At 61.2% G+C, this 111,949-nt stretch carries 116 protein-coding genes and 2 tRNA genes (2 of these 118 only partly in view); 33 read left to right on the top strand and 85 right to left on the bottom strand.

All coding sequences use genetic code 11. From position 1 onward, the window contains the following. From BW992_RS00800 to pdeM, 9 genes are all read left to right on the top strand, one after another. Positions 1-17, top strand: partial view of a ligase-associated DNA damage response exonuclease gene (locus tag BW992_RS00800; RefSeq protein WP_076405314.1) — the 3' end only. Its footprint begins 1,018 nt before the window's first position; the window shows 17 of its 1,035 coding nt (coding positions 1,019-1,035); its start codon lies beyond the left edge, outside the window; the stop codon is at positions 15-17. Continuing rightward, positions 14-1,702: an ATP-dependent DNA ligase gene (locus tag BW992_RS00805; RefSeq protein WP_076405316.1), complete on the top strand. Its 1,689-nt coding sequence runs from the start codon at positions 14-16 to the stop codon at positions 1,700-1,702. Before BW992_RS00800 ends, BW992_RS00805 begins: the two co-directional genes overlap by 4 nt. A gap of 342 nt (positions 1,703-2,044) precedes the next feature. Continuing rightward, positions 2,045-2,827 carry a transporter substrate-binding domain-containing protein gene (locus BW992_RS00810; protein ID WP_072387771.1) on the top strand — a complete coding sequence of 261 codons (783 nt, stop codon included), beginning with the start codon at positions 2,045-2,047 and terminating at the stop codon, positions 2,825-2,827. Between the two features lie 57 nt (positions 2,828-2,884). After that, on the top strand, positions 2,885-3,613 hold the full coding sequence (locus tag BW992_RS00815; protein ID WP_072387773.1) for an ABC transporter permease: 729 nt from the start codon (positions 2,885-2,887) through the stop codon (positions 3,611-3,613). Next, positions 3,610-4,320, top strand: coding sequence for an ABC transporter permease (locus tag BW992_RS00820; protein ID WP_072387775.1), 711 nt, complete (start codon positions 3,610-3,612; stop codon positions 4,318-4,320). Before BW992_RS00815 ends, BW992_RS00820 begins: the two co-directional genes overlap by 4 nt. Before the next feature lie 11 nt (positions 4,321-4,331). Continuing rightward, a complete protein-coding gene (locus BW992_RS00825; protein WP_072387777.1) occupies positions 4,332-5,450 on the top strand; it encodes a succinylglutamate desuccinylase/aspartoacylase family protein in 1,119 nt (372 codons plus the stop codon). Positions 5,451-5,463: 13 nt separating this feature from the next. Further along, complete coding sequence (locus tag BW992_RS00830; protein ID WP_072387779.1) at positions 5,464-6,228, top strand: ABC transporter ATP-binding protein; 765 nt, start codon at positions 5,464-5,466, stop codon at positions 6,226-6,228. A gap of 239 nt (positions 6,229-6,467) precedes the next feature. Next, positions 6,468-8,954 carry a ligase-associated DNA damage response DEXH box helicase gene (locus BW992_RS00835; protein ID WP_076405319.1) on the top strand — a complete coding sequence of 829 codons (2,487 nt, stop codon included), beginning with the start codon at positions 6,468-6,470 and terminating at the stop codon, positions 8,952-8,954. After that, on the top strand, positions 8,954-9,610 hold the full coding sequence (pdeM, locus tag BW992_RS00840) for a ligase-associated DNA damage response endonuclease PdeM (protein WP_072387783.1): 657 nt from the start codon (positions 8,954-8,956) through the stop codon (positions 9,608-9,610). Before BW992_RS00835 ends, pdeM begins: the two co-directional genes overlap by 1 nt. A 37-nt stretch (positions 9,611-9,647) precedes the next feature. On the opposite strand, the gene BW992_RS00845 is transcribed toward pdeM, so the two are convergent. Both BW992_RS00845 and dcd read right to left on the bottom strand, forming a co-directional pair. After that, positions 9,648-9,854 (bottom strand): hypothetical protein, encoded by a 207-nt coding sequence (locus BW992_RS00845; RefSeq protein ID WP_072387785.1) that lies wholly within the window; start codon positions 9,852-9,854, stop codon positions 9,648-9,650. 101 nt (positions 9,855-9,955) lie between these two features. Beyond that, complete coding sequence (dcd, locus tag BW992_RS00850; RefSeq protein WP_017126297.1) at positions 9,956-10,522, bottom strand: dCTP deaminase; 567 nt, start codon at positions 10,520-10,522, stop codon at positions 9,956-9,958. 352 nt (positions 10,523-10,874) lie between these two features. Here dcd and BW992_RS00855 point away from each other — a divergent pair, with 352 nt between their 5' ends. Next, positions 10,875-11,084, top strand: coding sequence for a cold-shock protein (locus tag BW992_RS00855; RefSeq protein ID WP_024780123.1), 210 nt, complete (start codon positions 10,875-10,877; stop codon positions 11,082-11,084). Positions 11,085-11,274: 190 nt separating this feature from the next. Here BW992_RS00855 and BW992_RS00860 read toward each other — a convergent pair whose 3' ends face one another. After that, positions 11,275-12,282 carry a DUF481 domain-containing protein gene (locus BW992_RS00860; RefSeq protein ID WP_072387787.1) on the bottom strand — a complete coding sequence of 336 codons (1,008 nt, stop codon included), beginning with the start codon at positions 12,280-12,282 and terminating at the stop codon, positions 11,275-11,277. A gap of 158 nt (positions 12,283-12,440) precedes the next feature. On the opposite strand from BW992_RS00860, the gene BW992_RS00865 reads away from it, so the two are divergent. From BW992_RS00865 to BW992_RS00880, 4 genes are all read left to right on the top strand, one after another. Continuing rightward, positions 12,441-12,794 carry an MGMT family protein gene (locus BW992_RS00865; protein WP_072387788.1) on the top strand — a complete coding sequence of 118 codons (354 nt, stop codon included), beginning with the start codon at positions 12,441-12,443 and terminating at the stop codon, positions 12,792-12,794. Positions 12,795-12,838: 44 nt separating this feature from the next. Then, positions 12,839-14,398 carry an AmpG family muropeptide MFS transporter gene (locus tag BW992_RS00870; RefSeq protein ID WP_072387789.1) on the top strand — a complete coding sequence of 520 codons (1,560 nt, stop codon included), beginning with the start codon at positions 12,839-12,841 and terminating at the stop codon, positions 14,396-14,398. 129 nt (positions 14,399-14,527) lie between these two features. Beyond that, the gene (locus BW992_RS00875; RefSeq protein ID WP_072387790.1) at positions 14,528-16,243 is read left to right on the top strand and encodes a proline--tRNA ligase; all 1,716 of its coding nucleotides are present in this window, start codon (positions 14,528-14,530) and stop codon (positions 16,241-16,243) included. A gap of 17 nt (positions 16,244-16,260) precedes the next feature. Then, positions 16,261-17,214 carry a hypothetical protein gene (locus BW992_RS00880; RefSeq protein WP_072387791.1) on the top strand — a complete coding sequence of 318 codons (954 nt, stop codon included), beginning with the start codon at positions 16,261-16,263 and terminating at the stop codon, positions 17,212-17,214. 197 nt (positions 17,215-17,411) lie between these two features. On the opposite strand, the gene dinB is transcribed toward BW992_RS00880, so the two are convergent. Beyond that, positions 17,412-18,473, bottom strand: coding sequence for a DNA polymerase IV (gene dinB / locus BW992_RS00885; RefSeq protein ID WP_072387793.1), 1,062 nt, complete (start codon positions 18,471-18,473; stop codon positions 17,412-17,414). A gap of 280 nt (positions 18,474-18,753) precedes the next feature. Here dinB and BW992_RS00890 point away from each other — a divergent pair. From BW992_RS00890 to BW992_RS00905, 4 genes are all read left to right on the top strand, one after another. Continuing rightward, a tRNA-Met gene (locus BW992_RS00890) sits at positions 18,754-18,830 on the top strand. A gap of 303 nt (positions 18,831-19,133) precedes the next feature. Continuing rightward, positions 19,134-19,210: transfer RNA gene (locus tag BW992_RS00895), tRNA-Met, on the top strand. A 168-nt stretch (positions 19,211-19,378) separates the two neighbouring features. Continuing rightward, positions 19,379-22,018: a bifunctional lysylphosphatidylglycerol flippase/synthetase MprF gene (gene mprF / locus BW992_RS00900; RefSeq protein WP_072387794.1), complete on the top strand. Its 2,640-nt coding sequence runs from the start codon at positions 19,379-19,381 to the stop codon at positions 22,016-22,018. Then, positions 22,018-23,304, top strand: coding sequence for a virulence factor family protein (locus tag BW992_RS00905; protein ID WP_072387795.1), 1,287 nt, complete (start codon positions 22,018-22,020; stop codon positions 23,302-23,304). The genes mprF and BW992_RS00905 overlap by 1 nt, the downstream gene beginning before the upstream one ends. Positions 23,305-23,405: 101 nt before the next feature. Here the strand turns inward: BW992_RS00905 and BW992_RS00910 are convergent, their stop codons facing one another. Next, positions 23,406-25,247 (bottom strand): potassium transporter Kup, encoded by a 1,842-nt coding sequence (locus tag BW992_RS00910; protein WP_372239191.1) that lies wholly within the window; start codon positions 25,245-25,247, stop codon positions 23,406-23,408. Between the two features lie 328 nt (positions 25,248-25,575). Here BW992_RS00910 and rimO point away from each other — a divergent pair, with 328 nt between their 5' ends. From rimO to tsaA, 5 genes are all read left to right on the top strand, one after another. Further along, a complete protein-coding gene (gene rimO, locus BW992_RS00915) occupies positions 25,576-26,916 on the top strand; it encodes a 30S ribosomal protein S12 methylthiotransferase RimO (protein ID WP_072387798.1) in 1,341 nt (446 codons plus the stop codon). A gap of 180 nt (positions 26,917-27,096) precedes the next feature. Beyond that, positions 27,097-27,570 carry a GNAT family N-acetyltransferase gene (locus BW992_RS00920; RefSeq protein ID WP_072432288.1) on the top strand — a complete coding sequence of 158 codons (474 nt, stop codon included), beginning with the start codon at positions 27,097-27,099 and terminating at the stop codon, positions 27,568-27,570. Positions 27,571-27,652: 82 nt separating this feature from the next. Then, positions 27,653-28,363: an rRNA pseudouridine synthase gene (locus BW992_RS00925; protein ID WP_076405323.1), complete on the top strand. Its 711-nt coding sequence runs from the start codon at positions 27,653-27,655 to the stop codon at positions 28,361-28,363. A 63-nt stretch (positions 28,364-28,426) separates the two neighbouring features. Continuing rightward, a complete protein-coding gene (locus BW992_RS00930; RefSeq protein WP_072387804.1) occupies positions 28,427-28,888 on the top strand; it encodes a DUF1456 family protein in 462 nt (153 codons plus the stop codon). A 129-nt stretch (positions 28,889-29,017) separates the two neighbouring features. Then, positions 29,018-29,716: a tRNA (N6-threonylcarbamoyladenosine(37)-N6)-methyltransferase TrmO gene (gene tsaA, locus BW992_RS00935; RefSeq protein WP_072432286.1), complete on the top strand. Its 699-nt coding sequence runs from the start codon at positions 29,018-29,020 to the stop codon at positions 29,714-29,716. Positions 29,717-29,807: 91 nt separating this feature from the next. On the opposite strand, the gene fpr is transcribed toward tsaA, so the two are convergent. After that, complete coding sequence (fpr, locus tag BW992_RS00940; RefSeq protein ID WP_016966062.1) at positions 29,808-30,587, bottom strand: ferredoxin-NADP reductase; 780 nt, start codon at positions 30,585-30,587, stop codon at positions 29,808-29,810. A 122-nt stretch (positions 30,588-30,709) separates the two neighbouring features. On the opposite strand from fpr, the gene BW992_RS00945 reads away from it, so the two are divergent. Next, on the top strand, positions 30,710-31,636 hold the full coding sequence (locus BW992_RS00945; protein ID WP_165887761.1) for a LysR family transcriptional regulator: 927 nt from the start codon (positions 30,710-30,712) through the stop codon (positions 31,634-31,636). Between the two features lie 4 nt (positions 31,637-31,640). Here the strand turns inward: BW992_RS00945 and BW992_RS00950 are convergent, their stop codons facing one another. The 3 genes from BW992_RS00950 to BW992_RS00960 all read right to left on the bottom strand — a co-directional run bounded on the left by BW992_RS00950 (position 31,641) and on the right by BW992_RS00960 (position 33,715). Next, complete coding sequence (locus BW992_RS00950) at positions 31,641-32,006, bottom strand: diacylglycerol kinase (RefSeq protein ID WP_072387808.1); 366 nt, start codon at positions 32,004-32,006, stop codon at positions 31,641-31,643. 71 nt (positions 32,007-32,077) lie between these two features. Then, on the bottom strand, positions 32,078-32,731 hold the full coding sequence (gene erdR / locus BW992_RS00955; RefSeq protein WP_072387810.1) for a response regulator transcription factor ErdR: 654 nt from the start codon (positions 32,729-32,731) through the stop codon (positions 32,078-32,080). A 216-nt stretch (positions 32,732-32,947) separates the two neighbouring features. Continuing rightward, positions 32,948-33,715, bottom strand: coding sequence for a tRNA-uridine aminocarboxypropyltransferase (locus tag BW992_RS00960; RefSeq protein ID WP_076407309.1), 768 nt, complete (start codon positions 33,713-33,715; stop codon positions 32,948-32,950). Between the two features lie 149 nt (positions 33,716-33,864). Here BW992_RS00960 and BW992_RS00965 point away from each other — a divergent pair, with 149 nt between their 5' ends. Next, the gene (locus tag BW992_RS00965; protein WP_072387813.1) at positions 33,865-34,287 is read left to right on the top strand and encodes a quorum-sensing-regulated virulence factor family protein; all 423 of its coding nucleotides are present in this window, start codon (positions 33,865-33,867) and stop codon (positions 34,285-34,287) included. Here BW992_RS00965 and BW992_RS00970 read toward each other — a convergent pair whose 3' ends face one another. Further along, complete coding sequence (locus tag BW992_RS00970; protein WP_072387815.1) at positions 34,288-34,482, bottom strand: hypothetical protein; 195 nt, start codon at positions 34,480-34,482, stop codon at positions 34,288-34,290. A 444-nt stretch (positions 34,483-34,926) separates the two neighbouring features. Here BW992_RS00970 and BW992_RS00975 point away from each other — a divergent pair, with 444 nt between their 5' ends. Continuing rightward, complete coding sequence (locus BW992_RS00975) at positions 34,927-36,045, top strand: TIGR00730 family Rossman fold protein (protein ID WP_076405325.1); 1,119 nt, start codon at positions 34,927-34,929, stop codon at positions 36,043-36,045. Positions 36,046-36,088: 43 nt separating this feature from the next. Here the strand turns inward: BW992_RS00975 and recX are convergent, their stop codons facing one another. The 3 genes from recX to BW992_RS00990 form a co-directional block, all read right to left on the bottom strand. Beyond that, complete coding sequence (gene recX, locus BW992_RS00980; protein ID WP_072387819.1) at positions 36,089-36,556, bottom strand: recombination regulator RecX; 468 nt, start codon at positions 36,554-36,556, stop codon at positions 36,089-36,091. 8 nt (positions 36,557-36,564) lie between these two features. Next, a complete protein-coding gene (recA, locus tag BW992_RS00985; RefSeq protein ID WP_072387821.1) occupies positions 36,565-37,617 on the bottom strand; it encodes a recombinase RecA in 1,053 nt (350 codons plus the stop codon). Between the two features lie 83 nt (positions 37,618-37,700). Next, the gene (locus BW992_RS00990) at positions 37,701-38,201 is read right to left on the bottom strand and encodes a CinA family protein (RefSeq protein WP_072387823.1); all 501 of its coding nucleotides are present in this window, start codon (positions 38,199-38,201) and stop codon (positions 37,701-37,703) included. Between the two features lie 167 nt (positions 38,202-38,368). Here BW992_RS00990 and BW992_RS00995 point away from each other — a divergent pair, with 167 nt between their 5' ends. Then, the gene (locus BW992_RS00995; RefSeq protein WP_083714521.1) at positions 38,369-38,815 is read left to right on the top strand and encodes a glycosyltransferase family 25 protein; all 447 of its coding nucleotides are present in this window, start codon (positions 38,369-38,371) and stop codon (positions 38,813-38,815) included. Between the two features lie 257 nt (positions 38,816-39,072). Here BW992_RS00995 and BW992_RS01000 read toward each other — a convergent pair whose 3' ends face one another. The 41 genes from BW992_RS01000 to BW992_RS01195 all read right to left on the bottom strand — a co-directional run bounded on the left by BW992_RS01000 (position 39,073) and on the right by BW992_RS01195 (position 70,215). Further along, positions 39,073-39,609 carry a lysis system i-spanin subunit Rz gene (locus BW992_RS01000; protein ID WP_172834631.1) on the bottom strand — a complete coding sequence of 179 codons (537 nt, stop codon included), beginning with the start codon at positions 39,607-39,609 and terminating at the stop codon, positions 39,073-39,075. Next, positions 39,591-40,154, bottom strand: coding sequence for a glycoside hydrolase family 19 protein (locus BW992_RS01005; RefSeq protein ID WP_076405327.1), 564 nt, complete (start codon positions 40,152-40,154; stop codon positions 39,591-39,593). The genes BW992_RS01000 and BW992_RS01005 overlap by 19 nt, the downstream gene beginning before the upstream one ends. A 22-nt stretch (positions 40,155-40,176) precedes the next feature. Beyond that, complete coding sequence (locus BW992_RS01010; RefSeq protein ID WP_072387827.1) at positions 40,177-40,611, bottom strand: phage tail assembly chaperone; 435 nt, start codon at positions 40,609-40,611, stop codon at positions 40,177-40,179. Between the two features lie 12 nt (positions 40,612-40,623). Next, a complete protein-coding gene (locus BW992_RS01015; protein WP_072387829.1) occupies positions 40,624-41,535 on the bottom strand; it encodes a gp53-like domain-containing protein in 912 nt (303 codons plus the stop codon). Positions 41,536-41,647: 112 nt separating this feature from the next. Beyond that, on the bottom strand, positions 41,648-42,208 hold the full coding sequence (locus BW992_RS01020; protein WP_072388729.1) for a tail fiber assembly protein: 561 nt from the start codon (positions 42,206-42,208) through the stop codon (positions 41,648-41,650). A gap of 8 nt (positions 42,209-42,216) precedes the next feature. Then, positions 42,217-43,311, bottom strand: a complete 1,095-nt coding sequence (locus BW992_RS01025; protein ID WP_072387831.1) for a phage tail protein — start codon at positions 43,309-43,311, stop codon at positions 42,217-42,219. A 30-nt stretch (positions 43,312-43,341) separates the two neighbouring features. Continuing rightward, positions 43,342-43,851 (bottom strand): phage tail protein, encoded by a 510-nt coding sequence (locus tag BW992_RS01030; protein WP_072387833.1) that lies wholly within the window; start codon positions 43,849-43,851, stop codon positions 43,342-43,344. Further along, positions 43,848-45,008 carry a phage tail protein gene (locus BW992_RS01035; RefSeq protein ID WP_076405329.1) on the bottom strand — a complete coding sequence of 387 codons (1,161 nt, stop codon included), beginning with the start codon at positions 45,006-45,008 and terminating at the stop codon, positions 43,848-43,850. The genes BW992_RS01030 and BW992_RS01035 overlap by 4 nt, the downstream gene beginning before the upstream one ends. Positions 45,009-45,019: 11 nt before the next feature. Continuing rightward, positions 45,020-45,619 (bottom strand): YmfQ family protein, encoded by a 600-nt coding sequence (locus BW992_RS01040; protein WP_076405331.1) that lies wholly within the window; start codon positions 45,617-45,619, stop codon positions 45,020-45,022. After that, complete coding sequence (locus BW992_RS01045; protein ID WP_076405332.1) at positions 45,607-46,647, bottom strand: baseplate J/gp47 family protein; 1,041 nt, start codon at positions 46,645-46,647, stop codon at positions 45,607-45,609. The genes BW992_RS01040 and BW992_RS01045 overlap by 13 nt, the downstream gene beginning before the upstream one ends. Then, a complete protein-coding gene (locus BW992_RS01050; protein WP_072432275.1) occupies positions 46,637-47,035 on the bottom strand; it encodes a phage GP46 family protein in 399 nt (132 codons plus the stop codon). The genes BW992_RS01045 and BW992_RS01050 overlap by 11 nt, the downstream gene beginning before the upstream one ends. Then, the gene (locus tag BW992_RS01055) at positions 47,035-47,544 is read right to left on the bottom strand and encodes a phage baseplate assembly protein V (protein WP_076405334.1); all 510 of its coding nucleotides are present in this window, start codon (positions 47,542-47,544) and stop codon (positions 47,035-47,037) included. The genes BW992_RS01050 and BW992_RS01055 overlap by 1 nt, the downstream gene beginning before the upstream one ends. A gap of 130 nt (positions 47,545-47,674) precedes the next feature. Then, entirely contained in the window at positions 47,675-48,715 is a 1,041-nt protein-coding gene (locus BW992_RS01060; RefSeq protein ID WP_076405336.1) for a phage baseplate assembly protein, read from the bottom strand. A 3-nt stretch (positions 48,716-48,718) separates the two neighbouring features. Next, positions 48,719-49,957, bottom strand: coding sequence for a DNA circularization protein (locus tag BW992_RS01065; RefSeq protein ID WP_072432273.1), 1,239 nt, complete (start codon positions 49,955-49,957; stop codon positions 48,719-48,721). Then, on the bottom strand, positions 49,944-51,518 hold the full coding sequence (locus BW992_RS01070) for a phage tail protein (RefSeq protein WP_076405338.1): 1,575 nt from the start codon (positions 51,516-51,518) through the stop codon (positions 49,944-49,946). Before BW992_RS01070 ends, BW992_RS01065 begins: the two co-directional genes overlap by 14 nt. 130 nt (positions 51,519-51,648) lie before the next feature. After that, complete coding sequence (locus BW992_RS01075; RefSeq protein WP_072387851.1) at positions 51,649-51,945, bottom strand: phage tail assembly protein; 297 nt, start codon at positions 51,943-51,945, stop codon at positions 51,649-51,651. After that, complete coding sequence (locus BW992_RS01080; protein WP_003198314.1) at positions 51,942-52,289, bottom strand: phage tail tube protein; 348 nt, start codon at positions 52,287-52,289, stop codon at positions 51,942-51,944. The genes BW992_RS01075 and BW992_RS01080 overlap by 4 nt, the downstream gene beginning before the upstream one ends. Positions 52,290-52,355: 66 nt before the next feature. After that, positions 52,356-53,852: a phage tail sheath subtilisin-like domain-containing protein gene (locus tag BW992_RS01085; RefSeq protein WP_076405340.1), complete on the bottom strand. Its 1,497-nt coding sequence runs from the start codon at positions 53,850-53,852 to the stop codon at positions 52,356-52,358. Then, positions 53,852-54,034, bottom strand: coding sequence for a DUF2635 domain-containing protein (locus BW992_RS01090; RefSeq protein WP_003198311.1), 183 nt, complete (start codon positions 54,032-54,034; stop codon positions 53,852-53,854). Before BW992_RS01090 ends, BW992_RS01085 begins: the two co-directional genes overlap by 1 nt. Beyond that, positions 54,031-54,597, bottom strand: a complete 567-nt coding sequence (locus BW992_RS01095) for a phage tail terminator protein (RefSeq protein ID WP_076405342.1) — start codon at positions 54,595-54,597, stop codon at positions 54,031-54,033. Before BW992_RS01095 ends, BW992_RS01090 begins: the two co-directional genes overlap by 4 nt. A 90-nt stretch (positions 54,598-54,687) precedes the next feature. Continuing rightward, positions 54,688-55,704: a contractile injection system protein, VgrG/Pvc8 family gene (locus tag BW992_RS01100; RefSeq protein ID WP_072387857.1), complete on the bottom strand. Its 1,017-nt coding sequence runs from the start codon at positions 55,702-55,704 to the stop codon at positions 54,688-54,690. A gap of 9 nt (positions 55,705-55,713) precedes the next feature. Continuing rightward, on the bottom strand, positions 55,714-55,926 hold the full coding sequence (locus BW992_RS01105) for a tail protein X (RefSeq protein ID WP_072387859.1): 213 nt from the start codon (positions 55,924-55,926) through the stop codon (positions 55,714-55,716). Further along, the gene (locus tag BW992_RS01110; RefSeq protein WP_072387861.1) at positions 55,919-56,302 is read right to left on the bottom strand and encodes a phage tail protein; all 384 of its coding nucleotides are present in this window, start codon (positions 56,300-56,302) and stop codon (positions 55,919-55,921) included. The genes BW992_RS01105 and BW992_RS01110 overlap by 8 nt, the downstream gene beginning before the upstream one ends. Beyond that, a complete protein-coding gene (locus BW992_RS01115) occupies positions 56,302-58,377 on the bottom strand; it encodes a phage tail tape measure protein (protein ID WP_076405344.1) in 2,076 nt (691 codons plus the stop codon). Before BW992_RS01115 ends, BW992_RS01110 begins: the two co-directional genes overlap by 1 nt. A 6-nt stretch (positions 58,378-58,383) precedes the next feature. Beyond that, entirely contained in the window at positions 58,384-58,509 is a 126-nt protein-coding gene (locus tag BW992_RS27330; RefSeq protein ID WP_256573040.1) for a hypothetical protein, read from the bottom strand. Next, the gene (locus BW992_RS01120; RefSeq protein WP_072432265.1) at positions 58,506-59,090 is read right to left on the bottom strand and encodes a phage tail assembly protein; all 585 of its coding nucleotides are present in this window, start codon (positions 59,088-59,090) and stop codon (positions 58,506-58,508) included. The genes BW992_RS27330 and BW992_RS01120 overlap by 4 nt, the downstream gene beginning before the upstream one ends. A gap of 152 nt (positions 59,091-59,242) precedes the next feature. Continuing rightward, a complete protein-coding gene (locus BW992_RS01125; protein WP_076405346.1) occupies positions 59,243-59,749 on the bottom strand; it encodes a phage major tail tube protein in 507 nt (168 codons plus the stop codon). Continuing rightward, complete coding sequence (locus BW992_RS01130) at positions 59,749-60,915, bottom strand: hypothetical protein (protein ID WP_063322735.1); 1,167 nt, start codon at positions 60,913-60,915, stop codon at positions 59,749-59,751. Before BW992_RS01130 ends, BW992_RS01125 begins: the two co-directional genes overlap by 1 nt. A gap of 2 nt (positions 60,916-60,917) precedes the next feature. Beyond that, the gene (locus BW992_RS01135; protein WP_076405348.1) at positions 60,918-61,127 is read right to left on the bottom strand and encodes a hypothetical protein; all 210 of its coding nucleotides are present in this window, start codon (positions 61,125-61,127) and stop codon (positions 60,918-60,920) included. 102 nt (positions 61,128-61,229) lie between these two features. Next, entirely contained in the window at positions 61,230-61,667 is a 438-nt protein-coding gene (locus BW992_RS01140) for a phage tail assembly chaperone (protein WP_076405350.1), read from the bottom strand. Between the two features lie 80 nt (positions 61,668-61,747). Continuing rightward, positions 61,748-64,039 carry a phage tail protein gene (locus BW992_RS01145; RefSeq protein WP_076405352.1) on the bottom strand — a complete coding sequence of 764 codons (2,292 nt, stop codon included), beginning with the start codon at positions 64,037-64,039 and terminating at the stop codon, positions 61,748-61,750. Then, positions 64,040-64,675, bottom strand: a complete 636-nt coding sequence (locus tag BW992_RS01150) for a phage tail protein I (protein ID WP_072432263.1) — start codon at positions 64,673-64,675, stop codon at positions 64,040-64,042. It abuts the gene before it with no gap. After that, complete coding sequence (locus tag BW992_RS01155; RefSeq protein WP_072459442.1) at positions 64,672-65,667, bottom strand: baseplate J/gp47 family protein; 996 nt, start codon at positions 65,665-65,667, stop codon at positions 64,672-64,674. Before BW992_RS01155 ends, BW992_RS01150 begins: the two co-directional genes overlap by 4 nt. Further along, positions 65,664-65,996: a phage baseplate protein gene (locus BW992_RS01160; RefSeq protein ID WP_072432261.1), complete on the bottom strand. Its 333-nt coding sequence runs from the start codon at positions 65,994-65,996 to the stop codon at positions 65,664-65,666. Before BW992_RS01160 ends, BW992_RS01155 begins: the two co-directional genes overlap by 4 nt. A gap of 10 nt (positions 65,997-66,006) precedes the next feature. Then, positions 66,007-66,618 (bottom strand): phage baseplate assembly protein V, encoded by a 612-nt coding sequence (locus BW992_RS01165; protein ID WP_072387883.1) that lies wholly within the window; start codon positions 66,616-66,618, stop codon positions 66,007-66,009. A 3-nt stretch (positions 66,619-66,621) separates the two neighbouring features. After that, positions 66,622-67,134 carry a hypothetical protein gene (locus tag BW992_RS01170; RefSeq protein WP_072387885.1) on the bottom strand — a complete coding sequence of 171 codons (513 nt, stop codon included), beginning with the start codon at positions 67,132-67,134 and terminating at the stop codon, positions 66,622-66,624. A 36-nt stretch (positions 67,135-67,170) separates the two neighbouring features. Beyond that, positions 67,171-67,521 carry a phage holin family protein gene (locus tag BW992_RS01175; RefSeq protein WP_072387887.1) on the bottom strand — a complete coding sequence of 117 codons (351 nt, stop codon included), beginning with the start codon at positions 67,519-67,521 and terminating at the stop codon, positions 67,171-67,173. A gap of 129 nt (positions 67,522-67,650) precedes the next feature. Further along, positions 67,651-68,079 carry a hypothetical protein gene (locus tag BW992_RS01180; protein ID WP_076405354.1) on the bottom strand — a complete coding sequence of 143 codons (429 nt, stop codon included), beginning with the start codon at positions 68,077-68,079 and terminating at the stop codon, positions 67,651-67,653. Between the two features lie 85 nt (positions 68,080-68,164). Next, positions 68,165-68,809, bottom strand: coding sequence for a hypothetical protein (locus BW992_RS01185; protein ID WP_076407311.1), 645 nt, complete (start codon positions 68,807-68,809; stop codon positions 68,165-68,167). Positions 68,810-68,829: 20 nt separating this feature from the next. Then, a complete protein-coding gene (locus tag BW992_RS27145) occupies positions 68,830-69,012 on the bottom strand; it encodes a Com family DNA-binding transcriptional regulator (protein ID WP_072387891.1) in 183 nt (60 codons plus the stop codon). A gap of 468 nt (positions 69,013-69,480) precedes the next feature. Continuing rightward, a complete protein-coding gene (locus BW992_RS01195) occupies positions 69,481-70,215 on the bottom strand; it encodes a LexA family transcriptional regulator (protein WP_072388731.1) in 735 nt (244 codons plus the stop codon). Between the two features lie 194 nt (positions 70,216-70,409). On the opposite strand from BW992_RS01195, the gene BW992_RS27045 reads away from it, so the two are divergent. The 3 genes from BW992_RS27045 (at position 70,410) to fdxA (ending at position 73,879) form a co-directional block, all read left to right on the top strand. Next, positions 70,410-70,577 (top strand): hypothetical protein, encoded by a 168-nt coding sequence (locus BW992_RS27045; RefSeq protein WP_168199556.1) that lies wholly within the window; start codon positions 70,410-70,412, stop codon positions 70,575-70,577. Positions 70,578-70,845: 268 nt separating this feature from the next. Further along, the gene (gene mutS, locus BW992_RS01200) at positions 70,846-73,413 is read left to right on the top strand and encodes a DNA mismatch repair protein MutS (RefSeq protein WP_172834647.1); all 2,568 of its coding nucleotides are present in this window, start codon (positions 70,846-70,848) and stop codon (positions 73,411-73,413) included. Positions 73,414-73,555: 142 nt separating this feature from the next. Next, positions 73,556-73,879, top strand: coding sequence for a ferredoxin FdxA (fdxA, locus tag BW992_RS01205; RefSeq protein ID WP_072387901.1), 324 nt, complete (start codon positions 73,556-73,558; stop codon positions 73,877-73,879). A 532-nt stretch (positions 73,880-74,411) separates the two neighbouring features. Here fdxA and rpoS read toward each other — a convergent pair. From rpoS to BW992_RS01245, 8 genes are all read right to left on the bottom strand, one after another. Further along, positions 74,412-75,422 carry an RNA polymerase sigma factor RpoS gene (gene rpoS, locus BW992_RS01210; protein ID WP_072387904.1) on the bottom strand — a complete coding sequence of 337 codons (1,011 nt, stop codon included), beginning with the start codon at positions 75,420-75,422 and terminating at the stop codon, positions 74,412-74,414. 105 nt (positions 75,423-75,527) lie between these two features. Next, positions 75,528-76,376: a peptidoglycan DD-metalloendopeptidase family protein gene (locus tag BW992_RS01215; RefSeq protein WP_072387907.1), complete on the bottom strand. Its 849-nt coding sequence runs from the start codon at positions 76,374-76,376 to the stop codon at positions 75,528-75,530. A gap of 211 nt (positions 76,377-76,587) precedes the next feature. Then, positions 76,588-77,223: a protein-L-isoaspartate(D-aspartate) O-methyltransferase gene (locus BW992_RS01220; protein WP_172679635.1), complete on the bottom strand. Its 636-nt coding sequence runs from the start codon at positions 77,221-77,223 to the stop codon at positions 76,588-76,590. A 41-nt stretch (positions 77,224-77,264) separates the two neighbouring features. Then, positions 77,265-78,014: a 5'/3'-nucleotidase SurE gene (gene surE / locus BW992_RS01225; RefSeq protein ID WP_072387909.1), complete on the bottom strand. Its 750-nt coding sequence runs from the start codon at positions 78,012-78,014 to the stop codon at positions 77,265-77,267. Further along, positions 78,002-79,060 carry a tRNA pseudouridine(13) synthase TruD gene (gene truD, locus BW992_RS01230; RefSeq protein WP_072387911.1) on the bottom strand — a complete coding sequence of 353 codons (1,059 nt, stop codon included), beginning with the start codon at positions 79,058-79,060 and terminating at the stop codon, positions 78,002-78,004. The genes surE and truD overlap by 13 nt, the downstream gene beginning before the upstream one ends. After that, positions 79,057-79,530, bottom strand: a complete 474-nt coding sequence (ispF, locus tag BW992_RS01235; RefSeq protein WP_072387913.1) for a 2-C-methyl-D-erythritol 2,4-cyclodiphosphate synthase — start codon at positions 79,528-79,530, stop codon at positions 79,057-79,059. Before ispF ends, truD begins: the two co-directional genes overlap by 4 nt. A gap of 92 nt (positions 79,531-79,622) precedes the next feature. Then, positions 79,623-80,483, bottom strand: a complete 861-nt coding sequence (fghA, locus tag BW992_RS01240; protein WP_165887773.1) for an S-formylglutathione hydrolase — start codon at positions 80,481-80,483, stop codon at positions 79,623-79,625. Between the two features lie 83 nt (positions 80,484-80,566). After that, a complete protein-coding gene (locus tag BW992_RS01245; protein ID WP_072387917.1) occupies positions 80,567-81,679 on the bottom strand; it encodes an S-(hydroxymethyl)glutathione dehydrogenase/class III alcohol dehydrogenase in 1,113 nt (370 codons plus the stop codon). A 107-nt stretch (positions 81,680-81,786) separates the two neighbouring features. On the opposite strand from BW992_RS01245, the gene BW992_RS01250 reads away from it, so the two are divergent. After that, on the top strand, positions 81,787-82,683 hold the full coding sequence (locus tag BW992_RS01250; RefSeq protein WP_072387919.1) for a LysR substrate-binding domain-containing protein: 897 nt from the start codon (positions 81,787-81,789) through the stop codon (positions 82,681-82,683). Positions 82,684-82,848: 165 nt separating this feature from the next. Here BW992_RS01250 and ispD read toward each other — a convergent pair whose 3' ends face one another. From ispD to rpsB, 23 genes are all read right to left on the bottom strand, one after another. Further along, complete coding sequence (ispD, locus tag BW992_RS01255) at positions 82,849-83,556, bottom strand: 2-C-methyl-D-erythritol 4-phosphate cytidylyltransferase (RefSeq protein WP_072387921.1); 708 nt, start codon at positions 83,554-83,556, stop codon at positions 82,849-82,851. Beyond that, entirely contained in the window at positions 83,553-83,831 is a 279-nt protein-coding gene (gene ftsB, locus BW992_RS01260; protein ID WP_072387923.1) for a cell division protein FtsB, read from the bottom strand. The genes ispD and ftsB overlap by 4 nt, the downstream gene beginning before the upstream one ends. Before the next feature lie 171 nt (positions 83,832-84,002). Next, positions 84,003-85,292 (bottom strand): phosphopyruvate hydratase, encoded by a 1,290-nt coding sequence (gene eno, locus BW992_RS01265; RefSeq protein ID WP_072387925.1) that lies wholly within the window; start codon positions 85,290-85,292, stop codon positions 84,003-84,005. Between the two features lie 154 nt (positions 85,293-85,446). Next, positions 85,447-86,292, bottom strand: a complete 846-nt coding sequence (kdsA, locus tag BW992_RS01270) for a 3-deoxy-8-phosphooctulonate synthase (RefSeq protein WP_072387927.1) — start codon at positions 86,290-86,292, stop codon at positions 85,447-85,449. A 4-nt stretch (positions 86,293-86,296) separates the two neighbouring features. After that, a complete protein-coding gene (locus tag BW992_RS01275) occupies positions 86,297-87,928 on the bottom strand; it encodes a CTP synthase (RefSeq protein ID WP_072387929.1) in 1,632 nt (543 codons plus the stop codon). Positions 87,929-88,202: 274 nt separating this feature from the next. Beyond that, positions 88,203-89,531: a tRNA lysidine(34) synthetase TilS gene (tilS, locus tag BW992_RS01280; RefSeq protein ID WP_072430848.1), complete on the bottom strand. Its 1,329-nt coding sequence runs from the start codon at positions 89,529-89,531 to the stop codon at positions 88,203-88,205. Positions 89,532-89,665: 134 nt separating this feature from the next. Continuing rightward, on the bottom strand, positions 89,666-90,613 hold the full coding sequence (locus BW992_RS01285) for an acetyl-CoA carboxylase carboxyltransferase subunit alpha (protein WP_072387933.1): 948 nt from the start codon (positions 90,611-90,613) through the stop codon (positions 89,666-89,668). Positions 90,614-90,763: 150 nt separating this feature from the next. After that, on the bottom strand, positions 90,764-94,285 hold the full coding sequence (gene dnaE, locus BW992_RS01290) for a DNA polymerase III subunit alpha (RefSeq protein ID WP_072387936.1): 3,522 nt from the start codon (positions 94,283-94,285) through the stop codon (positions 90,764-90,766). A gap of 231 nt (positions 94,286-94,516) precedes the next feature. Continuing rightward, positions 94,517-95,161: a ribonuclease HII gene (gene rnhB / locus BW992_RS01295; protein WP_165887910.1), complete on the bottom strand. Its 645-nt coding sequence runs from the start codon at positions 95,159-95,161 to the stop codon at positions 94,517-94,519. Positions 95,162-95,172: 11 nt separating this feature from the next. Then, positions 95,173-96,303 carry a lipid-A-disaccharide synthase gene (gene lpxB / locus BW992_RS01300; protein ID WP_076405356.1) on the bottom strand — a complete coding sequence of 377 codons (1,131 nt, stop codon included), beginning with the start codon at positions 96,301-96,303 and terminating at the stop codon, positions 95,173-95,175. A 2-nt stretch (positions 96,304-96,305) separates the two neighbouring features. Continuing rightward, entirely contained in the window at positions 96,306-97,082 is a 777-nt protein-coding gene (gene lpxA / locus BW992_RS01305) for an acyl-ACP--UDP-N-acetylglucosamine O-acyltransferase (protein WP_072387942.1), read from the bottom strand. Further along, positions 97,079-97,519, bottom strand: coding sequence for a 3-hydroxyacyl-ACP dehydratase FabZ (gene fabZ, locus BW992_RS01310; protein WP_072387944.1), 441 nt, complete (start codon positions 97,517-97,519; stop codon positions 97,079-97,081). Before fabZ ends, lpxA begins: the two co-directional genes overlap by 4 nt. 107 nt (positions 97,520-97,626) lie before the next feature. After that, a complete protein-coding gene (gene lpxD / locus BW992_RS01315; protein ID WP_076405358.1) occupies positions 97,627-98,682 on the bottom strand; it encodes a UDP-3-O-(3-hydroxymyristoyl)glucosamine N-acyltransferase in 1,056 nt (351 codons plus the stop codon). Between the two features lie 3 nt (positions 98,683-98,685). Next, the gene (locus BW992_RS01320; protein ID WP_024779019.1) at positions 98,686-99,189 is read right to left on the bottom strand and encodes an OmpH family outer membrane protein; all 504 of its coding nucleotides are present in this window, start codon (positions 99,187-99,189) and stop codon (positions 98,686-98,688) included. Positions 99,190-99,234: 45 nt separating this feature from the next. After that, entirely contained in the window at positions 99,235-101,610 is a 2,376-nt protein-coding gene (bamA, locus tag BW992_RS01325; protein ID WP_072387948.1) for an outer membrane protein assembly factor BamA, read from the bottom strand. 74 nt (positions 101,611-101,684) lie between these two features. After that, a complete protein-coding gene (gene rseP / locus BW992_RS01330; protein WP_072430846.1) occupies positions 101,685-103,037 on the bottom strand; it encodes a sigma E protease regulator RseP in 1,353 nt (450 codons plus the stop codon). Between the two features lie 52 nt (positions 103,038-103,089). After that, positions 103,090-104,280, bottom strand: a complete 1,191-nt coding sequence (gene ispC, locus BW992_RS01335; RefSeq protein ID WP_076405360.1) for a 1-deoxy-D-xylulose-5-phosphate reductoisomerase — start codon at positions 104,278-104,280, stop codon at positions 103,090-103,092. Then, positions 104,277-105,083, bottom strand: coding sequence for a phosphatidate cytidylyltransferase (locus tag BW992_RS01340; protein WP_072387955.1), 807 nt, complete (start codon positions 105,081-105,083; stop codon positions 104,277-104,279). Before BW992_RS01340 ends, ispC begins: the two co-directional genes overlap by 4 nt. Further along, on the bottom strand, positions 105,083-105,838 hold the full coding sequence (gene uppS, locus BW992_RS01345; RefSeq protein ID WP_072387957.1) for a polyprenyl diphosphate synthase: 756 nt from the start codon (positions 105,836-105,838) through the stop codon (positions 105,083-105,085). The genes BW992_RS01340 and uppS overlap by 1 nt, the downstream gene beginning before the upstream one ends. Before the next feature lie 13 nt (positions 105,839-105,851). Continuing rightward, on the bottom strand, positions 105,852-106,409 hold the full coding sequence (gene frr, locus BW992_RS01350; protein ID WP_072387959.1) for a ribosome recycling factor: 558 nt from the start codon (positions 106,407-106,409) through the stop codon (positions 105,852-105,854). After that, entirely contained in the window at positions 106,406-107,149 is a 744-nt protein-coding gene (pyrH, locus tag BW992_RS01355) for a UMP kinase (protein WP_003198235.1), read from the bottom strand. Before pyrH ends, frr begins: the two co-directional genes overlap by 4 nt. A gap of 208 nt (positions 107,150-107,357) precedes the next feature. After that, a complete protein-coding gene (gene tsf / locus BW992_RS01360; protein ID WP_072387961.1) occupies positions 107,358-108,224 on the bottom strand; it encodes a translation elongation factor Ts in 867 nt (288 codons plus the stop codon). 194 nt (positions 108,225-108,418) lie between these two features. Next, positions 108,419-109,156 carry a 30S ribosomal protein S2 gene (rpsB, locus tag BW992_RS01365; RefSeq protein ID WP_003198231.1) on the bottom strand — a complete coding sequence of 246 codons (738 nt, stop codon included), beginning with the start codon at positions 109,154-109,156 and terminating at the stop codon, positions 108,419-108,421. A 346-nt stretch (positions 109,157-109,502) separates the two neighbouring features. Between rpsB and map the strand changes: the two genes are divergently transcribed. Both map and BW992_RS01375 read left to right on the top strand, forming a co-directional pair. Then, positions 109,503-110,285 (top strand): type I methionyl aminopeptidase, encoded by a 783-nt coding sequence (gene map, locus BW992_RS01370; protein ID WP_053152730.1) that lies wholly within the window; start codon positions 109,503-109,505, stop codon positions 110,283-110,285. Between the two features lie 37 nt (positions 110,286-110,322). Next, on the top strand, positions 110,323-111,949 hold the 5' portion of the coding sequence (locus tag BW992_RS01375) for a [protein-PII] uridylyltransferase (RefSeq protein ID WP_072387963.1). Its footprint extends 1,076 nt past the window's final position; 1,627 of the gene's 2,703 nt are visible here — the first part of the coding sequence; its start codon is at positions 110,323-110,325; the stop codon falls past the right edge of the window.

Below are 111,949 nucleotides of genomic sequence, written 5' to 3' on the forward strand. Positions count from 1 at the left end.
ACGAGGAGGCATCATGAAGGCCTTCGCCGAGCTGTATGCCGACCTGGACGCCACCACCTCCAGCAATGCCAAGCTGGCCGCCATGCGGGGCTACTTTACCCAGGCCTCGCCACAGGATGCCGCGTGGGCCGTGTACTTCCTCTCCGGGGGCCGGCCACGGCAACTGGTACCGGTGAAAATCCTGCGGGAACTGGCGGTGCAAGTGTCCGGCCTGTCGTCCTGGCTGTTCGAGGAAAGCTACCAGGCCGTGGGCGACCTGGCGGAGACCATCTCGCTGGTGCTGCCGGAGTCGCCCCACCGCTCCGACGAAGGCCTGGCGGCATGGATCGAAGAGAAGCTGCTGCCTCTGCGGGGCGAGCCGCCTGAAGTACTGGCGGCACGGCTGCCAGCCCTGTGGGCGCAGCTCGACCGGCCGAGCCTGATGCTGTGCATCAAGCTCATCACCGGCAGCTTCCGGGTCGGCGTGTCCAAGTTGCTGGTGACCCGGGCCCTGGCCGGCCTGGCAGGGCTGGACAGCAAACGAGTGGCCCAGCGGCTGGTGGGCTACACCGACCTGTCCCATCGCCCCACGGCCGACAGCTTTCTCAAGCTGATCGCCGCCGAATCCGACGATGAGCATGCCCAACGCGGCGGCCAACCCTATCCGTTCTTCCTGGCTCACGCCCTTAGCGCGTCGGTGGAGCAGTTCGACACACTCCTGGGGCCGGCCAGCGATTGGCAAGTGGAATGGAAATGGGACGGTATCCGCGCCCAGCTGGTCAAGCGCGACGGCCAGCTATGGGTGTGGTCCCGGGGCGAAGAGCTGGTCACCGAGCGCTTCCCCGAACTGCACGCCCTGGCCGGGGCGTTACCGGATGGCACGGTGATCGACGGTGAGATCGTGGTCTGGAAAACCCCACTTCCCCTCACCGACGAGGCCTTCGATGCCGATGCGCCGCTGCAACCGGCCGTGCAGCCCTTCGCCTTGCTGCAACAGCGCATCGGCCGCAAGACCCTGAGCAAGAAAGTCCTTGAAGATGCCCCCGTGGTGGTCATGGCCTACGACCTGCTGGAATGGCAGGGCGAAGACTGGCGCAGCCGCCCCCAGGCCGAGCGTCGCGAGTGCCTGGAGGCGCTTGTCACCCGCTGCCACAGCCCGGTCCTGCTGCCGTCGCCGATCGTCACCGGGCGGGACTGGCCCGACCTGGCCCGCCAGCGCGAAGCGTCCCGCAGCCTGGGAGTCGAAGGCATGATGCTCAAGGCACGCGATGCGCTGTACGGCGTCGGTCGGACCAAGGACATGGGCGTGTGGTGGAAGTGGAAAATCGACCCGTTCAGCGTCGATGCCGTATTGATCTATGCCCAGCGTGGCCACGGCCGGCGCGCCAGCTTGTACAGCGACTACACCTTCGCCGTGTGGGACAACCCGCCGGGCAGCCGCGAACGCAGCCTGGTGCCGTTTGCCAAGGCCTATTCGGGGCTGACCGATGAAGAAATGCGCCAGGTCGACAGTATCGTGCGCAAGACCACCGTGGAGAAGTTCGGCCCGGTGAGCAGCGTGAAGCCCACCCTGGTGTTCGAACTGGGCTTCGAGGGGATTGCCCTGTCCAAGCGACACAAGAGCGGCATCGCAGTACGGTTTCCGCGAATGTTGCGCTGGCGCCAGGACAAGACCGTCGAGGACGCCGACACGTTGGCAACGCTGCAGGATCTGCTGAAATGAAATCCACCTTCAGGTCCGAACTCAGTCAGTAAACGAAAGACCGCCCCGTCTGTGTGGCGAGTGGATTTATCCCGCCGCCACAGAGACAGGATCACCATGGATAACTTTCCTCCCCTGCCGCGCATTCCCCGGCAACGTCCGATCCATCCTGGTGCATTTTTTGCGGTACGCTGCCACCTCGCGCACCATCACCTTGCATCCTGGCGCGTCGAAGCTTTTAAACGCCTGTTCGCCACTCTGGTTCGGAAATTGCTATCTTTTTGCCGTCTACCGTTCTCACCATTGCCGGTAACAACACTTAACGCGCCACAAGCGCTCACCTTTGGTTCTAGGGACTCGATAATGAAAAAAGCACTGCTGACCCTTTCTGCACTGGCATTGTGCATGGCTGCTGGCGTCGCCACGGCCAAGGAATACAAGGAACTGCGTTTTGGTGTCGACCCGTCCTACGCCCCGTTTGAATCCAAGGCCGCCGATGGCAGCCTGGTCGGTTTCGACATCGACCTGGGCAACGCGATCTGCGAGGAACTGAAAGTCAAATGCAAATGGGTCGAAAGCGATTTCGACGGCATGATCCCGGGCCTGAAGGCCAATAAGTTCGACGGCGTGATTTCTTCCATGACCGTTACCCCGGCCCGGGAAAAAGTCATCGATTTCTCCAGCGAACTGTTCTCCGGCCCGACGGCCTACGTGTTCAAGAAAGGCTCGGGCCTGAGTGAAGACGTCGCTTCGCTCAAGGGCAAGACCATCGGCTACGAGCAAGGCACCATCCAGGAAGCCTACGCCAAGGCCGTGCTGGACAAGGCCGGCGTCAAGACCCAGGCCTACCAGAACCAGGACCAGGTCTACGCCGACCTGACCTCCGGCCGCCTCGACGGCGCGATCCAGGACATGCTCCAGGCCGAGCTGGGCTTCCTGAAATCGCCCAAGGGCGTCGACTATGAAGTCAGCAAGCCGGTGGACAGCGAACTGCTGCCGTCCAAGACCGCCATCGGTATCAAGAAAGGTAACAAAGAGCTGAAGGCGCTTTTGGACAAAGGTATCAAAGCGTTACACGATGACGGCAAGTACGCCGAAATCCAGAAAAAACACTTTGGCGATCTGAATCTGTACAGCGGCAAATAATGCGCGGCGCCCGTCCGGCCTCGGACGGGCGCTTTTTTTCTGCCAAAGGCATTCTCCATGTTCGAACAACTCCTACAAAATCTGGGGCTCTCGGCTTTCAGCCTGCAGGGTTTCGGCCCGCTGCTGATGCAAGGCACCTGGATGACCATCAAGTTGGCGGCCTTGTCCCTGTTGCTGAGTGTCCTGCTCGGCCTGCTGGGCGCCAGCGCCAAGCTGTCGCGCCTAAAACTGCTGCGAATTCCAGCCCAGCTCTACACCACGCTGATTCGCGGCGTACCGGACCTGGTGCTGATGCTGCTGATCTTCTACAGCCTGCAAACCTGGCTGACCTCTTTCACCGATTTCATGGAATGGGAATACATCGAGATCAACCCGTTCGGCGCCGGGGTCATCACCCTGGGCTTCATCTATGGCGCGTACTTCACCGAAACCTTTCGCGGCGCGATCCTCGCGGTTCCCCGGGGCCAGGTCGAAGCGGCCACGGCCTATGGCCTCAAGCGTGGCCAGCGCTTCCGTTTCGTCGTGTTCCCGCAAATGATGCGCTTCGCCCTGCCGGGCATCGGCAATAACTGGATGGTGATGCTCAAGGCCACCGCGCTGGTGTCGATCATCGGCCTGGCCGACCTGGTCAAGGCGGCCCAGGACGCGGGCAAGAGCACCTATCAGCTGTTCTACTTCCTGGTTCTGGCTGCACTGATCTATCTGCTAATCACCAGTGCCTCCAATGTCATCCTGCGCTGGCTGGAACGTCGCTATGCCGCCGGAGCCCGGGAGGCCGTGCGATGATCGAACTCCTGCAGGAATACTGGCGACCGTTCCTTTACAGCGACGGCGTCAACGTCACGGGCCTGGCGATGACCTTGTGGTTGCTCAGCGCTTCGCTGCTGATCGGCTTCGTGATGTCCATCCCGCTGTCCATCGCCCGGGTCTCGCCCAGGTTCTACGTGCGCTGGCCGGTGCAGTTCTACACCTACCTGTTCCGCGGTACACCACTCTATATCCAGTTGCTGATCTGCTACACCGGCATCTACAGCATCGCGGCGGTGCGCGCCCAGCCGTTGCTCGACAGCTTCTTCCGGGACGCGATGAACTGCACCATCCTGGCTTTCGCCCTGAACACCTGCGCCTACACCACGGAAATCTTCGCCGGGGCGATTCGCAGCATGAACCATGGCGAGGTGGAAGCGGCCAAGGCCTATGGCCTGACCGGCTGGAAACTGTACGCCTACGTGATCATGCCGTCGGCGCTGCGGCGCTCGCTGCCCTACTACAGCAACGAAGTGATCCTGATGCTGCACTCGACGACGGTGGCATTCACCGCTACCGTTCCAGACGTACTGAAAGTCGCCCGGGACGCCAACTCGGCCACCTTCCTGACTTTCCAGTCGTTCGGGATCGCCGCGTTGATCTACCTGAGCGTCACCTTTGCACTGGTGGGGCTCTTCCGCCTCGCCGAACGTCGTTGGCTGGCCTTCCTCGGCCCGACTCACTAAGGTTCACGTAAATGCGCCACCAGATTCATGACCTGCTGGCCCCGCTGCCGGGGACCGCACGCAAGATCCACAGCTTTCACTTCGGCCCGGAAAACGCCGCCGGTAAAATCTACATCCAGTCATCCCTGCACGCCGACGAGTTGCCCGGCATGCTGGTGGCCTGGCACCTCAAGCAACGCCTGGCGGAACTGGAAGCCTCCGGCCACCTGCGCCACGAAATCGTCCTGGTACCGGTGGCCAATCCCATCGGCCTGGAACAAGTGCTGATGGACGTACCCCTGGGCCGCTACGAGCTCGAGAGCGGGCAGAACTTCAATCGCCGGTTCGTCGACCTGAGCGAAGAAATCGGCAACGAGATCGAAGAGCTGCTGACCCAGGATCCACAACACAACCTGATGCTGATCCGCACCAGCCTGCGCGACGCCCTGGCCCGACAGACCGCCAGTACGCAACTGCAATCCCTGCGCCTGGTGCTGCAACGGCTGGCCTGCGACGCCGATATGGTGCTGGACCTGCATTGCGACTTCGAAGCCGTGGCCCACCTCTACACCACGCCCGAGGCCTGGCCCCAGGTCGAGCCGCTGGCCCGCTACATCGGCGCCGAGGCCTGCCTGCTGGCTACCGACTCGGGGGGCCAATCGTTCGACGAGTGCTTCACCCTGCTCTGGTGGCAGCTCAAGGAGCGCTTCGGCGACCGGTTCGAGATTCCCCTGGGCAGTTTTTCGGTCACCGTCGAATTGCGCGGCCAGGGCGACGTCAACCACGGCCTCGCGAGCCTGGACTGCCAGGCCCTGATCGAATACCTGATCCGCTACGGCGCCATCGAGGGCGAGCCGATGCCTTTGCCCGACCTGCCTTACCCGGCCACGCCCCTGGCCGGCGTCGAGCCGGTGGCGACGCCTGTCGGCGGGCTGCTGGTGTACAGCGCGCTGCCCGGCGAATACCTGGAGGCCGGGCAACTGGTGGCGCAAATCATCGACCCGGTCAACGACACCGTCACCCCCGTCCACTGCCGCAATGCCGGGCTGATGTATGCCCGCTCCCTGCGTCGCATGGCCACCGCCGGCATGGTGATCGCCCATGTCGCCGGCACCGAGGCCTACCGCAGCGGTTACCTACTTTCGCCTTGAGGATGCATGCTCCATGTACAAACTGACCATCGAAGGCCTGCACAAAAGCTATGGCCAACATCAGGTGCTCAAAGGCGTTTCCCTCAAGGCCAGGACCGGCGACGTCATCAGCCTGATCGGCGCCAGCGGTTCGGGGAAAAGCACGTTCCTGCGCTGCATCAACTTCCTGGAACAACCCAACGACGGCGCCATGAGCCTGGACGGCCAATCGATCCGCATGGTCAAGGATCACCACGGCATGCACGTGGCCGACCCGAACGAACTGCAACGCATCCGCACGCGCCTGGCCATGGTGTTCCAGCACTTCAACCTGTGGAGCCACATGACCGTACTGGAAAACATCACCATGGCGCCACGCCGGGTGCTGGGGGTCGACAAGCAGGAGGCCGAGGCCCGTGCCCGTCGCTACCTCGACAAGGTTGGCCTGCCGGCGCGGGTCGCCGAGCAATACCCGGCGTTTCTTTCCGGCGGCCAGCAACAGCGGGTGGCCATCGCCCGGGCCCTGGCGATGGAGCCGGAGGTGATGCTGTTCGACGAACCCACTTCCGCCCTGGACCCCGAGTTGGTGGGTGAAGTGCTGAAGGTCATCCAGGGCCTGGCCGAAGAAGGTCGGACCATGATCATGGTGACCCATGAAATGAGCTTCGCCCGCAAGGTCTCGAACCAGGTGCTGTTTCTGCATCAGGGGCTGGTGGAAGAAGAAGGCGCGCCGGAAGACGTGCTGGGCAATCCCAGGAGCGAACGACTCAAGCAGTTCCTCAGTGGCAACCTGAAATAACCCTCGGCACAGCTGAATCGAGGGGCCAGCTACCACTCTTGTGGCGAGGGGATTCATCCCCGTTGGGCTGCGCAGCTGCTCCTCAGTCGATCGCCTCGGTGCGTCTGGCAAATCATTCCTGAGCTTTCGGGCTGCTTCGCAGTCCAGCGGGGATGAATCCCTCGCCACAGGGTTCTTTAAAACCTTTCATGGCCCGCCGTGGTCTCTGAAGAAGGACTTTCAGGACGCGCGCGGCAGGCATGGCGACATCCAACAATTTCGCAAACCAGTGGTTCGGCGCCCGCGGCTGGAAGCCGTTCGCCTTTCAGAAACAGGTATGGGCCGCAGTAAAACGAGGCGACTGCGGGCTGCTGCACGCCAGCACCGGCGCGGGCAAGACCTACGCGGTATGGTTTGCCGCCCTCGATCGTTTTGCCCATCCGGCACCGCCGCCGGATAAACCTCGCAAACGCAAGCCACCGGCCGAACCGCTGACCGTCCTGTGGATCACGCCCATGCGGGCGCTGGCCGCCGACACCGGCAAGGCACTCGAAGCACCGCTGGCGCCGCTGCAGATCAACTGGAGCGTCGGACTGCGCACCGGGGACACCAGCGCCAGCGAACGGGCCCGCCAGGGCAGGCGCCTGCCTACCGCGCTGATCACCACGCCTGAAAGCCTGACCCTGCTGCTTGCCCGGGCCGATGCGCAAGCCGCCGTCTCGACCTTGCGCATGGTCGTAGTGGACGAATGGCACGAGCTGCTCGGCAACAAGCGCGGCGTGCAGCTGCAGCTGGCTTTGGCGCGCTTGCGGCACTGGCACCCCGGACTCATCGTCTGGGGGGTGTCCGCCACCCTCGGCAACCAGGCCCACGCCGAGCAGGTATTGATTCCCCAAGGCAACGGGGTCAGCGTGCAAGGAGCCAACGCCAAGGCATTGCAAGTCGACACGCTGATCCCTCCCGCCCTCGAACGGTTCCCCTGGGCCGGACACATCGGCCTGAAGATGCTGCCCCAGGTCGTCGCCGAAATCGAGGCCAGCAGCAGTTGCCTGGTCTTCACCAACACCCGGGCCCAATCGGAGATCTGGTACCAGGCCTTGCTGGAAGCCAGGCCCGACTGGGCCGGCCTGATCGCATTGCATCACAGCTCGCTGTCCCGCGAGACCCGGGATTGGGTCGAACGGGCCCTGAAGGACGGCCAGCTCAGGGCCGTGGTATGCACCTCGAGCCTGGATCTGGGGGTGGATTTCCTGCCGGTGGAGCGGGTGCTGCAGATCGGCTCGGCCAAGGGCGTGGCACGGCTGATGCAGCGAGCCGGACGCTCCGGCCACGCGCCGGGCCGGACCTCGCGGGTCACCCTGGTGCCGACCCACAGCCTGGAACTGATCGAGGCGGCCGCCGCCCAGGATGCCGTGGCGCAACGGCGCATCGAACCTCGGGAATCGCCCCACAAGCCTCTGGATGTCCTGGTGCAACATCTGGTCAGCATGGCCCTGGGCGGCGGCTTCATTCCCGAGGCGTTGTTCGAGGAAGTACGGAGTGCCTGGGCCTATCGCGACCTGAACGCAGCCGAATGGGCCTGGGCCCTGGCGTTCGTGCGCCATGGCGGCCTGTCGTTGACAGCCTACCCCGACTACCGAAGGGTAGAGCCCGACGAACAGGGCGTCTGGCGGGTACCCGACGCACGCCTGGCCCGGCGTCATCGCATGAGCATCGGCACCATCGTCAGCGACGCCAGCCTGCAACTGAAATTCTGGAGCAAGGGTGGAGGCGGCAAGACCCTGGGCAGCGTGGAGGAAGGCTTCATCGCCCGCCTGCGTCCCGGTGACGGTTTCCTCTTCGCCGGGCGCTTGCTGGAGTTGGTGCGAGTCGAAGACATGACCGCCTATGTACGTCGCAGCCAGGCGAAAAAAGCCGCCGTGCCACGCTGGAACGGCGGGCGGATGCCACTTTCCAGCGAACTGGCCGCCGCCGTGGTGGCACGCCTGAGCGAAGCCGCCGCGGGGCGCTTCCAGGGGCCGGAAATGCAGGCAGTGCAACCGCTGCTGTCGACCCAGCAGCGCTGGTCCGGCTTGCCCACGCAGCAGACGCTGCTGGCCGAGACCCTGAAATCCCGTGAAGGCTGGCATCTGTTCCTGTATCCGTTCGCCGGACGCCAGGTGCACCTGGGGCTTGCCAGCCTGCTGGCGTGGCGCATCAGCCAGCGGCAACCCCTGACGTTTTCCATCGCGGTCAACGATTACGGCCTGGAACTGCTCAGCGCCACGGCGGTGGATTGGTCGCGACAGCTCGATGGCGCACTCCTGAGCACGGACAACCTGCTGGCCGACGTGCTTGCCAGTCTCAATGCCGGGGAACTGGCCCTGCGGCGCTTTCGTGAAATCGCCCGGATCGCCGGACTGGTATTCGCCGGTTACCCCGGCGCGCCCAAAAGTACCCGGCAGGTCCAGGCGTCCAGCGGGTTGTTCTTTCAGGTGTTCAAGCAATACGACGCCGATAACCTCTTGCTGGCCCAGGCCGGGGAAGAGGTCCTGCGTGAAGAACTGGATATACGTCGACTGGAGCAGACCTTGGAACGCCTCGATACCCTGACACTGGACCTGCATGCCATCCAGCGCCCCACTCCCCTGGGGTTCCCGTTGCTGGTGGAGCGGTTCAGGGAGAGCATGAGTTCGGAAAAACTGGCCGATCGGATCCGCCGGATGGTCAGAGAGCTGGAAGAAACCGCCGATCAGGGTGATCGCTGATGCCCGCCCCGTATCCTGTCCATCTGGCCGGCGAAGAACTCTGGCTGTTGCCCCAGAAAGCCCTGTACTGGCCCGCCCAGGAAACCCTGATGGTGGCGGATGCCCATTTCGGCAAGGCCGCCGCCTACCGCAGCCTCGGCCAGCCAGTGCCACACGGCACCACCGCCAGCAACATCGAGGCCCTGGACTCGCTGCTGGCAAGCCTGCCGTGCCGGCAACTGATCTTCCTTGGGGATTTTCTCCACGGCCCGGGATCCCATGCGCCGGGCACCCTGAAGGCGCTTTCCCAATGGCGTGAACGACATCCGCACCTGGCGATCACGCTGATTCGCGGCAACCACGACAAGCGCGCCGGCGACCCACCGCCCGCGCTGAACATTCGCGTCGTACCGGAGCCTTTGCTGCTGGGCCCTTTCGCTGTGCAGCACGAGCCCGAGCCGCATCCGAGCCGCCATGTCCTGGCCGGGCACGTGCACCCGGTCTACCACCTCAGTGGAAAGGGGCGCCAGCGCCTTCGCCTGGCCTGTTTTCGCCTGGGCAGCGAGATCAGCCTGCTGCCCGCCTTTGGCGCGTTCACAGGGGGTTATCGGATCGAGCAGGACAACGACTGCCGGATATTCGTGATCGGCGACAACGAAATCTGGCCCATCGACTGAAACATTGCCGGTGTTCGATCGATGGGCCAGCCTTTCGTCAGGCTACAGGGGCGGGAGGCGGCTCGTCCGGCAAGGTCGGCTCGCCGGGTTCGGTGGGTTGCTCGTTGGGGGTGTCGGGATCGGGTTGGCCGGGTATGCCTCCCGCTGCTTCGACAGGGTGGGCCAGCAAGGACCAAGCCAGGACGCCGATCTGGTTGGGCTCAAGCCTTGCCAGTTCGGCACTGATGCGCGGATCGATCTTCATAGAGCTACTCCTGAGCGAAGGCCCGTCGCGCTGAGGCAAAAACGGGCAGTACATCTGGATAGAGTATCTGCCCGCTCAGGAATTCCAACAACTCGTCAGAATCAGGTACGCGGCAATGTCACACCGCGTTGACCCTGGTATTTGCCGCCACGGTCCTTGTAGGACACTTCGCACTCTTCATCGGACTCGAGGAACAGCATCTGCGCCACGCCTTCGTTGGCATAGATTTTCGCCGGCAGGGTGGTGGTGTTGGAAAACTCCAGGGTCACGTGCCCTTCCCACTCCGGTTCCAGCGGCGTGACGTTGACGATGATGCCGCAACGGGCATAGGTGCTCTTGCCCAGGCAGATGGTCAACACGTTGCGCGGGATGCGGAAGTACTCGACCGTGCGTGCCAGGGCGAAGGAGTTCGGTGGGATGATGCAGACGTCACTCTTGATGTCGACGAAACTCTTCTCGTCGAAGTTCTTCGGGTCGACAGTGGCCGAATTGATGTTGGTGAACACCTTGAACTCATCGGCGCAGCGTACGTCGTAGCCGTAGCTGGAGACACCGAAGGAAATCAGCCGGTCGGCGCCTTCGCCACGCATCTGGCGCTCCACGAAAGGCTCGATCATGCCGTGCTCTTGCGCCATGCGGCGAATCCACTTGTCCGATTTGATGCTCATGGCGGGTGTCCTGATAGCGAGGTGGAGAAAAACTGTCCGGCATCTTACCGGGGCGCGGGACGGGTTCAAAGTGCAGCGAGCAAATCTCGCCGATCCGCCTTGATTTACGGGGCCTGCCGGCAATCGCGCGCGCCGTCAGTCACTAAAACCGAGAAACCTTCGCAAAGACCATTGGCACGTTACGGAAAAAGGGTTAAGGTGGCGTCACTGTGCTGCTTGTGTCACTGAGAATCTCTACACGATATGTTGAATTTCGATCCAACCATCTACAAGAATTTTTCCTGCTCTTTGCACTCAGTCTCGGCCAGGGTTCTTCCTGAGTCGCAGTTATCTTTGTCCAAGGAGTTACACCATGTCTAATCGCCAAACCGGTACCGTCAAGTGGTTCAACGATGAAAAAGGCTTCGGCTTCATCACCCCACAATCCGGTGACGATCTGTTCGTACACTTCAAAGCCATCCAATCTGACGGCTTCAAAAGCCTGAAAGAAGGCCAGCAGGTTTCTTTCGTCGCTACTCGCGGCCAGAAAGGCATGCAAGCTGAAGAAGTAACAGTTATCTAACTTTTCCTGATCCAGCAAAAGCCCCGCCCTCAAAAGCGGGGCTTTTTTATGCCTGCCTGCTTTAACCAGGCACAAAAAACTGTGGGAGCGAGCCTGCTCGCGATAGCCATTTGTCAGTCAGCCTGGGTATGGCTGATCTGCCGCTATCGCGAGCAGGCTCGCTCCCACAGGGTTTATCCCTGGCCCGGGATTACCAGGTCACGCCAAACCCGGCCGTGTAGCGGGTCTTGCTCAGGTCGCTGTCCTCGGTGCCCTCGATGACATCCTTCTCGGCCTTGAGGTTGAGCGATGCCCAGTCGGTGACCTTGTAGCGCAGCCCCACCTCGGCGTCATAGGCATACTCCGCGACCCCGGACAGCGGCTTGCCCACTTCGCCGTTGGTAAAGAACTCGACGCGCTTGCCTATGAGATAGCGGTTGTAGTCCCACTTCATGGCAACGGAATAGAAATTGTCCTTGCCGCCGTCCCGGTACTCGTAGTCCGTGCGGTTCAACAGCGAGCCCAGCGAGAACGCCCCGAGTTCGTCATCCCAGAACTGATAGCCCGGACCGGTACCCACCACGCGCTGGCGGGCCAGGTCTTCGACCTTGTCGCGCTTGTAATTGAGGCGACCCTGCCAGAACCACTTGTCCGTCAGGAACCGGTCCAGGGAATATTCCAGCCTCCAGTTATCGGCCGAAACCACGTCATCCTGGAATTCACGGTTGTATTCGCCCTCGGCGGTATGCCGCCATCGGCCATGGCGCGCCGAAGTCTTGAAATCGATGTCGTAATCGTCGGTATCGTTTTCCGCGCGTTGATAATCCAGCGCGGCATCGATGTTGCCCTTCCACACCAGGTCTTCGACCACCGGCTTGGGCTTGAGAATCTGCTGGATACTCGCCAATTCCACCGTCTTGGGTTCGTCACCGTTGGCCAGGGTGACCTTGCCGTCGTCGGCCGCTTGCAGGGCCTTGGCTTTTTCACCGGAGTAGGCGTCCTGCTTGACCAGTAGCTGCTGGTCGCTCTCAAGGGTCTTGACCTGGTTCCAGTCGATGGGGACCGCACCCGCATACTCGGTCTGGATCAGCAATTTGCCGCCATCGAAAACGGTGATCTTTCCGCTAAGCTTGTCGCCGTTCTTCAGCCAGACGGTATCGGCAAGCAAGGGCATGGAGGCGCTGGTGACAGCTAGGCATAACAGGGTTCTGGACAACATAAGCGATAATGGGCTCAAGTTTTCGGTGAAAAGGCGGCATTATCCCCCGGGATGACACCTCAGCAACGACTGACCCGCGTATGGGGAATGAGTTCATTTCTCAACCGGTCCTGTAGGAATTAATCTACGGACGGACACTTCTTTCAGGAAAACCCAATGTGACTGATCTTCCAGCGGCCACCGAAGACGCCGCGCAAATCCGCCGCACCACTCTTTACCTGACCCTGGCGCAGGTGCCGGCCGGCAAGGTGGTCACCTATGGTCAGCTCGCCGAAATGGCCGGCCTGGGCCGTGCGGCCCGCTGGGTCGGCCGAACCCTCAGCCAGTTGCCCGAGGACACCCGACTGCCCTGGCACCGGGTGCTGGGTGCCGGCGGTCGGATCAGCCTGCCGGCGGGCAGCGCTTCAGGGGACGAACAGCGGGCACGCCTGCGCCTGGAGGGCATCAGTGTCCTGAACAATCGTGTTGATATTCGGCGTCATGGCTGGCGCCCGGTAGAGCACAGCGGTTAGAGTGCGCGCTTTGTTTTCGCAATTTTTGAGGCAGACTTCAGCCCATGCCCCGTAAAACCTGGCGCGCCGCCCTCGCCGCCTATGCCAGTCCCTCGACGCTCGTGCTGTTGCTGCTTGGCTTCGCCGCCGGCTTGCCCTACATGCTGGTGTTTTCCACGCTTTCGGTCTGGTTGCGCGAGGCTGGCGTGGCCCGCGAGACCATCGGCTACGCGAGCCTGATCGGCCTGGCATACGCCTTCAAGTGGGTCTGGTCGCCGCTGCTCGACCAGTGGCGCCTGCCACTGCTGGGCAAACTGGGGCGACGCCGTTCCTGGCTGGTGCTCTCCCAGGGCCTGGTGATCCTGGGCCTGATCGGCATGGGTTTCTGCGACCCGCAAAAACACCTCTCCTGGTTGATCGCCATCGCGGTGATCGTGGCCTTCGCCTCGGCCACCCAGGACATCGCCGTCGACGCCTATCGCCTGGAGATCGTCGACGACACCCGCCAGGCTGCCCTGGCCGCCAGCTACATGTCCGGCTATCGGGTCGCCGCGTTGCTGGCCACTGCGGGCGCCCTGTTCTTCGCCGAAGGATTTGGCTCCACCGGCTTCAGCTACAAGCACTCGGCCTGGGCCGGCACCTACCTGTTGTTCGGCGTGCTGATGGTGCCGGCCCTGCTCACCTCGCTGTTCATGCGCGAACCGCCTGTGCCGTTGCGCACGCAACTGCAGGCCGGACGCTACACCTTCGTCCACCAGCTGGCGTCGGTGTTCGTGCTCATCGTGCTGCTGGTATCGGTCCCGGCCATGTTCACCCAGCTCTACAACACCGATTTCGCCAGCGTGCTGTTCGAAGGGGTGAGCCTGCTGGACCTGCTGCTCGAAGATCGCGCCTTCCTGCGGGCCATCCTCTACATCATCCTGACCGCCATGTGCCTGTCGGCCATGGGGCGCCGCGGGTTGGCGCCGGTGCTGACGCCCATCAACGATTTCATCCTGCGCTATCGCTGGCAGGCGCTGCTGCTGCTCGGACTGATCGCCACGTACCGGATGTCCGACACCGTGATGGGCGTCATGGCCAACGTGTTCTACATCGACCAGGGCTTCACCAAGGACCAGATCGCCAGCGTCAGCAAGATCTTCGGGTTGATCATGACCCTCGTCGGCGCCGGCATGGGCGGCCTGCTGATCGTGCGCTTCGGCATCCTGCCGATCCTGCTCATCGGTGGCATCGCCTCGGCCGCCACCAATATCCTGTTCCTGATCCTCACCGACATGGGCCCCAACCTGAACATGCTGGTGGTGACCATCTCGCTGGACAACTTCAGCTCGGGCCTCGCCACCTCGGCATTCGTGGCGTACCTGTCGAGCCTGACCAACCTGAAATTCTCTGCCACCCAGTACGCCTTGCTCAGCTCGATCATGCTGTTGCTGCCACGCTTGATCGGCGGCTATTCCGGGGTGATGGTGGAAAAGTTCGGCTACCATAACTTCTTCCTGATCACCGCCCTGCTGGGTGTGCCGACCCTGCTGCTGATCGGCCTGCACTGGTTCCAGGAGAACCGTCGCCAGGGCGAAACCACGCCTGTGGAGCCGGCACCCACCCGACCCGCGGAAGATTCGTAGGAAACTTCAGTAACCGCCGGGGAAACCGGCGTTCGCACCCGGGGAGCAGCCACGCGCCTGTACGCCAGGGCATCTCGCCCGTACAATGCTCCGTCACTTCCAGTCATCAGCAACCGACAACGGCCAACCATGCGCACCAGTCAATTTTTGCTCGCCACACAGAAAGAAACGCCTTCCGACGCCGTCGTGATCAGCCATCAACTGATGCTGCGTGCCGGCATGATCCGCAAACTCGCTTCGGGCCTGTACACCTGGCTGCCGATGGGCCTGCGAGTCATGCGCAAGGTGGAAGCCATCGTGCGTGAAGAAATGAACGCCGCCGGCTCTCTGGAAGTGTTGATGCCGGGCACCCAACCGGCCGAGTTGTGGCAGGAGTCCGGGCGCTGGGAAGAGTACGGCCCCGAGTTGCTGCGCATCAAGGACCGCCACGGTCGCGACTTTTGCGCCGGCCCGACTCACGAGGAAGTGATCACCGACCTGATGCGCAACGAGTTGAGCAGCTATAAGCAGCTGCCCATCAACCTGTATCAGATCCAGACCAAGTTCCGTGACGAGATCCGTCCACGTTTCGGCCTGATGCGCGGGCGCGAATTCATCATGAAGGACGCCTACTCGTTCCATACCGACCTGGCATCGCTGCAGGTCACCTACGACCGCATGCACCAGGCGTACTGCAACGTATTCACCCGCCTGGGCCTGAAGTTCCGGCCGGTCGAGGCCGACAACGGCTCCATCGGCGGCGCGGGCTCCCACGAGTTCCACGTACTGGCCGAATCCGGCGAAGACGACATCGTCTTCAGCAACGGCTCGGACTACGCCGCCAACATCGAGAAAGCCGAAGCCGTGCCACGGGAAACCTTCCGTCCCGCGCCGAGCGAAGAGCTGCGCCTGGTGGACACCCCGAACACCAAGACCATCGCCCAACTGGTGGAAGGCTACAACCTGCCCATCGAGCGCACCATCAAGACCCTGATCGTCCGCGCCGAAGAAGAGGGCAAGCTGATCGCCCTGATCATCCGTGGCGACCATGAGCTGAACGAAATCAAGGCCGCCAACCAGCCAGGCGTCGCCAGCCCGCTGGTCATGGCCACCGACGCCGAGCTGCGCGATGCCATCGGCGCCGGTGCCGGCTCCCTTGGCCCGCTGAACCTGCCGCTGCCGATCATCATCGACCGCTCGGTGGCATTGATGAGCGACTTCGCCATCGGCGCCAACATCGACGACAAGCACTATTTCGGCGTGAACTGGGAACGTGACCTGCCCGTTCCTACCGTCGCCGACCTGCGCAACGTCGTGGCGGGCGACCCGAGCCCGGACGGCAAGGGCGTGCTGGAAATCAAGCGCGGCATCGAAGTCGGGCACATCTTCCAGCTGGGCAACAAGTACAGCAAGGCGATGAAGTGCGAAGTGCTGGGCGAGAATGGCAAGCCGGTCACCCTGGAAATGGGTTGCTACGGTATCGGCGTCTCCCGTGTCGTGGCGGCGGCCATCGAGCAGAACAACGACGAGAAAGGCATCATCTGGAGCGACGCCCTGGCGCCGTTCCAGATCGCCCTGGTGCCGTTGCGCTACGAGACCGACCTGGTACGCGAAGCCACCGACAAGCTCTACGCCGAACTGACGGCCGCCGGCTTCGAAGTGCTGCTGGACGATCGCGACAAGAAAACCAGCCCCGGCATCAAGTTCGCGGACATGGAACTGATCGGCATCCCGCACCGGATCGTCGTCAGTGATCGCGGCCTGGCCGAAGGCAACCTGGAATACAAGAGCCGTACCGAGGCCGAGCCGCAAGCGCTGCCGGTCGCCGACGTGCTCTCTTTCCTCCAGGCTCGTATCCGCCGCTGACACCAGATAGAGACGTCATGTTCAAGCGAAACACCTTAGGCCTCGGTGGCGCCGCATTGTGCGGCGCCCTGTTGGTCAGCGGCTGCGCCAACCAGATGTCGCAACGCAGCGAGCACGAAGAGCGGGTCGAGCGCAAACTGCTCGATCACAGCCTGCAGATCGACGTGGGCGAACCCAAGGTGCTCGACCTGCCGCAGCGCCGGGTACGCATCAACGAGCAGAAGACCTTCGAGGTCACCGAGTTCGAGGTCACGCGCCATTACGACCGCTACACGCCCTACCAGCCCTGGCGGGAGATCTACGAGATCCCCCTCGGCGCCGTGGCGGTAGTGGCCGGCATCGGCGCGAACGTGGCCAATGTGCTCACCCTGGGCAACGTGCCTGACAGCGCGACCCACGACTGGATCAGCTACGGTGTCGCCGGGCTCAATCCGTTCATGAACGCGCCATCCCATGGCCGCGCCCAACAGAACCTTGCCGGCATCGACGAAGTCCAGCGCGACAAGCGTACCGAATATTCGAGCCTGCCCTGGAGCGAACGCCCCGTGCAAGTCAAGGCTGCGCGGCAGACCTTCGAGCTGAGCACCGACCGCAACGGTGTGCTGCGCTTGAACCTGCTGGAAAGCCCGTTCGCCGAGCATGACCCGAGCCATCTGGGCAAGTTGCAGATCAGCGTGACGGACACCCTGGACGAAGTGCATACCGATTCGTCCCTGAGCATCAGCAGCAACCTGCGCAGCAAGCTGGTGGAAGCCCATGCCTTGATCTATGACGACCTGGAAGACGACGAAGTGAGCCAGTGGGTCCACCGGGTCAAGCGCCTGTCGGAGCTGGGCCTGGAAGAAGAAGCCAGCGAGCTGGAGCAGAGCCTGATCGAGCTGACCCGCAATGATCCGGAATTGCAGACTGAATTCCTCAAAGCCCTGACCAAGGACGGCGGGCGGCTGGTGGCGGATCCGGGCGCCAATTGAAGCCAAAGCACCAAGAATCCGAAGCAGTCCCTGTGGCGAGGGGATTAAGCAAACCGTCGCAACGCCCCGCTGGGCTGCGAAGCAGCCCTAAAACCTGACAGCCCTGTATATCAGACGGATTGCATGCATTACTTGGGGGCTGCTTCGCAGCCCAACGGGGATGAATCCCCTTACCACAGGGAACGCCTGGCGAGCCCTCACCGCTCGAACAACTCCAACTGTTCGTACCCGCCCCGCAAGTCCTCCAGCCGCACCCCGATCCCCAACAGCCGTACCGGCTTGCCACCGCGATTGAATGCCTGGGTCATGAGCGATTGATAACTGCCCAGGTCCCGCCCTGCCCCCGCCTGTTCGAGGGTGGTCTGGGTGAAGTCATGGAATTTCACTTTGACGAACGGCTTGCCGGGACGATAGCTGCTGTCGATGCGAGCCATGCGCCCACTCAGGGTCTGCATCAGCTCCGGCAGCTTGTCGAGGCAGCTGGCCAGATCGGGCAGGTCCACATCGTAGGTGTTCTCCACGCTGATGGACTGTCGCCGACTGTCGTTGTGCACCAGGCGCTCATCGATTCCACGGGCCAGGTTCCAGAGCCGCTCTCCGAAACTGCCGAACTCACGCACCAACGCCAACTTGTCCCACTGACGCAACTGCAGGCAATCGACGATCCCGAGACGGTTCAGTTTGTCGGCGGTGACCTTGCCGACGCCGTGAAGCTTGCTGACCGGCAGGGCCGAGACGAAGTCCTCCACCTGATCCGGCGTGATGACGAACAGGCCATTGGGTTTCTTCCAGTCGCTGGCGATCTTGGCGAGGAATTTGTTTGGCGCAACACCGGCCGACACCGTGATGTGCAATTGATTGGAGACCCTGCGACGAATGTCCTGAGCGATACGGGTCGCACTGCCGCCGAAATGGGCACTGGCGGAAACGTCCAGGTAGGCCTCATCCAGGGACAGGGGCTCGATCAGGTCCGTGTAATCGCTGAAGATCGTGTGGATTTCCTTCGACGCCTCCCGATAGGCGTCCATCCGAGGCTTGACGATGGTCAGGTCGGGACAGAGTTTCAAGGCATGGCCGGACGACATGGCCGAACGCACACCATAGGCCCGTGCTTCATAGTTGCAGGTCGCAATCACGCCGCGTCGATCCGCCGAGCCGCCGACTGCCATGGGCTTGCCGGCCAGTCGCGGGTCATCGCGCATCTCGATGGCGGCATAGAAGCAGTCACAGTCGACGTGGATGATTTTGCGTTGCGTCATAGCGAAACGAGATGTGGAATAGATCGGACCGCCAGTATCGCATCGGAACCTGTATATAGCACCAGTAGTTTGCAAGATCTTTCATAAGCGAAAAGAACGTCGCAGAAATTCATTTCTTCAATCGTGGCGAAGCGCGCGATAGAGCGCAAGCCCTTGCCACGCCTGCGTCACAGCTCGGTCACATGGCTTTCCTACAGGGCTAAGCGCTTGAAGCTGAACAGTTTTTTCAGGGCAAGGGGTTGACAGACCATCGTTCCTCTGTAGAATGCCGCCTCACAGACGCGGGATGGAGCAGCCTGGTAGCTCGTCGGGCTCATAACCCGAAGGTCGTCGGTTCAAATCCGGCTCCCGCAACCAAACGTCTGAAAAAGGCCATTCGAAAGAATGGCCTTTTTTGTGCCCGATCGTTTCGTCTTCCCCTGGCAGCGGGCTCGCCTGCTATAAGCCCTTCACCTTTAGACGGCAGCAGGCCGTGACATTGCCCTGTGGCCAAGCCCGCCCCGTCGGGAATGGGCTGACCCGGACCTTCAGGCTTGTAGGACAATTCTTTTTGATTTCGCGCATTTAGTCGCGTCGACGGCGGATTGGCCGTTAATTTGACCTCGCGACCTTTTAACGGTTGACACCTAAGCTTTCGCCTGTAGAATGCCGCCTCACAGACGCGGGATGGAGCAGCCTGGTAGCTCGTCGGGCTCATAACCCGAAGGTCGTCGGTTCAAATCCGGCTCCCGCAACCAAACGTCTGAAAAAGGCCATTCGAAAGAGTGGCCTTTTTTGTGCCTGCTGTTTTTAGGTCTGGTAAAAATCGGCTTCATTACAAAAGTTTTGTAATTATTTTCTGCCGCAGGGATTGGTAACCTGGCTGGATACCCCCATCCTGTCGCGCATAGCTCAAGAGGTGATTGATGCGCGCCCACTCTGACCCACAAGATACAGTTTCCGCGACACAACCGATCAAGGCCGAACGATTGCGCTGGCTGGATCGGATCAGTCAGTACCGACAGCCTATCGGCCTCGCCGTCACGCTGCTGCTGTTTGCGATCGCCCTGATCGCCTGTCGTCATCTCCTGAGCGAACTCGACCTTTACGCACTGCACGATTCGATTCTCGACGTGCCTCGCCCCGCCCTGCTTGGCGCCGTGGCAGCAACGGTCGCAGGCTTCATCATCCTCTTGGGCTACGAATGGTCCGCCAGCCGTTATGCCGGCGTGACGCTGCCGCCGCAGACATTGATCCTGGGCGGCTTCACCGCATTCGCCATTGGCAATGCCATCGGCCTGTCGCTGCTGTCGGGGGGCTCGGTGCGCTACCGACTTTACGCCCGCCATGGCCTCGGAGCGGCGGATGTCGCCCATATGACGTTGTTCGCCAGCCTGTCCCTGGGTTGTGCACTACCGCCACTGGCGGCACTGGCCACCCTCAGCAACCTGCCCGCCGCCTCCGCTGCGCTGCATCTTCCGGCTCCCCTGTTGGCGGCGATCTCCGTGGCGGTACTGTTGCTCATGGGCATCCTGGCGGTGGGTATCTATCGCCGGCGCCTGCCGGAGCAACCTCATCGGGACAGCCTGCTGGTCAGGGCCGGACGCCGCACCTTGCGCTTGCCGGGCCGACGCCTGACATTCCTGCAATTGGTGATCACGGCACTGGACGTCGCGGCCGCGGCCACGGTGCTGTACCTGTTGCTTCCCGAAGCGCCACCCTTCGGCGCGTTCCTGCTGGTGTACCTGCTGGCATTGGCGGCCGGGGTGCTGAGCCATGTGCCGGGCGGCGTCGGGGTGTTCGAAGCGATCCTGCTGGCCGCGTTTGCCGACAAGCTGGGAGCCGCACCGCTGGCCGCCGCCCTGCTGCTGTATCGCCTGATCTACGTGCTACTGCCCATGCTGGTGGCCTGCGTATTGTTGCTGATCAACGAAGCACAACGACTGTTCCAGACCCGCCAGACCCTGCGGGCGGCCTCGGGCCTGGCGGCGCCGGTCCTGGCGGTGCTGGTGTTCCTGTCTGGCGTGGTGCTGCTGTTTTCCGGCGTGACGCCGGAGATCGATACGCGCCTGGAGCATATCGGGTTCCTGATCCCGCACCGACTGGTGGACGCGTCCCACTTCGGCGCCAGCCTGGTGGGCGTGTTGTGCCTGTTGCTCGCCCAAGGCTTGCGTCGTCGCCTGTCGGCCGCCTGGATGCTGACCACCGTCTTGCTGCTGGTGGGTGCCCTGCTCTCGCTGCTCAAGGGGTTCGACTGGGAAGAAGCGACGCTGTTGACCTTGACGGCCGCCTTGCTGGCGGTGTTCCGGCGCTCCTTCTACCGTCCGAGCCGGCTCACCGAGCTGCCCTTTTCGCCGTTGTTCCTGATCGCCAGTCTCTGCGTGCTCGGCGCGTCGATCTGGCTGCTGCTGTTCGCCTACCAGGACGTTCCCTACAGTCATCAGCTGTGGTGGCAGTTCACCCTGGATGCCGACGCGCCTCGCGGCCTGCGCTCGCTGTTGGGGGCAGCGGTGCTGTTGGTGGTGGTCTCGCTGACCTGGCTGCTGCGCACCGCGCGGCCAGTGATCCACTTGCCGACGGCGCAAGAACTGGAGCGCGCCAAGACCATCCTGATGGCCTCTTCACAACCCGACGGCGGCCTGGCCCTGACCGGCGACAAGGCGCTGCTGTTCCATCCCAACGACGAAGCCTTCCTGATGTATGCCCGTCGTGGCCGCAGCCTGGTGGCGCTGTATGACCCGATCGGGCCGCCCCAGCAGCGGGCCGAAATGATCTGGCAGTTCCGTGACCTGTGCGATGTCCACCACGCCCGCCCGGTGTTCTACCAGGTACGGGTCGAGAACCTGCCGTACTACATGGATATCGGCCTGACGGCGATCAAGCTGGGTGAAGAAGCCCGGATCGACCTCAAGCGTTTCGACCTCGAGGCCAAGGGCAAGGAAATGAAGGACCTGCGCTACACCTGGAACCGTGGCACCCGGGACGGCCTGTCCCTGGAAATCCACGAACCGGGCCAGGCGCCGATGGATGAACTCAAGGTCATTTCCGATGCCTGGCTGACCGGCAAGAACGTGCGCGAGAAAGGGTTCTCCCTGGGCCGCTTCAGCGACGAGTACCTCAAGCACTTCCGCATCGCTGTGATTCGCTTCGAGGGCCGTCCGGTGGCGTTCGCCAACCTGCTGGAAACCCACAGTCACGAGCTGGCCAGCCTCGACCTGATGCGTGCCCATCCCGACGCGCCGAAGCTGACCATGGAGTTCATGATGGTCGGTCTGATCCAGCATTACAAAAACCATGGCTACGCCCGCTTCAGCCTCGGCATGGTCCCGCTGTCGGGCCTGCAGCCACGTCGCGGCGCGCCGCTGACCCAGCGCCTGGGCTCGATGGTGTTCCGCCGTGGCGAGCAGCTCTACAATTTCCAGGGGCTGCGCCGATTCAAAGACAAGTTCCAGCCTGACTGGGAACCTCGTTACATGGCCATGCCCGCCGGACTCGATCCGCTGGTGGCGCTGGCCGATACCGCCGCCCTGATCGCGGGCGGCCTGACTGGACTGGTGAAACGCTGATGATGCAACGCTCCTGGCGATATGTAGTGGCCGCCCTGCTGGTGCTGGCGGTGATCCTGGGGGGTGGTTACTGGTACTGGAACCGCCCCGCCCCGCAACCTACCCTTGAACAACTGACGCCTGCCGACGGCGTGCCCATGACCCGGGTCGTTCCCGGCACCAAGCCGCGTGCCCAGGTCCTGGTGGCGGTCAATGAAGAGCAGAAGCTGAGTGATACTCAACTGAGCACACTCAGCCGCAGCGGCTCGGCACTGATCGTCCAGGTGATCCTGCCCAAGGACTGCATGTTGCAGGGACGCGCCCTGCAAGCCGGCCTGAGGCAGCTCCAGGGACCGGCGACGCTGGTCAGCGGCATCGGCCCTGGCGCCGTGCTGGCCTGGCGCTGGCTGGCCGAGCAGAAGGATGACAAGGCCAAGGCCGTCTCGGTGGACCTGGCCCTGGAAAAACCCGGCTGCACCCACCTGCTGCCCAAGAGCGCGGCCCACGGCCACTGGCTGGTGGCCTGGAACGATAACCCCGATGACACCAGCGCCGGGTTCGTGCGGGACCAACCGAATGCCGAAACCAGCATCAGCGACTATGACATCGCCTTGCCACAAGTGCTGAACAACGAGCTGCGCAAGATCCTGGTGGGCGCCGAGAAGGGCAAGGGGGGCCTGGCCATTCCGGTGGTGGAAGTGCCCGCCAGCCAGGCCCGGGACACCGTGACCCTGTTCCTCTCCGGGGATGGCGGCTGGCGTGACCTGGATCGTGACGTGGCCGATGAAATGGCCAGGATCGGCTATCCGGTGGTCGGTATCGACACCCTGCGCTACTACTGGCAGCGCAAGAGCCCGGAACAGAGCGCACTGGACCTGACCGAACTGATGCAGCACTACCGCCAGATCTGGGGCACCAAGCGCTTCATCCTGACTGGCTACTCCTTCGGAGCCGACGTGCTGCCGGCGATCTACAATCGCTTGCCGGCCACCGAACAGCAACGGGTCGACGCGATCATCCTGCTGGCCTTCGCCCGCACCGGCAGCTTCGAGATCGAAGTCGAGGGCTGGCTGGGCAACGCCGGCACCGAAGCCGCCACCGGCCCGGAAATGGCCAAGTTGCCTGCCGGCAAAGTGGTGTGCATCTATGGCGCCGAAGAAGCCGGCGAAAGTGGCTGCACCGACAAGACAGCGGTAGGTGAAGCCATCCAGCTGCCGGGCGGGCATCACTTCGACGAAAACTACCCGGCCCTGGCCAAGCGCCTGGTGGACGAGATCAACAAGCGCCAGCAGGCCGCTGCGCAATGATCTGACACTGCGGCGGGAATTCACTTCCTTGCCCACAAAAAAGGCCCCTGCCGCTACACGCGACAGGGGCCTTTGTCCAGACAGGCGACTGGAATACGCGCCTACATCTCCACCTGCGTTCCCAACTCGATCACCCGGTTCAACGGCAGGTTGAAGAACCGCAGGTTGCCGTTGGCGTTCTTCAGCATGAAGGCGAACAGCAACTCGCGCCAGCGAGCCATGCCTTCGAGCTTGGAAGCGATGACCGTTTCCCGGCTGAGGAAATACGTCGTACGCATCGGACTGAAATCCAGCTCGTCGAGGTGGCAGAGCTTGAGCGCCTGCGGCACGTCCGGCTCATCGGTGAAACCGAAATGCAGGATCACCCGGAAGAAACCCTCGCCGTAGGAATCGACCTCGAAGCGCCGCTGCGGCGGTACTCGCGGGATGTCTTCGTAGACCACCGTCAGCAATACCACTTGCTCGTGCAGCACCTGGTTGTGCAGCAGATTGTGCAACAGCGCATGGGGCACGGCGTCGGAGCGCGCCGTCAGGAACACGGCGGTACCCTGCACGCGATGCGGTGGCTGCACACGGATGCTGCTGATGAAGATCGGCAACGGCAGCGCACCTTCGTCCAGGCGCTCCACCAGCAACTGCTTGCCGCGCTTCCAGGTGGTCATCAGCACGAACAAGGCGATGCCGGCGATGACGGGGAAAGCCCCGCCCTGGATGATCTTCGGCACGTTGGCCGCGAAATACAGGCCATCCACCAGCAGGAAACCGAGCAGTACCGGTATCGCCAGCACAGGCGGCCATTTCCATAGCAACAGGATCACGGCCGAGACCAGGATGGTGGTCATCAGCATGGTGCCGGTCACCGCCACGCCGTAGGCCGAGGCCAGCGCGCCGGACGATTCGAATCCCAGCACCAGCAGCACCACACCCACCATCAACGACCAGTTCACCGCGCCGATGTAGATCTGGCCCTGTTCGGCGCTGGAAGTGTGCTGGATATACATGCGCGGGATATAGCCCAGCTGGATGGCCTGACGGGTCAGGGAGAACGCGCCGGAAATCACCGCTTGCGAAGCGATCACCGTGGCCAGGGTGGCCAGGCCCACCAGCGGCAGCAACGCCCAGCTCGGCGCCAGCAGATAGAACGGGTTGCGCGCCGCCTCGGGATCACCCAGCAACAACGCGCCCTGGCCGAAATAGTTGAGCATCAAGCCCGGCAACACCAGGAGAAACCAGGCGCGGGCAATCGGCTTGCGGCCGAAATGGCCCATATCGGCGTAAAGCGCTTCGGCACCGGTCAACGCCAGTACCACGGCACCGAGGATCGCCACGCCCATGCCTGGATGGACCACGAAGAAACGCACTGCCCAGGCCGGGTTCACCGCCAGCAGCACTTCCGGTTGCTGGCTGATGCCGTAGACGCCCAGCGCACCGAGCACCACGAACCAGATGACCATGATCGGGCCGAACAGGATGCCGATCCGCGCGGTGCCATGGCGCTGGATCAGAAACAGCGCGACCAACACCACCAGCGACAGCGGCACGACCCAATGGTCGATGCCCTCGAACGCCAGCCCGAGGCCTTCGATGGCCGAGAGCACGGAAATCGCCGGGGTGATCATGCTGTCGCCGTAGAACAGCGCGGCGCCGATCAGACCGCAAACCACCAGCAACGTGCGCAGCCGGGCCCGGCTTCCCGCCGCCCGCCGTGCCAGGGCGGTGAGCGCCATGATGCCGCCCTCGCCCTGGTTGTCGGCACGCAGGACGAACATCATGTACTTGATCGACACGACCCAGATCAGCGACCAGAAGATCAGCGACAGGATCCCCAGCACCCCGTCATGGTTGACGGGTACGCCATAGGCACCGGAAAACACTTCCTTGAGGGTGTACAACGGGCTCGTGCCGATGTCGCCATAAACCACTCCGACCGCCGCGACCAGCATGCTAAGCGGGTTTGCGGCCAAATGCCCGGCCTCCACCGCCTGACTACTTGCCTGCCCCATCCAATACTCCTGATTCCCAAGACCGCCTTCTTATACGCAACATGTTTTGTCACGCCCATGCGTCGCTCAACATCTAGTTACAGGTATTCAGTTGACTGTAAAAAGCAGCAAAGCGCAAAGGCGCGAAGCATAGCGCAGCACTCGTCGTTTTTCCCCGCATAAAGCTGGTCAAGTGACGCGTCCATCGCTAGAATTGCGCACTTTTTGATCAGAGGCGCGCCAGGCGCCCTGTCTCCCAAGAGACGATCCCCCTACACCGAGGTTAGACATGTCCACCACTACCACGCCAGCCAATCCCAAGGTCGGCTTCGTTTCCCTGGGTTGCCCGAAGGCTCTGGTCGACTCCGAGCGCATCCTGACCCAGCTGCGCATGGAAGGCTATGACGTCGTTTCCACGTATCAGGACGCGGACGTGGTAGTGGTCAACACCTGCGGTTTCATCGATTCGGCCAAGGCCGAGTCCCTGGAAGTGATCGGCGAAGCCATCAAGGAAAACGGCAAGGTCATCGTCACCGGCTGCATGGGCGTCGAAGAAGGCAACATCCGCGACGTGCACCCCAGCGTACTGGCGGTGACCGGCCCGCAGCAGTACGAGCAGGTGGTCAACGCGGTGCATGAGGTGGTGCCCCCCAAGCAGGACCACAACCCGCTCATCGACCTGGTGCCGCCACAAGGCATCAAGTTGACCCCACGCCACTATGCCTACCTGAAGATTTCCGAAGGCTGCAACCACAGCTGCAGCTTCTGCATCATCCCGTCGATGCGCGGCAAGCTGGTGAGTCGCCCGGTGGGCGATGTGCTCGATGAGGCCCAGCGCCTGGTCAAGGCCGGCGTCAAGGAACTGCTGGTGATCTCCCAGGACACCAGTGCCTACGGCGTCGACGTGAAATACCGCACCGGCTTCTGGAACGGCGCGCCAGTGAAGACCCGCATGACCGAACTGTGCGAAGCCCTCGGCACCCTCGGCGTCTGGGTCCGCCTGCACTACGTCTACCCTTACCCGCACGTGGACGAACTGATCCCACTGATGGCCGCCGGCAAGATCCTGCCGTACCTGGACATCCCGTTCCAACACGCCAGCCCGAAGGTCCTCAAGGCCATGAAACGCCCGGCGTTCGAAGACAAGACCCTAGCTCGCATCAAGAACTGGCGCGAAATCTGCCCGGACCTGATCATCCGCTCCACCTTCATCGTCGGCTTCCCCGGCGAAACCGAAGAAGACTTCCAGTACCTGCTGGACTGGCTGACCGAAGCCCAGCTCGATCGCGTCGGCTGCTTCCAGTATTCCCCGGTGGAAGGTGCTCCGGCCAACGACCTGGCCCTGGACGTCGTGCCGGACGACGTCAAGCAGGACCGCTGGGAGCGCTTCATGGCGCATCAGCAGGCAATCAGCTCGGCGCGCCTGCAAATGCGCATCGGCCGTGAAATCGAGGTCCTGGTGGATGAAGTGGACGAGCAAGGCGCCGTGGGCCGCTGCTTCTTCGATGCCCCGGAAATCGATGGCAACGTCTTCATCGACAACGGCAGCCATCTCAAGCCGGGCGACAAGGTCTGGTGCAAGGTGACCGATGCCGATGAGTACGATCTGTGGGCTGAGCAGATCGCCTGATCCTGGCGTGGACCCAGGCCCAGGTGACTTTTGTGGCCAGGGTCACAGGTCCGTGCCTGCAGCCATTGATTCGCCAGCCTCGAAAAAACCAAAAAGCCCTGCCTTGCGACAAGATGCGGGGCTTTTTTACGGCTATCGTATGGAGAAACCCGGGACATTCAGCACAAGGAACAGGCGGGCATGCGCCAGCACTCGGTCATCCATACCCCGAAATCCAGCGATTACCAGGAACTGACCCAGGTCTGGGAAGCTTCGGTGCGGGCAACCCATGATTTTCTTCCGGACAGCTACATCGAGCTGCTGAAGAACCTGGTGCTCACCCGCTACCTGGATGCGGTAATGCTCATCTGCACCCGGGACGCGCGCCAGCGCATTACCGGTTTCGCCGGCGTCGCGGCGGGCAAGATCGAAATGCTGTTCATCGACCCACAGCACCGGGGCCAGGGCCTGGGCAAGCAACTCTTGCACTACGCCATGGAACACATGAACGCCGATCAGCTGGATGTCAACGAACAGAACCCGCAGGCCCTGGGCTTTTATCTCAAGCAGGGATTCGAAGTGGTCGGCCGCTCGGCGCGGGACGGCATGGGCCAGCCATACCCGTTGCTGCATATGCGCTACAGGCAGCCCGGCCTGAAGGCCGTGCGCGGCTAAAAGCCACACGAGGCAAATGGAACCGCGATTAACCGGCGCCACGCAGGTACAATGCCCACCCTCTTTTTGCTACGGCCTTGTCATGACTGACCCGATACGCCTCTCCAAACGCCTCATCGAACTTGTCGGCTGCTCCCGCCGGGAGGCTGAGCTGTTCATCGAGGGCGGCTGGGTCACCGTGGATGGCGAGGTCGTCGACGAACCGCAGTTCAAGGTCACCACCCAGAAGGTCGAACTCGACCCACAAGCCAAGGCCACCGCGCCGGAGCCGGTGACCCTGCTGCTGAACGTTCCGGCGGGCATGGACGTGGACACCGCCATGGCGAGCCTGGCCCCGCAGACCCTGAGCGAAGAGCACCGCTTCGGCAAACGTCCGCTCAAGGGCCATTTCATGAGACTGACCGCCAGCGCCGACCTGCAGGCCAATGCCAGCGGCCTCCTGGTGTTCACCCAGGACTGGAAGATCCTGCGCAAGCTCACCGCCGACGCCGCGAAGATCGAGCAGGAATACGTCGTGGACGTCGTGGGAGAGATGCTTGCCCACGGCCTCAACCGCCTGAACCATGGCCTGACCTACAAGGGCAAGGAGTTACCCGCGGTCAAGGCCAGCTGGCAGAACGAGAACCGCCTGCGCTTCGCGCTGAAGAACCCGCAGCCGGGCATCATCGCGTTGCTCTGCCAGGCGGTCGGCCTAAAGGCCGTCGCCATCCGCCGGATCCGCATCGGCGGCGTGTCCATCGGCAAGGTGCCGCTGGGCCAGTGGCGCTACCTGTCCGCCAAAGAGAAATTCTAAAGTCACTTCTTCCGGTGCCGCACCTCGCTGGGCACCCACCGCCGATTGATCAGGATTGCACACATGATTCACAACGACGTACTGCGCAGCGTGCGCTACATGCTCGATATCAGCGACAAGAAAGTCATCGAGATCATCAAGCTGGGCGGCCTGGACGTGTCCCTGGCGGACCTGGCGGGCTATCTCAAGAAGGATGAAGAAGAAGGCTTCGTGTTCTGCCCCGACGAAGTCATGGCGCATTTCCTCGACGGCCTGGTGATCTTCAAACGGGGCAAGGACGAGAGCCGCCCACCGCTGCCCATCGAAGTGCCGGTGACCAACAACATCATCCTCAAGAAGCTGCGAGTGGCCTTCGAACTGAAGGAAGACGACATGCACGCCATCCTCAAGTCTGCGGACTTCCCGGTGTCCAAACCGGAACTGAGCGCGCTGTTCCGCAAGTTCGGCCACACCAACTACCGCCCGTGCGGCGACCAGTTGCTGCGCAACTTCCTCAAGGGGCTGACGCTGCGCGTTCGCGGCTGACTTCCCAGGGCCGCGGTGGCGAGGGGACGCTGCACGTCCAGTGGGGATAAATCCCCTCACCACAGAGGACAGTGCCGATTGCAGCTCCCGCGTTATCATGCCCTCTCCATCTGGCGTCGATTTCATCCCATGACTTACAACGTCTCCCCCGTCGGCTTCGTCCACTCCTGTTTCAAGGAAAAGTTCGCCATCCCACGGCAACCTCACCTGGCGCCTGCCGCTCGCGGCGTGCTGGAGCTGGTGGCGCCGTTCGACCAGGGCGACGCCGTGCAGGGCCTGGAGCAGGTCAGCCATGTCTGGTTGCTGTTCCTGTTCCACCAGGCCCTGGAAAAAAAACCTCGGCTGAAAGTGCGTCCGCCTCGCCTGGGCGGCAACAAATCCATGGGGGTATTCGCCACCCGGGCAACCCATCGCCCCAACGGCATCGGCCAATCCGTGGTCAAGCTGGAACGGGTCGAAGCCGCTCGTCTGTGGATCTCGGGCATCGACTTGCTGGACGGTACACCGGTACTGGACATCAAGCCCTACGTGCCCTACGCCGACATCATTGGCACGGCTTCGAACAGCATCGCCAGCGCAGCGCCCGAGCCGGTCCCCGTGCAATGGGCGCCCCCTGCCCTGCACCAAGCCCGCGACCACGCCATGCGCCTGCAGGAGCCGCTGGTGGAACTGATCGAACAGTGCCTGGCCCAGGACCCCCGCCCGGCGTACCAGGTGCCGACAGCGGAACGGGAATATGGCGCGCAATTCTGGGATGTGGACGTTCGCTGGCATTATCCGCGGCTGGGGTTGATCCGCGTGCTGGAAGTGATTCCGGCGAAACAATGATCCTGGAACGAAAAAGCCCGCGCCGCCTTATCCAGGCGACGCGGGCTATTTCAATGGCGATCGGTTGGACCGAGTCGTCTTCTTCGCGGGCTTACTTCTCTACGAAGGCCCGTTCGATCAGGTAATCCCCCGGCTCGCGCATACGCGGCGAAACGGTCAGGCCGAAGCTGTTGAGCACTTCGCTGGTTTCTTCCAGCATGCTCGGGCTACCGCACAGCATGGCGCGGTCGTCCTGGGGGTTGATCGGTGGCAGGCCGATGTCGCGGAACAGCTTGCCGCTGCGCATCAGGTCGGTCAGGCGGCCTTCGTTCTCGAACGGCTCGCGGGTCACGGTCGGGTAGTAGATCAGTTTTTCACGCAGCGCTTCGCCGAAAAACTCGTTCTGCGGCAAGTGCTCGGTGATGAACTCGCGATAGGCGACTTCGTTGACGTAACGTACGCCGTGGCACAGGATCACTTTTTCGAAACGCTCATAGGTTTCCGGATCCTGGATGACGCTCATGAACGGCGCCAGGCCGGTGCCGGTGCTGAGCAGGTACAGGTGCTTGCCCGGCTTGAGGTCGTCCAGCACCAGGGTGCCGGTGGGTTTCTTGCTGATGATGATCTCGTCGCCTTCCTTCAGGTGCTGCAATTGGGAAGTCAGCGGACCATCAGGCACCTTGATGCTGAAGAACTCGAGATGCTCTTCCCAGTTCGGGCTGGCAATCGAGTAAGCGCGCATAAGCGGGCGGCCGTTGGGCTGCTGCAGGCCGATCATCACGAACTGACCGTTCTCGAAGCGCAGGCCCGGATCGCGGGTGCACTTGAAGCTGAACAGAGTGTCGTTCCAGTGATGAACACTGAGGACACGCTCGTGGTTCATGTTGCTCATGTACGGGGGACTCCTGGAAATGATGCCTGCGCCGGGAAGGAGCGCAATTGCATCGCATTCTAATAGCGGCGACAATATCTGTTAAATGGATTATTAAGATAAGGGTTATCGGTTATATCGATATGCGATTTACTCTACGTCAACTTCAGGTCTTCGTCGCCGTCGCCCAGCAGGAGAGCGTGTCCCGTGCTGCGGGCCAGCTCAATCTGTCGCAATCGGCTGCCAGCACCTCCATCACCGAATTGGAGCGCCAGTCCAGCTGCCAGTTGTTCGACCGCGCCGGTAAGCGCCTGAGCCTCAACGCCCTGGGCAAACAGTTGCTACCCCAGGCGGTGGCGTTGCTGGACCAGGCCAAGGAGATCGAAGACCTGCTCAACGGCAAGTCCGGCTTCGGCTCACTGGCGGTTGGCGCCACCCTGACCATCGGCAATTACCTGGCCACCCTGCTGATCGGCGGTTTCATGCAGCGCCATCCGGAAAGCCAGGTGAAGCTGCATGTACAGAACACTGCCAATATCGTGCATCAGGTCGCCCACTATGAAATTGATCTGGGTCTAATCGAAGGCGATTGCAGCCATCCGGATATCGAAGTGCAGAGTTGGGTCGAGGACGAGCTGGTGGTGTTTTGCGCGCCCCAGCATCCACTGGCCAGGCGCGGCCAGGCGACCATGGAGGAACTGACCCATGAAGCGTGGATTCTGCGGGAACAGGGCTCCGGCACTCGCCTGACCTTCGACCAAGCCATGCGCCATCATCGCAGCGCGCTGAACATCCGCCTGGAACTGGAACACACCGAAGCCATCAAGCGCGCCGTGGAGTCCGGCCTGGGGATCGGCTGCATTTCACGCCTGGCCCTGCGCGATGCGTTCCGTCGGGGCAGCCTGGTCCCCGTGGAAACCCCGGACATGGACCTGGCGCGGCAGTTCTACTTCATCTGGCACAAACAGAAATACCAGACATCGGCGATGCGCGAGTTTCTCGAGCTGTGCCGGGCGTTCACCGCCGGCGCGCAACGCAGCGACGAAATCGTCCTGCCGGCCATTGCCTGAAGCGCTACTGCAGCAGGATCACGCCCCATACCAGCGTAATCATCGTCAGGGCGACGAGCTGGGCGGCACTGCCCATGTCCTTGGCATTCTTCGACAGCGGGTGCAGTTCCAGGGAAATGCGGTCGATGGCCGCCTCCACCGCCGAATTGAGCAGTTCGACGATCAGCGCCAGCAGGCAGACCGCAATCAACAGCGCCTGCTCGACACGGCTGACGTTCAGGAAGAACGACAGCGGGATCAGGATGACGTTGAGCAGGACCAGTTGACGGAACGCCGCTTCGCCGACAAAGGCCGCGCGCAGGCCATCCAGGGAATAGCCGGAGGCGTTGAGGATGCGTTTCAGGCCGGTTTGGCCTTTAAAAGGTGACATAGGATGGGCAACTGATCGAAAGGAGTGGAGAAGCTAATTCAAACCCGGTCAAAAAAGCGTGAACAGACACACTAGGGCTGCGGTGAAATTGACTCAAGCTGTTGCAACAACAAGGCCGCCTGGGTCCGGGTGCGCACGTTCAGCTTTCGGAAGATCGCCGTCACATGGGCCTTGATGGTGGCCTCCGAGACGTTCAATTCATAAGCGATCTGCTTGTTCAGCAAACCTTCGCAGACCATGGTCAGTACCCGGAACTGTTGCGGCGTGAGACTGGCCAGGCCTTCGCTGGCGGCCTTGGCCTCTTCCGACACGCTCACTGCCTCGAATGCCTGGGGCGGCCAGGCAGCATCACCATCCAGGACCGCCTTCACCGCCTTCTGGATCATTTCAAGCGAACTGGACTTGGGGATGAACCCGCTGGCACCGAACTCCCGGGCCTTGACCATCACCGACGCTTCCTCCTGGGCCGAAACCATCACCACGGGAATCTGCGGATACTGACCGCGCAACAGTACCAATCCGGAAAATCCATACGCTCCCGGCATGTTCAGGTCCAGCAGCACCAGGTCCCAGTCAGCCTTTTCGGTCAACCGGCTCTCCAGTTCCGCAATACTGGCCACCTCCGTCAGCCGGACATCCGGGCCCAGGCCCAGGGTCACTGCCTGATGCAACGCGCTACGAAAGAGCGGATGGTCATCGGCAATCAGGATTTCGTATGTGGCCATTGTTCAAATGATCCTGTTCTTATGGCAGGCCGATATGATCGCACCTCGCCAGAGCCACTCGGGACACCCACCATGGCGGCGGCATCCAGAGGGAACTGTTCACGCCAGCACGGTATGGCGTTTCAAACCTTGGCCATGCCCCGGTCGGCGCCAAGCATGCCCAGCGAAGCCGGGGTGGTCAAGCAGCACGGCCACCACTGTCTCCAGTATGGGCCACTATCCGGCCACTGCCCCTTGAGCCGTATCAATAAAGGGCAACAGCTCAGCGTGAGCCGGGGTCGATACATCCACTTCCCGTTGCCCCTTGGCGCCCAGGTAATGCTGGCTGAACACATCGAAATAAGCGTCCAGGGCAGAGGCCGCATCATGATCCCCGGCCAGCTCCAGGCACAGCGCCGCCACTTCGGCGGTGCACAGGTGCTCGCTGCGGGTGGAACGGCGCAAGCGGTAGCGCGACAGTTTGTCAGGCAGCAGGCTCAGGATCGGCAACCGGTCGAAATAGGGACTCTTGCGGAAAATCTTGCGCGCCTCCGTCCAGGTCGCGTCCAACAGAATGAACAACGGTCGCCTGGAACGATCCAGGTCGACGGTGTGGGTGACCCGCGACGGCTCGACGTATTCACCCGGAAACACCAGGTAGGGTTGCCATTGAGGGTCATTCAGCAACGCCAGCAATTGCCCGTCGACCTCGGTGCGCGACCAGATGAAGGCATGATTGTCGCGTACCACGTCGGCAATCAGCCACCCGGTGTTGCTGGGCTTGAACACTTCCTTGTTGGTCATGATCAGGCAAACCCCGGAACGGGCTTCGACCTTCGGTCGCCAGGCACACAGGCAATGGCTCTGGATCACCCGGCAGGCACTGCAACGGGGTGCGCGCCAGCCACGGGCCTGAAGCGGCTTGATCCCCTCATCGATGCGCTGATCGCGCAGGCGGGCTACGGCGTTAGGGGCATGAAGCCGACAGGCGGGAGAACTCGACACGAACGACACTCGACAGCGCAATGAAGGCCGGCAGTCTACCAGAGCGCACGAGCCTGTACCGTCCACCTCGCCTCCCCTATAATTCGCCGCCAATGAACGCACAGTCACGTGACCGGTCGAACCACCAGTCACTGAACCAGGAGAGTTTCATGCTGCGCCTTACCGTCCCTACCGTTGCCGTTCTGTTGGCGACGTCCTTCAGCGCCCAGGCTGCCTCGCTGAAAGAACTCGAACTGAACAAGATGTTGCAGAACGTGGCCAGGGAGAGCAGCGTTGGCACCCCCCGGGCGATCAATGAAGACATTCTCGATCAGGGCTACACGGTGGAAGGCACCGAGTTGATCAACCACCTCAGCGTGCAGAGCAGCCATGCCGAAAAGATGCGCGCCGACCCCAAGGCCGTGTATTTCCAGCTGGGCTCCAAGGTGTGCACCAATCCGGGCTTTCGCAAGCTGATGGCCAAGGGCGCCACCATGCGCTACGAGTTTACCGAGGTCAAAACCAACCGCCCGGTCGCGACCGAACGCTTCCAGGAGTCGGATTGCCCAAAACCGGCCAAGACCAAGAAGTAATCAGCCCGAGCGTGCGCGTCGCTGTTCATCGTCGGCGCGCAGTTCCGCCACCAGCGCCTGCAGGTATCGCGAGCGCCAGGTCCTGCCCTCCAAGCGACGACAACACTCTTCCTCGAGGCTGATTCGATTGGCCTGGGCCGCTTCCAACAGCGTCAGATACAACTGCCTGTCGAGTTCCAGGGTTACCCTGCTCATTTCTCCCGCCTCCTTGCCCGATTCGCTTCAATCCATCGCGTGCCCAGCCATGGGCATCGAACTGCATTGACACGCCTGTTATCAGTAAATCAGAGCGGCATGCGTGCAACTGGCAATCGGACGAGCGGTGCGCTACTCCAAAGCTTTCATCCAGCGGTTGCCAACGGTCACTTTTGAGCGCCATGATCATGGCAACGCAAGATCGACTCACTTCATGAATATGTTTTGGGCAGAACGAGGCTGCCACCCTACCTTGCCGTGTGATTGTTCTTAAATCCAAGGGACATACGGAACCCGGTGGATGGCCTGATCGATGATATGTAAACAGGTTCAGGCCAAATCGAACGCCCAGGCGAGCGCCTGGATTGACGGCGACACACGGAGTGTCGCGGCCCCGGCGAACCTTTCGCCCGGGTCGGGGTTCCGTCAAGAAGGAGAAGCTTGATGCCTTACAAACCAAATGACCTGCTCAATCGTCATTTTGAGAACCATGGCCACGACCTTATCCGCAAGGTCGAAGAGCAACTCAACCTGGTGTCACCCAACAGCCCCAACCTCCCCATCTACCGAGACATGATCCTGACCGTGCTGCGCATGGCCCAGGAAGACCACAACCGCTGGAACGCCAAGATCACGTTGCAGGCCCTGCGGGAACTGGAACAGGCATTCCGCACGCTGGAACAGTTCAAGGGGCGCCGCAAGGTCACTGTCTTCGGCTCCGCACGAACGCCTATCGAACATCCCCTGTATGGCCTGGCGAGGGAGCTGGGAGCGGCGCTGGCCCGCTCGGACATGATGGTCATCACTGGCGCAGGCGGAGGCATCATGGCCGCCGCTCATGAAGGCGCCGGCCGCGAGCACAGCCTCGGGTTCAATATCACCCTGCCTTTCGAACAACATGCAAACCCGACCGTCGAAGGCACGCCGAACCTGTTGCCCTTCCACTTCTTCTTCACTCGCAAACTGTTCTTCGTCAAGGAGGCCGACGCGCTGGTGCTCTGCCCGGGTGGTTTCGGCACCCTTGATGAAGCACTGGAAGTGCTGACGCTGGTGCAGACCGGTAAAAGCCCACTGGTACCGGTAGTATTACTGGACGTTCCCGGAGGAAAGTTCTGGCAAAGCGCCCTGGATTTCATCCGCGAACAATTGGAGGAAAACCGCTACATCCTGCCCACCGACCTGAAGCTGATGCGCCTGGTATACACCGCCGAAGATGCCGTGGAGGAAATCAACCAGTTCTATCGTAACTTCCATTCCAGCCGCTGGCTCAAGCATCAGTTCGTGATCCGCATGAACCACAAGCTCAACGAGCAGGCCCTGGAACAGATGCAAGTGGAGTTTGCCGACCTGTGCCTGAACGATCGCTTTCATCAGCTGGCCTACAACGGCGACGAGCCTGATGAAGCACGGTTCAGCCACCTGACGCGATTGGCATTCAACTTCAACGCTCGCGACCATGGTCGGTTGAGGGCGCTGGTGGACTTCATCAACTTGCCGGAAAACTTGGCCCAACCCTACCCCAAGGCCCATCCGCTTGCCTGGGAGACGATCAAGGTCACCTGAACCCATAAAAAAACGGCCCGCTATCGAAATAGCGGGCCGTTTTTCAATCATCCAATCCTCGACCGCTGAACAAGCGGTTGATCATTTCCATGGAGTAGCCTCTGTACGCCAGGAACCGACCTTGTTTGGCCCGTTCCCGTGCATCGACGGGTAGATGCCCAGAGAACTTGCGACGCCAGGTTTCCATCAACTGATCCTGCCAATCGATACCGCTTTCACGTAGGGCTTGTTCGATATCCGAACGCTGCAGGCCGCGTTGACCCAGTTCCTCCCGAATCCTCAACGGTCCATAACCGGAGCGGGCCCGATAGGAAACGAAGCTTTCCAGATAACGGGCCTCTGACAACAGGCCCTCTTGCGTCAAGCGATCCAAGGTCGTTTCGATCAACTCATCGCAGGCACCACGCTGACGCAGTTTTCGCGTCAGTTCGACTCGACCGTGCTCGCGTCTGGCGAGCAGGTCCATCGCAGTTCGCCGCACCGCGACGAGGGTATCGAGTACGGCGGTCATCGATTTGATCAGATATCAGCGTCAACCAGATCGTCAGCGGTCTCACGGTTAGCCAACGCCTTGACGTCCGCAACCGGGCTCAACAGCTTGTCGCGCAATTGCTTCTCGAGGGCCGCAGCCACTTCCGGGTTGTCCGCCAGGAACTTGGCCGAGTTGGCCTTGCCCTGACCGATCTTGGTGCCGTTGTAGGCGTACCAGGCACCGGACTTTTCAACGAAGCCGTGCAACACGCCCAGGTCGATCATCTCGCCATTGAGGTAGATGCCCTTGCCGTAAAGAATCTGGAACTCGGCCTGACGGAATGGCGAAGCCACCTTGTTCTTCACAACCTTGACGCGGGTTTCGCTGCCGACAACCTCGTCGCCTTCCTTCACTGCGCCGGTACGACGGATGTCCAGGCGGACCGAGGCGTAGAACTTCAGGGCGTTACCACCAGTGGTGGTTTCCGGGCTGCCGAACATCACGCCGATCTTCATGCGGATCTGGTTGATGAAGATCACCAGGCAGTTGGCATTCTTGATGTTACCGGTGATCTTGCGAAGGGCCTGGGACATCAGGCGAGCCTGGAGGCCCACGTGCATGTCGCCCATTTCACCTTCGATTTCGGCTTTAGGTACCAGTGCCGCCACGGAGTCGACGATGATCACGTCAACCGCGTTGGAACGCACCAGCATGTCGGTGATTTCCAGTGCCTGCTCACCAGTGTCAGGTTGGGAGACCAGCAGGTCGTCGACATTGACGCCCAATTTGCCGGCATATTCCGGGTCCAGGGCGTGCTCGGCATCGACGAAGGCGCAGGTCGCGCCGGCCTTCTGGGCCTGGGCAATCACGGACAGGGTCAGCGTGGTTTTACCGGAGGACTCAGGACCGTAGATTTCAACGATACGACCTTTTGGCAAGCCGCCGATGCCAAGCGCGATGTCCAGGCCCAGAGAGCCGGTGGAGATGGAAGGAATAGCCTGACGGTCCTGATCGCCCATACGCATTACGGCACCCTTGCCGAATTGACGTTCGATCTGACCCAAGGCCGCAGCCAAGGCTTTCTTCTTGTTGTCGTCCATTAAAGTCCTCACGTAATCAATAAGGCCTGACGGCCAACACCTGTATAAGTAGCCAGTATTATTCCACAGGGATCGAGGATCGCCTACCCCCGATTTGAGATTTCTGCGGCGGCATGTTGCAGCAGCCCCTCTAGCGCGGCCTTCACCGTTTGTCGGCGGACCTCGTCGCGGTTGCCCGCAAAGAACCGCTGCTCGCTGAAGACCGTTTCGCCAACGCCCCAGGCCAGCCACACGGTGCCCACCGGCTTGCCCGGGGAACCGCCGTCCGGCCCGGCGATACCGCTGACCGCCACGGCGAACCGCGCCTGGCCCTGTCGCTGGGCGCCCCGGACCATGGCCTCGACCACCTCGCGACTGACCGCTCCCACCGTGCCGAACAGTTCGTCCGGCACATTCAGTTGCCGGGTCTTCTGGCGATTGGAATAAGTGACGAAACCGGCTTCGAACCAAGCCGAACTGCCTGGAATTCGCGTGATCGCCTCGGCAATCCCGCCACCGGTACAGGACTCGGCGGTGGTCACATGAACATTGAGCAACTGCAGGCGCCGGCCCAGTTCGGCGGCCAGCTCGGTAATCTCCTCCATGACGCTCTCCTGATTCGACGCAATGACGCCTACCGTACACGAGCGTTGGAAGCTTGCAAGGCTCGGGCCCGGGAGAGCGCTCTGTTTTTCAGGACACGTCCAGACCACGCTATGGACATCGAAAAACCTCGCTATATTCAGTTGCCCATGACAGTCGGAACGATGGAATGAAAACCAAGGATCTCAGCCGCCTTTCGGTTGATGGCGTACTCTGCATCAGCCTCAAGGATCGGAAGGATCGCAGGCTGCTACTGCTTGAAACCATGAAACGCTCAGGTTTGGACATAGAGTTCGTACTGGTCGATCCTGATAGAGAGAATCCGGCAAGAGGCTGCTTCAATTCGCATTTGAAGTGCGCAGAGATTGCATTGCAGCGCAACTATTCAAACGTCCTGATCCTGGAAGACGATGCACTGCAGTATTTCTTCTCAAAACAGACAGTCCGCAACATCAATCGCTTTATTTCGACGGAAAAATTTTTCCATTCTCCATCTCGGTTACACGATGGGGAAAATATGGCTCACCTGGAATTTTTCCATCGCTCGCGGCCGGGTAACCGCACTGCACGCTTATATACTCAGCAAACGAGGCTGTTCGGAGTTTGTAAAGCTTGAATACCGTTCAGAGCCCATCGACAGAGTCGTAAGGGCCCAGATCAAACAACATTGCGTTTTCCCCATGATGTTCGGCCAGCAACCCGCTCATCTCGTTTCAAGCGACATAGAAGACATTGCTCCTAACGATGATTCGTTCTGGAGAAACAATTGGTATAGGCACGTCTGGTCGGCAGTAAAGAACTTCTACATGACAGTTCTGGGCGTGAACCGGTAAACCAAGCAAGATTCTTTCTGGTCGACAACGACTCGACGGATTACTGACCCAACGCCCTGACATACGCCTGGCAAGCCCGCAAGGCGATCAATCCACGGTCGCCTTCATCGGTGATGGCGATAATTCGTTGAGCATGCGTCGGGTCAAGTCGGGCGCGTAGGGGGCCATGATCCATGCCGCCGGAGCCGGTGGCGGCAGGCACCGCACAACCGGGGGAGGCATCGTGGGCATCGAGGAGGACTGACAGCCGGACATCGGCAGTAGCAAGGCGATCGCGCAGGCGATCCTGGTCACGTTGGGCATCGCTCAAGGCTCGGTAGTGGGTGTGTTCGCTGGCAGAAAGTTGCTGTTCCAGGGCCAGTCGCTTCTCTTGCTCGGCCTTTTGTTGCGCTGTCGCCACCTGGCTCAACTGACTCAGGGTCTCGGCTTGGGACTGGGCCATTTGCGCCAGTTGACGACCATAGCGCCAATCCTGGAGTCGCCACGCCAGCGTAGCTGGACCAGCGGCCAGCAGCGCCAGCAAGAGAACAATCCCGAGAGTACGGAAGGAAAAAGGCATCAGGTCGAAGACTGGCATAACACCGCCCTCGCCCGCGCCCAAAGTTGCAGACGATCTTCCAGGCCGTTCAAGCCGCCGTTGATACGCCGAGTGATACTGTTGAACTGGTCACGGTCGGCCAGTTCGTTCAAGCCGTTCTGCTCCCAGAACCAGGCAGCCGATTCGGATGCCCACTGTGGTTGTTCCAGCAGTTCCGGCAAGGCCAGCAGACGTTCATCGCCAAACAAACCGAGACTGCACCGCAGATAATTGTCGCGGCCCGTAATCTGGATCAGCCCACGCCCCCGATATTTCTGGCCGTCGCCGTCGGCCTGGGGAGTATTTCCCAGGCGAACGGCCAACGCGCCGGTGTCGTACTTGCTTAGATACATTTCACTGCCAAGCTCCCGCACATATCGCAACTGCCCCGACTCGTGGCCGATCTGCGCCAGAAACGCAGCAACGCGTTTGGGCGTAACGATCCGGTGACGGCTCATCGCATGGTTGAGCGCAGGAACGAAAACGCCCGCTTGAGAGCGGGCGTCGGGCATGATCTTGATGAGTTGCTGCTGGGTAACGTCCATAATCCGACCATCGAAAAAAACATCACTGAAGTTGCGCTTTCAACCAGGGCGGCGCGACGGGGCGGTGCTCAGCCGCGGGAAACAGCTCGTCCTGGGGCCAATCTCTAAGGGCTCGCCGATAGGCCTGGAGTTGCGTGTACTGCGCCTGATCCAGCGTCGTACCGCCGCCGTCGTCCATCTCGTCGCGATCCCGGGCTACGAGGCGATCGGTGGCGGTGAGCTGAGCGTCACGCCAATGTGTTTCGTTGAGTATCTGCGTCTCGATCCTGTCGACCTCAAGCTCCGAAAGCACCGGATACCCCATGGCGTCCGACGTGATACACCTATTTAAAAAAGGGGCTGCGAACAATGCACTGTATGCGTGCTCCGAAATCTCAACAGCATCTTTGGGAATTTCATTTGCATGATCGATGGAGTTGTAGAACCCACCCGTGGTTGGAGCATAAAAAATCAGCATAACGGCATCCTTTCAATAACCAATTGCACGCCAGAGCCCAGTCCAGTTCGCGTAGACACCATTGTGATCCCGACCATAAAGCCTGAACTGACTCAGGGAACCAAATGAGACGCCGAACGACGCACAGGTCGGTCCACCATCGGTCACGTTGATATTCCTGACCGCATTCGGAAACGACATGGGAAACGTCACCAGCACGCCATTGGCATCCGTGCCGCTCGATGAAACTCCCCACTGTTCGATGACATAGCCCGTCGGACTGGTGGTATCGGGAATACGTTTCCATCCATTGGGCTGTAACGACGAAGAGAACATGGCCGAATACTTCGAGGTGGCCGTTCCACCAATCAGACGCCATTGGGCATTGAGCTTGATAAACTCCGCGGTCTCCCCTAACCCGATACTAACGGTACCCTCTGCTCCGTTCGATCCCGACAACTTATCGGTCGCCAAGGTCGTCGATATAGTCACTACGCCATTGCCTGCGTTGATAATCCTGACAGTGGCGCCATGCAGGACGCCTGTCGTGGCGGGCAGTTTGGCGGTAACCGGGGTTTCACTGGCAAAGCTGGCGACTCCACCAATATCCTTGGATGTCAAAGCCGCATGTGTGGAATACACGTCAAAGCCGGCGTACTGCAATCCGCTGCGGGCTACGAACTCTGTCGTAGCAACGGTCTTATCGTTATCGAACTGAGGAGCGGTAAGAAACAATCCAGTGCCGCGCAATGCCGCCAGTAACTGATTGTAGGTTTCTTCCGAGGGGGTAATACCGGCGGCCTGAATGACGTTGATTATTTCCTGTGTGACGCCATTCCCCCAACTGGCGGGGATCAATGATCCTGGCGTCCCAGCCAAGGCGTTCTCGTCTACAAATCTGCCATTCACCAAACCCGCACTGGGAACACTTTTTGGATAATCCACCTTTTACTCCCTTGGTATTTAAACGACCAGAAACAGACAACCGAAATCTTCAACACTGAACTTTAAACAGTCATTGGAAACATCAAATAATAGTAAATCATCAGGAATGCATCTAAACAGTAGATGCTGGCACTACAGGCCAGTTTATTTCATCCGGAAAAGCAGCTTGCTTATGGATGCGGTTCAGCTCAACACTGTAGAGTCTCCACTCCATCAAGGCGAGTTGCTCCTCATCGGAAGCATCTCCAATGTCCTCTGCATATTGCAGAGGTGCAATTCGCAACATTGCATCTCGAAGAAGCACATCGCGTTTACTCAGAGCTTCAGCCTTAATGCAGCTCAATTGAGATTCCCTGTCGATCTGCCATTTATCATCAGCCCAGACATAGTGCTCTCCGGGACATGGGTCAGTCGTGAAAGCCTCCGGCAACTCCCCCAGTTCACTCCAGACTTGCTGCCTACCGCTCGCCTTGTGATAAACCACCCCGCGACGATCCACAACCTCCCGCGGAACATTATCCACCAGTGCCCATGTTCGATCTTTCTCTGGCAGGGGAAGTTTAAAAGAAAGCTCGACGGCGTTACTTGGAAGTTGAACGCCGACACCTGGAGTTACGGGAAGAGTAACGGGGCCTTTCAATTCCCCAGCCTTATCAAAAAGGTAATAAAACATAAACAACCTCAAATTATTTTCATGCGAGCGGGGAAGGCTATATTGCGCGGACGCGACTTATAGGTATAAAGCAGCGTATTGGCCGTATCCATTTGGTAAGTAGTTCCGACGGGAAAAGTAGGACCACCATTAACCAAATCTCCAACAATCTTGATTTCCTCTCGGGTAATGGAGCCGTAGCTGGTTAAACTGTCGGACCACCTTGAACCGATGGCCCCAGCTCCTTGCGCGCCCAATGCATGAGAGTGGACAGTTGCCGATTGAGCGCTTCCCATCACCCGACTTACATCCACCGACCTCCCTTCGTCCAACACCCTCAAGAACTCCCCGCGCCCCTCAGGTCCACGGAACGTCTGCGCACCATCGCCGGAGCTCCACTTACCTTCATTACCCTCCCGGTTGGCTTCGGTACCAAGCATGCCGGACTGCTGGGCATGATCCCAAAGCCATGGCCATTCGGAACGCTTCATGACAGCGCCGTTCAACGCACCATAGCCTCCCGGACTCAATACGATAGTCGTTTCAAAGAATGGGCGGCCCAACGCGGTATTGTCGAATCGACCCACCGGCCACCAACTACCAGCACCATCACTGCGTAGATGCCACCAATCCCCTGCTCCCATCAGCACCAGAAATGGATAACCATTGGCAGAAAGATGCGTATGAAATTTGATTCTGTCGGTACCTGCGGCCTGAACCATAAGGCGGTTGCCGCTGTTATCGACACGCCGAACGATGAGATCCTGAACCCCCAACCCTGCATTTGCCGATGGCAAATTGAGGGTTGCCGCACTGGCACCGGCATCGATCAACACCAACCCCAACTCTTCGGCAACAAGCGTCTTTGATGCCGTCAACCGCGTCACCACCGAGCGCATCGGACTGCTGCGTCCAAGAATGGCTTGCAACGCCTTGATCAATTGCCCGGTGTCCGCTTCTGACGGCGTCATGCCGGCGGCCGAGATCACATTGAGGATTTCTTGGGTAACCCCATTGCCCCAGACCGCCGGAATCAATGAACCGGGTTTACCCGCCAGCGGATCTTCGTCCACGAACCGACCGTTCACCAGCCCGACGCTGGGAACGCTTTTTGGATAATCCATATGTTATTTCTCTACAGATAAATAAAAGGATCAGGCGCCGGAGCGCAATGCCTCGATGTTGGCGAATGCCTCATCGAAAGCCGCTTTCGCCAGGTCCGATTTTCCCTTCGCCATGTGCGCGCGGATGTGCGCCTTGGCCTTGAGTCGTATCTGGCGAAGCACCAACAGGTTCGAATCGAACTCGGCGGCCTTGGCGAGGATCTGGTCTGCCGCCTGCCTGGCTGTGCGCCCCTTGATGACCCACGCGGAAACGGACGACGGCACGGCTTTTTTCGGGTAGCCCTGATCCTTGAATGCCTGAGCTTCAAGGGCTGCCTGCTGGTATTCCAGGGCACGTAATGGATCGCCTGCCAAGGCCCGACGTGCACGGTCCGCAGCACCGTCCAGCCTGTCGCACAGGCGTTCGCCGTCCAGATGCAGCAGCTGGGCAGCATGCTCGTCGGCAATCACCCATTCACCCTCCTCCCAGGTATGGGCTGGGGAGGGTGAAGGCGGACGGAGTCCCTCTTCGTATTGATGCAGTTCCTGAATGATCTTCATCGGATCAGCTCCCAGGACAAATGGACGTTGACGGCGTTGGTAAAATTGACGGCGATGCCCACGCTGTAATCGGTCAGCGCCTGGTGCCCCTTGATACCCATGCTCAGGAGCAGTTCGTCGCTGTCGGCATTGTTCGCGCCCAGCGTGTGCTCGGCCTGATAGGACTGCCACAGCGAACGCAGTTGAGAATGGTCAAAACTGGCTGTGACCGTGGTAACGGTGACGTCATTCAGCGCGTTGCTGGAAAAAAGTACGCACGGATAAGGGTTTGCCGGAACCCACCCCCCCGGGTTGTTACCGATGGTGGTCAGGGCTGGCGACAGAAAGCTGTAGTTACCCCCATGCCAACCGGCCGGGGCAAAAACCAGCGTAGTCAAGGCGTTTGCCGGCGGCGTGGGATTGCCTGTAACGAGCCGCGCCCCACGCGCATGCGGATCCAGCGGCAGATAAACCACGCCGGTACCATTTACCGTTTGAGTCCAGGTCAACTGGGCACGGTTATAGATCGTGCGTACCGTAGGCAACGAGCCCGGCGCCCCGGTCATTATCCAAGCCAGGCAGATGTCCAAGGCCGTGGATGGGAAGCCACCACCGGACGCTCCGTTGGCCATGCCCTTCAAGGATTCCGGCGCCAGGTCATAGAGCGTTCCGCGCTGCACATAAAAAGTCAGCGTGTCACCAACAACCTGCGCTCTCAGGAAATAACTGGCGCTGGGCAGCAACTCATTGCTGCTCCACGCTTGCGTGACGTAAGTACGTGTTCGTCCCAATCGCCCATTCACCACATCCTGCCCAATGCTGAGGTACACCCCCGCAGGAATCGAAACACGCCCGCCGCCGGTCGACACCGCAATTGGAGTGATCGTCAAACGAGCATCGGCGGTGGCAATCGTTGGCAAAGGCAAGGCGGCAAGCGGCAGCGCCAGATCCTGATTCCAGCCCTTGGCCGCCACGGACTGGATCGCCTGGAGCAACTGATCGTTTCGGGTCTCATCCGGCGTCAATTCACCCGCGTTGATGACATTCAAGATTTCCTGGGTCACGCCATTTCCCCAAGCTGCCGGAATCAGGGAGCCTGGCGTCCCCGTCAGGGGATTTTCATCCACGAACTTGCCATTCACCAACCCGGCGCTGGGCACACTTTTTGGGTAATCCATCGCTCTATTTCCTAGTCATAATTGATGTGAACCTTCGCATGCGCCGGAGCGCTGCGATGAATCAGGCACTCCAGGGCCGACCCCGGATTGACCCCAAACCGCTCCCCCCAATAGCTCGCACCAAAACGCCGCCCCAGCAGCAGGCGGCCGCCGGTGTTGAGGGTCCACATGAATTGGGCCTGCCAAGTGCCGAAGTGGTCTTCGCCGAACCGGGCGCGGCCCATGCGGGGCGCCTTGTGCTCGGTGATGGTGGCGTTGGGGTAACCCTGGCTCTTGGCGATTTCCACGTAGTACGCAATGGCCTGGCTGCCCACCGCCAACAAGCGTCGGCGTACCGCCAGGCGACGATCGTCATACAGAGGCGTGGCACCCAGGCAGGGGTCGGGCAGGTTCATCACCCGCTCCCAATCCGGCACCAGTTCGCTCACACCCGCCGGGTCCATTTCATGCAGCAGGTCAGCGGCGCGGGCGTCGAGGCGCGCCAGTTCCTGGGCGATGCCTTCCAACACCTGCTCCAGCTCCGGTACCCGCTCCGGGTCCCATGCGGGGCCGCTGGGGAGCAGGCTGCGCAATTGGGTCTGGTACTGCTCGGCGGTTCTTATTGCAGCCATACGCACCCCCCGAAGGTCAGCAGTTGATTGCTGGCAGCGGTCACGTCGGCGCTGGGCGCGGTCAGCTTGTGGTCGGTTTCGCCGTTGGCGCTGCTGATGGCTTCGGCGATATGGGTGAGTAACAGCGTCTCGCCGAGACCGGCTTCGCGGTTATGCAGGTCGCGCAGTTGAGCTTCGATCGCCGCGCGAACCGCGCTGGTGTCCGGGGTGATGCGCAGCCGGTAGGTCACCGGTACCTGCGTCGGGGCCAGCACGTGCACTTCGGCAGTCACCGGGCGCAGCGGTTCGATGTAGGCCCGGACTTCCTCCAGTTGCTCGGCATTGGGGATCGGCTGCAGATCGTCGTCGCGCATCACGAACAGGCCGACGGTACCAGGCCCCAGGTAACTGCCCCGGCACCAGGCGCGGGTAATGCCGGGGCATTCCAGGGCCCAGGTTTCATAATCCTGCGCCGAACCGCCATGGGGAATGATGCGGTAGGAACGGATCACCCGTGCCCGCAGGGACTCGAGGCTTTCCCGGGCGACACCACCGCTCAGCCCCGGTGACAGGACGGTGAAATCGCTGCCAATACCGAGGATCGGCTGGACCGGCGCAAGGACCAGGCCGGCATCGGCATTGCCCAGGCTGCCGGCCTCCAGTGCGGCGACGGTGGTGGTGTTCATGCCATTGCTGGCGGTACGGGCGGCCGTCACCTTGTAGGTGCGGCCATCGGTGGATTGCAGCAGCGTGTCGACATCCAGCACCGCTCCCGCGGTGGCCGTGAAACTGACACTGCCGCTGGCCGCCTGGGCCGCTTTGCGCGCCTGGTTCAGGCGCAGGGCGGCGATGCGCTCCAGGGTGGATTCGTCGGCTTTATCCGGCAGGATCTGCTCGGCGATCCAGTCCAGGTAGCCGTACAGGCCGTAGGCCGCGCCGCCGAGGGTGCGGGCCAGAACCTGGGCATCGGACTGGCGCAGCGAATCGCTGGCCAGGTCGCTTTGGGCGCGCTTGATCAGCACCGGCAGCGAAGGGGTTTCAAACGGCATAGGTCACCTGCCAACTGTTATCGGGGTTGATGTCCAGTCGCTCGCCGTCGGCCAGGGTCAGGACCGTGCGCAGGTTCAGGCGCTGGGCGTCGAGGCGTTCGCTGATGATGTCGATGGCGCGGCAGTGGCCGTCATCGATCAGCCATTGCAAGGCTTCACGGGCATAGAACTCGGCATCGAGCTGGGTCTGGCGGGTCAGCTTGACCCGGCGCAACAGCCACAGCCGCGAGCCGATGCGGTCGTCTGCAACGGTGGGAAAAGTGTCGCCCCACCAGCCGAAACGTTCGTCATCATCGACGGCATCGTCGTCAGCGGCACGACGCCAGGTGAACAGGCTGATCAACACCGAGCGGGTCAGCGCGGCGTGCAGGTTCTGGCTGATGAACATCATTGGCCTCCCGCCGGCGCGCCGGTCTGGCCGTTGCCGGCCTGTACGCCGACATGCACATGTTTGATCTGGCTGATGCCGCCGGCGATCTGGTCGCCTTGGGAAACGATCCTGCCGGTGTGGTTGATGACCGGGCTGTCGATGTTCACCGCGCCGCTGGCGCGGATGTTCAGGGTTGCCGTCTCGATGTCGATGACACGACCGCGCTTGAAGTGCAGCTTGTCGCCTTCGTCGGTGTAGAGCGCCACTTCGCCGGGGGCCAGGGCCTGGAGACGGAAGCGGCGATCGGCGACCACCAGGACCACGGCATGGGAACGGTCGCCCCCCAGGAACGTGGCAATGCCCTCGGCACCGGCCAGCGGGTTGCTGGTGAAGCCATAGGGCTCGAAGTGTTCCATGTCATCGTTCACTTCGCCGGCGGTAAGGCGCATTTGCAGCGACTGCAGCTTGGTGGCCGAATTGGCGAGCACGACAGTGCCGCGCGCCAGGAGACGGGTCAGTAGGCTCATTGAGATTTCCTTGAGAATCGGGGACTTGAACGCGGTGTTCGGATCAACATCTCTGTAGGCTGCACTGCCGCCATCGCGAGCAGGCTCGCTCCCACAGGGGATGTGTGGGGCGCCGGCATCGGCGTGGGACTCAGGGTTTTGGCGGCACCGGGTTGGCGTCGAAGGTATGAGGCGGCGCGACTTGCAGGGTGGTGACGGAGCCCTGGTTCGACAACGAATACGTCACCTTGGAAACCAGCATGTCGCCATCGAACCCCAGCACCGGGTCGATCACCCGTACCAAGGTGTTGTGCCGCCACAAGTCGCCATTGGCCTGGCGCCAGCCCTGCACGCGGTAGGTGGTGGTCAGGGCGCGACCGGTGCGGATGGCGCTTTCCCAGTCGGCCCTTTGCTGGGCCAGCTCGAAGTTCAATTGGGCGCTCTCGCTGATCACCGTCACCCGCTTTCGCTTGAAACTCAGGTCGGTGGCGGTGCCGACCACTTCGCTGACCGCCGTTCCACTCTGCTGGTCGTTTCCCTTGTGCTGGCCTATGACCCGGTATTCGGAAAACACTTGACTGTAGTCCATCGGTGCATTGCCAGAAAGAATGTTCTTGCCCAGCTCCAGCACATCACTGGCCCGTCCGCCGCTGCCGGGTCTGGCCAGCAGCACGCGCCCTTGGGCGTCATCGGTGGAGAACACCCGGAACAACGTCAGCAAGCGGTCGATGGACTGGAAAACGGTTTCCCCGGGCACGATGCTGTGGGTGCTCAACCGAGCGGTCTCGGGGATTTCGCTGACCACTCCCACCCCATACTGCGACGCCAGGGCCTGGACGATGCTCAGCACCGTTTGCCCGCGCCATTGGCTGGGGCGGTTGATCGCCGCGCAATCCACCAGGTCCTGGGTCTTGGAGCCGCCCTCGATGCTCAGGCTGATCTGGCGCCCGTCGTAGCTCACTGGCGCCTTGAACACATGACCGCTGAGCACCAGGTCGGAGCCGATGCGCACCTGGCATTCATCACCGGGGCGAATGGGTACCGCTTGGGTCTGTCCCGGCCATTGCCAGGTGATGTCGAGTTTGAACGTGCGAAACTGCCGCTCCAGGTCCGCACTGATTTCCACGCTTTTCCAGCCGCCGTAATCCAGCCCGCCGACGGTGAGCGTGACCGCATTGTCGAGCTCGTTCATGGCTCACTCCCCCGCGACTTTCAGGTCATTGGGCGGCAGGAAACCCGGATGGGCCACGCCGTTGCGCTGGGTCACTTCGGTCACCCGGGTGGCATCGGCGAACTGCTGGTAGGCCACCACCAGCGCCGGCAGGCTCTGCTTGAACGACAGGCTGATCAGCCTGACGCCCGACGAGGCCACCGCCGTCAGGTGTGCCGCCATTTGCTGGCGCAGATGGTTCAACGCCTGGTAGTGATCCGGATCGGCCTTGAGGGACGCCTGCCAGATGGCGTCGTTGAGGGCATCGCGCAGGGCCAGCACATCGTCGGCCACCGGCACGTCCCGGCGCTGGACCGGCTGCACGGCCTGCTGCGCCACCGATGGGGTGGCGCCCAGTTTCACCGCGGGCGCCGCCACAGGCATCGCCGCAATCCATTGCGCCGCCTGTACCAGGAGCGTGTCCTGCACCAGATCGGCCACGGCCTGGGCCGCCGCCATGGTGTCCTTGCCGGTGGTGAGCTTGGGCGCATCCGCCTGGCGAATGGCTTGCACCTGTTGCGACACGCTGGCGATCACGCCGCGATAGCCGTCCCGGGCAAAGTCCTTCAACTCGCGAATATCTCCCAGCAGTCCCTTGAACTCGGCCGCCACTTCCCTGGGCAACTCCTTGACCGCCTTGACCAGATCGCTGAGTTGCCGATAGGTCTCGATCAACGGCTTGAGCTCCTGCTCGATGACGCCGTACACCTCCTTGAGGCTGTTGCGCAGGTCCGCGATGCCGATCCGGGCCGCCTTGATCAACGTCATGGCTTGCTCGAAGCGCCGCACCGCCGAGCCCAGCAGGCTGTCGGCCGACACCAGCAGCAGTTTCTGGCTGTTGATCGCGGCCGAGGGGAACTGCAGCGGCTGGTCGGGGTAGAACTTCAGGGCGAAGGTCACCAGCCCGCCGTCCTGGCGGGTCTGGGTCATGTCACATTCACCGACCTTGACCTGCAGGCGCCCCAGCCACGGATGCACCAGTTCGCCGCTGCCCTGCTCCAGCGCCTTGAGCAGCCTGTCGCGCTGCTCCAGGCAATCGGGACCGACGATGAACGCCGTCAGCTCATGAATTCTTGCCTGCTGACCCAGCCCTTCGAAAAACGGCTGGTCCCGCTGGGGATACTCATGCAACTGGCCCTTGTGGCCGACCGGGGTTTTCGCCTGGTCGACCCAGAACCCGACGCCACGAAACGACGCCGGCAACAAACGATCACGCCAGCTCATTGGAGCCTCCTGTGGAAAGTGAGCGATAGCCGATGCGCGAACTCACCGCCAGGGCCGGTTGATTGGTCCGGGGCGGATCGGCGCGCAGCCCGGCCGGTGCATTTTCGAAGCGCACGGTCAGGCCGCCTTCGAGTTGCGTGCGGTTATTGGCGGCGCTTTGTTGCACCAGGGCGCTGGAGGTGTGTGGCAACGTACCCGGCGCCAGCGGGATTTTCGCTGGAATGTTGGTGGACGCTGGCGCCAGGCTGGACGACAGGCCCGGAGACTGCTCGCTGGCCCCGCCAAAAAACGCCGGCGCCAGCTCACCTTTGCCTTCGGCGTTGGTGGCGCGCTGCGCTTCGGTCAATCCCTCGACCTTAGCAGTGAACGAAGTGATCATCTCGCCGAAGCCGCCGTTGAAAAACGCCTTGATCGGCGCAATCACCGCCTGCAACTCGTTCCACCACTGGCTGAACCACTCGCCCACCGGCCCCCACTGCTTGACGAGGCCCTGGATGGGTGACCAGTCGAACAGACCGCTGAAAACCGCCAGCATGATCGACACCTGGTTGCGCACGCCTTCCCAGATCCCGGCGAAGACTTCACCGATCGTGCCCCAGTTGGCCATGATCAGCCCCAACGGCGTCCAGTCGAACAGCCCTTTCAAGGCGTCCATCACCGGCACGGTCAAGGCCTTGAGCAGGTCCCAGATCGCCGCGAACAACCCGGTCAGGGGCGTCCAATTGGCAACGATCAAGCCCAAGGGTGACCAGGCGAACAGCGTCTGCATGAAACCGATGACCGGCGTTGCCGCCGCCACGATCAAATTCCAGAGGGCACCAAAAAAGCTGCTGATCGGCCCCCAGTTGCTGATCACCTGCCCCATCGGGGTAAAGGCGAACATCGTCTTGAAGAACTCGACCATCGGCAGGACGATCGGCGCGAGCCTCTGCCAGAGCCCGGCGAAGAACGCTGAAATCGGCGTCCAGTGGGCGATGATCATCCCTGCCGCCAAGGCGATGCCCATGGCAATCAAGCCGATGGGGTTCATCTTCAAGGCCAGGTTCACCACTTCGAACGCCTGGCTCGCACCGCTGACCGCCATCTGGATCGCGTTGAACGCCACGACGCCATTCGCCAGGCCCTGTACCAGTTGCGGGTTGTCCTGCAGTACTTGGGCCACGCCGCTGACCATAGGCTGCAAACTGAGCGCCACCGCGTTGACCGCAGGCCCCAGGGCCGAGCCGAACTGCACCGACACATTGCTGATGGAAGTCTTCAATCCATCCAGGCTCTGTGCCGCCATGCGGGGCGCTTCAGGGGCCTGGACGGCGCTGGCCGCCGCGCTCGCTGCACCCGCTTCGTCCTTGAAGGCCAGGGCCGACTTGAGCCCGTCCATAAAGGGCTGGGCCAGGCCGCCGCTGGGCAGCAGGCCGGAAATATCCAGGCTGCCCAGGCCCGTGGCGTCGAGGTTCTGCTTGAAACTCGCAACCTTCGCACGAAGGCCGGCGAGCTTGGGTGACAGCTCGTCGATGCCGGTCAGCAGCACCGCTCTTTTCTCTACGTTTTGTGTGTCTGCCATCACTGCACCTGCTGCATCGCATTGATCCGTTGCGCGTGCTCCAGTGATTCGCGGAGCACGTCCAGTGGCCTGGCCATCATCTGTTCGGGGTCAACCTTCCAGAACCAGGCCAGGTCATAGGCGGCGGCGATCAGGTCGCCGATGGCTGCGACGCCGCACTCATGAAAAAACTCGCGACGGCCCAGCTCAGGGCATTGAGGTCAGCCAGGTCCAACTGGTTGACCGACGACGGCGGGATGCCGGCGCACACCGCGATGTATTTGGCCGCGACGTCCATGTCCAGGCTCACCTCCTCGCTCTTGTCGATCTTGTACGGCAGCGCCTTGATCGTCCGGACCTCCTGCACCGTCGGACGGCGCAAGGTCAGTTCGTTCAGCGACTCGCCGTGGGCCTCGATGGCCACGCGCAACGTCACGACATCGGTCATTGCCAGGTCCCCTTGATGCCTTCGAATTTCAGTTCGATGGTGGCGTCGTCGCCCTTGGACACCGGCTCCTCCACCAGGTAGGCGCCGGCCAGCACGTAGACCTTGCCGTTGTTGAATTCACAGGTAACGGTCATGTCGGTGCCGGCCACCAGTTGCTTGAGCGGGAAGTCCGCGGTGTGCAGGGCCGTCACCTTGAAGGACGGGGCGATGTCGGTTTCCTTGTAGAAACCCGGTACGACGGTTTCGCGTTTGGTGAACATCAGGGGCGCTTCGCAGCCGCCATTGATGGTCAGTTGAGCGCCGTCCACTTTGACGTAGCAGGTGCCCGCAATCAGTTGACCCATGGTGTTTCTCCTTGCAATAAAAAGCCCACGCGCGGTGGGCTGGATTCAGATGTTCGAACGGAACGGTCAGGCCGCGTCGTCGTACTGCAGGCGGAACTGGTTGAGCAACGCGAACACCCGCAGGCCGTTGATGTAATCCGGCGGGAACAGCACGTTGACCCGGCTCGAGTCCTGGGTGTCGCGCTCGACGATCAGGTGCTCGGCGAACAGCTCGGCATTTTCCACGTGGCCTTCCAGTTCGAGCTTGGCGTATTGCGCGATCAGTTCGCCGCGGATGGTGCTCGGGGTCACGATGGGCTGGCCGGCGCCGAAACGGGTGCCGTCGGAGGCCAGTTTGTGGCGACCGTACTTGCTGGTGATCACGCTTTGCAGGCGGCGCACGATGAACGCCGACTGGTGCATGGTTTCGCTGTCCAGGTAGGAGTTGTCGGCCTGGCCGAAGGCATTCTTCTGATACGTGGTGATGGAACGCTGGATGCGCACGTAGCCACCTTCGTAGTACGCCGTGGCGATGCCGTAGTTGAGCAGCGACTGGCGTTCGGTCAGGGTGAAGCGTTCGCTGGCCGGTGCCGGATCCAGGCCCGGCAGGCTGCCGCTCTGGGTCGGGCGGCTGGCATCCGCCGAGATGAACACCGCGGTGCGGGCGGCCAATGCGGCGGCCTGGACCCAGAACGGTTGTGGTACGCCCGGCTCCAGGGCCTGGATCGTCATGTGCTGGTCGTTGCGCGCCTGACCGGCCGCCACCAGGGCACCCAGGGTGCCGCGCTTGGCACTGTAGACATGACCGAACAATTGCTTGGCCCAGGACCAGCGGCCGGTGCTGTCGTCCATCACCGCTTGCCAGGTGTCGAGGCTGGCCACGTCCGACCAGGGCATGGCGATGAATTCGAATGGCTCGTCGCCCAAGGCTGCAACGGCCGCGGTCTGGTCCGGCATACCGGCGCCGCCGGTCATGGCGGTGACGGCGGTGGTCAGCCCCGCCGGGGTGTCTTCGCCGTTGCTCTTGCCCAGGCGATTGAATTGCAGGCTGATGTCATTGCCGCTGTCGCCGGTCCATTTGGCGCTGAGGGTCACGACGCCTTCGGCGGCCGCAGCGCTCACCGGCAGGTCGGCGGCGGCGTTGATTTTCAAGGCCAACGCCGTGGCGGCCTGGGTGGCAGTGGCGCCGTTGACGATGGCGGCCTGCACGCGCACACCGCCAACGTACAGGTTGAGCACACCGCTTTCAGTCGCGGTGCCGGTGAAAGTCAGCACGCCTTTGGCGACGGCGCCTTCGACGTTGTGCAGCGGCAGGCACCAGATCTCACCGAGCGGGTCGGTCTTGCGCCAGGTTTCGTACATCGAGGCAAGCATCGAGCCTTGCCCGCCGATGTTCTTGGCCAGCGCGACGCTGGACACCAGTACCAGTTTGCCGACATCGGCCGGGGCGACACTGTCGTTGACCTGGGCGACGATCAACCGGCGCATGGCCGATGACGCGCTATTGGCGGCCGAGTTGTCCATTTCGGCGTAGAACAGCGGCACACGAATGTCCGCGGGAATATTGCTGAATCCGATCGCCATCATTTGGCTCCCTGTGGTTTGGCCGCTTTCACGGCTTTGGTAGTGATATCGCCATCGGCCAGACGTCGACGCCACCAGGCGTTGTCCGGCACTTCACGGCCCTCGAGGGGCAACAGATCGCCCGCTTCCGGGTCCGGTACGGCACGGCCCGGGGCCGGCAGCACGGTGATGCGTTTGCTCATGGGGTTACGTCTCCAGAAAAAGTCAGTTCCACGCGCCCGTCGGGGCCGGGACGTTTCAGGTTGGGGTCTGCCGGATCGATGGCATCGACCCGTACGGTGGCCCCGGTGTAGGACGACAAGCCGTCCAGTTCACGCTCGTGCCAGCTTTCGGCAGGCTGGCTCATCAAGTTGCGACCCAGCTGGAACTCGCTGAAAAAGCGCAGCCGGTACACCACACGGCTGCTGTTGAGGGAAACCAGCTCACCGCCGTCGTACTCGATGCCGGTGTAGTCGCCAGCGGGTTTGAACCCCACCAGCGCGCGCCACAGTTCGGCACGCAGGTCGTGCAATTGATCCAGTGCTGTTGTCACGTCGGTGGAATCGAGAGCCAAGGTCACTTCGAAGCGGTCGCGGATCGCTTGCCGGGTGGCGTTCTGCGCCGTGTTTGCGCTGGCCAGATCGTTGATCGGCGCTACGTAGGCGCAGGGAGGCTGCAATGTGCCAAGGTCGATACCGGCGGCCACTCGATTGGCCACGGTTGGGCATTGCTCACGCAGTTGCGTGAGGATCGGAGTGATCTTCATGGAGGAACTCCAGGTGTTGGAAAGTGCTGCGTGATATCGCGAGCAAGCTCGCTCCTACTGGTGGGTTCTGCTGTGTTTGCAGAACGGGGGTCAGGCCTTGGCATCCAGGCAGGTCGCGTTAATCAAGCAGCGATAGCTTTTTTCCCGGTCGCCGCTGGCGGTGACCTTGTCGATCGACCAGCGACCACGCATGAAATCCGGCCAGGAAGGATCCAGCAGCACGATGCCTTCGGCGGACAAGGCCGGATTGCCCGGGCATTCGATCGCCACCTTGAGGGCTTCGCGCAGCATCCGACGCACCTCTCCTTCACCGGCGGCGCGGGCATCGTCTGCGCTCTGGAAGCGCTGGCGCAGGGTCTTGAACGGGGCGATGCCACTCTCCTCGACCCGCAGCTTGCCAGCTGCCGCATCCCACCAACTGGTCTTGCAGCCCTGGTACTTCGCTCGGGCGGTTTCATCCAGCCTGGCCGAAATGAAGGCATGGTCGCCGGGTCGATTGTTCGTCGTCACCGACAGTTGTATCTCGGGCAGGACCTTGCCCGACAACGACTTCGCCTGACCGCGCCGCGCCAGTACATACAACTCGTTGACCGGCTTGGCGACCGCGTCGTAACGGTGGGCCAGGCGCGTCAGGAAACCCATGTCGGTTTCGTTGGACTGGTCGATGTGTTCGATCTTGATCAGCGACAAGTCCGGCGCCACGCGCGCAGAAAAGCCGTGCCTGGAGGTCAGTTGACGAAACAGCGCGCCCAAGGTCGTCGGGCCATGGCTGACGGAGCGGCGCTGTTTGAATCCGGTCTGGTCCGCCGCACTGAACGGCGCGGCCATGGCCACCAATGTCAGGCGCAACGGGAACAGCGTCGGCGTGCGCCGGGTAATGACGAACTCGCCCTTGTCCACCAGCCCCGACTCCAGGTAGCCGACCCGCAGGCCGATTTTCCCGCCCAGGCTGGGCAACCCTTCAAGCCCATCCAGACTGATGGTGAGCGTCAGTTGATCGGATTCGAATCCCGCCGCGTCGACGTGGGTCCAATTGAGCAATCGATCGTTGAGCAGCGCGGCGTTCGCACCATAAATTTCCACCGCAGGCGTGAAACCCAATGACATGCCGCCTCCTTAATCCCAGGCCGAAACCGGTGGGGTTGCCACGGGCTTGAGGTCCACTTCCGGCAAGACCACCCCTACGCCCGCCGGTAATACCGGGCCCCATTCCGCCAGTTCCGGATTGAGCAGCCAGAACGCCGCTTCGACCAGATCGTCACAACGCTCCAGCTCTCGATACAGCAACAGATTCACCGAATCACCGGCGATGCTTCGAACCCTACGCATTGGCGAACTCCGTCAATTCGATCACCCACCCCACCACCATCGCGGTGCCGTCATCGATGATCTCGGTCTGGGTTTCCGTCACCTTGTTGATCTGCCAGAGGCCCCAGTTGCGGCCGATGCCGTCCACCAGCGGCAATGGCACACGCTGCGCCTGCAACGCTCGCAACTCATCGAGGCGATCCATGGCGGTGGCGTACATCGACTTGCCCGTGATCGTCAGCCCTTGCGGGCCTTGGCCGGTCTGGCTGGACTTGGGTTTGCTGGTAAGAATGTCGATGCTTTTCCAGCCACCGTCCGAGGTGCGCAGCAGGCTGTGGTAGGCAAAGTTGCGGGACAGGCCGAAGATGAAACTGCCCAATGCCATTTGTTGACGCATCAGCGACCTCCGTCGGTCAGGGCCGCGTCACTGCGCATGGCCAGTGAGTTGGGCACGGTTGTCAGGGCGAACTGGCCGGCAAGCTGCTGCACGACCAGGTTCGCCAACTGGCTGGCACTGGCCTGGTCCTGGCCGTTGATGTAGATGTTCGCGGTCATGGTGTTTTGTTGGGGGCTAATCATGGTGCTGACCAGGTCTTTGTTGACTTGGTCCGGCGACTTGAGGCGATCAGCCCCGGTGTAGATAGCCTCCCCCAGGGATTCGCCGCCCTTGCTGCCCAAATAGGAACCCAGCGCACCGCCGACCAACGCACCGATCGCGGTGCCGATCACCGGAACGAAACTGCCGAGCATCGCGCCGGTGGCGGCACCGGCATATCCGCCCGCTAGCCCGCCAAGACCGGCTCCGGCCGCCCCCGAAGCCGCCTTGTAATCACCGGCTTGCAGGGCCTTGACGCCGTCATAGCCAGCGCTGGCCAGCACCAGAGGGGCGCCCAGCCTGCCGGTGAAAGTTCTCGCTCGAGCGGCGGAGATCCCCAGCCGGCTGCGCATATCAGGACGGGAAGTCTCGGCTGTTCCTGCGCCCGGTTGCTTCTGCCCGCCGTCCTTGGCTTGAGTTCCGGACGCATCGCTTGCCGCTGGCTGGATCGCCGCATCGGGCTTCAGCAATGCCTCGCGGGTAGAGGCGACACCCGACGTCACTTTGTCCACAATGGCGCCGCGAAACGGTGATGCGAGCGCCGCGCCGAACAAGGCCAACGCCGCAGTGATTTTCGGCAGCGACTCGGCCGCGACACTCAATCCCGTCGCCAGCGCGTCCACGCCAAGCATCGCCAGATCGGTGATGGGCGTGACAGCGCTGCCGATCGCCGTATCGAGACGGGTCACGCTGGCATCCAGTGCATTCCAGCGTGCTTGCGAGGTGTTTCCCCGGGTATCGGCGGTCTGGGCCATCGCCCCCTTGTCACCATCGCCCTTATCGGATGCCACGGTGAGCGCGGTTTTCAAGTCCTCGGGCGACTTCAGCAACTTGCCGATGCCCTCGTCGCCATCGAACAGCGTCTTGAGCAATGAGGCCTGCTGCTCGGCAGGCTTGCTTTGCAGCGTCGCCAGAACATCCTTGATCGCACCCGATGCATCCGTGCGCAGCCTGCTGGCCAGTGCCCCCGGTTCGATGTCCAATCGAGCCCAGGCCGTTCGCTGTTCCGGCGTGACCTTGTCGCCCTTGCCCAACGCGGTTCCCAGGATTTTCAGCGAGGCGCTCGCTTCGTCCTTGCCGACAGAGGCGTTCAACAGCGCGGCCGCGATGGCGGCGATCTGCTCGGGTGTCATGCCCGCTTCGATGCCGGCCTTGCCACCGCGCTGGGCAACCGAACCGATGTCCGCCGCCGAGGTCTGCAAACTGGCACTGGCGCCAAGACGGTTGGCCGCGTTGCCCAATTCGAGACTCTTCCCTCGATCCAGGTTCAATGAAGTGCGCAAGCCAGCCATAAGCGCGCCGGCGTCCTTCAGCTCGATTTTGTAGGCCGACGCCATCACCGCACTGTCGCGGGCGAAATCCGTCAGCACTTGCTGGCGGTCTTCGGGCTTGACGTTCTTGACCAGCCCCGCATTGACCGCCGCCAGCTGGATCTGTGCCAGCTGCACAGCGGTCGCCCCGCTGGATGCGGTTTGCTTTTCGCCGGCGATCTTCTGGTTTTCGTTGGCCATCACCTGCAGTTGTTCCGGCGACAGCCGCAACTTCTGGTTCAGGTCGACCATGGCCGTTTGCATCGCCATGGCAGGCTTGAGGACGTCGGGGGGCGCCAGCTGATCGACCTCGGCCCTGAGTTTCGACTTCGGCTCCGCATTCGCCGCTGGCGCTGCTGCATTCACCTTGAGCAACTGTTGCCCCAAGAGCGTGGTGTTCAGCGTTGCCAGGGTCTCGCGCAGCTTCACTTGCTCCGATACCAGCAGCCGGATGTCGAGGCTGGCGGTGCTCAACGCCAGATTCAGCCCCGACGCATCAGCCACACTGCCGAGTGTCGGCATATCGACGCTCGCCGCAAAGGAGAGCGAATATTTACTGTCTGCCATCGCGCTTTACTCCTGTTTCACGCCAAGGCGAGCGATCGCGATGTCGTAGCGGCGCAAGGCCTTGCCGGCGTCCCACTCCAGGATTTCCGCCTCACTTACCGAGTAAATGAGCGGCACCACATCGAGGATCACTTCGATGTCGCGCTCCGAAAGAAGTCCGCCGGTTTGTTTAAAAAATCGTCGATGCGCACCTGAAGCTGAGTCCAGTCAGGCACGGTCAACAGGTCCAGGTCGGGAATCATCAGCCCGGTGCAATGGGCGGTGATGAACTCGGCGCGCTCCTTGGCCGTCTTCAGTTTTTTCATCACCTTGGTCGCTCGCAGCACGGGCATTTCCAGGGTCAGCGAGATCAGGCTGCGGCCAGCGACGTTGAGCGGTTGCAGCAGTTGCACTTGGTCGGGGTCGGCGGGCGCTGTTTGAGCGTCAGCGACTTGCCCCAAGAAGTACGACGCCGGGCGGGTCGACATCTCGTGCACGTACTGCGCAATGCTCACGTAGTCCGGGCGTTTGAGCTGGTCCAGCTCCTTGACCGAAAGGCCGGTGGCCAGTTTGGCCAGTTCGAAGAATTGATCGTCCTCGTCATCGCCGGCACGGGCCAGGGCCTCTTTTTGCGCGGCATAGAACAAGGGTTTGAGTTGAAGCTGCTCGATCTGCGAACCGTCGTCACCGGTGATCGGCGACAGCAAGACATGAACGGGAGGCGTCCAGGACATGGAATCAGTTCCTTGGTGAATCAGAGGACACCCTGTGGGAGCGAGCTTGCTCGCGATGACGTCGGGCTAGTCAGCATCGATGTTGGCTGACACACCGCTATCGCGAGCAGGCTCGCTGCCACAGGGATTGGGTGCAACTGACGGGCATCCGTTTAAGGCAGCAACACCGCACGGCGAGCATCGCCGAGGATGTCGACGCCGTTGAGCACGAACTTCTGGGTGCGCACGTCGATGTCGATCACCGGAACGCCGTTTTCCAGGCGGTTGTACGTGCGGCAGGACAGCTCCAGATTGGTCCTGGGCTTCTCGTTCATCTTCAGGGCGGTTTCCTCGAGGGATTTCAACTTGCCGCCCACGGTGTGATAGGTGGACCAGGTGTTGCCGTCCTGGTCCTGACCGGCCTCGCGCACGTTCAGCAGAATGTCGTCCCCTACGCTCACACCCAATGCCAGCATGATTTGCGGGCCGACGCCTTGCAGCGACAACTTGGCCGTCAGCGCCTTGCCGCTCTTGGCCATTTCCTCGGCGATGAAGCGACCGCCAGTCATCGACTCCATTTCGAATTCGATCTTCGGCGGGGTGAATTCCTCGACGGTCGCCGACAACGGCAGGCCTTGCAGGGTGGCCGCGATGGCCTGTCTTACGCGGTTGGTAAACATTAGAGAACGTCCTCCAGGAACTGCTCGATGATTTCATCGCGGGCGTTGAGTTGATAAATCATGTGTTCGTTCGGCGCGTAGCGGCCGTAGTCGATGACCACGTACCAGGTGCCGTTCTTGTACTTCTCGACGCTGTTCAGTTCCGGATGCAGGTACACGCTGCCGCCCGGAATGGTTTCATCGGCCACCAGGGTTTGCAGCCAGTCGTTGATGCGCTTGACTTCCTGGTCCATGAAGGACTTGGTCAGGTTCTTGGCCATGGCCTTCTGGCCGGCCTTGACCAGCTTGCGGCTGATGGCATCTTCCAGGCCGACGTAGCTGATAAACTTGCCGGTGATGGAACGGTTGCCCAGCAGCGAGAAGCCGCCGAGGATGGTCCGGGCGTAGTAGCTGACGCCGTAGCGGTTGAGCAGATCGCCCTCGGTGGAGGTGTCGAGGATGTTGTATTCGACGGTGCGCGAAACGTCTTCGGCATAGGTCACCTGGTTACCCGGGCTCTCCCATTGCTTGACCTTGGCGAGGGCGGCGATGGCCAGGCTCGACGGGGCCAGGAAAACGTTTTTCTTCGCAGCCTTGGAGTACACCGCCGGCATGTTGTGCACCACCAGGCAACGGTCGAAACCCAGGTCCGCGCCGCCCAGTTCCTGGCTGTAGGTCACTTGATCGGCGACCGAGGCGTCCTTGCCGTCGAGCACCACACGCGCCTTGATGCGCTTGCCGAACGAAGCGAACTCGCTGGCCACGGCCTTGGTGCCGGTAAAGCCTGGCGCGCCGATGATGGTCAGGTCCTCGGCCACCCCGCTCAACGCCGCCAGGCCCAACTTGCGCCCGGTCTGCGCCTCGATACCGCCGATCACGTTGTTCTGCGTGTCGGCCAGCGTGGCGCCCTCTTCGACGATGACCACGTACACCGGCACCTTGACCACTTTGAGGATCTGGTAGACGGCATGGAACAGCGTGCCCGCCTCCGCACCGGTCGGGTCCAACTGAGCTTGGGTGGTGAAGCTGTTGATACGGAACGGGGTGTTTTTCGGAATCAGCGGGTTGGCATTCGGCGCGGTACCGACCAGCCCGATGACGTTGTCACCCAGGCCACCCATGGCCTCGGGAGACTCGGTGGCATTGACGGTAATGCCGTTGTGCTCGAAGTTCAAAACCTCAGCCATGGTTATTCAGCCTTCTTGGTGGCGGCCTTTTTGGCCGCGGTGGATGCAGAAGCCGGTTCGACGGCTTCGGTTTTCTTCAGCTCCAGGCGACCGGCTCTGCGCAGGGCATTGGCCTCGACGTCGAGCAGGTCGAGTTCCTGGCCGGTGGTCGACCAGTGACCGCCGCCGGTGGGGAATGGGAGGAGCACGGTGTAGGTTTGGCGTGGTGCCATTTTTGGGTTCTCCAGATACGAAAAAGCCCCTTTTGAGGAAGGGGCTACTGAGTGATGTCGGGTGTTTGAGGGTTAAGAAAACGCCCCGTCGATGCGGGGCGTTTATTGGGATTGCTCAGGTAACCAGGACGGTGCTATCGGACGGTGATCGACCAATGGGAACTTGCTCGTCTCTGGCCAGTTACGCAGCAACCGACGATAGGCCTGAAGCTCCGAGTACTGCTCGATAGAAAGCGTGGTTTTCAACATTTCTTCCAACTCGTCACGGTGCCGAGCAACCATGCCATCAGTCACAACAAGCTGGCCGTCACGCCATACACGCTCAATTGCCGCCAAAACCTCAGGCGATTGCACAGGAGGATCGACCAGTATCGGATAACCATCATCGCCACTTGAGATCCGCTTTCCCATTGACTGCCCCTCATGAAGCTCTGCATGCAGCTTCTGGGTTATTTCAACCGCGTCGAGAGGAATCTGCTCAGCGGAGTGGATGGAGTCATCGTAAAAACCACCCGTTGTCTTACTTGAATAAAGAGTCATTTTCGAACCACGCACTCAGTAGCACCGATAACCGGGATAGATGAGTCGGTCGTTAATAGATTAGACATTCTCTTAGTCCCTCAATAACCAATGGCTAATAGAAAGATGGCATCACCACCCGTCGCAAGTTGACTTGCCAAGGACGCTGACACATTAGGACTTCCAGAAGTGGGATGAGCACCACATGCATACATGCTTGTGCCAGAGGCCGTAGCGTCATTACTTGCGAACACACGAAGAGCTGCGTTAGGAAATGCTATGGGATAAGTCCATGTGCCAACCCCATTTGTAGTACCGCCAACACCCCATTGGACGATTAAACCGCTTGGGAGCTTTTGGTAGCCATTACCACTGAGATTGGAGCCAAACTGACCACTGTGTTTGTTAATTTGAGATCCGCCAACCATTCGCCAAGCCGTGCCGACATTTACAAGCGTCACCGAGTCAAGTGCTTCAATAATAAATGACGAAATAGTGGTTCCCCCACCAGGGCCAGGTGCAAGGATATCGGTCCCTGCGCACGCCAGTGTGACGTTTGAAGCGCCTGCAGAAAAATGGATCATCGCTCCCAGAGGCACATCAGACTTCGGAGGAAGCGTAATAGTCTTATTACTGAGCAACCCGTTCCCTACCAACTGAACGCCACAATGTGCAACGGTAAGACTGATCGCATCGGTAACGAGGACGACAGCACCAAGGTTACCCATCAAAGCTCTCAACGCCGTCGACTGTGCGTCACGCGTTGATCCATCCTCTGCATACCAGGCCGTCCCCCCGGCGGTTGACAGGGTAAGGGTATCCCGCGGTCCTAACACAACACTCCCCCCAGCTCCGACTCCAGGGATGCCCGTCATGTAGTCCGCCCCCTGCAAAGTCAGGGTTACCGCAGCTGTCGATACATTGGTGAACGTAACGACTCCTCCGTTGCCTGCGGTATTCGCCATGGGAAGCGTGACAGTGAATGGGGTCACAGAGTTCAGCATGTAAGACATGCCAAACGTGTTGGCAGCGGACAAGGTCACGTTCGCGCTCAAGCTGCCAACGGCCGCATGGTTACCTGAGTTCTTCCTAACAAACTCAGTCGTAGCCAGCAACTTGCTGCTGTCGAACTGCGCCGCGGTAGCACCAAACACCCTGGAGTATTGCAATTGCGCGGATCCAGCAGCCCACCAGGCGCTCGCACCATTACCGGTTAGTTCTAAAGTGGCACCTACTTGTAACTCAATACTCGTAATCTGTCCGGCACCCGAGTTTATGCTGTCAGTGCCAGCACAAACGACAGTGACAACGCCGCTGCCAATATTGCGGAAATGGATCGCCCCACCATAGGGTAAAGCGTTGACCGGCGGCAGGGTGAGTGTGAACGACCCGATGGCCGTAACCAACGTGCCAGCGGCAGCCGCCGTCAATGTGGCCGCTGCCGTAACGTTGGTGAAGCCGCGATAGTTACCGGCGGCACGCATAACGTATTCCGTCGTCGCGATCGACTTCGTGTTGTCGAATAGCGGCGGCGTATTGGCCGTCGGATTAACGAGCACCGGCGAATTGAGCGGCGCAAATCCTTGAGTGATGTTCTGAAACGTCAAGGCCGTAGTGCCCAGTACAATCGTACCGTCGGTAATCAACTGCCAGATCGTGTTGGCAAGCGTCGCGCCCTCCTCCACCGAGACAATCAACCCCGAAGTCACTTCGGCGCTCGCATCGGCATCCTTTGCCCGAACCCAAGCGTCGTTCGCGGCCACGTAAATACCGTTGTCTTTCGCCAAGGTCTGGGCCTTGACCAAGACCCGATTCCCGGCGATAACCGCAACACCATCGATGGCTTGCGCGCCACTCAAGGCAATGTTGGCCGTTGTCGCCACCCGCACCGACTGCTTCCTGTCGAGTTTGGCGAGTTCCTCGGCCACATAGCCGGCCACCCAGGCCCGCGTAGCCTTGACGATCGTGTCGTCAATCAACAACGTCACCAGCTCAGCATTGCCGGTCTCGAAAATCGACCGAATGTAGAACTCTTTGCCCGAGCCGGACGTCGCCAACACCGGTTTGAACGACTCCGGGTATTTGACAATCGCATACAGAATCCCGGTATCGGTCCAGATCCCGGCCTCTCGCACATACCAGCCGCCCACTTCAGGCGGGATAGTCACTTCAGCCAGCAACCAGCTCGGGTTTTTCTCATCCTGGAACAGCGCATTGATCGGCCCGCGCCACACTTCGCGTTTGAGCGCCGTAGCGGTGGCGGCTGGGTTGTAGACCTCGCCGCCGCCATCACCGACGGAAATCTGCGACAGCTTGATGGGTGTGCCCGCCGCCTTGCAGGCGGTTTCGTAGGCGATCCCCGCATCGGTGAGTAGGGTGTAGTAGTCGGCCATTTAGGACCCCTGTGGATAAATAGTGGAGGTTTCGACGCTGTAGAGCCCGGCGGCCATGAAAGCCTGGCCCGAGGCTTCCAGTCCTTCGATGACGATCGGATAAACCGTGGTCAGTTCGCCGCACAGCGTGGCGGCGCCGATGACGTGACGGCCGAATGCACTCAAGCCGACAGACACCTTCAAGGTGTCGCGTTCGCTTTTGGCATCCGCCAGGCGACGGTCGAGACGGGTGTCGATTTCTTCGCTGTAGGGCTGCTCGGTAAATGCCCTGACGGAAAAACTGTAGGGCGGGCCAGGGGGTGTTTGCTCATACCAGGCGCGCACTTCAGGCATCAGTTGCAAACCCTTGGCAGCATTTTCCAGCGCCTTTCGCGTCCCGGCCTGCCGGGCGGTGGGCCAGGCGAGTTCAACGGTCAGGCGCTTTTCAGCTTCGGGAGCCGTGGAGCTCCACTCGTTGACCCCACGATCCGCCGCGAGATACGGCAGGAACGCCAACGGCGTGGCGGCCGGGTTCATCAGCTCGGGAAACGGCGGATCGATGCGTTCGAGCAGCCGAGCGAACCCCAGGTCCAGTGCCCTTTCCAAGGGTGAACTGTTGGCCGGCAACAGACTCGGGCGAGGTGTGTCGTCACTCATAGCGTTTGCACCTCGACCTCGACGCCCGTGCAATACGGTGCCTGGAAAGCCGTGGTCACGATCGGCTCCAGCGGTTCGAGAATCTCGAGCTGGACCGCGCCGGCGCTGTGCAGCGTGTAGTCGATCCAGCTCGGGTCCACCCGACCTTCCAGTCGATGACACGCCTCGGCGTAGTCCCGCAATTGCCGTTCTGCGGCAACCTGGGTCAAGCCTGAATCCGGGCCGGCATTGATCTTCGCCACGACGCGGATCTTGTAAGGCTTGATCTGCGCGGCCTGCACGATGACCAGATCGGTTTCCGGTCGTACGTCAGGCCGGGCGAAGTGCCGGCGAACACCGTCCAGCAGCGCTTCGGACGGCGTGCCATCACCCTCCCGGGACAACACCGTCACGGTGACTTCACCCGGGGCTGTCCGGCGTCCGTTGCCGTCCTTGACCTGCGCGGCGAGACCGTCCGGATCGAATGTGTAGGTCACGTTCACGACACCGCCAGCCGCACTGTCCACCTTCACCACTGGCCGTTCACCCAAGGTAAAAATCTCCCGCCGATACTGCATGCGCGAGCCGGCCGCTGGCGCATGGGGCGCCAGGTAGTAGCGCAACCGCGCATCGTCATCGCTCTCGTAGACCGGGGGGATGGGCGGGAACGCTGCCGGGTCGCCTGGGTCAAGCAACTGACGCTCAAGGCCCATGTCCGCGAGACGAGCGTCGAGGTTGGTGCCCGTGGCCCACCACGCCAACATCTGCTTGATGCGGGCGTTGTACTTGCGTTCGTGGGTTTGCAGCCGTACGCAGAACGCCTCAAGCGCCAGGGTCAGCAGTTCGCTTTCGTTTTCAAGACTGTCCACCAGCTTCGCCGCGCTGGTGGGAGAGCGTGCGGCAACGTACTCCACCACGAAGGTCTTGAATTCTGCTAGCAGATCCTCGAACGCTTCGACGGTCACGATGGCAGGTTCGGCCAACTGATTCTGGCCGGGGATCAACATGCTCATGTCACCACCTCGAAAGTCTGTTTGCGGTTTTTCCAGATGCCGGCGAAGCGCAGCAGCAGCCCGGCACCATGCCGGCTGGCCACGATGACTTGCGGTTCGAAGTCACCGATGCCGTTGTGCGGGTTGTAGAACGCCTGGGCCGCGTGGCTCTGGGCCAGGATCAGCAGATCGTCGCCGAGGTTCTGTCCCAGCAGTTGCGTCAGTGCGCAGCCGTACAAGGGGCGTTTCTGACGCGTGCCCAGAGGCGTGGTCAACGCCCGGGTGGCGCGCTGCACGAACTGCAGCCAGTCGTCCACCGTCACGCCGGTGTTTCTATCGATTCCGATCATGGGAAGCTCTTTATGCGGTACTGATGACGCGTCCCTGGTGATCCACCAACGGGCCGCTCAGGTGCACACCGGAGGCGTCGAGCCGAATGCCGACGGCGCCCAGTTGCAGTTCTATCGTCTCTGGGCTCATCGCCAGCCGCGCCGGACCGATGCTCAGTTCCAGGGATTCACGGGAACCGGCGAATGCGGTGGGGCCGTTGTTCCAGTGCAGGACATGGCTGGTATGGTCGTAGCCGCTCTCCGTGCCGTCCTGATAGAGCCGACGCGTCAGCGAGGCCTGTGTCGAGACGGGCGGAAACTGACCGCCATTGAGACCGAACAACGCCACCGACTGACCGCCGCCATCGCCACCACCGTGGTTCAATAGCAGGCACTGCTCGCCAATCGAGGGGATCCGCGATTCGCTCTGGGCACCGGCACTCGGGTTGAAGAACCGGATCGCCGGGGTCAACAGATCCCCATGGCTGACCCGACACGTGTTGCTGGCCGCATCCACTTCCTGACAGACACCGATGCGGCAGAAGCTGTCGGCGCGTCGATGCAGGTCTTCCAGCTCGGCTTCCACCTCGGCCAGGCGCTCGATGATCGGCCCCAGGTGCAGGCGTACAAGTCCATCGAACATGGTTCAGGCCTCAAGTGAGGTGTATTGATCCGGGTCGTCGATGTTCGACACTTCCCAGGTACGGGCAAATTTCGGGATACCCGAGGGGTCGTCCAGCAGCGTCGGACCCAGGTACAGGGTTTGAGTGAATGAAAGGGTCCAGGCGGTATAGGACCGGGTCCCGCCGCTAAAGACGGACGCGATACCCTCGACATCCGCTGGCCGACTGCATTGCTCGGCCGACAGACCCCAGCGGTTGTCGACGATCAGGCGTTTCAACTCACTGGCCAGATCGCAGGCCGCCAACCCCGCGCCCGGCGACACGACTTGCATGGACAGCGTCAGGACATGGGCAATGCGTGCGTCGTTGGCACGGTTGCCTGACGCATCGCGCTCGATGGCGATCAAGACCCAAGGCTGATCGCCGGTGTCGTCGAAGTCCTGGAGGCTCCCGACCTTCAGGCCGGGAAACGTGGTACGCAGCGTCTCGGCAATGGCGGAAAACAACTGCGATGGTTTTTCAATGAGAACGGGCATTGGATGGCCTCTTTGCTGTGGGCTGGGGCACCGGGCTCACTGTTGGTCGGAACGGGAATCCGGCGGTGGCATTTCGCAGATACCAATCCGCTTGGCGACCCAGCGCTCGTACAGCCCGATGGCCACGTCGGCGCCAGCCATGGCGGTCAGGCAACCCAGGGCGCAAGCACTCCAGATCGACATGCCGAGGGCATACAGCAGCATGATTGCCGAGACACCGCAGATCACGCAGGCACCGGAGCGCAAGGCCAGGCGCCGTAACAGGGACCAACCGCGCGCCCCTTCCTTGTCGGCACGCCACATCTCGCCGGACACCCCGCCCACCAGGGCGAGCACGATGACCAGCCAGATCGGCATGTCCAGCAACGCTTGTTGCTCGTTTGTCATGTCTCGTTTCCTGGGGTGATTAAGATTGGGCGGGTAAGTTGTTTGAAGTTGAAAGAGATTGGGTCGTTGCAACCCATTGAGTCACTGGAAGCAGCGTTCAAACGTTGGCCAGGTCACTGAAGATTGAAATCACTTTGGCGCAGCGCAGGTCGCGCCTTTGTAAGTCATGGTGTAGGTGTAGTGCCTGTCCCAGGGCAGTGGCAGCGCACTGGGTGCGGCCCATTCCGCGTAGTTACCCGACATCGAACCAGCGACAGCTAACTTACCCATGGCAATGGTCGCGAGATTGTTAGCGCTCCCTGCACCCGGCATTGGCACACTCCCGTTCCATTGGAGATCGTCCCCGTTCTGGAACCATGCGCCCTTCCAGCCGGCCTGGGAACTCGAGTACCAGGTATTGTCTGTTTTGAAACAGATCGTCTGGTTGGCATAAAAACCACCGCCCGGAACATGGTAGGAAGCGAATTGCCAGGAACCGACAGGTGAGAGTTCGGCAAACGCGTGGAGGGTCTGGCTCGACAGGACGGCTGCGAGCAGCATGCTGAGCAATTTTTTCACTGGTTTTCTTCCCTTAGATAAATGGTTTTTTGAGGCGCGTTGATACAACTCTTTTAACTGGATGCCTCCGGAGCCCCTATTGCGTCTACCGAGTAATCAGCATGTCCACACTGGTCGCGTCGCAAGAGTTGTTCGCCTTCCTGTCGATGACCAGATAAAGCAAAGACGTCGGCATGACTGCGACGTTGTTCAACATGAACGTAGTGCTACCGCCGTTTGCCAGGCTCCCCGACTGGAGCACTGTGTCGCCCAGGTTGAGCGACCAGCCAATACCATCCCCACAGGCGTTATGCAGGTCGTTGACCCGACCCAACACGTTGATGTTGCCGGTGACAGGACTGGCCCAGCGGAAGATGCTCTGGCTGTTGGTGCCGGGATGTGTGGCTACGTCGCCCCGCTTGAATACGAAACTGGTACCTGAACCCGTGAAGGTGAAATTTGCGTTGGGAATGGAAATCCAGGCTCCCGTAGCATCGTCCCGCCAGCAGGTGGTTGGCTGGCCATTGCATGTCCCCCCCTGGAACGTAGGAAAGAGCGTGTAGTTGGCCGAGACATTCACCCCCGATTTGTTTTGCATGAACGACCACGGCGAACCGGCCGGTGCAGCTTCGGTCATCAGGTACATGTCCCGGGCCAGGTTCCACGACATGGCCGTATCAGCCCAAGTGTTCAGGGATACGGAGGACGACAGAAACGCAGTCGCCAGTAGGATTTTTTTGAGCAATTTCACTTTTCTTACCTCGCTGAATGTCATTGAGCACGGAGTGCAGGGTCTATTCCGCACGCTGTTCGCTCACCGGCGTTCACTCGAGGCTCAACGGCCTTCACATGATTCAACGTCCCACACCGAGAACATTTGATCTGGAGTTCGGTGTTCTCGCCCACGCGGGCCAGAAGTCGTTTGCAGTGACCGCATCTGAAATCCTTCAGCATCGGAAGCCCTCCATTGGCGGTGGTGATGTGTTTGAACGCACCTTACGGTGCAGGCATTCCAAAAAGCCCGGTTGCCCCAGGCTTTTCAGTAATGCGCTTGATCTTTCGGCGCGACTGGCGCGGTACGGATCCATTCAAATTGTTCCTCCGGCCGCGGTCCCTGCCCGCCGGATAACTGCTTCTGGTGCTTTACGCTGCACACCTGGGCCAGTTGCCAACCCTCTGAACCGTTGAGGCCGGTTCATCGCTGCCTGTGGGTGAAACTAAAGAGCGGTTGTTGCCAGCCACTTTGTCGAGCGGCTTGGACACAGAATATGCATGTATGCATATCCAGTCAATGCGAAAATGCATTTATTTATGCACGAAGAATGCGTAAATGCATGGAGCCCTTGCAGATACGGGGTTGCGGGCTTTCGAGAGGCGAAAAAAAACCCGCACGACGGCGGGTTTTATCTGACAGCGAAGAGGTTAGCGGGCGTACATGCCCCACCAGAAGACGTGACCGAGGATGACGATTTGCTCATCCTGCATTTCCTGGAAGGTGTAGTCCTCGTCTGGGTGTTCTTCGCGATTGAAACTGCGCAGGCGGATACCGGTAGGCAAGCGGTAGAGCTGTTTCACCCGCAGCTGGCCGTTGTGATTGATGGCGTAGAGGTCGCCGTCGACAATGTCGCCGATCCCGCATTTGCCTGCGTTCACCCCGACCGTGGCCCCATCGCGCAGTACTGGCAGCATGCTGTTGCCGCGCACCGTCACGCATTTGGCCTGGTCGAACTGCACGCCGTTATGGCGCAGGCTGCGCTTGCCAAAGCGCAGGCTGGAGCGCTCGCTCTCCTCGATGACGAATCTTCCTGATCCAGCAGCCAATTCAACCTCACGCAGAAAGGGAACCGAGACCTCGTCTTCTTCGACAGGGGTATCGTCGTCCCACAGGCTTATGTCCTTGAGTTCGGAATGCGGCTCGTCGCGGCGCCCGCTGCCAACGGGCGAAAGATCGGCGCGCCCGCGCAACTGGTCGGTGCTCACGGCAAAATACTCGGCGATCTTCGAGATATGCTTATCCGAAGGATCGACGATCTTGCCGCTGAGGATCCGCGAGAGGGTTGACTGAGGCACGCCGGTACGCCGGTGAAGCTCCGTGGGGGAGATCCCGTGCTGATCGAGCAATGCTCTTAATACGGTAGAAACGTTGCGTTTTTGCATAACGCGCATGATGCTTGTTCTTTTTGCGGAATACAAATGCTGAATTGCATATATCTGCACATTTCCATGTGGATCCATTGCTCAAGCATATCGACAACTCGGGACGACTTTATAAAGCTGGTGGCGATAAAAATTGACTACCCTATCCCTGCCGACCTAGAGGCCACGCTCGGGCCACCATCCGGAGCGCACCTATGATCTCGATCAAGCTAGGTTTGACTAAAGGGGCCAAAAGCACCTTTGCCGATTTTATTCGCAATGCAAAATCGGACCAAAAGAAGCGTGTTTACAGCGAGGTTTTGATTGAAGCTACCAAGCAGCAGAATCAGTTGATGATGCAAGCCGAGGCGAAACGAACCTAATATCCAGATTTCAAGAGAAGCCCGACCAAGCGTCGGGTTTTTTATTATCTCCAGCCCATGCTCCGTAAGGCGACTGCAGGCACTCCGGCGGCAAGAAATACCCAAGGGTCAGAAATCCTGCTTTACCAAAGCGATGGAAGACGCTCATCCCTGGGTCCCACCAGACCACCCATGTTAACCTTGCGCCCATCGCGGAAAAGCCGGGCCAATGCCCCTCCTTTTGCCCCACACCTTTCAACGAGCTTGCCTGACACCCATGAACACCGCCGTGAACGACCTGTCCTCCCACACGCCGATGATGCAGCAATACTGGCGCCTGAAGAACCAGCATCCCGATCAGTTGATGTTCTACCGCATGGGCGACTTCTACGAAATCTTCTACGAGGATGCGAAGAAGGCCGCCAAGTTGTTGGACATCACCCTGACGGCGCGTGGGCAATCGGCGGGCATGGCGATTCCGATGTGTGGGATTCCTTACCATGCGGCGGAAGGTTACCTGGCGAAGCTGGTCAAGCTCGGCGAATCCGTGGTGATCTGCGAGCAAGTCGGCGACCCGGCCACCAGCAAGGGCCCCGTGGAACGCCAAGTCGTGCGGATCATCACCCCGGGTACGGTCAGTGACGAGGCCTTGCTGGATGAACGCCGGGACAACCTGATCGCCGCAGTGCTGGGGGACGAGCGTCTGTTCGGCCTAGCGGTGCTGGACATCACCAGCGGCAATTTCTCGGTGCTGGAAATCAAGGGTTGGGAAAACCTGCTGGCGGAGCTGGAGCGGGTCAATCCTGTGGAACTGCTGATTCCCGACGACTGGCCCAAGGATCTGCCGGCAGAAAAACGCCGTGGCGTACGTCGCCGCGCGCCGTGGGATTTCGAACGTGATTCGGCGCTGAAAAGCCTCTGCCAACAGTTCGCCACCCAGGACCTCAAGGGCTTCGGCTGTGAAAACCTGACCCTGGCCATCGGCGCGGCCGGCTGCCTGCTGGCCTACGCCAAGGAAACCCAACGCACCGCCCTGCCCCATTTGCGCAGCCTGCGCCATGAGCGTCTGGACGACACGGTGGTGCTGGACGGTGCCAGCCGCCGCAACCTGGAATTGGACACCAACCTGGCCGGCGGGCGCGACAACACTTTGCAATCGGTGGTCGACCGCTGCCAGACCGCCATGGGCAGCCGCTTGCTCACCCGCTGGCTGAACCGCCCCCTGCGAGACCTGACGGTGTTGCTGGCCCGACAGACGTCGATTACCTGCTTGCTGGACCGGTACCGCTTCGAACAATTGCAGCCACAGCTCAAGGAAATCGGCGACATCGAGCGGATCCTGGCGCGTATCGGCCTGCGCAACGCCCGCCCCCGTGACCTGGCGCGCCTGCGCGACGCCCTGGGCGTCTTGCCCGAACTCCAGGCAGCGATGACCGATCTCGAGGCCCCGCACCTGCAGCATCTGGCGCGCAACACCAGCACCTACCCGGAGCTGGCCGCGCTGCTTGAAAAAGCGATCATCGACAACCCGCCGGCAGTGATCCGTGACGGCGGCGTCCTGAAGACCGGCTACGATGCCGAGCTCGACGAACTGCAAGCCCTGAGCGAAAACGCCGGCCAGTTCCTCATCGACCTGGAAGCCCGGGAAAAAGCTCGCACCGGCCTGACCAACCTCAAGGTCGGCTATAACCGCATCCATGGTTATTTCATCGAGTTGCCGAGCAAGCAGGCCGAACAGGCCCCGGCCGACTACATTCGTCGCCAGACCCTCAAGGGTGCCGAGCGCTTCATCACCCCGGAACTCAAGGCGTTCGAAGACAAGGCCCTGTCGGCCAAGAGCCGCGCCCTGGCACGGGAGAAGATGCTCTATGACGCCCTTCTCGAGGATCTGATCAGCCAACTGCCGCCGCTACAGGACACCGCTGCCGCGCTGGCGGAGCTGGACGTATTGAGCAACCTGGCCGAGCGAGCCTTGAACCTGGACCTGAACTGCCCGCGCTTCGTCAGCGAACCGTGCATGCGCATCAGCCAAGGTCGTCACCCAGTGGTCGAGCAGGTACTGACCACCCCGTTCGTGGCCAACGATCTGAGCCTGGACGACAATACCCGCATGCTGGTAATCACCGGTCCGAACATGGGCGGTAAATCCACCTATATGCGCCAGACCGCCCTGATCGTGCTGCTGGCTCACATCGGCAGTTTCGTACCGGCAGCCAGCTGCGAGTTATCCCTGGTGGACCGCATCTTCACCCGGATCGGCTCCAGCGATGACCTGGCCGGCGGGCGCTCGACCTTCATGGTGGAAATGAGCGAGACCGCCAATATCCTGCACAACGCCACCGAGCGCAGCCTGGTGCTGATGGACGAAGTGGGACGCGGCACCAGCACCTTCGACGGCCTGTCGCTGGCCTGGGCGGCGGCGGAACGACTGGCACAGCTGCGCGCCTATACGTTGTTCGCAACTCACTATTTCGAGTTGACGGTGCTGCCGGAAAGCCAGCCGCTGGTGGCCAACGTCCACCTCAATGCCACCGAGCACAATGATCGAATCGTGTTCCTGCACCATGTACTGCCCGGCCCGGCCAGCCAGAGCTACGGCCTGGCGGTGGCACAGCTCGCCGGCGTGCCTGGCGACGTGATCAGCCGCGCCCGGGAGCACTTGAGCCGCCTGGAAACCACCAGCCTGCCCCACGAAGCACCGCGCCCGGCCAAGGGCAAACCCGCCGCCCCGCAGCAAAGCGACCTGTTCGCCAGCCTGCCGCATCCGGTACTCGATGAACTGGCCAAGCTCGACCTGGACGACTTCACCCCACGCCGGGCATTGGATTTACTCTATACATTGAAGACACGGATCTAACGCACAGGCTTTCAAGCTGTTAGAATCTCGCGCGGTTTGGGATGCTGCAGGCAACTAGCCTGGTCTGCAGACTATCGCTCCCAAACCTGGCGAGCCCACCGTGAAGGGTCTTCGCTGCCGCCGCCTGAGGAGAAAACTAGAAATGACCTTCGTCGTCACCGACAACTGCATCAAGTGCAAGTACACCGACTGCGTAGAAGTCTGTCCGGTGGACTGCTTCTACGAAGGGCCTAACTTCCTGGTCATTCACCCGGACGAGTGCATTGACTGCGCCCTGTGTGAACCGGAATGCCCGGCACAAGCCATCTTCTCGGAGGACGAAGTGCCGGCCGGCATGGAGAACTTCATCGAGCTGAACGCCGAGCTGGCGGATATCTGGCCGAACATCACCGAGAAGAAAGACGCCCTGCCAGACGCTGAAGAGTGGGATGGCAAGCCAGGCAAGATCGCGGACCTCGAACGCTGATCCTTCCTGCGCTCATCGAAAAGGCCCCTTGCGGGCCTTTTTGCTTTTGCGAATTCAAGGAATTACAGGCAAAAAAAAGGGGCGGTTTGACCCGCCCACATTTTTTCCCTAATCCCTTTGATCCTTTTCATCATCCTGATGAATCGCATCCTGCGATGTCCTTCCTTCCCCATCGTCCGTGACGGGTGTGTCTGTCCGTCGACACAGGACTGATATTAGTGTTTTCCCAGGTGAGTGCAACGCGGCTGATACAGGTGGCTTGCTCTGTCACGCCACATTCACAAAATAAAAAACCTTACAAATCATATAAATACAAAAAAATCACAGTGCTTATAGCTGTCTGTCCCGCCAATGAGAAACCGATCACTTACGCAACACTAGGCAAAGGCTTACACGCTGAATCTATAAATAGAGAAGGCGTAGAAATCCCTCGCCACAAGCGTGCATCGCAGAGCGTAGTGCTCGATACATCTGCTCAAAAACGGAAAAACCCCGAACCAGTCGGGGCTTTTCTCGCTGCGCTGCACTCGGGTTACTGAAACAGCGACTCACTCGACAGGCCATTCTTCTCCAGGATCTCCCGCAAGCGCTTGAGGCCTTCCACCTGGATCTGCCTGACCCTTTCCCGGGTCAAGCCGATTTCCAGGCCGACGTCTTCGAGGGTGCTGCTTTCATGGCCGCGCAGGCCAAAACGCCGGATCACCACCTCCCGTTGCTTGTCCGTCAGTTCCGAGAGCCACTGATCGATGCTCTGGGACAAGTCGTCATCCTGGAGCAGTTCGCAAGGGTCGGTGGGGCGTTCGTCAGTGAGGGTGTCCAGCAGGGTCTTGTCCGAATCCGGCCCCAGCGAGACGTCCACGGAGGAAACCCGCTCGTTGAGTCCGAGCATGCGCTTGACCTCGCCCACCGGTTTTTCCAGCAGGTTGGCGATTTCTTCCGGTGAAGGCTCATGGTCGAGCTTCTGGGTCAGCTCGCGGGCGGCCCGCAGGTAGACATTCAGCTCCTTGACCACGTGGATCGGTAGCCGGATCGTACGGGTCTGATTCATGATCGCCCGTTCGATGGTCTGGCGAATCCACCAGGTGGCATAGGTCGAGAAACGGAACCCCCGTTCAGGGTCGAATTTCTCGACGGCGCGGATCAATCCCAGGTTGCCCTCTTCGATCAGGTCCAGCAACGAGAGCCCACGATTGACGTAACGTCGGGCGATTTTCACCACCAGGCGCAGGTTGCTTTCAATCATGCGTTTCCGACCGGCCGGGTCGCCACTTTGCGACAGCCGCGCAAAATGAACTTCTTCCTCTGGGGAGAGCAGTGGCGAGAAACCGATTTCGTTGAGGTACAGCTGAGTGGCGTCCAGCGCCCGGGTGTAATCGATGTACTTATGTTGTTTAAGTGAAGCGGAGTGTCTGGATTTGGCACGAACGGAAGGTGGAGATGACGCCCCTTCATCATTCGACATCGAATCCATAGCGATGCCGGTCTCCATAAGGAGAACCTCATCGTCGATGTCAAACTCCGGCACTTCTTTACTGAGAGCCATTGTTATAGTCCTTTGGTGAGTTCGACCTCAAGCTCGAGCGACGCCTTTATCCTTGGCAACGCTGGAGCCTGTTCCCTCTACGTGACGGAACAGGCTGACAACCTATCAACGACGTGGCAGGAATTGCAGCGGATCTACCGGTTTACCTTGTCGGCGAATCTCAAAATGCAGTTTCACCCGGTCTGTACCCGTCGACCCCATTTCGGCAATTGTCTGTCCGACCTTGACCTGCTGCCCCTCCCGAACCAACAGCCTGCGGTTGTGACCGTAGGCACTGACGTAGGTATCGCTGTGTTTGATGATCACGAGTTCGCCGTAGCCCCTCAAACCACTCCCGGCGTACACAACCGTGCCATCAGACGCGGCTAAAACAGGCTGTCCCAAATCTCCGGCGATATCAATTCCTTTATTCAAACTACCGTTTGAAGAGAATTTTCCAATAAGAACGCCATTAGAAGGCCATCCCCAGCCTGTCGGGGCGGGGCCTGCCGGAGGCAGTGGAGCGGGGGCCGGTTTGTTCGCGACGGACGGTACTGTCGCCGTCGCAGCCCCCACTGGCCGGCGTATCACCGTGGTTTTACTCGAAGACGAAGGCGTCGATCCGGACTGGGTGACCACCGCGGTTGGCGTTGAACCGCTGCGACCATCGAAGCGAATCGTCTGACCTGGATGAATGGTATAGGGCGCAGGAATGTTGTTACGCGCCGCGAGAGCCTTGTAGTCCCAGCCATAGCGAAAAGCGATGGAAAACAGCGTATCGCCGCGACGGACTACATACTGACCGGTCGTTACTGTAGGACGTTGCGGCGCAGCATTGTTGCGATCGACGACCCGGACATTACCCGATGGTGTACTGGAACAACCGACCAGCAAGAAGCTGCTCAAGACAAGGCCAGTCAACAGGCGCTGAAAGCTCGTGATACTCATACGCTGCGCAATGACTGTGAGACTCACCCGCCGCTCCCTTTGTGGTGGCTGAAAAAATGGAAACTGCCTGTCCAGGCAGAGGTGGCGCGAGTATAACGGGCCGCGCCCACCCTTCTATCAATGACGCGCGGGACGCTACCGCACACGTTTGCTCGCCGCCGTTGAAGCGTATTCGACAAATCGATGCCGCTGTAAGACACAGCCAGCGTCACGGAATTCAGCCTCTGTTTATAAATGCTCAGGCCAACGGCCCATTGAGTAACGGCACGAACCGCACCGCCCCCAGGACGTGTCGCGAAAAGCCATGTTCTTCCCGCACGATCAGCATCAATTGCTGTACTTCGCCGGCGCCCACCGGGATGACCATGCGTCCACCCGGTGCGAGTTGATCCAACAGGGCCTGGGGCACATCGGTCGCCACGGCCGTGACGATGATTCCGTTATAAGGCGCCAGGGCTGGCCAGCCTTCCCAGCCGTCGCCCCAGCGAAATACCACGTTGCGCAGGTTCAGCTCCACCAGGCGCTCCTTGGCGCGATCCTGCAGCACCTTGATCCGTTCCACGGAAAACACCCGCTCCACCAGTTGCGACAAGACCGCCGTCTGGTAACCCGAACCGGTGCCGATCTCCAGCACCTTGTCCAGCGGGCCCGCCTCCAGCAGCAACTCGCTCATGCGAGCCACCATATAAGGCTGGGAAATGGTCTGGTTATGGCCGATCGGCAACGCCGTGTCTTCATAGGCCCGATGGGCCAGGGCTTCATCGACGAACAGATGCCGCGGCGTACGGCGAATCACTTCCAGCACCTGGGCGTTGGACAGACCTTCTTCGTAGAGCCGCTGGATCAGTCGTTCACGGGTCCGCTGGGAAGTCATGCCGATCCCGCGGCGTAGCATATCGTCTTGCTCACGAGCCATCAGTGCAGCCCCTCCAGCCAGCCATCGAGATGTCGGAAGGCATCATTGAAGGTGCGGTCGAGCTGCAACGGCGTGATCGAGACATAACCTTGCATCACCGCATGGAAATCCGTGCCCGGCCCGCCATCCTCGGCATCACCGGCGGCGGCGATCCAGTAGCCGGCCTTGCCCCGCGGGTCGACCACATGCATGGGCCGGGCGGCGCGGGCGCGGTGGCCCAGGCGGGTCAGCTGGATGCCGCGGATATGGTCCAGAGGCAGGTTCGGGATATTCACGTTCAGCACCGTGCGTGGCGGCAGGTCCAGTTCACCGTGGGCCTGCACCAACTTACGGGCGAAATAGGCGGCAGTGGGCAAATTGTCGACCTGCCGCGAAACGAACGAGAAAGCAAACGACGGATGATCGAGGAAGCGACCTTCCAGGGCAGCGGCGACCGTACCGGAATAAAGCACGTCATCGCCCAGGTTGGCCCCCAGGTTGATACCCGAAACCACCATGTCCGGTTCGCGTTCCAGCAAACCGTTGAGGCCCAGGTGCACGCAGTCGGTGGGGGTGCCGTTGAGACTGATGAAACCGTTATCCAGGTAGCAGGGGTGCAGCGGACGATCGAGCGTCAGCGAGCTGCTGGCGCCGCTTTTGTCCTGGTCCGGGGCGATGACCACGCACTCGGCAAAATCCGCCAGCGCAGCATAAAGCGCGGCAAGACCGGGTGCTGTCACCCCGTCGTCGTTAGAAATCAGAATACGCATGGGCTGTCCGTCTGCCCTACCGGCACCAGATCGACGAGTTCGCGCACCAAGGCAGTGGCGAAACATCCGGCCGGCAGGACGAATTCCAGTTGCAGAATGTCAGGCTGGGGATAATGCCACGACAGCCCGCCAATGGGCAGTCGCAGGATGCGACGTTCGTGATTCATTCCCGCGTTTATCAACCAGTCCCGCAGATCGGCCTCCCCCTCGGCAACAGCCTGTTCCAGCTCGAAGGTGGCGCCAGCGGCGGGCGAAGGCCCCTCGCCCCACTGCGGTCCGGTCGGGTGCAGGTCGAGGATTGCCAGGCGCGGATCGCTGCATTCGGCTTCGCCGGCAGGGAAAAAACTGCGGCTGTCGGTGAAGGCCAGCAAGTCGCCAACCTGTGCCTTTTGCCAGGTTCCATCGGCTACCCGTGCCGCCAGTACCCGATTGAACAGATAACTGCGCGCGGCGGATAACAGCCTCGAGCGTACATTGCGCTGCTCCGGCAGGGCGCTGCGGGCAGCCCAGGCGCGCGCATCCACGACATTGCCGCCATCGTGCCCGAACCGCTGGGCGCCGAAATAGTTGGGGATGCCCTGGCGAGCGATCGTCTGCAGGCGAGCATCGACCGCCGCGCTGTCGCCCTTGAACCCAGTGAGCCGCAAGGTAAAGCCATTGGCCGAATGCGCGCCACGTTGCAGCTTGCGCCTGTGGCGGGCGGTCTTGAGAATCTTCAGTGTGTCGTTCTGCGCCGCCGAAAGGTCCGGGTCGGCCTTGCCGGGCAACTGGATGCTGAACCATTGCCGGGTCAGGGCCTGGCGGTCCTTGAGTCCCGCGTAGCTGACGGTGCGCAACGGCACGCCGGCAGCCTTGGCAATGCGCCGGGCGGCCTCCTCGGTGTTCAGGTCACGCTTTTCAACCCAGAGCCACAGGTGCTCGCCATCGCCGGTCAGTGGAATATCCAGCACTTCATCGACCTGGAAATCCTCGGCGGTGGCTTTCAGTACCGCACTGCCCAGCGACTCACCATAGGCACGCGGCCCCAACAGTTCCAGTTCGGTCATGGGCGCAGCAACAAGGCAACGGAATGGACGGCGATGCCTTCTTCGCGGCCGACGAAGCCCAGCTTCTCGGTGGTGGTGGCCTTCACGTTCACCTGGTCGATGCCGACCTGGAGATCCTCGGCGATCAACTGGCGCATCGTTTCGATGTGCGGTGCCATCTTCGGAGCCTGGGCCACGATGGTGTTGTCGACATTGCCGACCGTCCAGCCCTTGGCGTGGATCAGCGACACCACGTGGCGCAGCAGCGCACGGCTGTCGGCGCCCTTGAATTGCGGATCGGTATCAGGGAAATGCTTGCCGATATCGCCCAACGCGGCGGCGCCGAGCAAGGCATCGCTCAAGGCGTGCAGCAAGACGTCACCATCAGAATGCGCGAGCAGCCCGAAACCATGTGCGATCCGCACACCGCCCAGAGTAATGAAATCGCCTTCAGTGAACCGGTGAACATCATAGCCGTGGCCAATACGCATAAAAAAACGCCCTGATTTCTGTCAGGGCGTGATTCTACCTGCATTAGAGGTAGGGGTGTTCTCAATTAGTCTTCCCGGCGTGGTGGAAAAAACTAACCGATTGCCCTCCCGAGCGCGCGGGCATGATGTTGCAGGTGATCGTCGATGAAACTGGCGATGAAGTAGTAGCTGTGGTCATAGCCCGGTTGCAGGCGCAACTCCAGGGGATGGCCGGCCGCCTTTGCCGCCTGCTGCAAGGCTTCGGGCTTGAGCTGGTTGGCCAGGAAGTCGTCACGGTCGCCCTGGTCCACCAGCAAGGGCAGCTTCTCCTCCGCTTCGGCGATCAGCGCACAGGCATCCCATTCCCGCCATTTGGAACGGTCCTCTCCCAGGTAACGGGAAAAAGCCTTTTGCCCCCAGGGGCAATCCATCGGATTGGTGATCGGCGAAAATGCCGACACCGACTGGTAACGACCCGGATTGCGCAAGGCGCAGACCAGCGCCCCATGCCCACCCATGGAGTGCCCGCTGATACTGCGCTTGTCCGAGGCGGGGAAATGGGTCTCGACGAGCGCAGGCAACTCCTGCACCACGTAGTCATACATCCGATAGTGCCGCGCCCAGGGTTCCTGCGTGGCATTCAGATAAAATCCCGCGCCCAGGCCGAAGTCCCAGGCACCGTCCGGATCCCCCGGTACATCGGCCCCACGGGGGCTGGTGTCCGGCGCGACAATGATCAACCCCAGCTCGGCGGCCATGCGCTGGGCGCCGGCCTTCTGCATGAAGTTCTCGTCGGTGCAGGTCAGCCCCGACAGCCAGTACAGCACAGGCAGCTTGCCGCCCTGCTCGGCCTGGGGTGGCAGGTAGACGGCGAATACCATGTCACAGCCAAGCACTTCGGAACGATGCCGGTAACGCTTGTGCCAGCCGCCGAAGCTTTTCTGGCAAGAGATGTTTTCGAGGTTCATGGACATTCCAGTGGCAAGCGCCAAGCTTCAAGCTGCAAGAGAGTGCCAGGCCTACTTGCAGCTTGTAGCTCGCCGCTTGCCGCTGCTCCTTAGAAATGAATGACGGTGCGGATGCTCTTGCCTTCATGCATCAGGTCGAAAGCCTTGTTGATGTCTTCCAGGCCCATGGTATGAGTGATGAAAGTATCCAGTGGAATCTCGCCCTTCTCGGCCATTTCCACGTAGCTCGGCAGTTCGCTGCGACCACGCACGCCACCAAACGCCGAACCGCGCCAGACGCGCCCCGTCACCAACTGGAATGGACGGGTGGAGATTTCCTGGCCGGCACCGGCCACGCCGATGATTACCGACTCGCCCCAGCCCTTGTGGCAGCACTCCAATGCGGCACGCATCAGCTGGACGTTGCCGATGCATTCGAAGGAAAAGTCCACGCCGCCATCGGTCATGTCCACGATGACCTCCTGGATCGGACGGTCGAAGTCCTTCGGATTGACGAAATCGGTGGCGCCCAGTTGCCGGGCGATTTCGAACTTGGACGGGTTGATGTCGATGGCGATGATGCGCGAGGCCTGGGCTTTCACGGCGCCGATCACAGCCGACAGGCCGATGCCGCCCAGGCCGAAGATCGCCACGGTATCACCCGGCTTGACCTTGGCCGTATTGAGCACCGCGCCGATACCGGTGGTGACGCCACATCCCAACAGGCAGACTTTTTCCAGCGGTGCATCCTTGGCGATCTTGGCGACGGAGATTTCCGGCAACACGGTGTACTCGGAGAAAGTCGAGGTTCCCATGTAGTGGAAGATCGTCTCGCCCTTGTAGGAAAAACGCGAAGTGCCATCCGGCATCAGGCCCTTGCCCTGGGTAGCACGGATGGCCTGGCAGAGGTTGGTCTTGCCCGACTTACAGAATTTGCACTGGCCGCACTCGGGTGTGTACAGCGGAATCACATGGTCGCCCACCGCCACGGAGGTCACGCCTTCGCCAATGGCCTCGACGATGGCGCCGCCTTCATGACCGAGGATCGACGGAAAAATCCCTTCCGGGTCGGCACCCGACAGCGTGTAGGCGTCAGTGTGGCAGACACCGGAAGCCACCACGCGCAGCAACACTTCGCCAGCCTTGGGCATGGCGACGTCGACTTCAACGATTTCCAGGGGTTTCTTGGCCTCGAAGGCAACGGCGGCGCGCGACTTGATCATCCTGTAGCTCCAGCAAATAAAAACGAGACAGGGAGTGTAATCCGCCTGCAGCCAGGGAATAATCCAGCCAAAAGCAAAACATTATTGCCATACAGGGATAATCCTCCATGTCCGATAATCGCTGGGAAGGGATCGACGAGTTCGTCGCCGTGGCCGAATGCAGTCAGTTCACCGCCGCAGCGGAGCGTCTTGGTGTGTCGTCTTCCCACATCAGCCGCCAAATCGTACGGCTTGAGGAGCGTCTTCAGACCCGACTGCTTTATCGCAGCACCCGCCGCGTCACGCTCACCGAGGCCGGGCAGACGTTCCTGCAGCACTGCCAACGCCTGCAGGATGGCCGCGAGGAAGCCCTTCGCGCGGTGGGCGACCTCGCCAGCGAGCCCAAGGGCATGCTGCGAATGACTTGTGCCGTGGCCTATGGCGAACGTTTCATCGTGCCGCTGGTGACACGTTTCATGGGACTTTATCCACAACTGCGGGTGGACATCGAACTGAGCAACCGCCCCCTCGATCTCGTCCATGAAGGACTGGACCTGGCGATCCGCCTGGGCCGCTTGCAGGACTCACGTCTGATTGCCACCCGCCTGGCGCCACGGCGCATGTACTTGTGTGCCTCGCCGTCCTATCTGGAACGGTATGGCCGGCCCCATAGCCTGTCGGAGTTGAGCCGCCACAATTGCCTGATCGGTAGCTCCGATCTTTGGCAACTGGAACAGAACGGGCGGGAATTTTCCCAACGAGTGCAGGGAAACTGGCGCTGCAACAGCGGGCAAGCGGTGCTGGATGCGGCGTTGCAAGGGGTGGGGTTGTGTCAGTTGCCGGATTACTACGTGCTGGAGCATCTGCACAATGGTGCGTTGATCTCGCTGTTGGAAGCCCATCAGCCGCCGAATACGGCAGTATGGGCGTTATATCCACAGCAGCGACATCTGTCGCCCAAGGTGCGCAAGCTGGTGGATTACTTGAAGGAAGGGTTGGCGCAGCGGCCCGAATATCGGGGGTGACCGGGTCTTTGTTGCCTGGGCTGAGGTTATCGCGAGTAAGCTCGCTCCCACAGGGGTTTATCGTCGAATGATGGACAACTGCTCACACCGGTTCATTGTCGGAGCGAGCTTGCTCGCGATGACGTCGGCCCAGATGATGTCAATCCAACGAGGGGCAGATCCCGCTTAATGCCGATTCGCCCAACGCTGGCGCAACCACTCCAGGTCTTCGGGTCGAGTGACCTTGATATTGTCGGCCCGCCCTTCGATCAACCGTGGTGCCTGTCCCGCCCATTCCATGGCGGAGGCTTCATCGGTAATCACCGCGTCCGCGACCAGGCTGTCGGCAAGGGCCCGATGCAAGGCACCGAGGCGAAACATCTGCGGTGTATAGGCTTGCCAGATCACGCTGCGGTCGATGGTTTCCAGCACTCGGCCATGCCGGTCGACCCGCTTGAGGGTGTCGCGCGCCGGAACAGCCAGCAGGCCGCCGACCGGATCGCTCGCCAGTTCGCCGAGCAATGTATCGAGATCGTCCCGGGCCAGGTTGGGCCGGGCGGCGTCATGCACCAGCACCCAATCGTGATCGTCGGCACCCTGGGCATGCAGGTGCAACAAGGCATTGAGCACCGAGTCCGAACGCTGCGCGCCGCCGTCCACGCGCTGGATGCGCGGGTCGTTGGCGCAGGCCAGGGTTGGCCAGTAGGGATCGTCGCATGCAACGCTGACCACCACGCCCTTGACGGTCGGATGATCGAGGAAACAGCCAAGGCTGTGTTCGAGAATTGTGCGTCCGCCCAGTTGCAGGTACTGCTTGGGACGGTCCGCAGCCATACGGGCTCCGACGCCCGCGGCAGGAATCACGGCCCAGAAGGCCGGCAAACGAATACTCATTGGGCCAACTGGTAGAGGGTCTCGCCCTCCTTGACCATGCCCAACTCATGGCGAGCCCGCTCTTCGACGGTCTCCATGCCTTTTTTCAGCTCCATCACTTCGGCGTCCATCACCCGGTTGCGCTCCAGCAGTGCCTCGTTCTCGGCACGCTGCTCGGCAATCTGCTGAGTCAGGTCGGCCACTTGCGCCAGGCTGCCATTACCTACCCACAGGCGGTACTGCAGGCCGGCCAGCAACAGGAGCAAGACAAGAAACAACCAATTGGGACTGCGCATCGAATATCGGGTATCCAGTGAAAAAAGACCGCCATGCCAAACTTTGAAGCACCTGATAGCACGAAGCCTGGAAAACCCAGGCTTGTGCTTGATAAGGCATCAGATTAGAGGGAAAGCCACCGTTATGGCGACTTTTCCGACACAATCCGCTGTCTTTTTACCATTTACCGCTTAACCGCGAAACTCGGCACGACCGTTGTACTTGGCCTTGCCATTCAACTGCTCTTCGATACGCAGCAGTTGGTTGTACTTGGAAACGCGGTCGGAACGGCACAGCGAACCGGTCTTGATCTGGCCCGCCGCGGTGCCCACCGCCAGGTCGGCGATGGTCGAATCCTCGGTTTCACCGGAGCGGTGGGAGATCACGGCGGTGTAGCCGGCAGCCTTGGCCATCTGGATGGCTTCCAGGGTCTCGGTCAGGGTGCCGATCTGGTTGAACTTGATCAGGATCGAGTTGGCGATCTGCTTGTCGATGCCCTCTTTCAGGATCTTGGTGTTGGTCACGAACAGATCGTCACCCACCAGCTGGGTCTTGGCACCGATCTTGTCAGTGAGGATCTTCCAGCCAGCCCAGTCGGACTCGTCCAGGCCATCTTCGATGGAGATGATCGGATAACGCTCGGTCAGGCCCTTGAGGTAGTCGGCGAAACCTTCGGCGGTGAACACCTGGCCTTCGCCGGACAGGTTGTACTTGCCGTCTTCGAAGAATTCACTGGCGGCGCAATCCAGGGCCAGGGTCACGTCGGTGCCCAGCTTGTAGCCGGCGTTGGCCACGGCTTCGGAGATGACTTTCAGGGCGTCTTCGTTAGAGGCCAGGTTCGGTGCGAAACCGCCTTCGTCGCCCACCGCGGTGCTCAGGCCGCGTGCCTTCAGCACTGCCTTGAGGTGATGGAAAATCTCGGTGCCCATGCGCAGGCCTTCGGAGAAGGACTTGGCGCCAACCGGCTGCACCATGAACTCCTGGATGTCGACGTTGTTGTCGGCATGCTCGCCGCCGTTGATGATGTTCATCATCGGCACCGGCATCGAGTAGACGCCAGGGGTACCGTTGAGGTTGGCGATGTGCGCGTACAGCGGCAGGTCCTGGTCCTGGGCAGCGGCCTTGGCGGCGGCCAGGGATACGGCGAGGATCGCGTTGGCGCCCAGGGAGGCTTTGTTCTCGGTACCGTCGAGCTTGATCATGGCCTGATCGAGGGCTTTCTGGTCGGCAGGGTCCTTGCCCAGCAACAGGTCGCGGATCGGACCGTTGATGTTGGCGACGGCTTTCAGCACGCCCTTGCCCAGGTAACGGCTCTTGTCGCCATCACGCAGCTCCAGCGCTTCGCGCGAGCCAGTGGAAGCACCGGACGGCGCGCAGGCGCTGCCGATGATACCGTTATCGAGAAGCACGTCCGCTTCGACAGTGGGGTTGCCACGGGAGTCGAGAACTTCACGACCTTTGATGTCGACGATTTTTGCCATTGTTGTAAACACTCCAAAGTTGACGAAAACGACGCAGCGAGAGGAAATCTTTTACCGTCGGCGGGAAGACAGCAGCGGGCAGGCTTGCCGACGATAACGCCCGGCCCGCAGGCCAGAGCGTTTGTCGAGCGGTACTTTACCGGAGAAAACCGGGTTACGCGGTTTCTATCGTCGGAAAACCCTTGACCAGCTCATCCAATGCCTTGAGCTGAGACAGGAATGGTTCCAGCTTGTTCAAGCGCAAGGCGCAAGGACCGTCGCACTTGGCATTGTCAGGGTCCGGGTGGGCCTCCAGGAACAGGCCCGCCAGGGACTGGCTCATGCCGGCCTTGGCCAGGTCGGTCACCTGGGCGCGGCGTCCGCCAGCGGAGTCGGAACGACCGCCAGGCATCTGCAGCGCATGGGTGACGTCGAAGAACACCGGATACTCGAACTGCTTCATGATGCCGAAGCCGAGCATGTCCACCACCAGGTTGTTGTAGCCGAAGCTGGAGCCGCGCTCGCACAGGATCAACTGGTCATTCCCGGCCTCTTCGCACTTGCTCAGGATGTGTTTCATTTCCTGGGGCGCGAGGAACTGGGCTTTCTTGATGTTGATCACCGCGCCGGTCTTGGCCATCGCGACCACCAGGTCGGTCTGGCGCGACAGGAAGGCCGGCAGCTGGATGATGTCGCAGACCTCGGCGACGACCGCAGCCTGATAAGGCTCGTGGACGTCGGTGATGATCGGCACGCCGAAGGCTTGCTTGATGTCCTGGAAGATCCGCATGCCCTCTTCCAGGCCCGGGCCACGGTAGGAAGTCACCGACGAGCGGTTGGCCTTGTCGAAGCTGGCCTTGAAGACGTAGGGGATGCCCAACTTCTGGGTCACCTTCACGTATTCCTCGCACACCTGCATCGCCATGTCGCGGCTTTCCAGCACGTTCATGCCGCCGAACAGCACCATGGGCTTGTCGTTGGCAATCTCGATGTCGCCGACGCGGATGATCTTCTGGGCCATCGTCTTATGCCTTTTTCCGGTGTTGAGCCAAAGCGGCCTTCACGAAACCGCTGAACAGCGGGTGGCCGTCCCGTGGCGTCGAGGTGAACTCGGGATGGAACTGGCAGGCCACGAACCATGGATGATCCGGGGATTCCACCACTTCCACCAGCGCGCCGTCACCGGAGCGACCGGAAATCTTCAGGCCCGCCTCGATCAGCTGCGGCAGCAGGTTGTTGTTCACTTCGTAGCGATGACGGTGACGCTCGACGATCACGTCCTTGGCATAGCACTGGTGCACCAGGGAGCCTGGCTCGAGCAGGCATTCCTGGGCGCCGAGGCGCATGGTGCCACCCAGGTCGGAGGCTTCGGTACGGACTTCGACGGCGCCGGTGGCATCTTCCCACTCGGTGATCAGGCCCACGACCGGGTGGCCGCTGGCACGATCGAATTCGGTGGAGTTGGCGTCCTTCCAGCCCATCACGTTACGGGCGAACTCGATGACGGCCACTTGCATGCCCAGGCAGATGCCCAGGTATGGCACCTTGTTTTCACGTGCGTATTGGACGGCGGTGATCTTGCCTTCCACGCCCCGCAGGCCGAAACCGCCCGGTACCAGGATCGCATCGGCGCCTTCCAGCAGGCCGGTGCCCTGGTTCTCGATGTCTTCGGAATCGATGTAGCGCAGGTTGACCTTGGTGCGGTTGCTGATGCCGGCGTGACTCATCGCCTCGATCAGCGATTTGTATGCATCCAGCAATTCCATGTACTTGCCGACCATGGCGATGGTGACTTCGTGCTCCGGGTTGAGCTTGGCATCGACCACGGCGTCCCATTCGGACAGGTCGGCGCCAGCGCATTGCAGGCCGAAACGCTCGACGACGAAATCGTCCAGGCCCTGGGAGTGCAGGATGCCGGGGATCTTGTAGATGGTGTCGGCGTCTTCCAGGCCGATGACCGCGCGCTCTTCAACGTTGGTGAACTGGGCGATCTTGCGGCGCGAAGAGATGTCGATCGGGTGGTCGGAGCGGCAGATCAGCACGTCCGGCTGCAGGCCGATGGACCGCAGTTCCTTGACCGAATGCTGGGTCGGCTTGGTCTTGGTTTCGCCGGCGGTGGCGATGTACGGCACCAGGGTCAGGTGCATGAGCATCGCACGCTTGGCGCCGATTTCGAAACGCAACTGGCGGATAGCCTCGAGGAACGGCTGGGACTCGATGTCGCCCACGGTACCGCCGATCTCCACCATCGCCACGTCGGCATCGCCGGCACCCTTGATGATGCGGCGCTTGATTTCGTCGGTGATGTGCGGAATGACCTGGATGGTCGCACCCAGGTAGTCACCACGACGTTCCTTGCGCAGCACGTGCTCGTAGACGCGGCCGGTGGTGAAGTTGTTGTTCTGGGTCATGGTCGTGCGGATGAACCGCTCGTAGTGGCCCAGGTCCAGGTCGGTCTCGGCGCCGTCGTGGGTGACGAACACTTCGCCGTGCTGGAACGGGCTCATGGTGCCCGGGTCGACGTTGATGTACGGGTCCAGCTTGAGCATGGTGACCTTAAGTCCCCGCGCCTCCAGGATGGCCGCCAATGAAGCCGAGGCAATGCCTTTCCCCAATGAAGAAACAACACCGCCCGTGACGAATATGTAGCGCGTCATGAAAAACCCTAGAAGTCTGCGTTAAAGCGGTCCGAGCCGCCGGGGAAAGCGAAGGAAGGCCGAAGCCCCCGATCACCTGCATTAATCACAGTGCACCTTTCAAAAAAACCGCCGCGTTGGGACAGACCGGAGGTGAAATCACCGGTACGTTGCTCGCTACACATTTTTTGGAATCGCCCAGCAAAGACTGCTTGGTAATCGGCAACTCCTGCAATTCAGGCGAATCCACAGAAGTTGTATCAAGAAGGGAGCGTAGTCTACCGGAAAGCCCCTTTCAGCTCAAACCCAGATCTTGTCCCGATGGTTGCCAGCCCAATCGCCAGGTGCCATCGCGGTCGCCATCCAGCCCTGGCAGGTTGGCCACCGCCAGCAGTTGCCCGCCCCGGTACAGCAGCGGCAATCGGCCGCGAACGAAGGCCGGCACGCCCCTCTCGTTGAGCAAGCGCTTGAGATCCCGATGGCCACGCCCGGGCAGCTCCATGACCTCGCCACCTTGACGATAGCGCAGGCAAAGCGGGCCGGCAGGAGGGCTGCCGACAAGGAACACCCGGCCATTTCCTGGCAACCGCACGAAATCAGCCGCCTCTGGCCACTCGACGGTGCCCGAGACGGGACGCAACCAGTGGTCGGATAACCACCAGGCTCGTCCGCCGGCCCGATGCAGCTCACCTGCGGCCAGTCGCCAGACAGGCCGCGCGTCGTCCGCTGCGTCGCGCAGTGACTCCCAGCCGGCCCAGTGGTCACTGTCGGGCAACGTCGTCTGCGTCGCCAGCCAATGGCTCAAGGCGTTGCGTTGCCGGGCCGGCGACAATGCCTGAAGAGGCGCGAGTTCCAGCGAAGGCAGCCCAAGCCAGTCGAACGCTCCAGGCGTCATGGCCCGGGCCAGGTCGATCCGTGCCAGGTCATCGAGCAACCCCTGGGCCTCACCCAGATGCGCGGCGCTGCGAGCCAGGGTCATCGAAGCCTGGGGCCATTGCTCGACCAGCCGCGGAAAGACCCGTTGGCGCAGGTAATTGCGTGCGTACCGCTGATCGTCGTTGGAGGGGTCTTCGATCCAGCTCAGGCCCTGTTGCGTCGCATAGGCCTGCAGCTCGGCCCGAGACACCTCCAGCAGCGGCCGCAGCAGATGCCCCTGGCCCAGCGGACGCTGCCTCGGCATGGCCGACAGGCCCCTGGCTCCTGCCCCTCGCAGCAAACGAAACAACAGGGTTTCGGCCTGATCGTCGCGGTGCTGGGCAACGAGCAGCGCTTCATTGCCGTGGGTCGCCGCGGCGAAGGCTTCATAACGCGCGTCCCGGGCGGCACGCTCGATGCTGGCGCCGGGCTTGACCTGGACATGAACCACCTGCAACGGGACCTCAAGGGCCTCGCAGACCGAACGACAGTGGTCCGGCCAGGTGTCAGCCACAGCCTGCAGGCCATGATGGACATGGATCGCGCAGAGCGTTGGCAGGGAATGGCTTTTTGAGAGAGACGCGAGCAGGTGCAACAGGACGGTGGAGTCGAGACCGCCGGAGAAGGCGATGCGCCAAGTGGTGGCGTTGCGCCAGGGGGATAACTGTGTGAGGAGCCGGGTTGGCAGATCAATCCTGGACGGGTTCATAGAAACTGACCTTCACACAAATCGAATGTGGGAGCGGGCTTGCTCGCGATAACGGTGTTTCAGTCAACGTATCTGTTGAATGTTAAACCGTTATCGCGAGCAAGCCCGCTCCCACACAGGGTACAGCGCTCGGATCAGAGGCCGTAGCTCATCAACCGCTCATAGCGACGGGCCAGCAACGCGTCGTTGTCGAACTTCTTCAGCATCGCCAACTGCGAGCTCAGCTCGGCACGAATCAATGCCGCGGCTGCGGCCGGATCGCGGTGGGCGCCGCCCACGGGTTCGTTGATGACCTTGTCCACGATTCCAAGGCCTTTGAGGCGCTCGGCGGTGATGCCCATGGCTTCGGCGGCATCCGGCGCTTTCTCGGCGGTTTTCCAGAGGATCGAGGCGCAACCTTCCGGCGAGATCACCGCGTAAGTGGAATATTGCAGCATGTTCAACTGGTCGCAGACACCGATAGCCAATGCACCACCGGAACCACCCTCACCGATCACGGTGGCGATGATCGGGGTTTTCAGCCGTGCCATTACCCGCAGGTTCCAGGCAATCGCTTCGCTCTGGTTGCGCTCTTCGGCATCGATCCCCGGATAGGCGCCCGGCGTGTCGATGAAGGTCAGGATCGGCATCTTGAAGCGTTCGGCCATTTCCATCAGGCGGCAAGCCTTGCGATAACCTTCAGGACGCGGCATGCCGAAGTTGCGGCGTACTTTCTCGCGAACTTCGCGGCCCTTCTGATGACCGATCACCATGACTGGCTTGTCTTCCAGACGGGCCACACCACCGACAATCGCGGCGTCGTCGGCAAAGTGACGGTCGCCGTGCAGCTCATCGAATTCGGTGAAGATGTGTTCAATGTAGTCCAGGGTGTATGGACGACGGGGATGACGTGCCAGGCGCGCGATCTGCCAACTGGTCAACTTGCCGAAGATGTCTTCGGTGAGCGTGCGGCTTTTGTCCTGCAGACGAGAGATTTCATCGCCGATATTCAGCGAATTGTCATTACCGACCAAGCGCAACTCTTCGATCTTGGCTTGCAGGTCGGCGATCGGCTGTTCGAAATCTAGAAAATTCGGGTTCATAGGCGTCCGTCTTGGGTCGACGTCCAAGAGAGCTTGGGCCGGCCGGTTGTCTATTCGCGCCCTACCTTAAGGGAGAGGCGCGTTCAGGTCGAGATTAAAAATTCGGGTTGAGGTCAGGGGTGCTCTGGGTCCAAGAGTGGCCCCTGGCCGTCAACGGTATTGGAGGAAGACGTTGTCTTTGCCGAACTGGTCACGCAAGGCTTGAATCAACGCATCCGCCGGATCGATCCGCCAGCCTTCGCCGAACTGCAGCACGGCCTTGGCGTCGGGGCGCACGTACTCCATGGTGATCGGGCAGGCACCGCGATGGCGAGTGAACAACTCTCCCAGCCAGCGTAGCTGATCGCCCTTGAGGTCCTGGGTCTGCAACTTCAGGCGCAAGCTCTCGGCCAGGTTGGTACGGGCATCCTCCATGCTCATCACCCGCTTGACCCTCAACCGCAGGCCACCGGAGAAGTCGTCATTGCTCACCTCGCCTTCCACCACCACCATGGCGTCGGTCTGCAACAGCGACTGCGCGGAGTGGAACGCATCGGCAAACAGCGAAGCCTCGATGCGCCCGGAGCGGTCGTCCAGGGTGATGAACCCCATCTTGTCGCCCTTCTTGTTCTTCATGACCCGCAGGGCAATGATCATACCGGCGACCGTCTGCGTATCGCGGGCCGGCTTCAGGTCGATGATGCGCTGGCGGGCGAAGCGGCGGATCTCGCCTTCGTACTCATCGATCGGGTGGCCGGTGAGGTACAGCCCCAAGGTGTCCTTCTCGCCCTTGAGGCGCTCCTTGAGGGTCAGCTCCTTGGCCTTGCGATGATTGCTGTAGACGTCGGCATCTTCCTCGACGAACAGACCGCCGAACAGGTCGGCATGGCCACTGTCGTGGGTACGGGCCGTCTGCTCGGCCGCCTTGATCGCTTCCTCCATGGCCGCCAGCAATACCGCGCGGTTGCGGTCGATGTTGGCTTGATAGGCCTTGGGCTCATCATGGAAATAAGGCCCCAGGCGATCCAGCGCGCCGCTGCGGATCAAGCCGTCGAGGGTGCGCTTGTTGATGCGCTTGAGATCGACCCGGGCGCAGAAATCGAACAGGTCCTTGAACGGCCCGTCCTGGCGCGCTTCGGTGATGGCTTCCACCGGCCCCTCGCCCACGCCCTTGATCGCACCCAGGCCGTAGATGATGCGGCCTTCGTCGTTCACCGTGAACTTGAACTCCGAAGCGTTCACGTCCGGCGCGTCGAGGCGCAACTTCATGGTCCGCACTTCTTCGATCAAGGTCACGACCTTGTCGGTGTTGTGCATATCCGCCGACAGGACGGCTGCCATGAACGGTGCCGGATAATGCGCTTTGAGCCAGGCAGTCTGGTAGGAAACCAGGCCATAGGCGGCAGAGTGGGATTTATTGAAGCCGTAGCCGGCGAACTTTTCCACCAGGTCGAAGATGTTGCCGGCCAGGTCCGCATCGATGCCGTTGTTGGCGCAGCCCTCGATGAAGCCACCGCGCTGCTTGGCCATTTCCTCGGGCTTCTTCTTACCCATCGCCCGGCGCAGCATGTCCGCGCCGCCGAGGGTATAGCCCGCCATCACCTGGGCAATCTGCATCACCTGTTCCTGATACAGGATGATGCCGTAGGTCGGAGCCAATACCGGCCTGAGACCGTCGTACTGGTAATCGGGGTGCGGATACGCCAGCTCGGCACGACCGTGCTTACGGTTGATGAAGTCATCCACCATGCCCGATTGCAGCGGGCCCGGACGGAACAGGGCCACCAGAGCGATGAGGTCTTCCAGGCAGTCGGGCTTGAGCTTCTTGATCAGTTCCTTCATGCCACGGGATTCGAGCTGGAACACCGCCGTGGTTTCGGCTTTCTGCAGCAGGTTGTAGGTCGGCTTGTCATCCAGCGGAATGAAGGCGATATCCAGGGGCTCTTCGCCTGCCCTGGCCCGGTCGCGGTTGATGGTTTTCAATGCCCAGTCGATGATCGTCAGGGTCCGCAGCCCCAGGAAGTCGAACTTCACCAGGCCCGCTGCCTCGACGTCGTCCTTGTCGAACTGGGTCACCAGGCCATCGCCCTCTTCGTCGCAGTAGATCGGCGAAAAGTCGGTCAGCTTGGTCGGCGCGATCACCACGCCACCGGCGTGCTTACCGACGTTGCGCACCACGCCTTCGAGCTTGCGGGCCATTTCCCAGATTTCCGCTGCCTCTTCATCGACCTTGATGAAGTCCCGCAGGATTTCTTCCTGCTCATAGGCCTTTTCCAGGGTCATGCCGACTTCGAACGGAATCATCTTCGACAGGCGATCGGCCAGGCCATAGGACTTGCCCTGCACCCGCGCCACGTCCCGCACCACCGCCTTGGCCGCCATGGAACCGAAGGTGATGATCTGGCTTACGGCGTTGCGGCCGTATTTCTCCGCCACGTAGTCGATCACCCGGTCGCGGCCATCCATGCAGAAGTCGACGTCGAAGTCGGGCATGGATACCCGTTCCGGGTTGAGGAAACGTTCGAACAGCAGGTCGTATTCCAGGGGGTCGAGGTCGGTGATCTTCTGCACGTAGGCCACCAGCGACCCCGCACCCGATCCACGGCCCGGGCCTACCGGCACGCCGTTATTCTTGGCCCACTGGATAAAGTCCATCACGATCAGGAAGTAACCGGGGAAGCCCATCTGGATGATGATGTCCAGTTCGAAATTCAACCGGTCGACATAGACCTGGCGCTTGGCTTCGTAATCTTCGGTCGTGTCCTTGGGCAGCAGGACGCTGAGGCGTTCCTCCAGGCCGTCGAAGGAAACCTTGCGGAAATACTCGTCGATGGTCATGCCATCGGGAATCGGGAAGTTGGGCAGGAAGTGCTTGCCCAGCTTCACTTCGATGTTGCAGCGCTTGGCGATCTCGACGGTGTTTTCCAGCGCCTCGGGCAGGTCGCTGAACAACTCGGCCATTTCCTCGGCGCTCTTGAGATACTGCTGGTCGCTGTAGTTCTTGGGCCGGCGCGGGTCGTCGAGGGCGCGGCCTTCGCCGATGCAGACGCGGGTTTCGTGGGCCTCGAAATCCTCCTGCTTGATGAAACGCACGTCGTTGGTGGCCACCAGCGGCGCGCCGATCCGGTCGGCCAATGCAACGGCGGCATGCAGGTGCTCTTCATCGTTGGGCCGGTTGGTACGCTGAACTTCGATGTAGAAGCGATCCGGGAATACGTCCATCCACTCCCGGGCCAGGGTTTCGGCTTCCTCGTTGTTCCCGCTGAGCAGCGCCAGGCCGATTTCGCCCTCCTTCGCCGCCGACAGCATGATCAGGCCTTCGCTCGCCTCGGCCACCCATTCGCGCTCGATGATGATCGAGCCGTTGCGCTGGCCATCGATGAAGCCCCGGGAAATCAACTCGGTGAGGTTGCGATAGCCCACGGCATTCATCACCAGCAGGCTGATACGGCTCAACGGCGCGTCCGGATCCTTGCTCGCCAGCCACAGGTCGGCACCACAGATCGGCTTGATTCCGCCGCCCATGGCCGCCTTGTAGAACTTGACCAGCGAACACATGTTGTTCTGGTCGGTGACCGCCACGGCAGGCATGTTCATGCCCGCGAGGGTCTTGATCAGCGGCTTGATCCGCACCAGACCATCGACCAGGGAGTATTCAGTGTGCAGGCGTAGATGAACGAATGAAGCCGGCATAGTGATCCTGCGTTAAGTCATGAGAACAACAAGGCCCGGATTGTACCGGGCCTTGGGTAAAACATCAGCCATGAGTGTCCAGCCGCGAACACGGCATTTGTGGCGAGGGTTTTGTCCCGGTTGGGCGCGAAGCGGTCCTTGAACCTGAAATCCCGTTACGTTTGACAGACTTTGGGACTGCTTCGCGGTCCAGCGGAAACCAATCCCCTCGCCACAGAAGCAGCGTTTGCATCAGGAAACAGGGCACTGACTGTTCGCGATCACCCCTTCACGGGCCTCATAGGCCAACCGCACCGGGGCGAAGGAACGCCGATGGATAGGCGTCGGCCCCAGGCGTGCCAGGGCCTCCAGATGAACGGGGGTCGGATAGCCCTTGTGGCTGCCGATGCCGTACCCCGGGTAGATCAGTTCGAAGGCGGCCATTTCCCGATCACGGCTGACTTTCGCCAGGATCGACGCCGCCGCGATCGCTGGAACCTTGCCGTCGCCCTGGATGACGGCTTCGGCGCGCATCGACAGTTTCGGGCAGCGGTTGCCATCGATCATCGCCAGTTTCGGCGTGATGTGCAGCCCTTCCACCGCACGCTGCATGGCGAGCATGGTGGCGTGCAGGATGTTCAACTCGTCGATCTCCTCCACCTCGGCCCGAGCGATGCACCAGCTCAGGGCCTTCTCGCAGATTTCATCGTAGAGTTTTTCGCGACGGGCCTCGGTGAGCTTCTTGGAGTCGTCAAGACCCAGGATTGGCCGGTTCGGGTCGAGAATCACCGCTGCCGTCACCACCGCGCCGCACAGCGGGCCGCGCCCAACCTCGTCGACACCGGCCACCAGTTCTTCCACCTCGGCCACCAGGTTGAAGTCCAGGCCCAGTTGTATCTTCGAATGGCTCATGGTTTTGCGCCGACCAGGGTCAGTACTGCATCCGCCGCCTGGTTGGAGGCGTCGCGACGCAGGGTACGGTGAATTTCATCGAAGCCACGAGTCTGCTCCTCGCCGCCGTCGATCAAGGGTAGCAGTGTACTGGCCAGCGCCTCGGGCGTCGCCTCGTCCTGCAGCAACTCCGGCACCAGCAGACGCTGGGCCAACAGGTTGGGCAGGGAGATGTAAGGGCTCTTGACCATACGCTTGAGAATCCAGAACGTCAGCGGCGCCAGGCGATAGGCGACCACCATGGGGCGTTTGTACAACAACGCTTCAAGGGTAGCAGTCCCGGAGGCAATCAACACGGCATCGCAGGCTGCCAGCGCCTGGTGGGAGCAGCCATCGAGCAACGTGACCGGCAGATCGCGTCCGGCCAGCAAGGCCTCGAGCTGGACCCGCCGTTGCGGGCTGGCACAGGGCAGGACGAAACGCACGTCGGGGCGTATCGCCTGCATGCGTTGGGCAGCGTCGAAGAACACGCTTGCCAGACGACTGACTTCGCCGCCCCGGCTGCCGGGCATCAAGGCCACCAGCGGACCGTCGGGAAGGCCCAGCGCCCGGCGGGCCTGGTCGCGATCAGCCTCCAGGGGAATGGTGTCGGCCAGGGTGTGACCGACAAACCGTACCGGCACGCCTTTCTCTTCGTAGAATCGGGCTTCGAAGGGCAGCAACGTCAGCATCAGGTCGCAGCCTTCGCGAATCTTCAGCACCCGCTTCTGCCGCCAGGCCCAGACCGACGGGCTGACGTAATGCACCGTCTTGATCCCGGCCTGACGCAACTTGAGTTCGATGTTGAGGGTGAAATCCGGCGCATCGATGCCGATGAATACATCCGGCTTTTCACCGATCAGGGTCTGGATGAGCCGCTTGCGCCGGGCCAGCAATTCCCGCAGGCGGCCGAGCACTTCTACCAGCCCCATCACCGACAGACGCTCCATCGGAAAATAGGAGGCCAGCCCCTCGGCCTGCATCAACGGTCCGCCAACACCGATGAACTCGACCGCCGGATGCTGCGCCTTGAGCGCACGCATCAGGCCCGCGCCCAGGATATCGCCGGAAGCCTCCCCCGCCACCAGCGCAACACGCAAGGTAGCCATGGTCAGCGGGTGATGCCGCGGGTCGAGGACTGGATGGAGTCGCGGAATATCGCGACTTCCGGGAACTGGGTCGCCGCTTCGGCCAACTCGGCCAACGCCTGCTCGACGGTCAGCCCCTGGCGATAGACGACCTTGTAGGCACGACGCAACGCCGCGATCGCCTCTTCGCTGAAGCCACGACGGCGCATGCCTTCGAAGTTCATGCTGCGGGCTTCGGCCGGATTGCCGAACACCGTGACATAGGCCGGGACGTCCTTGCCAATGGCGGTGCCCATGCCGGAAAAGCTGTGGGCACCGATGTGGCAGTACTGGTGTACCAGGGTGAAGCCGGACAGGATCGCCCAGTCGTCCACGTGTACATGGCCGGCCAGCGCGGTGTTGTTGACCAGGATGCAGTGGTTGCCAATAACGCTGTCGTGGCCGATGTGGGCATAGGCCATGATCAGGTTGTGGTCACCCAGGGTAGTTTCGGAACGATCCTGTACAGTGCCGCGGTGGATCGTCACGCCTTCGCGGATCACGTTGTGATCGCCGATGACCAGGCGGGTCTCCTCGCCTTTGTACTTGAGATCGGGGGTGTCTTCGCCTACCGAGGAAAACTGGTAGATGCGATTGTGCCGGCCGATCCGGGTCGGCCCCTTGAGAACTACGTGGGGCCCGATCACCGTGCCCTCGCCGATTTCCACACCTGCGCCGACAATCGACCACGGGCCGACCTCGACATCGGCGGCCAGAACGGCCGTCGGATCGATGATTGCGCGAGGGTCGATCAAACTCATAGTTTGCGTTCCGCACAAATGATTTCAGCGGAGCAGACCGGCTTGCCATCGACCGAAGCCTGGCATTCGAACTTCCAGATCTGGCGCTTGCAACTGATGAACTTGGCTTCGAGGATCAACTGGTCGCCTGGGGTCACCGGCTGGCGGAAACGCAGTTTGTCGGAGCCTACGAAATAGTAGAGCGTGCCGTCGGCGGGTTTCACGTCCATGATCTTGAAACCGAGGATCCCGGCAGCCTGGGCCATTGCCTCGATGATCAGCACACCCGGCATGATTGGATGCGCGGGGAAATGGCCATTGAAGAACGGCTCGTTGATGCTGACATTCTTGTAGGCGCGAATGCGCTTGCCTTCGACATCCAGCTCCACTACCCGATCCACCAGCAGGAACGGGTAACGGTGAGGCAGGTATTCGCGAATCTCGTTGATGTCCATCATTTCGGGAGGAAGCCTATGTAAAGATTGGGAGCGCGGATTGACGCGCACTCCGCTGGCAAATCAAGGAGGCAGTCTAGCGGCTGTGCACACTTGATATGGAAATGGTATCAGCCATCTGATGAAGCATTACCGTCAGGGGTCACGTCCCCTACACGCTTTTCCAGCTGTCGCAGACGTCGCGCCATGTCGTCGAGCTGACGAATCCGGGCCGCGCTCTTGCGCCATTCGGCCGCCGGCTGCATCGCCGTTCCGGAGGAATAGGCGCCCGGCTCGGTAATCGAGTGGGTCACCATGGTCATGCCGGTCAGGAAAACGTTGTCACAAATGTCGATGTGCCCCACCAGCCCTACGCCACCGGCGAGCATGCAATGCTTGCCGATCTTGGTGCTGCCGGAAATGCCCACGCAGGCGGCCATGGCCGTGTGATCGCCGACCTGGACGTTGTGGGCAATCTGGATCTGGTTGTCGAGCTTGACGCCGTTGCCGATGATCGTGTCTGCCAACGCACCGCGGTCGATGGCCGTATTGACGCCGATCTCCACATCGTCGCCGACGGTCACGCCACCGATCTGGGCGATCTTCTGCCAGACACCCTTCTCGTTGGCAAAACCGAACCCTTCGCCACCCAGCACCGCGCCGGATTGAATCACTACCCGCTTGCCGATGCGCACATCGTGATACAGGGTGACCCGGGGGGCCAGCCAACCGCCCTCGCCGATCTCGCTACGCGCGCCGACGAAGCAGTGAGCCCCCAGGGTGACCCCCGCACCGATGCGCGCCGCACTCTCGATGACCACGAAAGGCCCGATGCTGGCGGTAGGATCCACCACGGCATCGGCGGCGATCACCGCGCTGGGATGAATGCCGGCAGGTGCCTTGGGCTTGGGGTCGAACAGATGGGAAATCCGTGCATACGCCAGGTACGGGTCGGGCACGATCAGGGCGTCACCATGGAACCCCTCGGCATCGCCAGCCTTGAGCAACAGCGCGGCAGCGCGGCTGTCTGCAAGGTACTTTCGGTACTGGGGATTTGCCAGGAAGCTCAACTGAGCTGGGCCAGCCTCTTGTAAAGTGGCCAGCCCAGTAATTGCCTTCTCCGGGTCGCCACGCAGGGTGGCGCCGAGGAACTCGGCCAGCTGGCCAAGCTTGATAGTCGCTGTCATGGATTACTTCAGCTGATTCATGCGCTCGATGACCTGGCGCGTGATGTCGTACTGAGGCTTGACATCGATCACTGCGCCACGCTCGAACACCAGGTCAAAACCACCCTTCTTGATGACTTCTTCCACGGCGCTGTCGAGCTTGGGCTTGAGCTGCTTGAGCATTTCACGGTCGGCCACGGCTTTCGCTTCGTTCAACTCCTTGGACTGGAACTGGAAGTCACGGGCCTTTTGCTTGAACTCGAGCTCCAGGCGCTCACGCTCGCCCTGGGCCATCTTGTCGCCACCGGCCACCAGACGATCCTGGATGCCCTTGGCGCTGCTTTCCAGGCTCTTGAGCTTGGTCAGCTGCGGGCCGAACTTCTTCTCGGCATCCACGGCGTATTTCTTAGCCGCGTCGGATTCCAGCAGGGCCATCTGATAGTTCAGCACGGCGATCTTCATGTCGGCAAAAGCCGGACCTGCGACCAGTACGGTCGCCAGGAGAACCAATTGAGTCAACTTACGCACGATGTACTCCTACAAAATCCATTGTCGTTATCTTGGGGCAGACGCTTAGAACGTCTGGCCGAGGGAGAATTGGAACACTTGGGTTTCAGCGTCATCCGGTTTCTTGATCGGCATCGCCAGGGCGAAGCTCAAAGGACCGAGCGCGGTGACCCAGGTCACGCCCACACCAACGGAGCTGGCCATGTTGCTCAGGCTGATGTCGTTGCACTGAGTGTTGGACCTGGTGCCGTTGGCGTTGGTAGTGTCGCTGCACTTGGAGTCGAATACGTTACCCACGTCCCAGAATACCGAGGTACGCAGGGAGCGCTGATCCTTGACGAACGGCATCGGGAAGAGGACTTCCAGACCACCCTGGATAAGGACGTTGCCACCGAACGGCAGCGGATCCTGATCCGGGTCTCTGATGGTGCCCGGGTTGTTACCCCGGCTCGGCGTACTGCGTGGACCCAGGGTGCTGTCCTTGAAGCCACGCACCGAGTTGAAACCACCGGCGTAGTAGTTCTCGTAGAACGGCAGGCCGTCAGTGGAACCGTAGCCGTCACCATAGCCCAGCTCGGTGTGCAGGCGCATGGTGTAGTTATCGGACAATGGCTGGAACAACTGGCCCCGGTAGTCGAGTTTGAAGAACGACAGGTCGCTGCCAGGGGTGGTGGTTTCGAACACCAGGCTCTGGGAATGACCGCGGGTCGCCAGCACACCTTTGTTCAGGGTCGACTCGGACCAGCCGGCGGACGCCTTGAAGTTCAGGTAGCTGTCGCCTTCCTTGTTAACGAAGTCGAAGATCTCGTCGACGGTGTAGCGACCGGTGTTGATCTTGTCCTGCTGGGCGGTGAGGCCGAAGGTCAGGCGCGAGGTCTCGCTGATCGGGTAGCCGATGTTGGCGCCCACACCGTAGCTGTCCACCGCATAGCTGGAGATGTCCGAGTCCAGCTCGTCGTAGTCGGTGGTGCGATAGAAGGCGTTGTAGCCCAGGCTCACCCCGTCGGCGGTCCAGTAGGGGTCCACGAAGCCGAAGTTGTAGCGGGTCTGGTATTCGCTGCGGGTCAGGCCGACGCTGACCCTGTTACCGGTACCCAGGAAGTTGTTCTGGGTGATCGAACCACCCAGGATCAGGCCCGCGCTCTGGGCGAAACCGACGCTGGCGGTGATGGAGCCGGACGCCTGCTCCTCGACGCTGTAGTTCACATCGACCTGGTCATCGACGCCCGGTACCGCCGGGGTCTCGACGTTGACTTCCTTGAAGAAGCCCAGGCGTTCCAGGCGGGTCTTGGACTGGTCGATCAGGTAGGTCGAAGCCCAGCCACCTTCCATCTGGCGCATTTCACGACGCAGTACCTCGTCCTCGGACTTGGTGTTGCCACGGAAGTTGATGCGGTTGACATAGGCACGCTTGCCCGGGTCAACGGCGAAGGTGATATCGACGGTATGGTCTTCGTCGTGAGGCTGCGGCACGCCGTTGACGTTGGCGAAGGTATAACCTTCGTTACCCAGGCGGCGGGTGATCAGCTCGGACGTAGTGGTCATCAGCTTGCGCGAGAACACCTGGCCCTTCTGCACCAGCAACAGCGACTTGACCTGGTCTTCCGGCACCTTCAGGTCACCACTGAGCTTGACGTCGCGAACGGTGTATTTATCGCCCTCGTTGACGTTGACAGTGATGTAGACGTGTTTCTTGTCCGGCGTGATGGACACCTGGGTCGAGGCGATGTCCATGTTGATGTAGCCCCGGTCCAGGTAATAGGAACGCAGGCGCTCCAGGTCACCGGACAGTTTTTCACGGGCGTACTTGTCGTCGTTCTTGAAGAACGACAGCCAGTTGGTGGTCTTGAGTTCGAACAGGTCGATCAGGTCTTCATCGGGGAAAACCGTATTGCCCACCACGTTGATGTGCTGGATGGCCGCCACGGTGCCTTCGTTGATGTTGACCTTCAGGCCGACACGGTTACGTGGCTGAGGAACCACTTCGGTGTCGACGGTGGCCGAGTAGCGGCCCTGGGCCACGTACTGGCGCTGCAGTTCGTTACGCACGCCTTCGAGGGTCGCGCGCTGGAAGATCTCGCCTTCGGCCAGACCGGATTGCTTGAGACCTTTCATCAGGTCTTCGGTGGAGATCGCCTTGTTGCCTTCGATCTCGATGCTGGCGACCGACGGCCGCTCGACAACCGTAATGACCAGGACATTGCCATCACGGCCCAGCTGGATATCTTGAAAGAAGCCGGTCTTGAACAGCGCACGAGTGGACTCCACCAGGCGCCGATCATCCGCCTGCTCGCCGACGTTCAACGGCAAGGCACCAAAGACGCTACCCGCGGAGACCCGCTGGAGGCCGTTGACGCGAATATCAGAGATAGTGAAGGACTCGGCGTGAACTTCGGCGATCATCAACACGGTAATAACCGCGGTTAGCAGCAGACGTTTCATGAAGTCCTTTCTTATTCCAACTGGCAATAAACAAACTGCCGCAAAATGCGGCAGATTCGCAATTCAGCGAAGCGTTACAGACGACCCAGATCGTTGACCAGGGCAAGCAACATCACCCCGACCACCAAGCTGATCCCGATCTGTATCCCCCAACCTTGAACCCGATCCGACAAGGGACGACCACGCGCCCACTCGATCAGATAGAACAGCAGATGCCCCCCATCCAGCACCGGGATAGGCAGCAAATTCAGAACCCCCAGGCTAATGCTCAGATAAGCAAGGAAATTCAGGAAATCAGCAACGCCCGACTGGGCAGAAGCGCCCGCCACTTTAGCAATGGTTATCGGTCCACTCAAGTTTTTTACCGAGAGCTCGCCGAACAACATTTTCTTGAGCGAATCGAGGGTCAGGACGCTCATGGTCCACGTACGACGCGCACCCTCGCCAATCGCAGCGACAGGACCGAAGCTGACCTCGCGAATCATCTCTGGCGGCCAGTCGACAGCCTTGACGCCAGCGCCCAGGTAGCCGTTCGGCGCCTTGCTCTCGCCCCGCGCGCCCAAGGTGACAGGGACGTCAATTGGAGCACCATCACGCTCGATGCGCAGCACAATCTTGGTATCAGGACGTACACGAACCGCATCCACCACCTGCTGCCAGTCACCGACCGGCTGCCCATCGAGGGCCAGCAGGCGATCACCGGTCTTCAGGCCCGCGGCCTGGGCCGGGCCCTTCGGATCGAGCTCGGCCAATATCGGCGGCAGCGCCGGACGCCAGGGGCGAATACCCAGGGAGCGGATCGGATCCGGCTCATCGGCGCCCTTGAGCCAGTTGTCCAGCACCAGTTCCCGAGGCGAATCCGTGGTCGAGCCCTCGTCGCGCACCATCAACTGCAACGAGCCACTTTCGCCCAGGCGACGCACCAACTGCAGGTTGACGGCGGCCCAGCCGGAAGTGGGCTCTCCATCGATCGCCACGATCTCCTGGCCAGGGCTCAGCCCGGCCCGTGCGGCCACGCTACCGGCCTCTACGCCACCGATGACCGGCCGCACCTGCTCGCTGCCCAGCATGGCCAGCGCCCAGAAAAACACCAGGGCCAACAGGAAGTTGGCGACGGGCCCCGCCGCCACGATGGCGATGCGCTGACGAACGGTCTTGCGATTGAAGGACTGATGCAGCTGATCGGCGGGCACTTCACCTTCGCGCTCGTCCAGCATCTTCACGTAGCCGCCCAGGGGGATAGCCGCCACGACGAACTCGGTGCCGCTCTTGTCATGCCAGCGTAGCAAGGGCATGCCGAAGCCGACGGAAAAACGCAGCACCTTGACGCCACAGCGACGCGCGACCCAGAAATGACCGAATTCGTGAAAAGTGACCAGCACACCCAGTGCAACCAGGGTGCCGACAATCATATAGAGCGCGCTCATCTGCTTTCTCCGCAATCCAGTCCAGGGCAACCCTGGCTAACGTATCGCAACCTCAACGCCCGTGACGCCTCAGCCATTGGCTCGCCAGCTCACGAGCCCTGGCATCGGCAGTGAATACCGCGTCCAGATCATCGAGGCAAACCACAGCCTCCAGGTTCAAGACTTCCTCGATGATACTCGCGATCTCGAGGTAACGGACACGTCCATCGAGAAACGCCGCCACTGCCACTTCATTGGCCGCATTGAGCATGGCCGGCGCGCTGTTGCCTGCCTCGCCAGCCTGGCGAGCCAGGCGCAGGCACGGGAAACGCTGCTCATCGGGCGCCTGGAAGTCCAGGCGAGCGATGGCGAACAGGTCCAGGGGGGCCACGCCGGAGTCGATCCGCTCCGGCCAGGCCAGGGCATTGGCGATAGGGGTGCGCATGTCCGGGTTGCCCAGCTGGGCCAGCACCGAACCGTCCACGTAGTCCACCAGGGAATGGATCACGCTCTGGGGATGGATCACCACCTCGACCTGAGAAGGCTTGGCATCGAACAGCCAGCAGGCCTCGATCAGCTCCAGGCCCTTGTTCATCATGCTGGCCGAATCCACGGAAATCTTGCGCCCCATGGACCAGTTCGGATGAGCGCACGCCTGTTCAGGCGAAACATGTTCCAGCTCGGCCAGGGGAGTCTGGCGGAACGGACCGCCGGAAGCCGTCAGCAGAATCCTCCGAACCCCCACCGCACCCAGGCCTCGGGAAAAGTCCCGGGGCATGCACTGAAAAATCGCGTTATGTTCGCTGTCGATCGGCAGCAGCACCGAGCCGCTCAGGCCCACCGCCTGCATGAACAGCGCCCCGGACATGACCAGGGCCTCCTTGTTGGCCAGCAGGATCTTCTTGCCCGCCTTCACCGCCGCCAGCGTCGGACGCAAGCCCGCCGCACCGACGATCGCCGCCATCACCGCATCGACTTCGGGATCGGAGGCCACCTCGCACAGGCCCTCCTCCCCTACCAGCACGCGGGTCTGCAAGCCTGCCGCGCGCAGGTCGTCCTGCAGCGCCCGCGCCACACTGGCTTGCGGCACCACGGCGAACCGCGGGACGTGACGCAAGCACAACGCCAGCAGCTCGTTCAGGCGCGTGAAGCCACTGAGGGCGAAGACCTGGTAACGCTCTGGATGCCGGGCAATGACGTCCAGGGTGCTGAGGCCAATGGAACCGGTGGCGCCCAGTACAGTGATCTGCTGAGGACGACTCACGGTGCAGCCATCCACAACAGCACGGCGAAGATCGGGATCGCGGCAGTCAGGCTGTCAATGCGATCCAGTACGCCGCCATGGCCCGGCAACAGGTTGCTGCTGTCCTTGATCCCGGATTGACGCTTGAACATGCTTTCGGTCAGGTCGCCGACCACCGAGACAAATACGATGAGCGCGGCACCGAACAGGCCGATCAGCAGTTGCCCGGCAGTCCACTCGCGTGTGACACCGACCACTGTCGTGATCACCAGGCTCAAGGCCAGCCCACCATAGACCCCTTCCCAACTCTTGCCTGGACTGACCTTTGGCGCCAGCTTGCGTTTGCCAAAGGCCCGACCGGAAAAGTAGGCACCGACGTCGGCCCCCCATACCAGCACCATCACAGCCATGATCTGCCAATTGCCCAACGGCCCCTGCTTGATCCAGATCAGGCCTTGCCAGGCCGGCAACAGGATCAACAGGCCGATGGTCAGTTTGGTCGCTGCGTTGGCCCAGTGATGGGTAGTCCGGGGGTAGGTCAAAACCAGGAACGCTGCCGTTGCCCACCACAGCACCGAAGCACCCAGCACCCAGGGTGCGATGCCCGGCACCACGTACATGACGAACAGCATGGCCGCCACGGCCGCCGCATAGGTCATGCGCGCCGACTGCGCGGCGAAACCCGCCAGCCGGGCCCACTCCCAGGCCCCCAGCGTCACGACCAGCCCGATGAACAGGGCAAAGCCGGCCCCCTCGAGCAGGAAGAAACCACCCAGGGCGATGGGCAACAGGATCAGGGCTGTGATGATTCGTTGTTTAAGCATTAAACCCGGGCTCCAGCTTCGATCTGCTCGCTCGTTTTACCGAAGCGACGCTGACGGGAAGCGAAATCGGCCAGTGCGACGCGCATGGCTTCGTGTTTGAAGTCCGGCCAGAAAAGGTCGGAGAAGTACAGCTCGGCATAAGCCAGCTGCCAGAGAAGGAAATTGCTGATGCGGTGCTCGCCGCCAGTGCGAATGCACAGGTCCGGCAATGGCAGGTCGCCCGTGGCCAGGCAGGCCTGCAACAGGTCGGGAGTGATGTCCTCCGGCCGCAAATGCCCGGCCTGGACCTCCCGCGCAAGGCGCTGGGCAGCCTGGGCGATGTCCCACTGGCCACCATAGTTGGCGGCGATCTGCAGGACAAACCGGTCGGCACCGGCCGTCGCGGCCTCGGCCTCGCGCATCGCCGCCTGCAGCTCCGGATGGAAGCGCGAACGATCACCGATGATGCGCAGGCTGATGCTGTTCTCGTTGAGGCGCTTGGCCTCGCGACGCAGGGCCTTGAGGAACAACTCCATCAAGGCGCTGACCTCGTCGGCCGGACGCTGCCAGTTTTCGCTGGAGAAAGCGAACAGGGTCAGCACCTCGACTCCCGCCTCGGCACACACCTCGATGACCGCACGAACCGCGTCGACACCCGCCTTATGCCCGGCGACGCCGGGCATGAAGCGTTTCTTGGCCCAGCGATTGTTGCCGTCCATGATGATCGCCACATGGCGAGGCACCGCGAACGACACAGCCTGCTTGGTCTTTTCCATGAAAACGAGACCCTTATACGGCCATCAGGTCTTTTTCTTTCTGCGCCAAATCCGCGTCGATCTTAGCCACATACTTCTTGGTCAGGTCGTCGATCTCGCCGGCGGCGCGACGCTCTTCGTCTTCGCTGATTTCCTTTTCCTTGACCAGGTCCTTGAGCTGGCTGTTGGCATCACGACGGATGTTGCGCACGGCAACACGAGCGTCTTCAGCCACGTCACGAGCCTGCTTGGTGAAGCCCTTGCGGGTCTCTTCGGTCAGGGCCGGCATGGAGATCAGCAGCAACTCACCCAGGTTGGTCGGGTTCAGGTTCAGGCCGGCACTGCCAATGGCCTTGTCGACCGCCGCGAGCATGTTGCGCTCGAAAGCCACGACCTGCAGGGTACGGGCGTCCTTGACGGTGATGTTGGCCACTTGCTTGATCGGAGTGTCTGCACCGTAGTAAGGCACCATCACGCCCTCGAGAATGCTCGGGTGGGCCTGGCCGGTACGGATGCGGCCGAAGTTGTGCGCCAGAGACTCCACGGACTTCTGCATGCGCTGTTCGGCGTCTTTCTTGATTTCATTGATCATTGTTGAACTTCCTCGATCAGGGTTCCTTCGGCGCCGCCATGCACGATGTTCAGCAGGGCGCCGGGCTTGTTCATGTTAAAGACACGCAGCGGCATCTTGTGATCGCGACACAGGCAGATTGCCGTCAGGTCCATTACACCCAGCTTGCGATCCAGTACTTCATCGTAGGTCAGATGATCGAACTTCTCGGCATGCGGGTCCTTGAACGGGTCGGCGGTGTAGACGCCATCGACCTTGGTTGCCTTGAGCACGACATCGGCATCGATCTCGATCGCTCGCAGGCAGGCAGCCGAATCCGTGGTGAAGAACGGATTACCGGTGCCGGCGGCAAAGATCACCACTTCCTTGGAATTGAGGTGGCGCATGGCTTTGCGGCGGTCGTAGTGATCGGTCACGCCAACCATGGAAATGGCCGACATCACGATGGCCGAGATATTGGCACGCTCGAGCGCGTCGCGCATAGCCAGGGCGTTCATCACAGTGGCCAGCATGCCCATGTGGTCGCCCGTGACCCGATCCATGCCGGCCGCGCTCAGCGCCGCGCCGCGGAACAGGTTGCCGCCGCCGATGACCAGGCCGACCTGGACACCGATGCCGACCAACTGGCCAACTTCCAGGGCCATGCGATCCAGGACCTTCGGATCGATCCCGAACTCTTCCGAGCCCATCAGGGCCTCGCCGCTAAGCTTGAGTAGAATGCGTTTATAGCGAGCCTGATAACCACTGCCCTGCTGAGCCATTGCGAATCTCTCCTGCGGCGTATTTTCAAAAATTCTTCAAGCTGTTTACAGCCTGCGTTCACTCTAGCTTGACGCTGACACAGCGCCATCGGAACACGGCTTTGTAAGCCAGTTCCGACAGGAAACCAATAATAATCGGCCTCCGATCCAAAAAGAGGCTGCGCGCGTGAGCGGGCAGCCTCTTCTGGGCGACAGTTGTAAAACCGTCTTATTGCTTGCTGGCAGCAGCTACCTGAGCGGCAACTTCTTCTGCGAAGTTGTCGACCGGTTTCTCGATGCCTTCACCTACTTTGAAGTAGGTGAACGAAACGATTTCAGCACCGGCTTTCTTCGCCAGGTCGCCGACCTTGATTTCCGGGTTCTTGACGAAGGCCTGCTCAACCAGGCTGGCTTCGGCCAGGAACTTGGAGATACGGCCGCTGACCATTTTCTCTGCGATTTCAGCAGGCTTGCCTTTCAGCTTCTCTTCGTTCAGCTGCAGGAAAACACCCTTCTCGCGCTCGATCGCTTCAGCGGAAACGTCCGAAGGCAGCAGGAACTCAGGGTTGGTAGCAGCCACGTGCATGGCGATGTCTTTGGCCAGCTCGGTGTCGCCGCCCTTCAGGACAACCGCAACACCGATCTTGTTGCCGTGCAGGTAGGTACCGACCACATCACCTTCAACGCGAACCAGGCGACGGATGTTGACGTTTTCGCCGGTCTTGCCAACCAGGACCAGGCGCGCTTCTTCCTGGGCTTCGATCAGCGGAGCTGCGTCGGTCAGTTTGTCAGCGAAGGCTTTTTCGACGCTGGCAGCGACGAAGGCCTTGAAGTCATCCTGCAGAGCCAGGAAGTCGGTCTGGGAGTTGACTTCCAGCAGGACGGCAGCCTTGCCGTCGTCCTTGATGGCGATGGCGCCTTCAGCGGCGACGTTGCCGGCTTTCTTGGCAGCCTTGATGGCGCCCGAAGCACGCATGTCATCAATGGCTTTCTCGATGTCGCCGCCAGCCTTGGTCAAGGCTTTCTTGCAGTCCATCATGCCTTCGCCGGTACGCTCGCGCAGTTCTTTGACCAACGCTGCAGTAATCTCTGCCATTTCAAAATCCTCTTGGATAGGTTTTCAACCATTCCACCCGACCGAACGGGCGATCAATTCTTCCTGGAAAACCACTGCTTATAGGCTGCGGCAGGTTACAAACAAGTCACTGCGCCGGCGACAAATGGTTTTCGAGGTGGCAAAAAGGGGGCCAAGCCCCCTTTTTGCTTACTGAGTCAACGCCAGGGCGTCGATTACTCAGCGGCTGCTGCCGGAGCTTCTTCAGCGAAGACTTCGGTGCCGCCGTTAACATTGTTGCGACCACGGATAACAGCGTCAGCCATCGAACCCATGTACAGCTGGATGGCGCGAATGGCGTCATCGTTGCCTGGGATGATGTAGTCAACGCCTTCCGGGCTGCTGTTGGTATCGACAACGCCGATGACCGGGATACCCAGCTTGTTGGCTTCGGTGATCGCGATGCGCTCGTGGTCAACGTCGATCACGAACAGTGCGTCAGGCAGACCGCCCATGTCCTTGATACCACCCAGGGAGCGGTCCAGCTTCTCAAGATCGCGAGTGCGCATCAGCGCTTCTTTCTTGGTCAGCTTGGCGAAAGTGCCGTCTTCGGACTGGACTTCGAGATCACGCAGACGCTTGATGGAAGCGCGAATGGTCTTGAAGTTGGTCAGCATGCCGCCCAACCAGCGGTGATCGACGTACGGCGAACCGCAACGTGCTGCTTCTTCAGCAACGATCTTGCCAGCGGAGCGCTTGGTGCCGACGAACAGAATCTTGTTTTTGCCCTGGGCCAGGCGCTCTACGAAGGTCAGTGCCTCGTTGAACATCGGCAGGGTTTTTTCAAGGTTGATGATGTGGATCTTGTTGCGCGCGCCGAAAATGTACTTGCCCATTTTCGGGTTCCAGTAACGGGTCTGGTGGCCGAAGTGCACACCGGCCTTCAGCATATCGCGCATGTTGACTTGGGACATGATAGTTCCTTGATAAGTCGGGTTTGGCCTCCACGTATCCCAATGACCAACCAGCGGCCTATATAAGCCGAAGGCACCCAGGTCATCGTGTCGACACGTGTGTGGATTTAAGCTCTCGGGGTCATCCCCGGAAAGCGGCGCATTTTATACCACAGCGAGGGCGAAAACGAAACCCGGATTCTTAAAACCTATTGTGGCAAGGGGATAACCCCCTCACCACAGAGTTCCGGCCTGGAGAGCTCATTGTACTGATCGTCTGTTAGAATCGCGTTTTCGGGGCCGCAGGGAACCTCTTGCGCCGCCCATTTCGTTTCGAACAGCGCCACCAGGCGCAGAGAGAGCCTGTATGACCGTCACCCTCAAGACTCCCGAGGACATCGCAAAGATGCGTGTCGCCGGCAAGCTCGCCGCCGACGTGCTGGAAATGATCGCCGACTACGTCAAGCCGGGCGTGACCACCGAAGAGCTGGACCGAATCTGCCACGATTATATCGTCAACGAGCAGAAGGCCATTCCCGCACCGCTCAACTACAAAGGCTTTCCGAAGTCGATCTGCACTTCGATCAATCACGTGGTCTGCCACGGCATCCCCAACGAGAAGCCGCTGAAGGATGGCGACACCCTGAACATCGACGTCACCGTCATCAAGGATGGCTATCACGGCGATACCAGCCGCATGTTCCACGTCGGCAACGTGCCGGAGTGGGCCCAGCGCCTGTCGAAAGTGACCCAGGAATGCATGTACATGGCCATCGAGCTGGTGAAGCCGGGCTGCCGACTGGGTGACATCGGCGAGGTGATCCAGAAGCACGCGCAGAAGAACGGCTTCTCGGTGGTACGTGAATTCTGTGGCCACGGCATCGGCAAGGTCTTCCACGAAGAGCCACAGATCCTGCACTACGGCCGCGCCGGCACCGGCATGGAGCTCCAGGCGGGCATGACCTTCACCATCGAGCCGATGATCAACCAGGGTCGCGCCGAAACCAAGGTACTGGGCGACGGCTGGACCGCCATCACCAAGGACCGCAAGCTGTCGGCCCAGTGGGAACACACCCTGCTGGTGACCGAGACCGGGTACGAAATATTTACCCTGCGCAGCGACGACACCATCCCTCGCGTTTCCGCCTGAACCGACCCCAGCTATAGATAGAAAGGAAAGCCATTCGATGCCGCAGGTGGATCCCGAACTCTTCGACCGCGGCCAGTTCCAGGCTGAACTGGCCCTGAAGGCAAGCCCCATCCCGGCCTTCAAGAAGGCGATCCGCCAGGCCCACGAAGTGCTCGACCAGCGCTTTCGCAATGGCCGGGATATCCGTCGGCTGATCGAGGATCGCGCCTGGTTCGTCGATAACATCCTGCAAAGGGCCTGGGAGCAGTTCAGCTGGAACCCTGACACCCATATCGCCCTGGTGGCGGTGGGCGGTTACGGCCGGGGGGAGCTGCATCCCTACTCCGACATCGACTTGCTGATCCTGCTGGACGGCGACGATCACGAAGTCTTTCGCGACTCCATCGAACGCTTCCTGACGCTGCTGTGGGACATCGGCCTGGAAGTCGGCCAGAGCGTGCGGTCGGTACAGGAATGCGCCGATGAAGCCCGCGCCGACCTGACGGTGATCACCAACCTGATGGAAAGCCGCACCATCGCCGGCCCTGAGCGCTTGCGCCAGCGCATGCTTGACGTTACCAGCACGGCGCACATGTGGCCCAGCAAGGATTTTTTCCTGGCCAAGCATGCCGAGCAAAAGGCCCGTCACCACAAGTACAACGACACCGAGTACAACCTGGAACCCAACGTGAAGGGCTCCCCCGGCGGTTTGCGGGACATCCAGACGATCCTGTGGGTTGCCCGCCGCCAGTACGGCACCCTGAACCTGCGAGCCCTGGCCGGCGAAGGGTTCCTGGTCGAGAGCGAGAACGCCCTGCTGGCATCCTCCCAGGAGTTCCTGTGGAAGGTACGCTACGCCCTGCACATGCTCGCCGGGCGCGCCGAAGATCGCCTGCTGTTCGACCATCAGCGCTCCATCGCCGGCCTGCTGGGCTTCGAAGGGAGCGATGCCAAGCAGGCCATCGAAAACTTCATGCAGCAGTACTACCGGGTGGTGATGAGCATCGCGCAGCTCAGCGAGCTGATCATCCAGCATTTCGAGGAAGTCATCCTCGCGCCGGAAGACGCCGAGCCGCCCCAGCCTATCAACGCCCGCTTCCAGTTGCACGACGGTTACATCGAGGCACGCAACGACAACGTATTCCGGCGTACGCCCTTCGCCATGATCGAGATTTTCGTGCTCATGGCCCAGCAGCCGGAAATCAAGGGCGTGCGCGCCGACACCATTCGCCTGCTGCGGGAAAACCGCCACCTGATCGATGACGATTTCCGTCACGACATCCGCAACACCAGCCTGTTCATCGAGTTGTTCAAGTGCAAGATCGGCGTGCACCGCAACCTGCGACGCATGAACCGCTACGGGATCCTGGGGCGCTACCTGCCGGAGTTCGGCTTCATCGTCGGGCAGATGCAGCATGACCTGTTCCACATCTACACGGTCGATGCCCACACGCTGAACCTGATCAAGCACCTGCGCAAGCTGCAATACACCCAGGTATCGGAGAAATTCCCACTGGCCAGCAAGCTCATGGGCAAGCTGCCCAAGCCTGAGCTTATCTACATGGCCGGGCTGTACCACGACATCGGCAAGGGCCGCCAGGGCGACCATTCGGAAATCGGCGCAGTGGATGCCGAAGCGTTCTGCCAGCGCCATCAGTTGCCAGCATGGGACAGCCGGCTGATCG

This window comes from Pseudomonas sp. 7SR1 (assembly GCF_900156465.1).
In the GTDB taxonomy this organism is placed as follows: Bacteria; Pseudomonadota; Gammaproteobacteria; order Pseudomonadales; family Pseudomonadaceae; genus Aquipseudomonas.

What these genes read in the sequence shown, in the direction of transcription:
- BW992_RS00805 (WP_076405316.1), top strand. Translation starts at nt 14, where the DNA reads ATGAAGGCCTTCGCCGAGCTGTATGCCGACCTGGACGCCACCACCTCC.
- BW992_RS00810 (WP_072387771.1), top strand. Translation starts at nt 2,045, where the DNA reads ATGAAAAAAGCACTGCTGACCCTTTCTGCACTGGCATTGTGCATGGCT.
- BW992_RS00815 (WP_072387773.1), top strand. Translation starts at nt 2,885, where the DNA reads ATGTTCGAACAACTCCTACAAAATCTGGGGCTCTCGGCTTTCAGCCTG.
- BW992_RS00820 (WP_072387775.1), top strand. Translation starts at nt 3,610, where the DNA reads ATGATCGAACTCCTGCAGGAATACTGGCGACCGTTCCTTTACAGCGAC.
- BW992_RS00825 (WP_072387777.1), top strand. Translation starts at nt 4,332, where the DNA reads ATGCGCCACCAGATTCATGACCTGCTGGCCCCGCTGCCGGGGACCGCA.
- BW992_RS00830 (WP_072387779.1), top strand. Translation starts at nt 5,464, where the DNA reads ATGTACAAACTGACCATCGAAGGCCTGCACAAAAGCTATGGCCAACAT.
- BW992_RS00835 (WP_076405319.1), top strand. Translation starts at nt 6,468, where the DNA reads ATGGCGACATCCAACAATTTCGCAAACCAGTGGTTCGGCGCCCGCGGC.
- pdeM (WP_072387783.1), top strand. Translation starts at nt 8,954, where the DNA reads ATGCCCGCCCCGTATCCTGTCCATCTGGCCGGCGAAGAACTCTGGCTG.
- BW992_RS00845 (WP_072387785.1), bottom strand. Translation starts at nt 9,854, where the DNA reads ATGAAGATCGATCCGCGCATCAGTGCCGAACTGGCAAGGCTTGAGCCC.
- dcd (WP_017126297.1), bottom strand. Translation starts at nt 10,522, where the DNA reads ATGAGCATCAAATCGGACAAGTGGATTCGCCGCATGGCGCAAGAGCAC.
- BW992_RS00855 (WP_024780123.1), top strand. Translation starts at nt 10,875, where the DNA reads ATGTCTAATCGCCAAACCGGTACCGTCAAGTGGTTCAACGATGAAAAA.
- BW992_RS00860 (WP_072387787.1), bottom strand. Translation starts at nt 12,282, where the DNA reads ATGTTGTCCAGAACCCTGTTATGCCTAGCTGTCACCAGCGCCTCCATG.
- BW992_RS00870 (WP_072387789.1), top strand. Translation starts at nt 12,839, where the DNA reads ATGCCCCGTAAAACCTGGCGCGCCGCCCTCGCCGCCTATGCCAGTCCC.
- BW992_RS00875 (WP_072387790.1), top strand. Translation starts at nt 14,528, where the DNA reads ATGCGCACCAGTCAATTTTTGCTCGCCACACAGAAAGAAACGCCTTCC.
- BW992_RS00880 (WP_072387791.1), top strand. Translation starts at nt 16,261, where the DNA reads ATGTTCAAGCGAAACACCTTAGGCCTCGGTGGCGCCGCATTGTGCGGC.
- dinB (WP_072387793.1), bottom strand. Translation starts at nt 18,473, where the DNA reads ATGACGCAACGCAAAATCATCCACGTCGACTGTGACTGCTTCTATGCC.
- mprF (WP_072387794.1), top strand. Translation starts at nt 19,379, where the DNA reads ATGCGCGCCCACTCTGACCCACAAGATACAGTTTCCGCGACACAACCG.
- BW992_RS00905 (WP_072387795.1), top strand. Translation starts at nt 22,018, where the DNA reads ATGATGCAACGCTCCTGGCGATATGTAGTGGCCGCCCTGCTGGTGCTG.
- BW992_RS00910 (WP_372239191.1), bottom strand. Translation starts at nt 25,247, where the DNA reads ATGCTGGTCGCGGCGGTCGGAGTGGTTTATGGCGACATCGGCACGAGC.
- rimO (WP_072387798.1), top strand. Translation starts at nt 25,576, where the DNA reads ATGTCCACCACTACCACGCCAGCCAATCCCAAGGTCGGCTTCGTTTCC.
- BW992_RS00920 (WP_072432288.1), top strand. Translation starts at nt 27,097, where the DNA reads ATGCGCCAGCACTCGGTCATCCATACCCCGAAATCCAGCGATTACCAG.
- BW992_RS00925 (WP_076405323.1), top strand. Translation starts at nt 27,653, where the DNA reads ATGACTGACCCGATACGCCTCTCCAAACGCCTCATCGAACTTGTCGGC.
- BW992_RS00930 (WP_072387804.1), top strand. Translation starts at nt 28,427, where the DNA reads ATGATTCACAACGACGTACTGCGCAGCGTGCGCTACATGCTCGATATC.
- tsaA (WP_072432286.1), top strand. Translation starts at nt 29,018, where the DNA reads ATGACTTACAACGTCTCCCCCGTCGGCTTCGTCCACTCCTGTTTCAAG.
- fpr (WP_016966062.1), bottom strand. Translation starts at nt 30,587, where the DNA reads ATGAGCAACATGAACCACGAGCGTGTCCTCAGTGTTCATCACTGGAAC.
- BW992_RS00945 (WP_165887761.1), top strand. Translation starts at nt 30,710, where the DNA reads ATGCGATTTACTCTACGTCAACTTCAGGTCTTCGTCGCCGTCGCCCAG.
- BW992_RS00950 (WP_072387808.1), bottom strand. Translation starts at nt 32,006, where the DNA reads ATGTCACCTTTTAAAGGCCAAACCGGCCTGAAACGCATCCTCAACGCC.
- erdR (WP_072387810.1), bottom strand. Translation starts at nt 32,731, where the DNA reads ATGGCCACATACGAAATCCTGATTGCCGATGACCATCCGCTCTTTCGT.
- BW992_RS00965 (WP_072387813.1), top strand. Translation starts at nt 33,865, where the DNA reads ATGCTGCGCCTTACCGTCCCTACCGTTGCCGTTCTGTTGGCGACGTCC.
- BW992_RS00970 (WP_072387815.1), bottom strand. Translation starts at nt 34,482, where the DNA reads ATGAGCAGGGTAACCCTGGAACTCGACAGGCAGTTGTATCTGACGCTG.
- BW992_RS00975 (WP_076405325.1), top strand. Translation starts at nt 34,927, where the DNA reads ATGCCTTACAAACCAAATGACCTGCTCAATCGTCATTTTGAGAACCAT.
- recX (WP_072387819.1), bottom strand. Translation starts at nt 36,556, where the DNA reads ATGACCGCCGTACTCGATACCCTCGTCGCGGTGCGGCGAACTGCGATG.
- recA (WP_072387821.1), bottom strand. Translation starts at nt 37,617, where the DNA reads ATGGACGACAACAAGAAGAAAGCCTTGGCTGCGGCCTTGGGTCAGATC.
- BW992_RS00990 (WP_072387823.1), bottom strand. Translation starts at nt 38,201, where the DNA reads ATGGAGGAGATTACCGAGCTGGCCGCCGAACTGGGCCGGCGCCTGCAG.
- BW992_RS00995 (WP_083714521.1), top strand. Translation starts at nt 38,369, where the DNA reads ATGAAAACCAAGGATCTCAGCCGCCTTTCGGTTGATGGCGTACTCTGC.
- BW992_RS01000 (WP_172834631.1), bottom strand. Translation starts at nt 39,609, where the DNA reads ATGCCAGTCTTCGACCTGATGCCTTTTTCCTTCCGTACTCTCGGGATT.
- BW992_RS01005 (WP_076405327.1), bottom strand. Translation starts at nt 40,154, where the DNA reads ATGGACGTTACCCAGCAGCAACTCATCAAGATCATGCCCGACGCCCGC.
- BW992_RS01010 (WP_072387827.1), bottom strand. Translation starts at nt 40,611, where the DNA reads ATGCTGATTTTTTATGCTCCAACCACGGGTGGGTTCTACAACTCCATC.
- BW992_RS01020 (WP_072388729.1), bottom strand. Translation starts at nt 42,208, where the DNA reads ATGTTTTATTACCTTTTTGATAAGGCTGGGGAATTGAAAGGCCCCGTT.
- BW992_RS01025 (WP_072387831.1), bottom strand. Translation starts at nt 43,311, where the DNA reads ATGGATTATCCAAAAAGCGTTCCCAGCGTCGGGCTGGTGAACGGTCGG.
- BW992_RS01030 (WP_072387833.1), bottom strand. Translation starts at nt 43,851, where the DNA reads ATGAAGATCATTCAGGAACTGCATCAATACGAAGAGGGACTCCGTCCG.
- BW992_RS01035 (WP_076405329.1), bottom strand. Translation starts at nt 45,008, where the DNA reads ATGGATTACCCAAAAAGTGTGCCCAGCGCCGGGTTGGTGAATGGCAAG.
- BW992_RS01040 (WP_076405331.1), bottom strand. Translation starts at nt 45,619, where the DNA reads ATGGCTGCAATAAGAACCGCCGAGCAGTACCAGACCCAATTGCGCAGC.
- BW992_RS01045 (WP_076405332.1), bottom strand. Translation starts at nt 46,647, where the DNA reads ATGCCGTTTGAAACCCCTTCGCTGCCGGTGCTGATCAAGCGCGCCCAA.
- BW992_RS01050 (WP_072432275.1), bottom strand. Translation starts at nt 47,035, where the DNA reads ATGTTCATCAGCCAGAACCTGCACGCCGCGCTGACCCGCTCGGTGTTG.
- BW992_RS01055 (WP_076405334.1), bottom strand. Translation starts at nt 47,544, where the DNA reads ATGAGCCTACTGACCCGTCTCCTGGCGCGCGGCACTGTCGTGCTCGCC.
- BW992_RS01060 (WP_076405336.1), bottom strand. Translation starts at nt 48,715, where the DNA reads ATGAACGAGCTCGACAATGCGGTCACGCTCACCGTCGGCGGGCTGGAT.
- BW992_RS01065 (WP_072432273.1), bottom strand. Translation starts at nt 49,957, where the DNA reads ATGAGCTGGCGTGATCGTTTGTTGCCGGCGTCGTTTCGTGGCGTCGGG.
- BW992_RS01070 (WP_076405338.1), bottom strand. Translation starts at nt 51,518, where the DNA reads ATGGCAGACACACAAAACGTAGAGAAAAGAGCGGTGCTGCTGACCGGC.
- BW992_RS01075 (WP_072387851.1), bottom strand. Translation starts at nt 51,945, where the DNA reads ATGACCGATGTCGTGACGTTGCGCGTGGCCATCGAGGCCCACGGCGAG.
- BW992_RS01080 (WP_003198314.1), bottom strand. Translation starts at nt 52,289, where the DNA reads ATGGGTCAACTGATTGCGGGCACCTGCTACGTCAAAGTGGACGGCGCT.
- BW992_RS01085 (WP_076405340.1), bottom strand. Translation starts at nt 53,852, where the DNA reads ATGGCGATCGGATTCAGCAATATTCCCGCGGACATTCGTGTGCCGCTG.
- BW992_RS01090 (WP_003198311.1), bottom strand. Translation starts at nt 54,034, where the DNA reads ATGAGCAAACGCATCACCGTGCTGCCGGCCCCGGGCCGTGCCGTACCG.
- BW992_RS01095 (WP_076405342.1), bottom strand. Translation starts at nt 54,597, where the DNA reads ATGAAGATCACTCCGATCCTCACGCAACTGCGTGAGCAATGCCCAACC.
- BW992_RS01100 (WP_072387857.1), bottom strand. Translation starts at nt 55,704, where the DNA reads ATGTCATTGGGTTTCACGCCTGCGGTGGAAATTTATGGTGCGAACGCC.
- BW992_RS01105 (WP_072387859.1), bottom strand. Translation starts at nt 55,926, where the DNA reads ATGCGTAGGGTTCGAAGCATCGCCGGTGATTCGGTGAATCTGTTGCTG.
- BW992_RS01110 (WP_072387861.1), bottom strand. Translation starts at nt 56,302, where the DNA reads ATGCGTCAACAAATGGCATTGGGCAGTTTCATCTTCGGCCTGTCCCGC.
- BW992_RS01115 (WP_076405344.1), bottom strand. Translation starts at nt 58,377, where the DNA reads ATGGCAGACAGTAAATATTCGCTCTCCTTTGCGGCGAGCGTCGATATG.
- BW992_RS01120 (WP_072432265.1), bottom strand. Translation starts at nt 59,090, where the DNA reads ATGTCCTGGACGCCTCCCGTTCATGTCTTGCTGTCGCCGATCACCGGT.
- BW992_RS01125 (WP_076405346.1), bottom strand. Translation starts at nt 59,749, where the DNA reads ATGTTTACCAACCGCGTAAGACAGGCCATCGCGGCCACCCTGCAAGGC.
- BW992_RS01130 (WP_063322735.1), bottom strand. Translation starts at nt 60,915, where the DNA reads ATGGCTGAGGTTTTGAACTTCGAGCACAACGGCATTACCGTCAATGCC.
- BW992_RS01135 (WP_076405348.1), bottom strand. Translation starts at nt 61,127, where the DNA reads ATGGCACCACGCCAAACCTACACCGTGCTCCTCCCATTCCCCACCGGC.
- BW992_RS01140 (WP_076405350.1), bottom strand. Translation starts at nt 61,667, where the DNA reads ATGACTCTTTATTCAAGTAAGACAACGGGTGGTTTTTACGATGACTCC.
- BW992_RS01145 (WP_076405352.1), bottom strand. Translation starts at nt 64,039, where the DNA reads ATGGCCGACTACTACACCCTACTCACCGATGCGGGGATCGCCTACGAA.
- BW992_RS01150 (WP_072432263.1), bottom strand. Translation starts at nt 64,675, where the DNA reads ATGAGTGACGACACACCTCGCCCGAGTCTGTTGCCGGCCAACAGTTCA.
- BW992_RS01155 (WP_072459442.1), bottom strand. Translation starts at nt 65,667, where the DNA reads ATGAGCATGTTGATCCCCGGCCAGAATCAGTTGGCCGAACCTGCCATC.
- BW992_RS01160 (WP_072432261.1), bottom strand. Translation starts at nt 65,996, where the DNA reads ATGATCGGAATCGATAGAAACACCGGCGTGACGGTGGACGACTGGCTG.
- BW992_RS01165 (WP_072387883.1), bottom strand. Translation starts at nt 66,618, where the DNA reads ATGTTCGATGGACTTGTACGCCTGCACCTGGGGCCGATCATCGAGCGC.
- BW992_RS01170 (WP_072387885.1), bottom strand. Translation starts at nt 67,134, where the DNA reads ATGCCCGTTCTCATTGAAAAACCATCGCAGTTGTTTTCCGCCATTGCC.
- BW992_RS01175 (WP_072387887.1), bottom strand. Translation starts at nt 67,521, where the DNA reads ATGACAAACGAGCAACAAGCGTTGCTGGACATGCCGATCTGGCTGGTC.
- BW992_RS27145 (WP_072387891.1), bottom strand. Translation starts at nt 69,012, where the DNA reads ATGCTGAAGGATTTCAGATGCGGTCACTGCAAACGACTTCTGGCCCGC.
- BW992_RS01195 (WP_072388731.1), bottom strand. Translation starts at nt 70,215, where the DNA reads ATGCAAAAACGCAACGTTTCTACCGTATTAAGAGCATTGCTCGATCAG.
- BW992_RS27045 (WP_168199556.1), top strand. Translation starts at nt 70,410, where the DNA reads ATGATCTCGATCAAGCTAGGTTTGACTAAAGGGGCCAAAAGCACCTTT.
- fdxA (WP_072387901.1), top strand. Translation starts at nt 73,556, where the DNA reads ATGACCTTCGTCGTCACCGACAACTGCATCAAGTGCAAGTACACCGAC.
- rpoS (WP_072387904.1), bottom strand. Translation starts at nt 75,422, where the DNA reads ATGGCTCTCAGTAAAGAAGTGCCGGAGTTTGACATCGACGATGAGGTT.
- BW992_RS01220 (WP_172679635.1), bottom strand. Translation starts at nt 77,223, where the DNA reads ATGACTTCCCAGCGGACCCGTGAACGACTGATCCAGCGGCTCTACGAA.
- surE (WP_072387909.1), bottom strand. Translation starts at nt 78,014, where the DNA reads ATGCGTATTCTGATTTCTAACGACGACGGGGTGACAGCACCCGGTCTT.
- truD (WP_072387911.1), bottom strand. Translation starts at nt 79,060, where the DNA reads ATGACCGAACTGGAACTGTTGGGGCCGCGTGCCTATGGTGAGTCGCTG.
- ispF (WP_072387913.1), bottom strand. Translation starts at nt 79,530, where the DNA reads ATGCGTATTGGCCACGGCTATGATGTTCACCGGTTCACTGAAGGCGAT.
- fghA (WP_165887773.1), bottom strand. Translation starts at nt 80,483, where the DNA reads ATGTCCATGAACCTCGAAAACATCTCTTGCCAGAAAAGCTTCGGCGGC.
- BW992_RS01245 (WP_072387917.1), bottom strand. Translation starts at nt 81,679, where the DNA reads ATGATCAAGTCGCGCGCCGCCGTTGCCTTCGAGGCCAAGAAACCCCTG.
- BW992_RS01250 (WP_072387919.1), top strand. Translation starts at nt 81,787, where the DNA reads ATGTCCGATAATCGCTGGGAAGGGATCGACGAGTTCGTCGCCGTGGCC.
- ispD (WP_072387921.1), bottom strand. Translation starts at nt 83,556, where the DNA reads ATGAGTATTCGTTTGCCGGCCTTCTGGGCCGTGATTCCTGCCGCGGGC.
- ftsB (WP_072387923.1), bottom strand. Translation starts at nt 83,831, where the DNA reads ATGCGCAGTCCCAATTGGTTGTTTCTTGTCTTGCTCCTGTTGCTGGCC.
- eno (WP_072387925.1), bottom strand. Translation starts at nt 85,292, where the DNA reads ATGGCAAAAATCGTCGACATCAAAGGTCGTGAAGTTCTCGACTCCCGT.
- kdsA (WP_072387927.1), bottom strand. Translation starts at nt 86,292, where the DNA reads ATGGCCCAGAAGATCATCCGCGTCGGCGACATCGAGATTGCCAACGAC.
- BW992_RS01275 (WP_072387929.1), bottom strand. Translation starts at nt 87,928, where the DNA reads ATGACGCGCTACATATTCGTCACGGGCGGTGTTGTTTCTTCATTGGGG.
- tilS (WP_072430848.1), bottom strand. Translation starts at nt 89,531, where the DNA reads ATGAACCCGTCCAGGATTGATCTGCCAACCCGGCTCCTCACACAGTTA.
- BW992_RS01285 (WP_072387933.1), bottom strand. Translation starts at nt 90,613, where the DNA reads ATGAACCCGAATTTTCTAGATTTCGAACAGCCGATCGCCGACCTGCAA.
- dnaE (WP_072387936.1), bottom strand. Translation starts at nt 94,285, where the DNA reads ATGCCGGCTTCATTCGTTCATCTACGCCTGCACACTGAATACTCCCTG.
- lpxB (WP_076405356.1), bottom strand. Translation starts at nt 96,303, where the DNA reads ATGGCTACCTTGCGTGTTGCGCTGGTGGCGGGGGAGGCTTCCGGCGAT.
- lpxA (WP_072387942.1), bottom strand. Translation starts at nt 97,082, where the DNA reads ATGAGTTTGATCGACCCTCGCGCAATCATCGATCCGACGGCCGTTCTG.
- fabZ (WP_072387944.1), bottom strand. Translation starts at nt 97,519, where the DNA reads ATGATGGACATCAACGAGATTCGCGAATACCTGCCTCACCGTTACCCG.
- lpxD (WP_076405358.1), bottom strand. Translation starts at nt 98,682, where the DNA reads ATGACAGCGACTATCAAGCTTGGCCAGCTGGCCGAGTTCCTCGGCGCC.
- bamA (WP_072387948.1), bottom strand. Translation starts at nt 101,610, where the DNA reads ATGAAACGTCTGCTGCTAACCGCGGTTATTACCGTGTTGATGATCGCC.
- rseP (WP_072430846.1), bottom strand. Translation starts at nt 103,037, where the DNA reads ATGAGCGCGCTCTATATGATTGTCGGCACCCTGGTTGCACTGGGTGTG.
- BW992_RS01340 (WP_072387955.1), bottom strand. Translation starts at nt 105,083, where the DNA reads ATGCTTAAACAACGAATCATCACAGCCCTGATCCTGTTGCCCATCGCC.
- uppS (WP_072387957.1), bottom strand. Translation starts at nt 105,838, where the DNA reads ATGGAAAAGACCAAGCAGGCTGTGTCGTTCGCGGTGCCTCGCCATGTG.
- frr (WP_072387959.1), bottom strand. Translation starts at nt 106,409, where the DNA reads ATGATCAATGAAATCAAGAAAGACGCCGAACAGCGCATGCAGAAGTCC.
- pyrH (WP_003198235.1), bottom strand. Translation starts at nt 107,149, where the DNA reads ATGGCTCAGCAGGGCAGTGGTTATCAGGCTCGCTATAAACGCATTCTA.
- tsf (WP_072387961.1), bottom strand. Translation starts at nt 108,224, where the DNA reads ATGGCAGAGATTACTGCAGCGTTGGTCAAAGAACTGCGCGAGCGTACC.
- rpsB (WP_003198231.1), bottom strand. Translation starts at nt 109,156, where the DNA reads ATGTCCCAAGTCAACATGCGCGATATGCTGAAGGCCGGTGTGCACTTC.
- map (WP_053152730.1), top strand. Translation starts at nt 109,503, where the DNA reads ATGACCGTCACCCTCAAGACTCCCGAGGACATCGCAAAGATGCGTGTC.